This is a genomic window from Pseudomonas fragi, assembly GCF_002269505.1.
GTDB classification, from domain to species: Bacteria; Pseudomonadota; Gammaproteobacteria; order Pseudomonadales; family Pseudomonadaceae; genus Aquipseudomonas; species Aquipseudomonas fragi_D.
The window spans coordinates 57,165-140,567 of the sequence record NZ_NQKQ01000013.1; the positions used below are offsets into that span (position 1 = coordinate 57,165).

Here is an 83,403-nt window from a genome sequence, read left to right on the forward strand (position 1 = left end):
CCGGTCGGGCCGACCATGGCGTAGTTGTAGCCAGGGCCGGACCAGTATTGGGCCTGCAGTTCCCCGTCCTGTCGGCTACCCCGGGGCAGCAGGCTGTTGTGCGGGCCCGGCGGGCGGATATAAAAGCTGATCTGGCGCCCTTGCCGGTCCTGGTATAACACCATCGCCGCACCGCCCTGGTCGGTGGTCAGCAGGCGACTGCTGACCGGTTTGAAGCCTGCCCCCGTCAAATCCGGCAAGCGTTCGGCGCGGCTGAAATAACGATCAACCCAGCCTTGCATCTCGCTGCCTGTCTGCACTTTATAGTCGGCGGGCAGAAACCCCTGTTCGGCAAACATGCGATGGGCCGCCAATGCGTCGCTCATGGGCAAGGTGCTGCTGGCCTGGGTCATTTGCCTGGCCTGCCAGCCGCCTGCACCACCCAGGCCGAGCGCGATCAGCACGGCCGCTGCACTGGCCCAGTGACGCCGTGATTGGCGGCGCTGGTGCTGGCGAATCGCGGCGGGGTCGAGGGCCGGGTTGGCGGGTTGCTGCAGGCTGGCTTGCAGTGCCGTGCGTAACGCCTGGGCATCGCGCTGCCAGGCTTGCACCCGGGCGGCGACTTCAGGGTTGGCTTGCAGGTAGCGCTCAACGTCATGGCGCTCTGCAGCGCTGAGGGCATGATCGATATAAGCATGCAGATCGTGCTCACTGGGCGGGGTGGTGATCATTTGAGTCTCCGCAGGGCAGGGCGGATGATTTCGCCCTCACTGAGTTGGCGCAGCGCGCTGCGCGCTCTTGAAAGGCGCGACATGACGGTACCGATTGGCACGTCGAGGATCCCGGCGACTTCCTTGTAGCTCAAACCTTCAACCGATACCCAGAGCAGCAAGGCGCGTTGTTCGGTGCTCAGTTGTTCGAAAGCATCGAGGGTTGCCTGGGCAAGCACTGTGCGTTCGGTTGAGGGGTGAGCGTCATCGCGTCCGGTAAAAAAATCGAGCATGCGTGCATAACGGCGCGAACGCCGATGTTGATCGACAAACTGGCGATACAGGATGGTAAACAGCCAGGCACGCAAGTCCCCTTCGGGGCGCTTGTCGGCAACGCTGCCAAGGGCCCGCTCCAGGCAGGTTTGCACCAGATCGTCGGCATTGCTGGCATGACGGGTCAGCGATAGCGCAAAACGGCGCAGACGCGGGATCAGTTCACGCAGTTGCTCATCGAATGAGGTCATGGTCTGCCAATTATGACTGGGTGGGTGCAGGCAAGACGTTCAGGATCATGCCTTATTCCCTGTGTTGTCGAAAAAAAAATTATCGTACACCGGGGGAATAAGCCTGTGTGGTCTGCGTCCTATAGGCCATCCACCTGACGGTCCTGTGGCCCCGGAGTTTTATATGGTCGATCAATTGCCGCCTGTGCGGCCCGCAACACCCCCGTTGAGCCCTGCCAGTGTACTGCTGCGCCTGGCGGGCATCGGGGGGGTGGTGGCAGTTATCCTCGGTGGGTTTTACTACGTCAACGGCACGCTGGACCCCCAGCGCTTGAGCCCCGGTAAGCTGGTCAATGCACTGGAGCACAACAACGGCGTGCATCCGGGTTACCGGCGTAACCATGCCAAGGGTCTGTGCGTAGCGGGTTATTTTCAGGGCAGTGGTGCTGCGCAGGCGTTGTCTTCCGCGCAGGTGTTCGGTACCGAACGTACGCCGGTAGTCGGGCGTTTTGCTTTGCCCAGTGGCAACCCCTATGCCCCCGACAGCAGCGTGCCGATTCGCAGTTTTGCCCTGCGCTTCACCCAGGCCAATGGTCAGCAGTGGCGCACGGGAATGAACAGCATGCCGGTGTTCCCGGTGGGCACACCTGAAGCGTTCTATCAGATGCTGCAAGCCGGTGCGCCGGAAGCGGCCACGGGCAAGCCTGCGCCCGGTGCCATGCCGGCCTTTTTTGCCGCGCACCCGGAAACGGCGGCCTTTTTGCAGTGGGTCAAGACCGCCAAACCTTCTGCCAGCTATGCCACCGAGCGCTACAACGGGATCAATGCGTTTTATCTGGTCAACGCAGCCGGGCAGCGGCAGGCGGTGCGCTGGGGGGTGGTGCCTTTGGGGCAGGACGCGGCGGGTGCTGCGGCGCCCGACGCTGCCGATTATCTGGAGCAGGATCTGGATAAACGCTTGGCGGCGGGGCCTTTGAAATGGCAGTTCAACCTGACATTGGCCGAGGCGGGTGACCCGACCTCTGATGCCAGCAAGGCCTGGCCTGAGGGGCGCAAGGTGGTGGATGCAGGCACCCTGGTACTGGTAAAGGCCCAGGCGCAGAACGACGGCGAGTGCCGCGATATCAATTACGATCCGCTGATTTTGCCCAGTGGCATAGAGGGCTCGGATGACCCCTTGCTGGCGGCACGCTCAGCAGCCTATGCCAGTTCCTATGTGCGCCGTACCGGTGAAGTCGATCAGCTACCCAAGGAGCCGCAACCATGAGCGCAGCCACTTCGCATTTCTCCCCGTTGGCGCGTCTGCTGCACTGGCTGATGGCGTTGATGATTATTGCCATGCTGTTTATTGGCGCGGGTATGGCTGCTTCGGTGTCTGCACGGCACGAGTGGTTGCTCAACCTGCATAAACCGTTGGGTATCGCCATTTTGCTGCTGGTGCTGGTGCGCTTGTTTGTGCGCTTGACTACTCGCCAGCCGCCGCTGCCTGCTGACTTGCCTGGGGTTCAGGTGCTGGCGGCCAAGTTGTCGCATGTACTGCTGTATGCCTTGATGTTCATATTGCCGCTGGTGGGCTGGGCGATGATTTCGGCGGCGGGGGATCCGGTGATGCTCGGCAGTTCATTGCAGTTGCCGGGGATTTTGCCGGCCAATCCCGAGGTGTTTGCGTTTTTGCGCAAGGCGCATACCTATCTGGCTTACTTGTTGTTTTTTACCGTGCTGGCGCATCTGGCGGCGGCGCTGTTTCATGGCTGGGTGAGGCGCGACGGGGTGTTGCAGAGCATGATGCGGGGCAAGGAGGGCTGAGGCTGAACCAAAAGCCCCTCACCCTAGCCCTTTCCCGGAGGGAGAGGGGACTGACCGCACGCGGCTTCAAGACCATTGAAAATCAACTCACTCTGCCTCCGGGAGATGTGAGTGACCGCACTCGACTTCAAGATCACTGAAAATCAGCTCCCTCTCCCTCCGGGAGAGGGTTGGGGTGAGGGGCTTTTGGCCATCACCGAAGTAAACAGGTCGGAAGCCAGAAACCGCTCCAGCCAGGCATTCAAGTGCGGCAACGGCGCTTGCGCAAACCACTCCCGATCAACATGGGCAAACTGGCGCACAAAGGGCGCCAGGGCCACATCGGCCAGGCTCAACCCCGGACCGCTGAGGTAGGGGTGGCGTTCAAGCTGCTGCTCAAGCCCTTGCAAAAACTCGACACCCTGGGCCCGATAATGCTCCATCGAATGTTCCGGATAGCGAATGGCGTATTTGTAGCGATCCAGCAGCACCTTGAAGATGCTGTCATTCGCTTCGATCAGCTCCATGTGATCCGCTTGCAACCAGTTGTCCGGGTCATGTTGGCCCAGCGCCCACTGCATGATCTCCAGGCTTTGCTCGATCACCCGGCCATCGGCACAAACCAGCACCGGCACTGTGCCCTTGGGAGAGGCCGCGAGCATTTCGGCCGGCTTGGCCTTGAGGCTGACTTCGACAATCGACAACGGCACACCGCTGTAGCCCAGGGCCATGCGTGCACGCATGGCATAGGGGCAGCGGCGGAACGAATAGAGCACGTGCCGGTTCATTTCACCTCCACGGTGCTCAGGCCATTGCCCTGGCGGCGCACCTGAATTTGTACCGGAATACGCTCGTGCATTTCCTGTACATGGGAGATGACGCCCACTTTGCGGCCCTGGGCCTGCAAGCCGTCGAGGGCATCCATCGCCAGTTGCAGCGATTCCGGGTCGAGGCTGCCAAAACCTTCGTCGATAAACAGCGATTCGATTTTCAGCGTGCTGGAAGCCATCGATGCCAGCCCCAGTGCCAGGGCCAGCGATACCAGGAAGGTCTCACCGCCGGACAATGAATGCACCGAGCGCAGTTCGTCACCCATTTCGGTGTCCATCACCAACAGCCCGAGCATGCTGCCGCCCCGTTTGAGGCGATAGCGGCGCACCAGTTGGCGCAATTGCGCGTTGGCGTGATGCACCAGCAAGTCGAGGTTGTAGGCCTGGGCGATTTTGCGGAATTTATCGCCACTGCCCGAACCGATCAGTTCACTGAGCCGGGCCCAGCGCTGCCATTCGTCATAAGCCTGGGCGATGCGCTGTGCCAGTGCCTGGTTGGCTTGCTGGCGGCGTTGGTCTTCGCTTTGTCGGGCGCGCAGTTCGGCACATTGCTGCTCGCTGGCGGCCAGCTGCGCGTGCAGTTCCACCAGAGCGTTGTTGAGCGCTTCGGCGTCAAGGTTGCCGTTGGCTTGCGCCTGATGCAGGGCCAGACGCTGTTCGCGCTCTTGCAGCAAGACGCGGGTTTGCTCGATGGCTTTTTCACTGTGTTGCAGTTGCTGGCGCAGTTCGCGCACCTGACTGTCGTCGTAGGCCAACAATTGCTGCAGGCGACTGTCGTCAAGCTCTGAGTGTTGGGCGCGCCATTGCCCCAGCAACGTGCCGAGTTGGGCATGTTCCTGTTGCAAGGCTTGCTGGCGCTCTTGCCCGGCCTTGAGCTCGGCCGTCAGTTGCAGCAACTGGTTGGCGGTGGCTTGCAGGGCCTGCTCGGCCTGGGTCTGGGCCGCACGGGCCTGTTCAACCGCCTGCTCCAGCGTCTGCTGCCATTGCCCGGCGCTGGCGTGGTCGCCGAGCAATGCCTTGAGGCTGTGCTGGCTGGCCTGTTGCTGCACGCCCAGCTCATGGACGCTGGCTTGCAGATCGTCCAGTGCCTTGCGGCGATTGGCCTGCAGATACTGTTCGCGCTCAATGCTGCTGGCGCGCTCGGCTTGCTCGGCCTGTTCGTCGCGCTGTTGATCGAGTTGAGCCAGTCGATCCGCCACCTGGCGGTCGAGGGTCATAAAGCAGGCTGACGGATTTTCGCGCAGCGCATCAAGAGTGGCCGGAGTCAGCAGACTGGCAAACTCGCTCAGCTCTTCTTCAAGGCGGCGGCTGTCGGCATTCAGATGCAAGTGCTGCTCGGCCAGTTGTTGTGCGGCGAGCTGGCTGGCCTGGGTGCAGCGCTGCACTTGCTGCTGTAAATGCGCGGCCTCTTTTTGCAAGGCCAGCAGCACGTTCTGGCGCTGTTCGTCCTGGGTGATGCTGTGGTGCAGTTGTTCGAGGCGCAGGCTCAGCCATTGCTCGCGTTTGCCCGGCTCCTGGGCCAGCCACTGTTCGTAGAGCGGGTGGGCTTCAAGATCGGGCGCGAGGGCTTGTTGCTCCTGATGAATGCGCTCTTGTTGTTGCAGAAACTCTTTCTGCTGGGCAATCAGCCCGCCGACTTTTTCACGCAGTTGGGCAAGAGTTTCCTTGAGCCCGTCAACCACGGCGCAGGCGCTGGTTTCTTCCGCTTCATCGTGGCGGCCAAGGCTTTGCAGCAATGCTTCGGGCTGGTGGTACGGGTGCTCGGCGCTGCCACACACCGGGCAGGGCTGGTCATCCTGTAACTGCCCGCGCAGTTCTTCGACGCTGGCACTGCGGGCCAGGCGTTGACGCTCAAGCAGTTGGCGGGTCACCTGCAGGGTTTGCTCGGCCATTTCAAGGTCGGCCTTGGCCTTGATGCCTTGCTGGCTCAGGCGGTCGCGTTCCTGTTGTACGCTGTGTTGTCTGATCTGCAGCTCTTGCAGGCGGACATCGAGTGCGTGCTGGCTGTTGCTCAGGCGTTGCAGCTCTTCAAAGGCACGCTGTTGCTGGCGGTTGTCCTTGAGCAGGCTGCCCAGGGTGTGGATTTGTTCGTTGACCGCATGGGGCTCTGCAGCGGCTTCCTGAAACAGGATTTCCAGGCTGTTGCGCAGTTCGCTCAGTTGCTGCGCCGCTTCTTGGGCGCGCAGCTCCAGGCCTGGCAGTTCTTCGCGACCCTTGGTCAGGCTGTTGCTGAGCAGAACCAGTTTTTGCAGGCGCGGGCGGTAGGCGTCCCAGGCGTTGGCCAGTGGTGCCAGTTCGCTGCTGCGTTCAAGCTGGGTGGCAATCTGTGCCAGGCGTTCGGTGCCTTGTTGCTGACGCTCAAGCAGGGCATCCAGCGCCTGTTGTCCGGCGTTGCAGGCCTGCTCGGCCTGTTGCTGGAGGGTCTGCTGGCTGCTCAGCGTCCGGGTCAGGCGGTCAAGGTTGGCCTGTTCCAGATGAGCTTGCTGCACTCGCGGCGCAGCCTCCCGTTGTTGCTCCTGCGCCAGGGATGCCGCCTGAAGGGCGTTTTGAACGTCTGCCTCCAGACGGGCCTTGCGTTGGCCCAACTCGGTCTGTTGGTGCAGTTGGGCGCTGATTTGCTCGGCCAGCGGGCTCAGTTGCCCCTCCAGCTCGGCCAGCCGGGCAAACTGATGGCGTTGCGGCGCCAGTTGCTCCAGCAGATGCAGGGTCTGGCGCTGGTCGGCCTGACTGTCCCACAGGGCTTGCGCCTGTTGCAGCTGGTCGGCTGCACTCTGTCGTTGTTCTTGCAGCTCGCTCAGGGTTTTGAGCCAGCTGTGCTGCTGTTCAAGTTGCTTGAGCTGGCCTTGCTGATTCTTCAACTGCTGCTGGGCTTGCTCGAAGCGCTGATCCAGTTCGGCGCGGGCCTCGGGCTCAAGCGGGGTAACGCCGACGGCCTGGTCGAGCAGAAGCTTGTGCGCATCCTTGGCCTCTTTGGCCTTGTCGAAGGCACGCTTGCCCAGGCGGGTGTAGAGGGCCGTGTCGGTGAGCTTTTCCAGCAGCTCGCTGCGTTCGTTGTCATCGGCCTTGAGAAAGGCGCTGAATTCGCTTTGGGCCAGCATCACGGCGCGGGTGAATTGCTCGAAGTTGAGCCCCAGGCGCGCTTCCAGCTGGACTTTGTAATCGCCTTTCTGGCTGGCCAGCAGTTGGTCACTGTCAAGGTCGCGCAGGCTTTGGCGGCTGGCCTGCAACTTGCCGGTGGCTTTTTCGCGGGCGCGATTGGCTTCCCAGCGGGCACGGTAGCGGCGCCCGTCAATGCCGACAAAGTCCACTTCGGCATAGCCTTCACCGGTACCGCGGCGCAGCAGGGTGCGTGGGTCGCCGGTGGCGATTTCACCGTCGGCGTCCGGTACCTTGGCATCGCGTCCGGTGTTGTTCAGTCGGGGCACGGCGCCAAACAGGGCCAGGCACAGGGCATCGAGCAGGGTGCTTTTACCGGCGCCAGTGGGGCCGGTGATGGCAAACAGACCGGCACTGGCCAGGGGCTCGGCGGTGAAGTCGAGCTCAAAGGGACCGGCCAGCGAGGCGAGGTTTTTCAGGCGGATGGCGAGGATTTTCATGGTTGTTCACCTTCCAGCTGAACTTCTTGCAGCAGCACGGCAAAGTCCTTGAGGGTTTGTTCGTCGGCCTCACTGCCGTAGTTTTCCTGCCAGGCGCGGCTGAACAGCTCCAGCGGCGTTAACTGGTCGAGCTCGATCAGCCCCGAGTCGTCGTCACCGTGACGGCTGCCGCTTCCGGCATATTCGGCGGCGATACGCACCAGCCGAACGGACTTGCCCTGCAGCGCCGTTTCAATCTGTTGGCGCAAATCGGGCTGCGGTTCGTCGAGTGTGACCCGTACTTCCAGCCAGGGCTGGCGCTGGGTATCGGCGAGCAGGTCGATATCCGCCAGGTCCGCCAGTTGGGCGAGGATGTCAGCCAGTGGCAGCGGGCCGATCCGTTGCAGGTTGACTGCCCGGGGGATCAATATCGGCTCAACGCTGACCAGGGTTTCGCCTTTGAGGGTGACGTCGAGAATCTGGTGCTGGTAGCCGATTTCCGAGAAGGACAAGGGGATTGGCGAGCCGCAGTAGCGGATGCGCTCTTCGCTGTTGACCCGCTGCGGTTTGTGCAAATGGCCCAGGGCCACATAGCTGATATCGTGGCCGAACAGGCTGGCGGGCAGGGCTTCGGCATTGCCGATGATCAGGCTGCGCTCGGAATCTTCGGAGACCGACCCCCCGGCCATGTGCGCGTGGCTGATGGCAATCAGCGCCTGGCCCTTCTTGCGCTTGGCATTGGCGGCCTCGATCAGTCTTTCATGGACCTGGCCGATACCGCGCAGGTAGTCGTCCCCCAGGTGTGCGCCGGTGACTTCGGCGGGGCGCAAAAAGGGCAGCGCCAGGCACCAGGCTACCGTCTTGCCCTTGGCATCGGGCAAGGGGATCAGCAGGCGCTCGGCGTCGAGCTGGCCGTCGTCGAGCCACAGCACCCGGCCCAGGGCATGGGTACGCAAGCGGCGCATCAGGGGCGCAGGCAGTTCGATGCGCGAGCCGGAGTCGTGGTTGCCGGCAATCATCACAATGGTCAGCTTGGGCTGTTGCTCATGGGCACTGACGATAAAGTCGTAGAGCCGTTCCTGGGCTTTGACCGGCGGGTTGACGGTGTCGAAGATGTCCCCGGCTATCAGCAACACGTCGGGTGTGTGCTCCGCCAGCCGGGCCAGTAGCCAGGACAGAAAACAGGCGTGTTCAAAGTCGCGGTCCTGGCCGTGGAGGTTTTGCCCCAGGTGCCAGTCGGAGGTGTGAAACAGGCGCATAACAGAATCCGTTTTCAAAGGGGCAGGCAACCCGCTCGCTCAAGCGGTACACGGGTTGCCCTGAAATTATTTGGGGTACAGCGGTGGCAGGCTGCTCGGCTCGCTGGCGTCTTGTTGCTCGCGTTCGGCGGCAGGAATGCTGCGGATGGCCTTCCACAGCTCATCGCCTTGCCAGTGCTGGCCGGTTTCGCTGTAGAGCGCGCCGTTGAGGCCGTCCAGGGCATCGGACAGCAACACAAAGCGTGCCGCCATATCGGCCAGGGTCTCGGGTTGCTGCCGCGCCCAGGCATCCAGGGCCTGGCGGGTGGCCTGGGGGTCGTTGGCCAGGCACGCGCGCTTCAGGTCGTCCAGCAGGGTGCGCGGGCTTGGGCCGGTTTGCGCAGCGCGCAGGATTGCCGGTTGCCAGCGGGCACGCCACCACAGACCCAGACTGGCCAGGGTGGTGAGTGCCAGAAACAGGGTGCTGAGCTGCCAGATCCAGAGCGAGGGCGCTTCGTTCTGCGCTGTTGTGGTGCCACTGACCGGTGTGTCCACAGCCAGAGTGGGGTTGGCCGCTGCGAGCAGGGTACGGGCGGGCAGGTAAGTGCGCTCCAGATGATCTTCATGGGTGTTCCACCACACCACTTCGACGGCGGGCAGTTCAATCTGGCCAACCCGGGTCGGAACCAGTGCTTCGCGCTCTTCGCGGCTGCCGATCAGGCCGTTTTCGGTGATCTGGTTGCTCAGTTGCGCCAGGTCGGGGTAGCGCCGCAGGCCGTTGACGTCGGTGGCGGGCAGGGGCGGCAGTTGGGCGCTGGACAGGCCTTCGGCCTTGAGGGTGAGGGTGCGGGTCAGCGAGTCACCGACCAGCGCATGGTCAGGCTCGGGGTTCCAGGTTTCACTCATGCTCAGGCTGCGCGCTGGTAACCAGGGGGCATTGGCAGGCCAGATGTCGGGCTTGGGCAGCACGTTCAGCGGGATTTCGGCCGAGGTCACGTGCACCATCTTGCCGGGCTTTGGCCCCAGCGGGGCAGGGGCCGTGGCTTGCTGGCTGTCGACCTGGGTGGCACTGAAGGTCTGGGCCGGGATGACCAGCTCGCCGCTGCGCTGCGGATAGATACCGTAGCGGCGTTCGATCACACCGTGGCGCACGCCATTGATCAATTTTTCATAGGTACGCGACTCGCCCAGTTGCTCGACAATGGCGTCGTCGAGGTGCAGGGCGGTCAGGCTGCTGTCATCGTACAGCGCCACCGAATGGTAAACGCGCACGGTCAGCAGCGCCTGGGCCTGCACATAGACGCTGGGCTGGTCGAGGCTGGCTTCGATAAATACCGGGGCCAGTTCGTTTTCGCTGGCCGCGCTCTGGGTGACGGTGAGGGTGATCGGCTGGCTGTGGTAGTCACCGACTTGCAGCGCCGGGATGATCACCGTGCCGGTCTGCTTGGGTTGCAGGGTGATCATCCAGCGGGTGGTGCCCTTGTTGTCGTCGCTTAGGCTGTTGAGCTGGTTGACCTGGCGGGTACCGCGTACTTCGAACAGGCCGTCCAGCGGGGTCAGGTCGGGCTTGCCAAACTGGGTGACGTCGTCGGACTCCAGGGTCAGCTCGACGGTTTCACCGGAGTTGAGCTGGTCGCGGTCAATGCTGGCGACCAGTCCCATGGCGTGTGCAGGCAAGGTCCAGCAACACAGCAGAAGAAGCAAAGCGCAGAGGCGGTTCATTTGGGCGTGTCCTGATGGAGCTGCTGTTCGTACCAGAATTTGCGGCGCAACAATTCGCTGGGGTTGTCGGGGATCTGTCTGAGCCATTGTTCAAGTGCCTGGCGCTGTTCTTCTGCGGTCTGGTCGGCGGTCGGTGCGGGCGCACGGGTGGTGGGTTCGTCGCCAGGTTCGCCGTCGGCGCGCGGGGCAGCGTCGGGGTCGAGCTGCTCGTGCGGCGCCGGCTCGGTGCTGGGGTTAGTGGCCGAGCTGTTGTCTTCATTGTGCAGTGTGCTGCTGGAGGCACCCTGGGCGCTGCTGCTCAGCGGGGTTTCAGACTCGGCTGGCGCAGGCGGCTCGGGGGGCTGTTCGGTTTCGGCTTCGGCGGCAGCTGCGGCGCGCTGCTGCTCAAGCAGTTGCTCGACCAGGGCTTTGTTCTGCGCGGCGGCCTCCAGCTCGGGTTGCAGTTCCAGCGCCTGTTCCCAGGCATCGATGGCCGCTTCCAGCTCACCGTTCATGGCCAGGGCATTGCCGCGATTATAGTGCGCGCTGGCGCTGTTGACTTCGGCAAAACGTCGGGCGGCGCCAGCATAGTCGCCAGCCCGGTACAGAGCCACGCCCTGCCAGAGCGGGTCGCTGAAATGCTCCACAGCCAGCAGCGGCTTGTTTTGCTGCAACAGGCGCAGGCCCTGTTGGTCGGGGCGCAGCCACAGGTCGGTAAAGCTCATGGCCTGCGCCGGCTGCGGTTGCAGCATAAACAGCAGGGGCAGGCAGAACAGCCAACCGCGCCGGCCTGCGCAGGCCACCAGCAGCAGAAGGGGCAGCAACAGCCAATAACCCTGGTCGGCCCAGGTATCCAGTTGCAGGGTCTGGCCGTCATTGCGCAGGTTGCGCGGGCCGTCGAGCAGGCCCAGACCGCGCAGGTCATTGTCATCCAGACGCGCCTGGCGATAGCGCCCGTCCACATCCAGGGCAAAGGCCCGCAGGCTGGGGCTGTCCAGGCGTGGCAGGAGAATGGCGCCCTGATCGTCCTTGAGGAATTGGCCACTTTCGTCCACCACCGGCGCGCCTTCGCGACTGCCAATACCCAGGATCAACAGTTGCGGAGCATGGCCGCTCAAGGCCTGGCGGATGCCGTTGCGTTCCTGTTCGCTGAGTGATGAGGTGATCAACAGCAAGCGACCCTGGCCCAGTGCGCTTTGATCCAGCAGTTCAAGGGCCTTGCCAATCGCCAGGTCGGCGCGATGCCCCGGCTGAGGCATGATCGACGGCTTGAGGGCTTCGAGCAGGTTGCGGCTGGTGGCCATGTCATCGGACAGCGGCACCAGGGTATGGGCACTGCCCGCGTAGATGATCACGGCGGATTGCGCGTCGTTACGGTTTTGCAGCAGGTCGTAGATCTTGCGCCGCGCCTGCTCCAGGCGGTTGGGCGAACTGTCGGTGGCGAGCATTTCGGGGGTCAGTTCGAGCATCACTACCAGGGGGTCTTCGGGTTTTTGCGAGGGCTGCTCGACGCGTTGCCAGCTGGGCCCGAGCAGGGCCAGCATGGCGAGCAGCCAGCCCAGGCCCAGGGCGATCCATGGCAGCTTGCTGCTGCGGCCGGTGCCGCCGCTGAGCAGCACCCGATGAAAAGCGGGCGGCAGGATTTTCTGCCAGCGACCGGCGCGTTTTTCCCGGTGCCAGCGCTGCCACAGCAACCAGCCGAGCAGCGGCAGGATTAGCAGCCATTCGGGGCGCAACCAGTGCGGCCAGAGCGAGCTCATCGGCGCCTCCGCAAACGCAGGCGCGTGAGGCGCGCACGCCAGTCAGGGTGTTGCTGCAGAAAATGCTTCTTGCTCAGCCAGCGTTGCAGCGGGTTGTTGGGCCACAGTTCGCGGATCACCAGCAGCACGCTGAGCAACAGGGCCACGGCCAGCGGCCAGCTGTAGAGTGCCTGGGCCGGGCGCGCCTGGGTCGGTTGCTGGGCCACGGGTTCCAACTGGTCGAGGGTGTCCTTGATGGCTGCCAGTTCACCACCGTTGCGGGCACGGAAGTAGCGGCCACCGGTGACTTTGGCGATTTCTTCGAGCGCCGGTTCATCAAGGTCGACCCCGGGGTTGATGGTGAACATGCCCTTGCTGCTGTCGTCGGGGTCGGCGCCGATGCCGATGGGGTAGATTTTGACCCCCTCTTCGGCCGCTAGGCGTGCCGCTGTCAGCGGGTCGATCTGCCCGCCGTTGTTGGCACCATCGGTAATCAGGATCAGCACCCGGCTTTGTGCCGGGCGTTGGCGCAGGCGCTTGAGGGCCAGGCCAATGGCATCGCCGATAGCGGTATTTTTACCGGCGATGCCGATGCGTGCTTCGTCGAGCCAGGTGTGCACGGTGTGACGGTCAAAGGTCAGCGGCGCTTGCAGGTAAGCCTGGCTGCCGAACAGGATCAGGCCGACGCGGTCGCCTTCACGGTTTTCCAGGAACTCGCCGAGCAGGTTTTTTACCAGGTCCAGGCGGGTTACGTCTTCACCCTGCCATTGCATGTCGGGGTAATCCATCGAGCCCGAGACATCCACCGCCACCAGCAAATCACGGCCGCTGGCAGCAATCGGCAACGGCTCACCCAGCCATTGCGGGCGGGCAGCGGCGGTCAGTAACAGCAACCAGAGCACGATATGAGGGATTTGCTGGCGCCAGGAGGGCAGGTTGGCGCGGGCTTTGCGTCGGGTCAGTTGCTCAAGGTCACTCAAGAAACTGACCTGTAGCGCCGCCTCGCCGCTGTCGGCAGGCGGCAGCACCAGGCGCATCAACCAGGGCAGGGGCAGCAGGACGAAGATCCACGGCCAGGCAAATTCAAACATGTTTGCGAATCCAGGTTTCAACCGCTTGATTGAGCCCGGCAATGGCTTTGTCGTCGAGCTTGCACTCGGGTTTATAGGCGCCTTCAACCAGCACCATCCAGCGGGTCAAACCGGCAGCCGGGCAGCGGTTGTCGAGAAACGCCAGCCACTTGCGACCATTGAGGGTGTGGCTCTGGCTGTAGGGGTAGTGGTTGCGGCACAGGCGCTTGAGCAGGCCGTTGAGCTGCTGCAACCAGGCGCCGGCCGGTGCGCCGTCGTAGGGTTTGGGAAAACGTGCCAGCTCTTCAAGGGCGGCCAGGCGCACCGGGTCGAGGGGTTGCTCGACGCGGGCCGGCTGGCGTGTGGCGGGCAGGTAGCGGCGCAGCCACCACAGGCCCCAACCCAGCGCGGGCAGCACAATCAGCAGCAGCCACCAGCCCGGTGCCGGCGGCCAGATACCGAGTTCGGGCGGTGTGATCAAAGGTTGCAGTTGCTCAAGTTGTTTCATGAGGCTTTGCCGGGGCGTTTGGCGTTGAGGTATTCACGCAGTTGTTCGACCATTTCACTTTGGGTGCTGAGCGGCATCAGCAATACCCGCAGCTTTTGCGCCAGCAGTTCCCAGCGGGCGATGCGGGCTTCGCCCTGGGCGCGGTAGGCCTGACGCAAATCATAATTGAGCGTATCCAGTTCCAGCTGCGCACCGCCCTCGGCAAAGCGCAGCAGCCCGGCAGCGGGCAGGGCGTGATCCAGCGGGTCGGACAGCGGCAGCAACATCAGGTCGCAGTGGCGCGACAACAGGCTCAATTGCTGTTCAGCGGCGTCGGTGAGGCCGCGCTCATCGCAGATCACGATCACCAGGCTGCCGGGGCGCAGCACTTCGCGGGCGCGGATCAGGGCCATGCCCAGGGCATCGCGGTCCGATTGTACCTCGGTGTGCAGCGACTGGTTGACCCGCACCAGACGGTTAAGCAACTGCAACAGGCTCTGCTTGCTGCGCCGTGGTTTGATTTCATAGTGTTCATGGTCGCCAAACACCAGCCCGCCGACGCGATCGTTATGGCCCAGCGCAGCCCAGCCGATCAGGCTCGCGGCCTGGGCGGCGAGCACTGATTTGAACATCTGCCCCGAGCCGAAAAACAGCCGCCGGCTTTGTTCAGCGAGGATAAAGATCGGCCGCTCGCGCTCCTCATGAAACATCTTGGTGTGAGGTTCCTGGGTGCGGGCGGTGACACGCCAATCGATGGTGCGCACATCGTCACCAGCCTGATAGACCCGCACCTGATCGAAATCGACCCCGCGCCCGCGCAGTTTCGAGTGATGCAAGCCCACCAGCGGGCTGCGCTGGCTGGGCGAGGAGAACAGCTGCACCTCGCGCACCCGGTGGCGCATCTCGATCAGTTGCGCAAGGGTGACGCGGATGCCGGGTTCGGCGGGCAGGGGGGTGTTCATCGGTCAGGCAACGGCCACGACGTCGAGGATACGCTGGACCACGCGGTCCTGGTCGATTCCGGCAGCCTCGGCTTCAAAGGACAGGATGATGCGATGGCGCAGCACGTCGAACAGCACGGCCTGGATATCTTCGGGGCTGACAAAGTCGCGCCCGGCCAGCCAGGCGTGGGCCCGTGCGCAGCGGTCCAGGGCAATCGAGCCGCGGGGGCTGGCGCCATAGGCGATCCACTCGGCCATTTCCGGATCGAATTTGCCCGGGGTGCGGGTGGCCATCACCAACTGCACCAGGTATTCCTCTACGGCATCAGCCATATACAGGCCGAGGATTTCCTTGCGCGCGGCGAAGATGGCTTGCTGGCTGACCCGGCGTTCGGGCTTGGTCTCGCCGTTGAGCGCCTCGCCGCGGGCCTGCTGGAGGATGCGGCGTTCGACGGCGGCGTCCGGGAAGCCGATTTTGACGTGCATCAGAAAACGGTCGAGCTGGGCCTCGGGCAGCGGGTAGGTGCCCTCCTGCTCGATGGGGTTTTGCGTGGCCATCACCAGAAACAGCGGCGACAGCTCATAGGTACTTCGCCCGACACTGACCTGGCGTTCGGCCATGGCTTCGAGCAGCGCCGATTGCACCTTGGCCGGAGCGCGGTTGATTTCATCGGCCAGCACCAGGTTATGGAAGATCGGCCCTTGTTGAAACACGAAACTGCCGGTTTCGGGGCGATAGATCTCGGTGCCGGTGATATCGGCGGGCAGCAGGTCGGGGGTGAACTGGATGCGATGGAACTGCGCTTCGATGCCTTCTGCCAGTTCCTTGATAGCCTTGGTCTTGGCCAGGCCGGGTGCGCCTTCGACCAGCATGTGGCCGTCGGCAAGCAGCGCGATCAGCAGGCGGTCGATCAACTTTTCCTGACCGAGGATCTGGGTTGAAAGAAAGGTTCGCAGCGCAAGCAGCGCTTCACGATGTTCCATCGATGACTGTTCCTGAAAAGGACACCGGCGGCGCAAAAATTACGCCGGGGTTGGGGGCGTTACTTTAATCCATTGGAGGCCTTGCGGACTAATGGCGGTTGGGCTTTTTATGGAAAAAACTGAAATGCGCAGGGTTGTTGAGAATGCTGCTCATCTGCGTGGGGTATGGCGGATAAAAAAGAGGGGAATGTTGCAATTACAGACCGTAGAACGTGCGGGCGTTCTGCCATAAGGCTCTGTGCGCGCCGTCCTCACCCAGGGCGTCCATCAGCAAGGTGATGTCGCTGGCCGCAAAAGGCCGTGGCGCCCGGGTTGAGGGCAGGTCTGTGCCAAACATCAGGGCATCGGGGTTGATGCCGTGAACCTGTTGCAGCACCGGCGCTACAGCGAAATCAACCCGGCCAAAGCCACAGGCCTTGATCCGTACACCGTGCTCTGCCAGGCGCAGCAGGCTGGGCAGGCCGTCGTGGCTCAGGCCCAAATGATCGATGCTCAGCGCCGGCAAGCGCCGTAACCGCTCTTCAAGCCCCGCCAGCTCCCGAGAGTCGATATACAACTCCGAATGCCAGCCCACTTGCTCATGCACGCGCATGGCCAGTGATTCGAGCTGGTCAAGTTGCTCGCAACCTCCGCGCTTGAGGTTAAAGCGCAGGGCCCGCACACCGTGGCTATGCAGGGTTGCCAGTTCGTCATCGGTGACGCTGGCCGGCAGCTGGGTCACCCCGACAAACCCCGGCCCCAGACGCTGCAAGGCATCAATCAGGTAGCTTTGGTCATAACCCTGGAAGGAGCCCGATACCACCGCGCCGCCGACGATACCCTGGGGTGTGGCCCGGGCCAGGTAATCATCGGCACTGAAAAACCCCGGCACATAGCCGTTGTTGGGAATCAGCGGGTAAGCGCTGTCGATGATATGGCAGTGGGCATCGAAGATCGGGCGCATGGTGGTGAGCTCCAGTGGAAGTGCATGACTGTGGGAGCGAGCCTGCTCGCGATGGTATCAGTGCGCCGGGCCAGACAGATCGCATTGCCTGCATCGCGAGCAGGCTCGCTCCCACAATGTGCCCTGCTAGATTCCCTTCCTCATGGAGGATTAATTCAGCTCGCTGATATAGGTACCAGTGCCCTTGAGGATGTTCTGCAGGGTCAGTTCAACTTCAGCCAGGTCTGCGGCGGCGGTGCTGTGCAGGATTTCCAGATGGTCATCGCCCTTGAGCACATCAGTATCACCTGCGGCGATTTCGATCAGCAGGCGGGTAGGGCTCAGGGTGACTTTTACCCCGTCCAGGGTCGAAGGCTCGTCCTCAAGGGTGATTTCCAGCTCGTCTTCGTCCGGGTAGCGGGTCATCAGGAACATTTCGCCCGTATTGGTGTGGCAACACAGCATCGCCATGTTGTCTTCTTCGTCGTCGCACGGGTTGGCGAGCAGGTGGTCGGTGGTCATTTGCATGGGTAATTCCTGGCGCTCTTGGCGCGGGTAGGTCGATCAGAGGCCAATTTTGCCAGCCTGAACCGATTTGTGCAGGTTTGAATGGAACATCAGGGCAAATGGTCAGTCATTTCTGATACTGACTTTGGAAACCAAGGCGCTTTTATGAAGGTTTTTCGCTCCTCGATGCTAGGGTTGTTCATAGGTCACGCCTGCTGTTGCGTCCCGATGACCGAATATGTCGCCGCACCGTAAGCAGGCCGTGCAGCTCACTCGTTAAGCTGCGCGGTGATTGTTATCTCTAAAGACACAGCCTGTTCAGCCGGCAGTCGTTTTTGTAGATAACCATCCTTGAAGGTGAATGTGACCCATGGGTCACGGCCAGCTTCACCTCCCTGTCATGCTGTGCGTTGAAGGTGAACTGCCCGAGTCAGACCTTGCACAGCATTGGCAGCTCCCCATGCGGGAATAACACGCGACGCTTCTCTCAATAACAAGCCCAAGCGGAGTACCACAGATGGCGTTCTTCACCGCAGCCAGCAAAGCCGACTTCCAGCATCAACTGCAAGCGGCACTGGCGCAGCACATCAGTGAACAGGCACTGCCACAAGTGGCGCTGTTCGCTGAGCAATTCTTCGGCATCATTTCTCTGGATGAACTCACTCAACGGCGCATGTCCGATCTCGCTGGCTGCACGCTGTCAGCGTGGCGCCTGCTGGAGCGCTTCGATCCGGCCCAGCCGCAAGTGCGGGTGTTCAACCCCGACTACGAACGCCACGGCTGGCAGTCCACCCACACCGCGGTTGAAGTGCTGCATCACGACCTGCCGTTTCTGGTGGACTCGGTACGCACCGAGCTGAACCGTCGCGGTTACAGCATTCACACCCTGCAAACCACGGTATTGAGCGTTCGTCGTGGCAGCAAGGGCGAGCTGCTGGAAATCCTGCCCAAGGGCACTACGGGCGAAGGTGTCTCGCAAGAGTCGCTGATGTACCTGGAGATCGATCGCTGCGCCCACGCCGCCGAATTGAACGTGCTGAGCAAGGAGCTGGAACAGGTTCTGGGTGAAGTGCGCATTGCCGTGGCTGACTTTGAGCCGATGAAGGCCAAGGTGCAGGAGTTGCTGGCCAGTGTCGACAACTGCCAGTACGCCGTCGACGCCGACGAAAAAGCCGAAGTCAAAAGCTTCCTGGAATGGCTGGTGGGCAACCACTTTACCTTCCTGGGTTATGAAGAATTTGTGGTACGTGATGAAGCCGATGGCGGGCATATCGAATATGACGCCAATTCTTTCCTTGGCCTGACCAAGTTGCTGCGCGCCGGCCTCACCGCCGAAGACCTGCGCATCGAAGACTACGCCGTCAGCTACCTGCGCATGCCGACCCTGCTGTCGTTTGCCAAGGCCGCACACCCGAGCCGCGTGCATCGCCCGGCGTACCCGGACTATGTATCGATCCGCCAGATCGATGCCAGCGGCAAGGTCATCAAGGAATGCCGCTTCATGGGCCTGTACACCTCCTCGGTGTATGGCGAAAGCGTGCGCGTGATCCCTTATATCCGCCGCAAGGTCGCGGAGATCGAGCGTCGCTCGGGCTTCCAGGCCAAGGCTCACCTGGGCAAGGAACTGGCGCAGGTGGTAGAAGTGCTACCCCGTGACGATCTGTTCCAGACCCCGGTGGATGAGCTGTTCAGCACCGTGATGTCGATTGTGCAGATCCAGGAACGCAACAAGATTCGCGTGTTCCTGCGCAAAGACCCGTATGGCCGCTTCTGCTACTGCCTGGCTTATGTGCCGCGTGACATCTATTCCACCGAAGTGCGGCAGAAAATCCAGCAGGTACTGATGGAGCGCCTGCAGGCTTCGGATTGCGAATTCTGGACCTTTTTCTCGGAATCGGTGCTGGCCCGTGTGCAGCTGATTTTGCGGGTTGACCCAAAAAATCGGATCGATATCGACCCGTTGCTGCTGGAAAAAGAAGTCATCCAGGCTTGCCGCAGCTGGCAGGACGACTACGCCAGCCTGGTGGTCGAGAGCTTCGGCGAGGCCAATGGCACCAAGGTGCTGGCCGACTTCCCGAAAGGCTTTCCGGCAGGTTACCGCGAGCGCTTTGCTGCGCACTCGGCCGTGGTCGACATGCAGCATTTGATGAGCCTGAGCGAAAAAAACCCGCTGGTGATGAGCTTCTACCAGCCACTGGGGCAAAGCGCCGGCCAGGAACTGCATTGCAAGCTGTACCACGCCGACACGCCGCTGGCCCTGTCCGACGTGCTGCCGATTCTGGAAAACCTCGGCCTGCGTGTGCTGGGCGAGTTCCCGTACCGTTTGCGTCACGCCAACGGTCGCGAGTTCTGGATTCATGATTTCGCCTTTACCGCTGGTGAAGGCTTGAACCTGGATATCCAGCAACTTAACGACACGCTGCAGGATGCGTTCGTGCATATCGTGCGCGGCGATGCCGAGAACGACGCCTTCAACCGCCTGGTACTGACTGCCGGCCTGCCTTGGCGCGACGTGGCGTTGCTGCGTGCCTACGCGCGTTACCTAAAGCAGATTCGCCTGGGCTTTGACCTGGGTTATATCGCCAGCACCCTGAACAACCACACCGACATCGCCCGCGAGTTGACACGGTTGTTCAAGACCCGTTTCTATCTGGCGCGCAAGCTGACGGCCGAAGATCTGGAAGACAAGCAAGTACGTCTGGAACAGGCGATTCTGACGGCACTGGACGATGTTCAGGTGCTCAATGAAGACCGTATCCTGCGTCGCTACCTGGATTTGATCAAAGCCACGCTGCGTACCAACTTCTACCAGCCGGATGCCAACGGTCACAACCGTTCGTATTTCAGCTTCAAGTTCAACCCGCACCTGATCCCCGAGCTGCCAAAGCCGGTGCCGAAGTTTGAAATCTTCGTCTACTCGCCACGGGTTGAAGGCGTGCACTTGCGCTTCGGTAATGTGGCCCGCGGCGGTTTGCGCTGGTCTGACCGTGAAGAAGACTTCCGTACCGAAGTGCTGGGCCTGGTAAAAGCCCAGCAAGTGAAGAACTCGGTCATTGTGCCGGTGGGCGCCAAGGGCGGTTTCGTGCCGCGTCGTCTGCCATTGGGCGGCGGCCGTGACGAGATCCAGGCCGAGGCGATTGCCTGCTACCGGATCTTTATTTCCGGCTTGCTGGACATTACCGACAACCTGAAAGATGGCGCGCTGGTGCCGCCGTTGAACGTGGTTCGTCATGATGACGATGACCCGTACCTGGTCGTGGCTGCCGACAAGGGCACCGCAACCTTCTCCGATATTGCCAACGGCATTGCCATTGATTACGGCTTCTGGCTGGGTGATGCGTTCGCCTCGGGCGGCTCGGCCGGTTATGACCATAAAAAAATGGGCATTACCGCCAAGGGCGCCTGGGTTGGCGTGCAGCGTCACTTCAAAGAGCGCGGTATCAACGTCCAGCAAGACAGCATCAGTGTGGTCGGCGTGGGTGACATGGCCGGCGACGTGTTCGGCAACGGTCTGCTGATGTCCGACAAGCTGCAACTGGTCGCGGCCTTCAACCACCTGCACATCTTTATCGACCCGAACCCGGAGCCGGCCAATAGCTTCGCCGAGCGTCAGCGCTTGTTCGACCTGCCGCGTTCGGCCTGGTCGGATTACGACACCGGCATCATGTCGGCGGGCGGCGGGATCTTCTCGCGCAGCGCAAAAAGCATCGCTATCTCTGCCGAGATGAAAGAGCGCTTCGCGATTACTGCCGACAAGCTGACCCCGACAGAACTGCTCAATGCCTTGCTCAAGGCACCGGTGGACCTGTTGTGGAACGGCGGTATCGGTACTTACGTAAAAGCCAGCAGCGAAAGCCACGCCGATGTCGGCGACAAGGCCAACGATGCGTTGCGCGTCAATGGCAACGAATTGCGCTGCAAGGTAGTGGGCGAGGGCGGCAACCTGGGCATGACCCAGCTGGGCCGTGTCGAGTTCAACCTCAACGGCGGCGGCTCCAACACCGACTTTATCGACAACGCCGGCGGCGTCGACTGCTCTGACCACGAAGTGAATATCAAGATCCTGCTCAATGAAGTGGTGCAGGCTGGCGATATGACCGAGAAGCAGCGCAACCAGCTGCTGGGCAGCATGACCGACGAGGTTGGCGGCCTGGTGCTGGGCAACAACTACAAGCAAACCCAGGCCATTTCGCTGGCGGCACGCAAGGCTTATGAGCGAATTGCCGAATACAAGCGCCTGATGAACGATCTGGAGGCCCGTGGCAAGCTGGACCGTGCCATCGAGTTCCTGCCGTCTGAAGAGCAGCTCAACGAACGCGTAGCAGCGGGCCATGGCCTGACCCGTGCCGAGCTGTCGGTGTTGATCTCTTATAGCAAGATCGATCTCAAGGAAGCATTGCTCAACTCCCAGGTGCCGGATGACGACTACCTGACCCGCGACATGGAAACCGCGTTCCCGCCGATGCTGGTCAGCAAGTTTGCTGAAGCCATGCGTCGCCATCGTCTGAAGCGTGAAATCGTCAGCACCCAGATTGCCAACGATCTGGTCAACCACATGGGCATCACTTTTGTCGAACGCTTGAAAGAGTCGACCGGCATGAGTGCAGCCAACGTGGCTGGCGCATACGTGATCGTGCGTGACATTTTCCATCTTCCGCACTGGTTCCGTCAGATTGAAGCGCTGGACTACCAGGTACCGGCTGAAATCCAGCTGGCGCTGATGGATGAGCTAATGCGCCTGGGCCGTCGCGCTACGCGCTGGTTCCTGCGTAGCCGTCGTAACGAGCTGGATGCTGCGCGCGATGTGGCGCACTTCGGCCCGCATCTGGCGGCGTTGGGCCTCAAGCTTGACGAGTTGCTGGAAGGGCCGACCCGCGAAGGCTGGCAGACCCGCTACCAGGCTTACGTCGAGGCTGGCGTGCCGGAGTTGCTGGCGCGCATGGTGGCGGGTACCACGCACCTGTATACCCTGTTGCCGATTATCGAAGCTTCGGATGTTACCGGGCAAAATGCTGCGGACGTGGCCAAGACGTACTTTGCCGTGGGCAGCGCGCTGGACCTGACCTGGTACTTGCAGCAGATCAGCAACCTGCCGGTGGAGAACAACTGGCAAGCCCTGGCCCGCGAAGCGTTCCGTGACGACATCGACTGGCAGCAGCGGGCAATTACCATTTCGGTGCTGCAGATGACCGATGCGGGGGAAAGCATCGAGGCACGGCTGTCGCTGTGGCTTGAGCAGAACCACACCATGGTTGAGCGCTGGCGCGCGATGCTGGTGGACCTGCGTGCCGCCACCGGCAACGACTATGCTATGTACGCGGTGGCCAACCGCGAGCTGCTGGACCTGGCGTTGAGCGGTCAATCAGGGCTCTGACAGCCTGAGTTGCAAAACAAAGCCCCGGCTCATGTGCAATGAGTCGGGGCTTTTTTGTTTCTGGGGGTTACCGGAAATCAGATGCCGATATTGCCCAAGGTTTGCACAATGCTGCGCAGGGTGACGGCGAGAGTGGGATGATCGACCTCAAAGCGCTCTACAGCGAGGTTGACGCTGTCGGCAAGGCTGGAATCGTTGGTCGCTTTTTCGATGTCGATTTGAGCCTGGATTTGTGTGGCGAGCTGGTTCAAATGTTCACGCTCTTCCTGGGTGAGCGGCGGGTTCTGTTCCAGTTGCTCGCGCAAGGTATTGAGTTGTTCTTGCAGATCGCGGGCAGGCATAGCATTCATCCTTTATTGATAGGCTCTGGTGTAGACCTTCGAAGTGAGCAAAAGATCTGTCTCTAGATTAATCCACTCGCGGGCGAAGTGCATGATCTCTATCAAAATCCCCGGTGCGTGTTTTTTGTCGTGCGGGCGGGTGGATTTAAAAGAATCGGCAGCGGTGGGAACGTCTATCTTTTATACAAGTCTGTTTAGGCGATTGCTTGGGGGCTGCCTAAAAGACATTTGCCGTTATACTGGTGTTCTGACTCAGGGCATAGCGCCCAAGTGTTGAGTAACTTCAGGGAGTTTTGCTATGCGCTGGACTGTTCGTCTCGCTCCATTGTTTGTCTGTGCCGGTGTGGCCATGATGCCTTTGGCGGCCAATGCCGCCACCGAAGATGACCCGTGGGAAGGGTTTAACCGGGTTGTGTTCAAATTCAACGACACCCTCGATACCTATGCCTTGAAACCGATAGCCCAGGGCTATCAGTTCATCACTCCGCAGTTTCTGGAGGATGGCATCCACAACATGTATCGAAACGTCGGTGACGTGCGCAACCTGGCCAACAACGTGCTGCAGGTCAAGCCACACGCTGCAGGCGTGGATACCGCCCGTTTGCTGATGAATACCATCGTCGGTGTTGGCGGCTTCTTTGATGTGGGCACCAAGATGGGCCTGCAGCGCAACGACGAAGACTTTGGCCAGACCCTTGGTTACTGGGGCCTGAGCAGCGGTCCTTACCTTGTTTTGCCGCTGCTGGGGCCAAGTACGGTGCGAGACGCCCTTGGTATCTACCCGGACTCCTACGCCGAACCCTACCGTTACATGCATGACGTCTCGGCGCGCAACACCGTTGCCGGGATGAAAATCATCGATGCGCGGGCCAATCTGCTGTCGGCTGAAAAACTGATCACCGGTGACAAGTACATTTTCATTCGCAATGCGTATCTGCAAAGCCGTGAATTCAAAGTCAAAGACGGGCAAGTTGTCGACGACTTCTGATTCGTTCGATACGCCCGGAAAAAACGGCCCCAGTGGCCGTTTTTTGCATTGTTGCAGATGAGAAACACTCCGTTTAAGAAGGGGCGCAACCTAGGTTTTAGTTGCCGTAAACGTGGTTCTTATAACCCGCGGTAATTTAACGTGACGAACACCTCAAGCCGCCATCGGCCTGAGCTTGAAACCCCCCGCGGATGGGAGTACCGTCTGCGCCTTACACGGGCACCTTTGTAGGATCGAGCAACACAGTCGATTTGAATCAGGGATGTTCACAAGCCATTTCAGTTGTTGATCCCGATGTTTGCGAGGGTCAACGACAACCTAATTCTGGCGCCGTTTGCCCACATGCAAAAAACCAGTGCCACGCTGCTGATCATTGATGACGACGAAGTAGTACGCGCAAGTCTGGCGGCCTACCTGGAAGACAGCGGCTTCAGCGTCCTTCAAGCCAGTAATGGCTTGCAAGGTCTTCAGGTGTTCGAGCAAGAGCAGCCAGATCTGATCATCTGTGACCTGCGCATGCCGCAAATGAGTGGCCTGGAGCTGATACGCCAGGTCGCCCAGCGTTCGCTGCAAACGCCGGTGATCGTGATCTCGGGTGCCGGTGTGATGAGCGATGTGGTCGAGGCCCTGCGCCTGGGCGCTGCCGATTACCTGATCAAGCCGCTTGAAGACCTTGCCGTTCTTGAGCATTCGGTTCACCGGGCGCTGGATCGTGCACGCTTGCAGCTTGAGAATCAGCGTTATCGCGACAAGCTGGAGTCTGCCAACCGCGAGCTGGAGGCCAGCCTGCATTTGCTGCAGGAAGACCAGAATGCCGGTCGGCAGGTGCAGATGAACATGCTGCCGGTCAGTCCGTGGTCGATTGACGAGTTCAAGTTTGCTCACCAGATTATTCCGTCCCTGTACCTGTCCGGCGATTTTGTCGACTATTTCCGGGTGGATGAGCGTCGGGTTGCGTTTTATCTGGCTGACGTTTCCGGACACGGCGCGTCTTCAGCGTTTGTCACCGTTCTGCTCAAGTTCATGACCACGCGCCTGCTGTTCGAGTCCAGGCGCAATGGTACCTTGCCGGAGTTCAAGCCTTCCGAAGTGCTTGGGCACATCAACCGCGGCCTGATCAACTGCAAGCTGGGCAAGCACGTAACCATGGTGGGCGGTGTGATCAATGAAGAAACTGGAGAGCTGACCTACAGCATTGGCGGGCACTTGCCACTGCCGGTGCTCTACACTCCAGACAGTGTCCGTTATCTGGAAGGGCGGGGTTTGCCCGTTGGCCTGTTCAACGAAGCGACCTATGAAGACCAGGTTTTGAAATTACCTGAAGCCTTCAGCCTTACCCTGATGTCGGACGGCATCCTGGATCTTTTGACCGAGCCGACGCTCAAAGAGAAGGAAGCTGCTTTACCGCAACTGGTTAAAGCAGCAGGCGGCAGCCTGGATGGTCTGCGCAAAGTGTTTGGATTAGCTACGCTAGGGGAGATGCCGGATGATATCGCCTTGTTGGTGTTGAGCAGGAATCTTAAATGAGTACCGGTAGAATTCAGTTCGCCGAACAGGATGGCACTTTTGTCCTGAAGTTTGTGGGTGAAGTGCGTCTGACGTTGTGTTCGGCTCTGGATGCGACGATCGAGAGGATTTTCACGGCGCTGAACTTCAACGCCATCGTGATTGACCTCACCGAAACCCGCAGCATTGACAGCACCACCTTGGGTTTGCTGGCGAAGCTGTCGATCTTGTCGCGGCAAAAAACAGGGCTGTTGCCGACCGTTGTCACCACCCACGAAGACATTACCCGGCTGCTTGAGTCGATGGGCTTCGATCAGGTATTCAACATCATCGGCAAGCCGATCCCGTGCCCGGATTGCCTGACTGACCTGCCTTCGCAGGATCAGACCGAAGAGGTGGTGCGGGTAAAAGTGCTGGAAGCGCACAAGATTCTGATGGGGCTCAACGACTCCAACCGTGAAGCTTTCCATGATCTGGTGAATGCACTCGAGCGGCACTGATTTCCAGCGGGCTTGACCCGCATGGATGTCAAAGATCAAAAGCCCCCTCACCCTGGCCCTCTCCCGGAGGGAGAGGGGACTAAAAGCAAAAGCAGATTTCACAGTACCGCACATCAAGCTCCCTCTCCCGAAAGGAGAGGGAACTGACCGCCCGCGGTTTCAAAATCCCCACCAATCAGCTCCCTCTCCCTCCGGGAGAGGGTTGGGGTGAGGGGCTTTTAGCTTTTTATCCTACAACCAACCATGGTATTTCCCGGCACTGATAACGGTGCGCGCGGAAGATCGCGTTGTTTTCACCCGGCAGATAGGCTCTGGAGGCTGCATCCGGGTACGGGGCGAAGTAGGGGTTGATATATTCCCAGACCACTTCTCCCCTCGGGGTGACTTCAAACAGACGGCCGAAATTGGCCTCGGTCACCAGGGTATTGCCGTTGTGCAGCCGTTGCGCGCCGCCCATGAACGGGGTGAAAAAGGCATAGCCCGGGGTATCGGCGTACTGCCACACGATCCGCTGGCTCAGTGGCTCTATTTCCAGGATGCGCGAGTGCGGCATGCTCGCATGCGGGCGAAAGATACCGTTGTCGAATACCAGCACGTTGCCGTTTTCCAGCTCACTCGGGCAGTGCTGTTGCGCAACCAGATCATGGCCCAGGCGCCACAGCACCTTGCTACTACTACGCGAAATGGCAATCACCGCCGAGACGCTGCGCAGGCTGAGGATTATCTTGCCGTCGCGGCCCGGCGAGACTGCGTTGGTCATGGGCCAGTGGTAGCGCTCAAACGCAGCATGCAGCGGGTAGTCTTCAGGGCTCAGGTGCTCCCAGCTGCGCCACTCCCACACCACATGGCCCTGGCGGTCAATTTCCTTGACCACATCGGCATAGATCACCCCGCCGGGTGCCTCGCTGCCTGGAATACCCCCCACCACGCGGCTGGCCAGCTGCGGGCTTAACGGTTCGACGGTGGTGTAGAGCAGATGGCCGTTGTCCAGCCATTGGGCATCGTGATGGTGCATAAGATCAGTGTGTTCCCAGACCACTTCGCCGTCAGGGGTGACCTCGCTGAAAGCACCGCCATGCCAGACCGACCAGCCAGGGAACAGGTCCTGTGAGTCGGGGTGGTTGCCGTTGTAACCCAGGTTGCCGTTGCGCAGTATCACGGCATCGCGGCCGGGGCGCTGAGGCAGCTTCCAGCGGTGGACGATTTCGCCGTCCAGGTCGATCAGCAATACATTGCCATCTGCCGTTTGCGGAGCGAACAGCGTGTAACCACCGGCGCTGCGGGAATGATCGACACCGACCAGGCCGGTCTTGTGGCGTTTCAGGGTGGTGCTGTGCAGGTTTGACATGGTCAGATTCCATCAAGGTTCCACTGGCATTGTGCGCAACAGGGGAGCATTGTCGTGCTCCCCGTATGCGTGGAATCGAGTATGTCGAGGCACACCGTGGCGCTCCATGCCAAACACCCCTCTTTTGCTGCCATGCCGGACACCCGGTTGCGCACGGTGGTGGTACTGGCATTCGATGAGCTGTTGCTGCTCAACGCGGCGGGGCCGCTGGAAGTGTTCGCCGCCATACCCCGGCTGTTGGGCGGCACGTTTACCAGCCATCCACCTTATCGGCTGCTGCTGGTATCACCGGCAGGAGGCCAGATCACGTCGGTTTCCGGGATCAGCGTCAATACACTGTCCCTTGAACAGCTCGACCGGCAGGCGCCGGTTATCGACACCCTGATAGTGGCTGGCGGGCCGGGCGTGTCAGCACTCGAAGCCAGCGCGCATGTCTGCAGCTGGTTACGCAGTCGCGCCGCGTCCATACGCAGGCTGTGCTCCATAGGTACAGGCACATTCGCCCTGGCCGCAGCCGGGCTGCTCGAGGGTCGCAAGGTGGTCACCCACTGGAAATTTGCCGAACAACTGCAAGCCCGCTACCCGGCGCTGCAGTGCCAGAGCGAAGGGCTGTACCTGCACGATGGCAATCTCTGGACCTGCGCGGGTGCCGCTGCCGGTATCGACCTGGCGCTGGGCCTGGTCGAACAGGATCTCGGCCCTCATGCCGCGCTTGAGCTGGCGCGATACTTCACCGTGTTCCTCTGGCGTTCGGCCAGGCAACCCCAGCTCAGTGCTTCGCTCAATGCCCAGTCGCGGGCCCTGCGTACTGACCCGGACGTGCGTCTGGTGCGCCTGCATGGGTGGATTGCGGCCAACCTGCAAAGCGATCTGCGTGTGGAGAAACTGGCGGAACAATTTGGCATGAGCCCGCGCCATTTTGCCCGAGCCTATGTGGCCACTACCGGCCAGACGCCTGCCCAGGCGGTAGAGCTGTTGCGCCTTGATGCCGCCTGCCAGTTGCTGAAAACCACCTGCGAGCCGATCAAACGGATTGCCGAAACCGCAGGTTTCGGTCGGGAAGAACGCATGCGGCGAGCGTTTCACAAGCAATTGGGCATCAGCCCGCACGATTACCGAAACCAGAACACAGGCGCTGTGCTGCAAGGCTGATCTGGCGGCTAAGCGGATGCTGAGTTTGACGCCTGGGCAACGCTCTTGTGATGGGCCAGCACTCTATTGATCAAGGCCCGGGTCACCTTGGGCAGTGCCTGCAGGTCTCGCACCAGAATGCTGCGTTCGCGCACCCGCCAGGGCTCGTCCAGTTCGATCACCGTCAGGCCCATGGTCTGCTGATGGCGACGGGCCGAAGACTCCGGCAGGATGGCAATGCCCACCCCGGCTTCGACCATACGGCACATGGCCTCGAAGCTGTAGACCTTGATGCGCATGTTCAAGGTCTTGCCGTGCAGGGCGACCTGTTCATGCAAAAAGCGTAGCAGGGTCGTGCCTTCGTGCAGGCCGATATGTGGATAGGCCAGGGTTTCGGCCAGTTTGATCGACGTGCAGTGGGCCAGGGGATGATCGAGGGGCGTGACCAGGACTAACTGGTCGGTACTGAAGTGGATGACTTGCAGGCTGTCGGCTTCGACCGGGCCGGCAATGATGCCCATATCCGTTGAGCCATCCATGACCCCGCGAACAATATCGCGGCTCAGGCGCTCTTGCAGGTCCACCGTTACACCGGGACGTTCGGCCAGGAAACCGGCCAGGATTCCCGGCAGAAATTCGCTCGCCGCGGTGGTGTTGGCGAAGATCCTGATATGCCCCGAAGCCTCGGTATCGTACTCGGTGAACTCGCTTTTCATATAGTCCACCTGGCGCATGATCACCCGCGCATGCTGCAAAAACAGTTCGCCGGCAGGGGTCAGTTCTACGCCGCGGCTGTCGCGGTACAACAGGCGGCTGGCGAGGTTTTCTTCCAGACTCTTGATCCGCGCACTGGCCGCTGCCGGGGAGATAAACGCCTTGCGCGCCCCCTGGGTGAGGCTGGGGGATTCGGCGATATGAATAAACAGGCGCAGGTCGACAAGATCAAAGTGCATGGCAGAGTTCCGTTGGGTCTTGGGCGTTAAGCAAAACCGAACGCCCCCTTACCGAAACGCAGATTCACAGATCGCCCGGCTTTTGGCAATCATGGCCAAAATAACAAGCCACGGGGCAATCACCGATGAGCGATAACGCACTGTCTGCCTGGATCGGTCGTACTGAAGAAATCCATGATTATCTGAGCCTGAACCTGGTAACCCGTATCGCCGCTACTTTCGGTGAGAGGGTGCCGCAGGTCGGTGAGCCGCTGCCGGCGTTGTGGCAGTGGTGTTTCTTCCAGCCTGCGGTGGAGGAGAGCGGGCTGGGCGGCGATGGTCACCCGGCCCGAGGCGGGTTTTTGCCGCCTGCCCACAACCGTAATCGCATGTGGGCGGGCGGACGTGTCGAGTTTTTCACGGCACTCAAGGTGGATGCCTGGGCAACACGGGTTTCCACCATCCTCGATGTGCGCGAAAAGCACGGCAAAACCGGCGCGCTGTTGTTTGTCACGGTCCAGCACGACTATGTACAGGACGGCCAACTGGCCATTCGTGAAGAGCAGGACATCGTCTACCGCGAACCCACCCCGCCCAAGCTGGCTGATGGCGAGCCCTTGCCTGCGGGCATCTGGCAGGAGTCGATCACGCCCAGCCCCACCTTGCTGTTTCGCTACTCGGCCGTGACCTTCAATGGTCATCGCATTCACTACGACTGGCCCTATGCGAGCGCAACCGAAGGCTACCCGGGGCTGGTGGTACACGGGCCGCTGATGGCCACCCTGAGCCTGCGCGCTTTTTGTCGCGCCAACCCTCATGCCCATGTACGCCGCTTTGCCTATCGCGGCGTGCGGCCGCTGATTGCGCCCCGGCCTTTTTTACTCCGGGGGCGGGTCGTGGCAGCGGGCAAGGCCGAGTTGTGGGTGGGCAACTCAGAGGGCATCGCCCAGCAGGGTGAAGTGAGCTTCAACGAATAACGATAACAAGGAGCTGTAATGAATCCGTATCTGAACGAAGACTACAACGCCATTCGCGAGGGTGTGCGCGCCCTGTGTGCTGAGTTTCCGGCCGAGTACTGGCGCAGAATTGACGAAGAAAAGGGCTTTCCTGAAGCCTTTGTCGCCGCCATGACCAAAGCGGGCTGGTTGTCGGCGATGATCCCGGAGCACTACGGCGGCTCGGGCCTGGGGCTGGCCGAAGCCTCGATAATTCTCGAAGAAGTGAACCATTGTGGCGGCAACTCCGGCACCGTGCATGGCCAGATGTACAACATGTTTACCTTGCTGCGCCACGGCAGCGAGGCGCAAAAAAACGACTACCTGCCCCGGCTGGCCAGCGGTGAACTGCGCTTGCAGTCGATGGCGGTGACCGAACCGAGCACGGGCACCGACACCACCAAAATCAAGACCACCGCCGTGCGCCAGGGTGACAAGTATGTGATCAATGGCCAGAAGGTGTGGATCTCCAGGGTTCAGCATTCCGATCTGATGATCCTGCTGGCCCGCACCACGCCGTTGGCCGACGTGCAGAAAAAAGCCGACGGCATGTCGATCTTCCTGGTTGATCTGCGCGAAGCCATCGGCAACGGCCTGACCGTGCAGCCGATTGCCAATATGGTCAATCACGAAACCAACGAGCTGTTTTTCGACAACCTTGAAATCCCCGTCAGCAGCCTGATTGGCGAAGAGGGCAAAGGCTTTCGCTATATCCTCGACGGGCTCAATGCCGAGCGCACGCTGATCGCCGCCGAATGCATCGGTGATGGCCGCTGGTTCAATGAAAAGTCCGCGCAGTACGCCCGTGATCGCGTTGTGTTTGATCGCCCGATCGGCCGGAATCAGGGTGTGCAGTTCCCGATTGCCGAAGCCCATATCGAGCTTGAGGCCGCCGATTTGATGCGCTGGCGTGCCTGCGAAGAATACGACAGTGGGGGCAAGGCTGGAGCAGCGGCCAATATGGCCAAGTACCTGGCGGCCAAGGCCAGTTGGGAAGCCGCCAACGCCTGCCTGCAAACCCACGGTGGTTTCGGCTTTGCCAATGAATACGATGTCGAACGCAAGTTTCGCGAGACCCGTCTGTACCAGGTAGCGCCTATTTCCACCAACCTGATCCTGTCCTATGTGGCCGAGCACCTGCTCGACTTGCCGCGTTCCTTTTAAGCAACGGAGATTGAGCATGCAGATCAGTCATCTGGACCATCTGGTTCTGACAGTGCGGGATATCCCCGCGAGCCTGGATTTTTACAGCCGGGTGTTGGGCATGCAGCCCGTGGTGTTCGGTCAGGGCCGCCATGCCCTTGGGTTCGGTCAGCAAAAGATCAACCTGCATCAGGCCGGTGCCGAATTCGAGCCCAAGGCCAACCAGCCACTGCCGGGTTCGGCAGACCTGTGTTTTATCGTCGCAACCCCGTTGGATGCGGTGATCGAGCAGTTGCATGGCCTGGGTGTTGCCATCCTCGAGGGGCCGGTCATGCGCACCGGTGCCCAGGGGGCGATTCGCTCGATTTACCTGCGCGACCCGGATCTGAACCTGATCGAGTTGTCCAATGTGCTGGAGAACGCGGCATGAGTCAGCACACACAAGCGCTTTGCGCTTTTTTGACCGACCTGGATTACCCGCAGTTGCCCGAAGCGGTTATCAGTCGCACGCAAGAGCTGTTTCTTGACTGGCTGGGCTCGGCCCTGGCCAGTCAGGGGGCGCACCCGATCCCGTTGTTCGAGCGCTACGCGGCGAAGATGGGGCCGGCCAACGGGCCTGCCGGCATTCTGGTCAATGGCCGGTCCACCTCGGCGTATTTTGCCGCGCTGGTCAATGGTGCCAGCTCCCATTTGGTGGAGCAGGACGACCTGCACAACAGCTCCGTGCTGCACCCGGCGACCGTGGTGTTTCCTGCGGTGCTGGCGGCGGCACAGGACCTGGGCAAATCGGGTCGTGAACTGATCCTCGCCGCTGTCGCCGGTTATGAAGCGGGCATTCGCATCGGTGAGTTTCTTGGCCGCTCGCATTACCGCATCTTTCACACCACGGCCACGGTCGGCACCCTGGCGGCAGCGGTGGGTGTCGGCAAGCTGATGGGGTTCAATCAGCAGCAGTTCACCCATCTGCTGGGCAGCGCCGCAACCCAGGCCGCGGGCCTGTGGGAGTTTCTGCGCGATGCTGCGGACTCCAAACAGCTGCATACCGCCAAGGCAGCGGCCGATGGTTTGCTGGCGGCTTACCTGACGGCTGAAGGGCTGAGCGGGGCAAAGAACATTCTCGAAGGCGAACAGGGCATGGCTGCCGGCATGTCCAGTGATGCCAACCCGACCTGCCTGTCTGATCGCCTGGGCAGCCGCTGGGCACTGACCGAAACTTCCTTCAAGTTTCATGCCTCATGCCGTCACACTCACCCGGCTGCAGATGCACTGCTGGGGTTGATGCAACGCGAGGGGGTGTGCGCAGAGGACATTGCCAGCGTCACCACCCGGGTCCATCAAGCCGCTATCGATGTCCTGGGACGCGTAGTGGTGCCGCAGAGTGTGCACCAGGCCAAGTTTTCCATGGGCACGGTGCTGGGCCTGATCGCCGTTTACGGCAAGGCCGGACTGCCGGAATTTCACCAGCATGCACTGACCGATCCGCGCATCAGCGCCTTTTGCGACAAGGTGCGCATGGAACTGGACGAGGAAGTCGACAGCGCCTATCCGCAACGCTGGCTGGGCCGGGTGACGGTGACCACGGTGCAGGGCAATACCTTGTACGGGAGCATCGACGAACCCAAGGGCGACCCGGGCAATACCCTCAGCCGCGCCGAACTGGAAGACAAATTTCGCCGCCTGCTGGCCTTCTCAGGGGCGCGCAGCAACGAGCAAGCAAGCGGGCTCGTGGAGCTGGTCTGGAACCTGCGCCATCTAGACGACTTGAGTGGGCTGACGCGCACCGGGAGCCCATCATGAGCGTCGCCGCACACAAACCCCGTCCACTGGACGGCATTACGGTGGTCAGTCTGGAGCACGCCATTGCCGCGCCGTTTTGCACTCGCCAACTGGCCGACCTCGGTGCCCGGGTAATCAAGATCGAGCGCCCCGGCTCCGGTGACTTTGCTCGCGACTATGACGGGCGGGTCAATGGCCTGGCTTCGCACTTTGTCTGGACTAACCGCTCCAAGGAAAGCCTGACCCTCAACGTCAAGCAGCCGCCAGCCGCGGATGTGCTCGACAAGCTGCTGGCCACGGCCGATGTGCTGGTACAGAACCTGGCGCCGGGCGCGGCAGAGCGCATGGGGCTGTCGTTTGCAACCCTGCATGAGCGTTTCCCGAGGTTGATCGTCTGCGATATTTCCGGCTACGGCGAGGGCGGGCCCTACGAGCAGAAAAAGGCGTACGACCTGCTGATTCAGAGTGAAGGCGGCTTTTTGTCCGTGACCGGCGGGCCCGGGGAAAACGACATGGCCAAGGCCGGTTGCTCGATTGCCGATATCGCTGCGGGCATGTACGCCTATACCGGTGTGCTCTCGGCCTTGCTGTTGCGGGACAAGACCGGGGAGGGCAGCCGCATTGATGTGTCGATGCTTGAAAGCCTGGTGGAGTGGATGAACTACCCGCTGTATTACGCCTACGACGGTGCTGCGCCACCACCGCGGGCGGGGGCCGCGCATGCCACCATCTACCCCTACGGGCCGTTCCCCACCGGTGACGGCGGCACGGTGATGCTTGGCCTGCAGAATGAACGCGAATGGCAGCAATTTTGCGACAGGGTGTTGCTACAGCCGGACCTGGCGAGCAACCCGAGCTTTAATGCCAATGCGCGGCGCTCGGAGAACCGCAGCGAGTTACGCGCCATCATCGTTGAAGTCTTTGCCAGCATGGGGGCCGATGAAGTGATTGCCCGGCTCGACGGGGCAGCGATTGCCAATGCCCATGTCAACGATATGGCCGGTGTGTGGGCCCATCCGCAATTGGCCGCCCGTGAACGCTGGCGCGAGGTGGACAGCCCTGCGGGCAAGTTGCCGGCGCTGCTGCCACCGGGGCGCAACGCGGCTTTCGAGCCGCGTATGGATGCGGTGCCGGGTCTGGGCCAGCACACCGACAGCCTGCTGAGTGAACTGGGTTACGCCGCAGATGAGATCCAGCATCTGCATCAACAAGGAGCGGTATAAGGCATGGAGCATCGTGATGGATAACACCAGCATTCGTTCAGCGCTGTTTGTCCCGGGCACTCGCCCCGAGCGCATACCCAAGGCGCTGCAAAGCGGCGCCGATCAGGTGATCGTCGATCTGGAAGACGCCGTGGCCGAAGACCTCAAGGCCCAGGCCCGGGCCAACCTGGATGCTTTCCTTGAGGCCAATCCCCAGGCCCGTGTCCTGGTGCGCATCAATGCGCCGCAGCATCCGCAGCAGGCAGCCGATATCGAATTGTGCCGTCGCCGGCCCGGCGTAGTGGCGGTATTGCTGCCCAAGGCCGAAAGCGCGGCACAGGTCGAACAGGCTGCGGCGTGTGGCAAGGCAGTGTGGCCGATTATTGAAAGCGCCAGGGGCTTGCTTGAGTTGCCGGCCATTGCCCGGGCTCGCGGGGTTGAGCGTCTGAGTTTCGGTGCGCTGGACCTGGGCCTGGACCTGGGCCTGACCAGCGACACGGCTGGCGCGCAGCGCATTCTCGATCAGGCCCGATACGCCATTTTGCTGCACAGCAGCCTGGCGCAACTGGCGCCGCCGCTGGACAGTGTGTTTGCCGATATCAAAAACACCGCCGGTATGACCCGCATGGCCGCCGATGCCAGAGATATGGGCTTTGGCGGACTGCTGTGCATTCACCCGAGCCAGGTGGCATTGATTCACGCCGCCTATATGCCCCGTCAGGATGAACTGGACTGGGCGCGGCGGGTTCTGGATACCGTTGCATCTGCAGGCGGGGTGTTTGTGCTCGACGGGCAGATGGTCGACGCCCCGGTGATCGGCCTTGCCCGGCGGGTATTGCACCGGGCCGGTCGGCCTTGTGCCTGAGGCCGGGCGAACGGGTTAAAAAGCACCACAGGCAACACCAGGCACTACCAAATCTATAACAACAAGAGGTATGTCCCCATGTTCAAGCACACCCTCAAGGCCTTGGCCTGCGCACTTCCATTATTCGCAGGTTTTGCGAGCGCTGCCGACCCCATCAGCATCAAGTTCGCCCACGTAGTCGCCGAGCACACGCCCAAGGGGCAGGGTGCGCTGTTGTTCAAGAAGCTGGCCGAGGAACGCCTGCCCGGGCAGGTCAAGGTCGAGGTTTATCCGAACTCCTCGCTGTTTGGCGACGGCAAGGAAATGGAAGCGCTGCTGCTGGGTGACGTGCAACTGCTGGCACCGTCGCTGGCCAAGTTCGAGCACTATTCCAAGCCGATCCAGATCTTCGACTTGCCCTTTCTGTTCACCGATATCCAGGCCCTGGACCGTTTCCAGCAAAGCCCGCAGGGCCAGGCCCTGCTCAAGTCCATGGAAGGCAAGGGCATTACCGGGCTTGGTTACTGGCATAACGGGATGAAGCAACTGTCCGCCAACAAGGCGCTGTACGAGCCCAAGGATGCCCGCGGCTTGAAATTCCGCGTACAGGCTTCCGCCGTGCTTGATGAGCAGTTCAAGGCCCTGCGCGCCGCGCCGCGCAAGATGAGCTTTGCCGAGGTGTATCAGGGCTTGCAGACCGGTGTGGTGAATGGCACCGAGAACACCTGGTCCAATTACGAAAGCCAGAACGTGTATGAGGTGCAGAAGTTCTTCACCGAGTCCAACCATGGCGCCATCGATTACATGGTGATCACCAATACCAAGTTCTGGAATGGCCTGCCTGAAGAGGTGCGCAACACCCTGGATGCGGTCATGGCCGAGGTCACCGTTGAGGTGAACAAGCAGGCCGAAGCACTTAACCAGACTTCCCGTCAGCGCATTGCCGATTCCGGCAACAGCGAAATCATCAGTCTTACCCCGCAGCAGCGCGAACTGTGGCGTGAAGCCATGCGTCCGGTATGGAAGAAGTTCGAGAGCGATATCGGCCCCGATGTCATCGCCGCCGCCGAGCAGGCCAATCAAAGCAGCTAAACGTCGCCAGTGCTGATTGCCGTGGGTGGTCCTGCAGGGATCGCCACGGCAACCTTTGCTCCGTCGTTTCTCGACCGCTCTTTCAAGGGAGACAACCCATGCACGCAGCCGTTCGTGTCTGGAATCACGCGGAAGAAATGCTGGTGGCGTTCCTGCTTGCAGGCATGACCCTGGTGACCTTCGCGTATGTGATTTTCAACAACCTCTATGGCGTTTTCTACTCCCTGGGGGATTCGCTGCCGTTCGCCAACGAGGCCATGCTCGGCATCGGTGACAGCATTCTTTACGTCGCCCAGGAGATGACCTGGAGTGTGGCCTTGACCAAGGCCATGTTCGGCTGGCTGATTTTTGTCGGTCTGGCCTGGGGCGTGCGCATTGGTGCGCATATTGGTGTCGACTTGCTGGTGCGCCAGTTCAAGCCTGCCAACCAGCGGCGGGTGGCCTTGCTGGCCGTGGCCATTTGTCTGGGTTACTGCGTGCTGATGGCGTACTCCAGCGAGCAGTGGGTGGCCACGTTGTATGCCGTTGGCACCAGTGCTGAAGACCTGGACCGCTTCGGTATCAAACAATGGCAAGTGGTGATGATAGTGCCGATCGGTTTTGCCTTGATGTTTGTGCGTTTCCTGCAGGTTTTTATCCGCATCATTCAGGGCAAGCAGCAAGGCCTGGGCTTGCACAGTGAGGTGGATGATGCCGTCAAACTGGCGGAAAACGACCAGCAGGGGACTCCAAAATGACCATTGCCTTCCTTTTTGTCGCCTTGTTCGTGCTGATGTTTGTCGGTATTCCGGTGGCGATTTCCCTGGGTTTGTCCGGGGCCATGACCATTCTGTTCTTCAGTAACGACTCGGTGCGTTCGCTGGCGATCAAGCTGTTTGAAACCAGCGAGCACTACACATTGCTGGCGATCCCGTTCTTTCTGCTATCGGGTGCATTCATGACCAGCGGCGGCGTTGCCCGGCGCCTGATCGATTTTGCCAACGCCTGCGTCGGGCATATCAAGGGTGGCCTGGCCATCGCCGCAATCCTGGCCTGCATGCTGTTTGCGGCACTCAGTGGCTCGTCGCCGGCTACGGTGGCGGCGGTGGGCTCGATCGTGATCGCCGGCATGGTGCGATCGGGCTACAAGCAGGATTTTGCCGCCGGTATTGTCTGCAACGCCGGTACCTTGGGCATCCTGATTCCGCCGTCGATCGTGATGGTGGTCTACGCCACCGCCACCGAAACCTCGGTGGGCAAGCTGTTTATGGCCGGTGTTGTGCCGGGTCTGTTGCTGGGGCTGGTATTGATGGTGACCATCTACATCCTGGCGCGGGTCAAGGACATGCCTTCGCTGCCCCGGGCCTCGTTCAGGGACATCGTCACTGCAGGGCGCCGCGCCGGTTGGGGCCTGATGTTGATCGTGATCATTCTCGGCGGTATTTATTCGGGCATGTTCACCCCCACCGAAGCGGCAGCGGTGGCGGCGGTGTATGCCGCGTTTGTGGCGATCTTTATCTACAAGGACATGACCGTCCGTGAATGCCCGAAGGTGATTGTCGAGGCGGGCAAACTGAGTGTGGTGCTGATGTTTATCATTGCCAATGCCATGCTCTTTGCCCATGTGCTGACCACCGAGCAGATCCCGCAGTCGATTACCGCCTGGGTGGTGGAGCAGGGTTTTACCCCGATTGAGTTTCTGTTGGTGGTCAATATTGTGTTGCTGGTAGCCGGGACTTTTATGGAGCCTTCGGCAATCATCCTGATTCTGGCGCCGATCCTGTTTCCGATTGCTATGCAACTGGGCATTGACCCGATCCACCTGGGCATAATCATGGTGGTGAATATGGAGATCGGCCTGATCACGCCACCCACCGGGCTTAACCTGTTTGTCACCTCGGCGGTCACGGGCATGCCGCTGACCCGCGTGGTGCGTGCGGTATCGCCGTGGCTGCTGGTGATGCTGGCGTTCCTGGTGCTGGTGACATACGTGCCGTTTGTGTCGCTGGCATTGCCGAACTGGTTGGGGATGTAGTGGGTATACGCAGAACCGTAACGAAGTCGGCCGAGGTGGCCGACCTCTGTGGGAGCGAGCCCGCTCGCGAATGCATCACGCGATAGATGGGAGCGAGCTCGCTCACACAGAGGCTTGGCTGTCAGCGACGATAGTCGCGGTGATGGTTGTCGTAGCGCTGGTGCATGGCCCTGTCATGGCGGCGGCGCTCAGCTTCGCGGCGGGCTTGCTCGCGGCGCCATTGATCGCGACGCCAGTTTTCTCTGTGTCGATCGTCTTTGCGGGCATGCCAGCGGTTGTCATAGCGGTTGTGATCGTCACGGGCAAGCAGGGCCGCTGGTTGTTGGCCGGCCAACGTTGGCCAGGGGTTGGCTGCCATGGGCGCCGTTGCCTCAACGGTTGCAGGTTGAGTGGCAAAAACCGCGGGCGAGGTCTTTATCGGTGTGGCAGATGCCGAGCCCATTGCCGCAAACGCGAACAGGCTCAAAAGCACCATCCGTGGGGCGTGGAATTTCATGAGCGAAGATAACCTCTGAATATCATTCGAATGTGTGGCTAGCTGCTGCGCAAGCCTTGAGGCTCACGCTTGACGGGCAGATATGCGTATTCACATAGACAGATAATCAGGGAAAAGTTCGATGGCCCTGTGGTTTGTATACAACCCGCAGCCGATTAGAGCAGTACGAAAAACGGCGCCTGAGCGCCGTTTTGCGGAGTTTATGCCGGGCTAGTGTTCTTGCTCGAAGCTCTTTTTACGCAAGGCCGGAGCCTGTTCAGGGTACTCGTCAGACTCCACTACCGGCACTTCCTTGCCATTGCAGTCGAACAGCTTGCCGTCGCGAAACACATCGCCATCGTTGAGGCAGCTGATATCCCGCGAGCGCAGGATACGGTCGCTGGCGGCGACGAATACCGACTGCTGGTCCGAGTTGCCGGCCCGCAGATGGTTGAACAGCAGGTTAAGCAGGATGGCCATGATTGCGGCCGAGCTGATGCCGGAGTGGAAGATGGTCTCGAACCAGGTCGGGAAGTGCTGGTAGAAGTTGGGCGCTGCAATGGGGATCATGCCGAAACCGATCGATGTGGCGACGATGATCAGGTTCATGTTGTTGCGATAGTCCACCTGGGCCAGGGTACGGATGCCGCTGGCTGCGACGGTGCCAAACAGCACCAGGCCAGCCCCGCCGAGCACGGCAGTGGGCACGGCGGCGACCAGGCGTCCCATCACCGGCAGCAGCCCCAGAGTCACCAGGATCAGGCCGCCGGTGGCTACCACGTAGCGGCTCTTGATACCGGTTACGGCGACCAGGCCGACGTTCTGTGCAAAGGCACTCTGGGTGAAGGAGCCAAACAGCGGCGCCAGGGCACTGGAAATCATGTCGGCGCGCAGGCCGTTGCCAAGGCGTTTGGCGTCGACCTTGGTTTCGATGATCTCGCCCACTGCAATGATATCGGCGGAGGTCTCGACCATGGTCACGATAATCACGATCAGCATCGACAGAATGGCCGCGAGGCGGAACTCGGGCATGCCGAAGTGCAGCACTTCGGGCAGTGCGACCAGCGGGCCTTCAAGCACACGGGAGAAGTCGGTCATGCCGACGGCGGTTGCCACCAGTGTGCCGAAAACGATTGCCAGCAGAATCGACAGGCGCGAGATACTGGCGCTGCCCAGTTTGCTGAGCAGCAACACCAGCACCAGGGTGACTGCCGCCAGGCCAATGTTGGCCATGCTGCCGAAGTCCGGTGACTGACTGTTGCCGCCCATGGCCCAGCGTGCCGTGACCGGCATCAGGGTCAGGCCGATGGTGGTAATGACGATACCCGTCACCAGTGGCGGAAAGTACTTGGTGATGCTGGAAAACAGCGGCGTAATCAACAGACCGATTACCGAAGCCACGATCACCGCCCCGAACACCACCGGCAGGCCGCCACTGCCGTCACCGCCAATGATCGCGACCATGGTGGAGACACCGGCGAAGGACACCCCCTGTACCAGCGGCAGGCGACAGCCGAAAAACGGAATGCCCAGTGTTTGCAGCAGGGTGGCCAGGCCACCGGCGAACAGTGAAGCGGCGATCAACAGGCCAACGTCGGCAGAGGAAAGACCGGCCGCCTGACCGATGATCAGGGGCACCGCAATGATGCCCCCGTACATCGTCAGCACATGCTGCAGGCCGTAAGCCAGGTTGGCGCCAATACCGAGGTTTTCGTCTTCTGGACGAGGGGAAGCGGAAGAAGTCATGATGAGTCGCTCGCTTTTGTTATTTTAGATGCGTCTAACAGCACGTTCTCAGTTGCATCCGTTGAGCCCGCTCAGGCACTCAACGGCCTGAAGGGGTTATTCGCCGCTGACCAACTGGTGGGCCAGCCGGTTGTGTCGCTCCACCACCCGCGGCAGGTCGACGGTGGTGAGGTGGCCGTCTTTGACCACCACGCGGCCATTGATCACGCTGGTATGGACGTGGGTCGGGGTACAGAACACCAGGGCTGCCAGCGGATCGTGATGGGCCCCGGCATAGGCCAGATGGCCCAGGTCGAAAGCGACAAAATCCGCCACCATGCCAGGTGCCAGTGCACCAATATCATTGCGGTTAAGCACCTTGGCGCCCCCCAATGTGGCAATTTCCAGTGCCTCGCGAGCAGACATCGCATCGGGGCCAAACCCGACCCGCTGCAACAGCAGGGCCTGGCGTACCTCACCAATCATGCTGGCGCCATCGTTGGACGCCGAACCGTCTACCCCCAGCCCCACCGGCACGCCGTGGTCGCGCATCCTGCGAATCGGCGCGATTCCCGAAGCCAGGCGCATGTTCGAACACGGACAGTGGGCAACCCCGGTGCCGGTGCGCGCGAACAGCTCAATGCCGTGCTGATCGAGTTGTACGCAATGGGCGTGCCAGACATCGGGGCCGACCCAGCCCAGGTCTTCGGCGTACTCGGCGGGAGTCATGCCGAACTTCTCGCGGCTGTAGGCGATGTCACTGACGTTCTCGGCAAGGTGGGTGTGCAGCGATACCCCGTACTCGCGGGCGAGCACTGCGGCCTCGCGCATCAGGTCGCGGCTGACCGAGAAGGGCGAGCAGGGCGCCACGACCATGCGCAGCATCGAGCCATGGCGGGGGTCGTGGTAGTCCTCGATCAGACGCTGGGACTCTTTGAGAATATGGCTTTCTTTCTCAACCACCGAGTCGGGCGGCAAACCGCCCTGGCTACGGCCCACACTCATGCTCCCGCGTGCGGCGTGAAAGCGCATGCCGATCTCGGCGGCGGCATGGATGCTGTCGTCCAGCTTGCAGCCGTTGGGGTAGATATACAGATGGTCACTGGAGGTTGTGCAGCCGGAGAGAATCAGCTCGGCCATCGCCGTTTGGGTCGAAACCGCGATCATTTCCGGCGTCAGTCGCGCCCAGATTGGATACAAATTGTTAAGCCAGTTGAACAGCTCGCCGTCCTGGGCTGCCGGCACAACGCGGGTAAGGCTCTGGTACATATGGTGGTGGGTGTTGACCAGGCCCGGGATAACCACCTTGCCGGTCATGTCCAGAATCACGTCGGCCTGTTGCGGCAGGGATTCGCTGGGGCCGACCTGCTTGATCAGGTTGTCTTCGATAAACAGGCCACCGCGCCTGATTTCCCTGCGTTCACCATCCATTGTGACCAGAAGTTCGGCGTTTTTGACCAGTAAAGTCTTTGCCATGGGTATTCCTCTTCCGTTTGGAGTTTGCTTTCAACGTAACGCGGTTGCAGGCATCGGTTTTCGGCTTGAGCCAAGCCCTGGCAGCCGGATGCAGCATGGCTGTACAGGGGCGCTCGGTTCACTGGCACACCCATGGGCGCAGTGAATGTGCGATGACATGCGCCGGTAAGGCGCGGTGCATTGAAGCTGCATGGTGGTTGACCGTGGCAATACGCAGCGGCGATTGCCGGTGTCGTAGGCGCGCAACGATGTAACCAGAATTGGTTATTATTGTATACAACTAAAAATGCAGTGTTGTTATCGATTGTGACCGGGGACTGGCCAGGGGAAGGATTTGCTGGCGTCTGGAAATTCGATCAGGGCCGGGGGGGTGCAGGTGTGTACGGGGGCGGGTTATGTGGGAGCGAGCCTGCTCGCGATGCAGGCGACGCGGTCTTTCGGGCAAATTGCAGGGATGACTTTGCGAGCAGGCTCGCTCCCACAGTAATGGCGGTGTGTTTTTACTTTTGCTGCTGCCACGCGGTGTGAGGGCGGGATCTGTGCGCGGCGTTGCTCACAGATCCCGCCCATTCCATCACGTCAACGGTGGCGTACGCGGCGGGATCATGCGTTTGCTGCCGGTTGCCTCAAATGCCGAAGCAAAGCGCAGCAACGCCGAATCATCATAGGCGCGACCGGCAAATGTCAGCCCCACCGGCATGCCGATATCGGCCATTACGCCCATGGGCACGGTCACGGTAGGTACGCCCAGATGGCGGATGGCGAGATTGCCGTTGGCCACCCAGACTCCGTTGCTCCAGGCGATATCCGCCGACGCCGGGTTCACATCCGCATCTGCCGGGGCCACATCGGCCACGGTCGGGAACAGCACCGCATCCAGACCCAGGCGGTCCATCCAGTCTTCCAGGTCGATACGCCTGGTTTTTTCAAGGCCGCGCAGGCCGTCTGGCACGCTACTGATCTGATCCCACGGGGTAATGCCGCGCTGGGCCATGCGCACGTATTCATCCATGCCTGCCGCCAGTTCGTCTTCACGGTTGGGCAGGGTGCCCGGGTCGTGAGGGAAAATCAGCGGCCCATCAACGTCGGCCAACCGGTTGAGTTTCGGGTCACCGTTGGCGCGCAGAAAATCATCGAACGCCCATGCGGACAACTCCCAAAGCTCGTCATGCATAAACGCTTTGGACACCAGCCCGCGGGTAAACACGGTTGGCGCGCCGGGGCGATCGCCTTCGCAGTTGGAGACCAGCGGGAAGTCCACTTCAATCACTTCGCCGCCCTGGGCTTCGATGGCCTTGCGCGCGGCTTGCCACAGGTCGATCACCGAGGCGCGGGTGATGATGCGCTGCCCGGTCGGGCCGCCGATGCCCGGTGCTTCGGCGGTGCCCGCTTCAGGGTCGGCATTGATATACATGCGCGGTACGCCAAAGCGTTTTCCGGCCAGCGCTTCGCTGCCGGCATTGAGTTGTGCATAGGAGGCCGGACGCACCGAAGCCACACTCGGGATCGGTACCCAGGGCTGCAGGCGCCACAAGTCTCCACGGGTATCAGTATCTTCAGCGACTACCACATCGAGCACTTCGAGCAGGTCGGCCATGGTGCGGGCAAAGGGCACCACCACGTCCATGGTTGGCGTCAGCGGCCAGTTGCCGCGCACCGAAATCACTCCGCGTGAAGGGGTGTAGGCGCACAGACCGTTGTTGGACGCCGGGCCGCGCCCGCTCGACCAGGTTTCTTCCGCCAGGCCGAAGGCCGAAAAGCTGGCTGCCGTGGCAGTGCCTGCGCCGTTGGACGAGCCGGAGGCGAAAGGTGCTGTCAGGTAGTTGGCGTTGTACGGGCTTTCGGCACGGCCATAGACCCCGCGCTGCATGCCGCCGTTGGCCATGGGTGGCATGTTGGTCTTGCCCAGGCAGATGGCACCGGCACCGCGCAGGCGTTCAATGGTGAACGCATCACGGTATGCCACCAGGTCCTTGAAGGCGGGGCTGCCCGACGCGGCCGTCAGGCCCTTGACCAGGTAACTGTCCTTGGCGGTGTAGGGGATGCCGTCCAGCGGGCCGAGGGTCTGGCCCTTGGCACGGCGGGCATCGGAGGCCTGCGCCTCGCTCAGCACCTGGGGGTTGCGCACCACTACCGCATTGAGTGCGGTTGGCGTGTCAGCCGTGTCGTAGGCGTCGATCCGCGCCAGATAAGCCTGTACCAGTTCTACCGCCGTGGTCTGGCCGGATTCGAGCGCGGCGCGCAGTTGGGCTATGGACACCTCGGTGACTTCAATCATGGGCTTACCGCTTGAGGACAATGGGAAACCGCAGAGCTTAGCGAAACTCCTGCCTGCACAGCCAGCCCATGTCGCATCTGTGGTCGCAAATAGTCACCACCATTTCCAGGTGTAATCGATATTGAGCCGCAGCTCGTTGTCATCGCGGTGGCTGGCCTGGGCGGTGAAGTCGTTGCGGTACCAGGCGTTGCGCAGGCGCAGCGACAGATCCTTGAGCGGGCCGCTTTGCAGGACATACCAGACCTCGATGTCTTTTTCGCTCTCGCTCAGGTTCGAGCCGCCAAACCTGGCCAGCTCGATATTGTCGCCACTCACGTAGCGCAGCATGCCGTTGAGGCCCGGCGCGCCCATCCCGGCAAAGTTGTAGTCATAGCGCACCTGCCAGCTGCGTTCCTTGGGGTTGAGGAACTCGGAACTGAGGGTACCTTCAGTGATCACCAGCGGTTCGGTGCCAAACAGATACGGCATGGCAGTCTTGCCAGTCAGTTGCATATAGCCGGCGCCGAATTTATGGGCGCCCAGGCTGTAGGTCAGCATCAGTGCGGCATTGCGGTTGTCCACCGTCCCGGCTTTGGCTGCGCCGTCTTCGCCAGTGACAAACAGGCGAAAATCGCTTTTCAGGCTACCGGGACCCATCGGGCGATTGTCGACAAAGCCGTAAAAATCCTTGCGGTACAGCTGCGCCAGTTCAGCGTGGTAGTACTTGAGAGTTAGGTGCGGTGACCAGGCATAGTCGCCGCCGATAAACATAAAGCGGTTGGACTCGGCCGCACCATTGAAGCGGCCATTGGGCGAGCCCACCGACATTTTCTGGTAGTCGGTTGAGTCGCGCAGGTTGATGCGGTCCAGCCAGCCGACGTGCAGCGTCAGTTGATCGATGTCCTGGGACTTCAGATACGCGCCGCGAAACGTTTGCGGCAGCAAGCGGGTAGGGCTGGCGAATGCGATCGGCAAAAAGGTGCTGATGGTGCCCAGTTGCAGCTCGCTTTTCGAGACGCGGGCCTTGGCTGTCAGCCCCAGCTCCGAGTACTCATCGGCAGGTTCGCGGGTGGTGGCGTTGTAGGGCAGCAGGCCGGTGCCAGTGCGGGCGCGTGAGGAGTCCAGGCGCACACCGAGCAAGCCTTGCGCGTCCAGGCCAAACCCGACCGGACCTTCGGTGTAGCCCGAGCGCAGGTTGAGGATAAACCCCTGTGCCCATTCCTGGGCAGCCGCCTGGGGCGTTGCATTGACGTAGTTGCGATCGAAGTAATAGTTGCGCATCACCAGGTCAGCGTGGCTGTCATCGATAAAGCCGCTGGCCAACGCAGGCCCCATGGATAAAACGCAGGTGCAGGCGCTGAGCGCCCGAAGAACAGTCTTGAGCATGGCAGGTTCACTTTTATTGTTATGGGGGGTGGAGCACTGCGCGCCTCTCGGCGCGCAGGTTGTCAGTCGGGTGATGCTGCGTTGCGCCGCACCGACAGGTAAAACATGGCCACGGCCGCAATCACGATGCCTGGTGCTGACGCCAGCATCACCCCGGCGGTGCCGGTGCCCAGCGCGAGCATCTTGCCGGCCACCAAGGGGCCGCTCATGGCTCCGAGGCGACCGATGGCCACCGCGCTGCCCACGCCCGTGGCGCGTATCGAGGGGCGATAGAAATGCGGTGCCAGGGCGTAGAGCACGCATTGGCCTCCGGTGGCAAAAAAACCGGCAATAAAGCCCGCCGCCAGCATGCCCGGCAGATGGCTCGCCAACCCAAGGGCGGTCAGTGAAACCAGGATGCCCACATAGATCAGTGCCGACAGGGCCCAGGCGGGCAGGCGGTCCATGACCCAGCCCAGAAACAGGGTGCCGGCCGCTGCGCCAATTTGCAGGGCAAGCATCACCCAGCTGGCCTGGCGTCCGGTGAAACCCTGGCCGATCACCAGGCTCGGCAGCCAGTTGATCAGGATGTAGACCACCATCAGGGTAAAGAAATAGCTGACCCAGATCAGCGCAGTCGGCAGTGCCGCGCCCTCGCGAAATAAACCCTGAACCACACCGATGGGCGCCTCGCCCTGAACGTTGCGAAATTGCTGCGACTCGGGAAGGTAGAGCCCCAGCAGCGGCACGATCAACAGCGGCACCACGCCACCGACGTAGAACACCACTTGCCAGCCACCGGCCAGGTCGGCGATGCCGATCAGGGCGGCCAGCGCGGCGCCCAAAGGCACGCCGCAATACATCAGGCTTACTGCCGTACCGCGCAAGCGCGGGCCAGCCACTTCGCTGGTGAGGGCGATCAGGTTGGGCAGGGCGGCGCCAAGGCCAACGCCGGTGAGGCAGCGTGCGACCAGCAGGCTGTTAAAGTCCCAGGCCAATGCGGTGGCAAGGGAGAACACCCCGAACAGTCCCACCGAGGCCATCAGCACTCGTTTGCGGCCAATGCGGTCGGCCAGCCAGCCGCCCGCAAATGCGCCGGGCAACAGGCCGAAAATTCCGGCGCTGAACACCCAGCTCATGTGTAATTTATCCAGTTCGAACGCGGCAGCCATGCCTTGAGCAGCAATCCCTGCGGCCTGTAGATCGAGGCCTTCCATGAGGGCAACGAGAAAACACAGGCCGATGGTGCGGGCCATTTGCAGATTGAGTGAAGTCATGGGCTGTACCCGTTTTATTGTTGTTATGGACGAAGCAGCGTTAACCCCTGTTTCTGTGGGTGCAGGCAACGCGGTCCGTCAGGTAAACCGCGTTGCCTGCATCGCGAGCAAGCCCGCTCCCACAAGGGGATAAGGAAGGCTTTAGCGTTTGAGCAGGTCCAGCGCCACGTCGACGATCATGTCTTCCTGACCGCCCACCATCCGCCGCTTGCCCAGTTCGACCAGGATGTCCAGGGTCTTGAGGCCGTACTTGGCCGCAGCGATTTCGGCGTGGCGCAAGAAGCTCGAATACACCCCGGCATAACCCAGCGCCAAGGTCTCGCGGTCGACCCGCACCGGGCGATCCTGCAACGGTCGGACGATGTCATCCGCGGCATCCATCAGCGTGTAAAGGTCCGTGCCGTGGTTCCAGCCCAGACGCTCGGCGGCGGCGATAAACACTTCCAGCGGCGCATTGCCGGCCCCGGCCCCCATGCCCGCGAGGCTGGCATCGATCCGGTCGCAGCCTTCTTCAACCGCCGTAATCGAGTTGGCCACGCCCAGCGACAGGTTGTGGTGGGCATGCATGCCGGTTTCGGTTTCAGGCTTGAGCACGGCCTTGAACGCACGGAAGCGATCGCGAATGTCCTGCATGTTCATCGCTCCGCCCGAGTCGGCCATGTACACGCAGGTCGCGCCGTAGCTCTCCATCAGTTTGGCCTGGGCCGCCAGCTGCTCGGCAGGGATCATGTGGCTCATCATCAAAAAGCCGACAGTGTCCATACCCAGTTCACGGGCGTATTCGATGTGCTGCTTCGATACGTCGGCTTCGGTGCAATGGGTGGCAATGCGCACCACCCGTGCCCCGGCGTTGTACGCGGCCTTGAGGTCGTGAACCGTGCCGATGCCGGGCAACAGCAGGGTGGTGATTTTTGCGTGGCTGATCACGTCCGCCGCCGCTTCGATCCATTCCAGATCGGTATGGGAGGCAAAACCGTAGTTGAAGCTTGAACCTTGCAGACCATCGCCGTGGGCCACTTCGATGGCGTCGACGCGGGCCTTGTCCAGGGCGCGGGCGATGTCCTGCACGTTCTGCAACGAGTACTGGTGGCGTACCGCATGGCTGCCGTCACGCAGGGTAACGTCGCTGATGTAGATCTTTTTACCGTTCATGGTTTTCCCCTCAGGCGTTGAGCATCGACAGCGCCATGCGCTCGGCGGTGGCCAAGGCTGCGGAGGTCATGATGTCGAGATTTCCGGCGTAGGCCGGCAGGTAGTGGGCGGCGCCTTCGACTTCCAGAAACACCGAAGTCTTGAGCCCGGAAAATCTGCCCAGCCCGGGAATGGTCAGCGGCCTGTCTTCAGGGATTAGGTCGAACTGCACGCGTTGCTTGAGGCGATAGCCCGGCACATAGGCTTGCACGGCTGCCGCCATTTCGACGACAGACGCCTCGACCAGGGCCTGGTCTGCGGCTTCGCTGAGCACAAAAACGGTGTCGCGCATCATCAGCGGCGGCTCGGCAGGGTTCATCACAATGATCGCCTTGCCCTTGGTTGCGCCGCCAATCACTTCGATGGCCCTGGAGGTGGTTTCGGTGAACTCGTCGATATTGGCTCGGGTGCCGGGGCCGGCAGATTTACTGGCAATCGAAGCGACGATTTCGGCGTAATGCACCTTGGCCACACGGGACACGGCGGCGACCATCGGAATGGTTGCCTGGCCGCCACAGGTCACCATGTTGACGTTCAGCTGGCCCAGGTTCTGCTCCAGATTGACCACCGGTACACAGTACGGGCCGATGGCCGCGGGGGTGAGGTCAATCAGGCGGATGCCGGGTTTGATCCCGCGCAGAAAAGCGTCGTTCTTGACATGGGCTCCGGCCGATGTGGCATCGAACACGAAGTCGATGTCCTTGAACACGTCCATGCGCGTCAGGCCTTCAACGCCTTCGTGGGTGATTGCAACGCCCATGCGCGCAGCACGGGCCAGACCGTCGGAGGCCGGGTCGATGCCGACCATTGCGCCCATTTCCAGGTGCCGGGCGTTGCGCAGGATTTTGATCATCAGGTCGGTGCCGATATTGCCGGAGCCGATGATGGCGACCTTGAGTTTCTTGTTCATTATTGTTGCCTCAGTTGCACGCAAGTCGCCGATTACTCGGCGCTGCTGTGTTGCGAGAAGTCCACACCGACACTGCCGATGCCTTCGATATGCGCGTCGAAACGATCACCGGCGGCCACGGCCACCATCGGCCCCAGTGCGCCGGTCAGGATGATGTCGCCCGCTTGCAGCGGATTGCCCAGGCGCGCCATGGTGCAAGCCAGCCACACGGCCGCATTGAGCGGATGGCCCAGGCATTGCGCGCCGCTGCCACTGGACACTTCTTCACCATTGCGGGTCATGCGCATGCCCGCATTGCGCAAGTCCAGCCCTTCGAGGCTGCGGGCCGGGCCGCCGAGCACGTAGCAGCCGCTGGAGGCGTTATCGGCCACCGTATCGACAAAGCGGATGTTCCACTGCTGCACGCGGCTGCCGACGATTTCCAGGGCCGGCACCACCCAGCCGGTGGCGGCCATGACTTCGTCGAAGGTGGTGTCGGGGTGGGGCAAGTCATGTTTGAGGATCAAGGCGATTTCCGCCTCGATCTTGGGTTGCAACACGCGATCGATGGGTACGGTCTGGTTGTCGCCATAGCACATGTCGGCGAACAGGGTGCCGAAGTCCGGTTGGTCCACGCCCAGCTGCGCTTGCACTTTGGGGTTGGTCAGGCCGATTTTTCGGCCCACTACCCGGCGCCCATTGGCGACGCCGTGGGCGACATTGAGCTGCTGGATGGTGTAGGCGGCTGTCGCGTTGTCTTCACCGATCAGCTCGCGCAGGGGGGCGATGGCGCTGCCGTGGGTTTCGGCGTGGCGCAGGTCGGCGGCCAGTTGGGCCAGTGTTTCGGGAGTCGGGTTCATGGCGGTCTCGGTCATCAGTGGGTCAGGAAGTCCAGCACCATGCGGTTGAAGGTGTCGGCGTGTTCCCATTGCGCCCAGTGGCCGCAGCGGTTGAACACGTGCAACTGCGCGTTGGGCAGCCCTGCCAGCAGGCGCAAGCCGGTATCCATTGGCACAAAGCGGTCTTCGCGCCCCCAGACCAGCAGTGTTTCGGCGCTGATTTCGTGCAAGCGATGGCTGAAGTCGGGGAACTGCTTGGGATTGAGGGTGCTGCTTTTGACGAAGTTTTCCAGGTGGTCGCGGCGCGCCAGGAGGTTATCCAGACGGGTCTGGAACAGTTCTTCGGTCAGGCTGCTGGTGTCGAAAACGAAGACGCTCATCATCTTCTTCAGGTTCTCGATGGTCGGCTCGCGGTACAGCGCACCGATCAGTTTGATGCCTTCGGTGGGCTGGGGCACAAATGCGCTCGGACCGCCGGTGCCGCCGCCCATGAGGATCAGTTTGCCGATGCGCTCGGGGTTTTCCAGAGCGAAGGCCACGGTGCTGTGGGCACCCATCGAGTTGCCGATGATGTGCACCCGGTCAAGGTCCAGCACATCGAGCAGACCCTTTAGCGCCGACGCATTGAGGTTGGAGCGTGAACCTTCGCTCACCACCGGGTCGCTTTTGCTCCAGCCCGGGCAATCGAGCAGGATCACCCGGTAACCGGCAGTCACTAGTGGTTCGATGTTGCGGTTGAAGTTGGCCCAGCCGCTGGCGCCGGGCCCGGAGCCGTGGAGCATGACCACGGTCTCGGCACCCTGGCCGACGTTGTTGTAGTGCAATTGCAGATCCAGGTCGCCTTCCTTGATGCGGGCAAAGCGGCTGGTCGAGGCTTCAGTGAATACGCTGGCAGTGGCAGTCATGGCAGAGTTCCTTGAATTCAAAGGGGCTGGGTCAGCGGCTGCGCGCCTAGGGCGCCGAAGCCTGCAATCCATTCGGGAATCGGGCGGTAGTAGCGGCCTTCGGTTTGGTAGGGGCCAAAGGCGGACAAGGCGGCGAATGCGGCGACCCAGGTTTTCACCTCGTGGGTCGATTTGCCGGCGAGCGCCGACAGCGCGTCATTGCCCAGTGCATCGAGGTCGCTCAAGCGGCCTTGCTCCAGCGTGTCGAGAAACTGCTGGTCCCAGACCGGGTTGAGCGGGTGCAGGCTGTTCTGGTCTTCGACGAAGTGCCGGGCGGCCTGGATGACCCGTTGCTGGCGTGCGGCGCGTTCATCGGCGGGCAATTGGCGGCCGCTGCCCATCAAGCGGTCGGCCATGCGGGCATCGACCTTGGCCAGCTCTGGCACCGGGGGCTGATGGGACAGGCCTCCGGACGCCAGGAACAGCACGCGCAGGTCCAGTGATCTGGCCCACTGGCCGATGGCCTCGCCCAGCAGTCGTGCCCGCTTGAAACCGGGCAGGGGCACCGCCACCGAATTGATGAAGACCGGAATCACCGGGCAGGTGCGCAACCCGCCCAGCAACAGTTCCAGGGGTTGGGCAAAGGCATGATCGACTTGCATTCGGTAGGACACGGCGGTGTCGATACCCGCCTCCATAACGGCTTGGGCGCAGGCTTCGGCCAGGGCTTTGGGTACGTCGAGAGGGCCGGCGGCGGTGTCGAAATCACCAATGGCATCGGCGGCCATGCCAATGCAAAAAGGCGGCATGACGTCGTAGAAAAAACCGTTGTAGTGATCGGGCCCCAGGAGCACGATCAGTTGCGGGTCGAAGCGGGCGATGCGTTCGCGGGCATCGCGGATCATGCAGTCGACTTCGGCCAGCACTTCGGGGGCCGGGTCGACGTAGCCCACCAGCGGCGTGTGTGACAAACAGTGCAAATAGGCGCTCATCTCAAGCCACCTTGCTGACGACTGGCGTCACCTGGATGTGTGGTTGCGTGTTGAGCGCCAGGGCCAGTTCATTGCAGGCCTTGCCGAGGGTTTGCGGTGTGGCCAGCCCGGCGAGGAAGCGATCAGGGCGCAGCAGGGCAATGGACGATGAGCCGCGGGCGAACCACTCGCGCAGGCGGCCAGTGCTGTCGCCGACCCGAATCACGTCGTTGCCGGCGTCGCTCGGGGCCCTGAGCTGGACATCCGGCAGCACTTGAATAAACCGCGTGCCCAGGGTTTTCCATTGCGCAATCTGCGCCGCCGTCAGGCCCCAGGTCGGGTCGCAGCCCCAGGCAACAATGGCGAAATTCTCACCGATCACTTCATCGAGGAGCACGGTCGCGCCGGCGTCGGTCAGCACCTTGGGCTGAATGAACATCTTGCCCACCGGCGAGCCTTTTTCGCTCGGCACGATCAGGGCGCCACGGGTGTATTGCGGCATGGGCTTGAAGCGCATCTCGACGAAGTAGCGTTTGACCGGCGGCACATAGTTGAGCAGCCACGACACGCCATCGCGCAGGGTGCCCTGCCAGCGCTTGGGGGGGGCCAGTACGTGGCCGGCCAGTACCGAGAGGTCGATCATGGCCTTGACGTGATCCCGGCGCTCCAGCTCATAGCTGTCGAGCAGGCGGTCACTGGCCAGGCCCTTGATCACCCGTGACAGTTTCCAGGCCAGGTTGGAGGCATCGCGCATGCCGCTGTTGTAACCCTGGCCTTGCCAGACCGGCATGATATGCGCGGCATCCCCGGCCAGCAGTACCCGGCCCTGGCGGAAGCGACCTGCGAGGCGGGCGTTGTGGGTATAGACGCGACTGCGAATCAGCTCGATGCGGTCCGGGTCCGGCAGCACCTTGGCCAGCAGCTTGCGCATGTTTTCGGGCTTGCTCAGCTCGGCTTCGGTCTCGCCGGGCATCACCATAAACTCAAAGCGGCGCACGCCGTGGGGCAGGGCGGCGGACACGTACGGGCGCACCGGGTCGCAGCACAGGTACACATGGGGCGTGCTCAGGGGGTCGTTGGCGATATCCACCACGATCCACTGATTGGGCGCAGTCTTGCCCTCAAAACTGATGTCCAGGCTGCGCCGCACCAGGCTGTTGCCGCCATCGCAGCCAATCAGGTACTTGGCCTGCAGGCGTTCGCTGCGACCCTCGGCGTTTTTCAGTGTGAGTTGCACACCGCTGTCGCTTTGCTCGAAGCCTTCGAGTTCGCGGCCGAACAGCACCTTGACGTTGTCAAAGCGTTGCAGGCCTTCGAACAGCACGCGGTCAGCCAGCGGCTGAATAAAGGCGTTACGGCGGGACCAGCCGAACTCATCGGTCTTGGGCTGAATGTCTGCAAAGCAGCGACCATTGGGCGTCATGAAGCGCATCGCATGCCAGGGCGTGGTGTGCGGCAGCACGTCATCAGCAAGGCCGACGGCCTGGAATGTGCGCAGGCTTTCGTCGTCCAGACCAATGGCGCGCGGGTAGTCGATCAGGCTGTCGAGCTTTTCCACCAAGGTGACGTTTACACCACATTGGCCCAGGTAATTGGCGATCATCAGCCCGACAGGACCCGCTCCGACAATGGCGATATCGGTGCTCAGGTCCAGGGTGGAAGCAGTGGGTGCAGAACTCATGGGTATCTCCGTTCAGCGCTTTTTTTGGATTTCTTGTTGGGCGCAGTATGGAAATCGCGAAGCTGGTGGACAACGACAACCCTTGCTAGGGTGCACCCAGTGCACATCCTTGATTTACCGATAAAAATAATGGAAAACACATGAGCGAAACCGAATACAAGGCCGTGCGGGGCCTGATGCGCGGGCTATTACTGATCAACGGTCTCAACCGTTTCGACGGGGGCGCCAGTACCGCTCAGTTGGCCGAGCAGAGCGGTTTGCACCGCACGACCGTGCGTCGTTTGCTGGAGACGTTGCAGGCCGAAGGCTACGTGCGCCGCAGTGAATCGGATGACAGCTACCGGTTGACCCTGAAGGTGCGTGAGCTGAGCGAAGGCTTTCGCGATGAACAGTGGATTTCTTCGATTGCTGCGCCCTTGCTGGGTCAATTGCTTCAGCAAGTGGCCTGGCCCACCGACCTGTCTACCCTGGATGGCGACGCGATGGTGATTCGCGAAACCACTCACCGTTTCAGTCGCCTGTCGTTTCACCGTTCGATGGTGGGGCGCCGCTTGCCCTTGCTGATGACCGCGACCGGGCGGGCGTACTTTGCGTTTTGCCCGCCAGCCGAGCGGGAAGAATTGATCGAGTTGATGATCAGTCGGGGCGACTCGCAGTCGGCGCTGGCAGCGGATCGCCGATTCGTCGAGCGACTGGTAGAGCACACACGCAGCAAGGGCTATGGCGAAAACAACGCGCACTGGGGAGAAGAGCGCAAGATCGCGGCGATTGCGATCCCGGTGATGCATGAGGAGCGGGTGATGGGTTGCCTGAACCTGGTGTATATCGCCAGGGCCATGCCGGTCGAGGAAGCTGCACGGCGCTTTTTACCGGCGATGCAGGAGGTGGTGGGAAAGATTCAGGCTGGGCTGAGCGCAGACAAACTGTAGCCGCTGAGGAGCGCAGCGAGGCTGCGATGGGCAGCCCTCGCATTCTCAGACAGACCGGGTGTGCAGGGTTTGCGAGCGCTGCGCGCCCCGACGCAGCCTCGTTCTACTCGTCAGCGGCTTGTCTGTTGGCGCTAAAACGTTTTGCGCAAGGTTCTGTAGCGTCTGCGATGGATTTTGCTTTTGCTTTTGCTTTTGCTTTTGCTTTTGCTTTTGCTGGAGCCACACGTATGTCCAGACGACGCGAATGCCCATCACAGAAGGCCGAACGCAGGTGCTGTTATGGGGGTGGCGCGGCAGGACGCCGCGCCAGCCGCGATGGGCCATGGATGGCCCGTCGCGGCGTGCCCCCATGACAGTGCCGGAGTGAGGGAACCACCGAGCCTGGGCGAGGCGGCCGTATGGTAGGGCAAGCCTTTTTGGTTACTTTTTCGGCGTCTGGAAAAAGTGACCCGCCGTAAGGGCGGAACCCGTAGAAAGTCGTGACACATCGAATAGATATGTACTCGGCATCGCTGCGGGCGCATCGCAAAACAACTGGCACACTGGGTACATATCCGGCATCCGCAGTTAACTGAAATGATGGTTTCGCTCTTACAGCGAGTCACTTTGCAAAAGCGGCAAAGTAACCAAAGCGCTTTCGCCCCTGCGTACGGCCTTCGCTGCGCTCAGGTGTCCCTCGCTCCGGTCCCGCTCCGTGGGCCCGCCGTGACGGGCCATCCCTGGCCCAACACGGCTCTCCCGGCATCCATGCCGGTCGACCCACTACGCAGAACCTCCTCTCGGCCTCCCGAAGGGGCGGGCAGATCAAAAGCACTGCCCGCCGAGGCGGCCGACCGGCCGGCCTGGTTGGTGGGGTGCATTCACGATCCGTAGCAGCTGACGAGCCGTGCGAGGCTGCGTTCGGCTTGGTGCGCCACTGCGACGTAGCAGTCGTAAAGTCAGCTTCCTCGGTTAATCAGGCATACCGCGTGTACCTGTTTTGCGACCGCTGCGCGATCGAACGCAGCCTCGTTCTACTCGTCAACTGCTACGTAGAGGGATAGACGACGAATCCTGTAGACGCAGCCATCGTAAAACCCTGCACTGGGGTGTTTTTCTATGCAGGCTGCAATCGCCAACCCAACACATTCAACACGTCACAACCATCTCGCAGTAGCAGCGCAGCAGCCGTGGCCAGATGTTTGAGATCAACCGAATCTGCCTGCTGCAATTCTCGGCTGGAGAGTGTTTCCATAAGTTGGGTTGCCGCCAGCATGCGGGCCACGGCGTTGGCGTGAAGCACATCGAGGGGCGTATTGCGGTCGATAAATAAGGCGGGGATGGTGCAGTCGATGGCGGTTAACGGAATAAATGGATGTTGAGTCATAAGTGATGCTCCTGGAAGGGTATTTGAGCCAGCTTATTTCGTCGCCAAACGAAAACAGGTGGCCGCTGTACGCGGGTTGGCGAACCGGTGATCCAGGAAACCCGGCAGACCCGAAGATCTCCCACGTACAGCTGCCATAAAGCAGTGCGAGCAAAATACACGCTTAGCCATATTTAACAACCACACGTTAACTGGATACTGCCAGGTCGCCAAACCCGGTCGCCTTATCGGCGAGGGCTGACTATAGGCGTCGTGCCGATACCTCAGCAATTGGCAAACCTGTGCGAAAAATCCTGAAAGTTCGTAGTGGGGCTGGTGTTGTGCGGGGCCGCGATTGGGGGGCATTGGTGATAACTGGCAGGCCGGGTACATATCCGGCATGCATGTCTAACTGGAATATGGGTTTCGCTCTTACAGCGAGTCACTTTGCAAAAACGGCAAAGTAACCAAAGCGCTTTCGCCCCTGCGTACGCCTGTCGCCGGTGCGCAGCGGTCCCGAGATCTTTACACGTTCTTTGTCTACAACCGCTGCCAGAGCGCTTCGGCCTGGGGGTTACGGTTGTCCCGCCAGCGCACCAGGATCACTTCCAGATGGTCGGACTCCATATCCGGGTACAAGCGCACCAGTTCACCGCGCTCAATCAGCGGCGCCACCATGCTGTGGGGCATGCACGCCACCCCCTGGCCGCTGGCGACCATCGGTTTGAGTGCCTCGGACACCGTGGCCTCGAATACCTGCAGCAAACGTTGAGGCTGGGGGTGACGGTTGATCTGGGTGCGCGACAGTTCATGCAATTGCGCACTGCGCGAGTAACTGAGCAGTGGAATCGGTTCATCGGTCTGCGCGCAATGCGCCGCCAGTGCCGGAGTGGCCACCCAGTACAACTCGTCATGGCCCAGGGACTTGACCTCGAATTCGCTCTGGCGCGAGTAGGGCGCCGTCTTGGTATCACGGTAGAACAGGATGAAATCGCAACGCCCGGACATGAGCGCCATGTAGTAGTCGTCGGTGCTGCGATAACCCGTGTCGATACGGGTAAAAAGCGGCGATTGCGGGCTGTTCAACTGGCTGATCCAGCCCGGGAAGAAGTTGCAGGCAAGGGTGTGCAGCGAGGCGAAGGTCAGTGGCCGGTTGAGCACCTTGACGCTCTGTTCACAGTCGCGGGCCATGCGCACCAGTTCCACGGCATTGGGCAACAACGCCTCACCGGCGGCCGTCAGGCGTACCGGGTTGCGCTCACGGTCGATCAGGGTTGCACCCAGATGCGCTTCGAGCAATTGAATGCGCCGGCTCAGGGCCGATTGTGAGGAGCCGCGCATGCTCGCCGCCGCCGTGAACTTGCCGGTATCGGCCAGGGCAAGAAAATCTTCATACCAGTCGATGTTCATAGGGTTATTCCAATATTCGATAGCTCGTCCAGCATAGTGGATCAATTGCCGCTATCCGGGCCATGCCGCTGTCTTTATTGTGCTCCTCAACCGCCACCTGCCGTTGGACTGTGGTTGACAGGCATAACAAGAAGAATTTTCAAGGGGCAATGATATGCATAAATTGAATAGGGCCAAGCTTTTACTGGGTGCTCCGCTGTTGGCACTGCTGTTGACCGGTGCCCAGGCCGCCCAGGCAGGTGTGCTGGAGAAGGTCAAGGCGCATGGCAGTGTGCGCTGCGGGGTCGCGGGCGACAAACCGGGCTTTTCGCTGATTGATGACAAGGGCCGCTGGACCGGCATGGACGTGGATCTGTGCCGCGCCGTGGCCGCGGCCGTGCTGGGGGATGCGGACAAGGTCGAGTACCTGACCACCACCGCAAAAAACCGCTTTACCGCCCTGGCCTCCGGGGAGATCGATATTCTGTCGCGGGCCGCCTCCTGGACCGCTGAGCGCATCGCCAACCTGGGCGTGGACTTCACCACCGTGTGGTTTTACGACGGCCAGGGCTTTATGACCCACGCCGCCGACGGTATCCAGAAACTCACTGACCTGGACGGCGCCACTTTCTGCCTGTCACCGGGTACCACCTCCGAGCAAAACCTGGAAGATTATTTCGGTCGCCGTGGCCTGACTTACAAAACCGTGGTCATCGAAAAAAGCCCCGAGCTGTACGCCGCTTTCCAGCGCGGCCGCTGTAACGCCATTTCCAATGATTCTTCGGGGCTGGCAGCGCGCCTGGCGCTGATGAACAACCCCAAGGACTATGCGCTGTTGCCCGAGGTGATTTCCAAGGAGCCGCTGGGTGCCTTCGTCGCTCAAGGTGACACGGTGTGGCGCAATATCGTGACCTGGACCGCTTACGCGCTGATGACCGGCGAAGAGCTGGGCGTGACCTCGGACAACGTCGACGAGTTGCGTGGCAATAAGACCGCATCCACTGATATCGCCCGCTTGCTGGGCACGGAAGGCACCATCGGCAAGTCCTTTGGCCTGGACAGTGACTGGGCGTATCGCGCCCTCAAGCAAGTCGGCAACTACGCGCAAATCTATGAGCGCAACCTCGGCCAGCAGACGGCATTGAATATTCCGCGCGGTCTCAACCGCAGCTGGAAAGACCATGGCCTGATGTACGCGCCGCCGATTCGCTGAGGGGAGTTCTGTCATGTCGACCCATCGTTCGCCCAACCTGCGCCTGTCGAGCGTGCTGCAGCAGGGGCTGGTACTGGCTCTGGTTGGCGCAGTGTTTTACCTGCTCTCCAGCAACGCCGCGCTGAACCTGAAGAACCTCAATATCGCCTCGGGGTTCGGTTTTCTGTCCCAGCGCGCCGGTTATGACATCAGCTTCTCGCTGATTGATTACACCCCGGATGCAACCTATGCCCGCGCCTATCTGGTGGGCTTGCTCAACACCTTGCTGGTGTCGGTGCTGAGCATTGTGCTGGCGACCTTGCTGGGAGGTGCGCTGGGCATGGCGCGCGTCTCGGAGAACTGGCTGATCAAGCGCCTGAGCGGCACCTGCATCGAATTTTTGCGCAACGTCCCGTTGGTGGTGCATCTGGTCTGGTGGTACGGGCTGGTCTTGGCGCTGCCCGGAGTCAAGCACTCGGCCTCGCTGTTTGGCGTGGTGTTTTTGAACAATAACGGCCTCAACCTGCCGTGGCTCGAACAGGGCAGCGTAGTCGGCTGGGGGCTCTTTCTGATGCTGCTGGGCACCTTGCTGGCTTATGTGTTCTGCCGCTTGAAAGAAGCGCGCGGGCCGTGGCGCGGATTTGCCTCCAGGCGCTGGCCCGCGCTGCTGGCCGGAGCGGTGCTGCTGCCCTTGCTGGTGTACGCCCTGAGTGACGCCCATGTGCAATGGGAAGTGCCGGTGCAGCGCGGTTTCGGGTTCAAGGGCGGGATCACTCTGGTGCCGGAAATGCTCGCGCTGTGCCTGGCCCTGTCGTTTTACAGCGCCAGTTACATCGCCGAGATCGTACGTGGCGCGATTGAATCTGTGCATCGCGGCCAGTACGAAGCGGCCAGGGCACTCGGCTTCACATCCGGCACTACCCTGCGCCAGTTGATCGTGCCGCAGGCCATCTATCCGATGATTCCGCAGATCACCAACACCTATCTGAACATCGTCAAGAACTCCTCGCTGGGGGTGGTCATCGGCTTTATGGAGCTGGTCTCGTCAACCGGCGGCACCACCCTGAACCAGACCGGCCAGGCCATCGAATGTATCGCGCTGGTGATGGGCACCTACTGTGCAATCAGCCTGGTGATCTCGTTGGCGATGAATATCTATAACCACCGTATTGGCCAGAGGGGGCACTGAACATGACCGCAATGAATCATGCACTGGCAGTGCCGCTGGCACCGCCGCGCTTGCCCCGGCTACAGCGTGCCCTGGCCTGGAGCCGCAGCCACCTGTTCCCCAGCGTGGGCCATGGGCTGCTGACCCTGAGCGTACTGGCACTGCTCTGCTGGTGTGTGCCCGCGGCGCTGAACTGGCTGGTATTTGATGCCACCTTCGTCGGCAGCAGCGCCAAAGACTGCAACCCCGGCGGCGCTTGCTGGCTGCCGATTACCCAGCGCTGGAACCTGTTCGTATACGGCTTCTACCCGCAGGCTGAACAGTGGCGGGTAAGCCTGGCACTGATGCTGGCAGGGGCAGCGTTTGTCTTGCTGTTTTTCAAGCGCCTGGACCGACGCCTGCTGCTGGGGTATCTGGCATTGCTGCCGATTGTGATGTGGTGGTTGCTCAAGGGCGGTGCCGGTTTGCCCGAGGTGTCTTCGACCAAATTCGCCGGGATGCTGGTCACGGTGTTCCTGGGCACCGCAGGGATGATCTTTGCCTTGCCGCTGGGGATTTTGCTGGCTCTGGGCCGGCGCTCGAAATTGCCCGTGGTGCGTATGCTCTGCGTGCTGTACATCGAGCTGGTGCGCTCGGTGCCGGTGATCTCGCTGCTGTTTATGGCCTCGCTGATGATCCAGTTGTTCCTGCCGCCAGACTCGGCCTTCGACATCCTGCTGCGGGTGCAACTGGTATTGATCCTGTTTACCGCCGCCTACATGGCCGAGACCCTGCGCGGCGGTCTGCAGAACCTGCCCAAGGGGCAGTACGAAGCGGCAATGGCGCTGGGTTTTGGCTACTGGAAAACCATGGGCCAGATCATCCTGCCGCAAGTGCTCAAGCAGTCCATAGCGCCTTTGCTCACCCAGTTTATCGGCCTGTTCAAAGAGACCACGCTGGTAATGATCGTGGGCGTGCTGGACATCGTCGGCATCGCCATGAGCACTGCCGTCGCCCCGGAATGGGTTGAGTATGGCCACGAAATCTACGTCTTCCTGGCGATCTACTTCTTCGTCATCTGTTTTGCACTGTCGCGCTATGCCCGACACCTTGAACAACGTATGGAGCAAAGCCGCTCATGATCAGCAAACCCAAGGCTGATGCCGCCGCGATGGTGCGCATCGAACAATTGAACAAGTGGTTCGGCAATGCCCATGTGCTGAAGAACATCTCGCTGAATGTGCAGGCCGGGGAAAAAGTGGTGATCTGCGGGCCTTCGGGTTCCGGCAAATCGACCCTGATCCGTTGCATCAACCAGCTGGAGCAACACCAGCAGGGCCTGGTCGAGGTGCTGGGCGAGGAGCTCAACGGCAACCTCAGGGGGCTGGAGCGTATCCGCCGCCAGGTGGGCATGTGCTTCCAGCACTTCAACCTGTTCCCGCACCTCACGGTACTGAAAAACTGCACCTTGCCCCAGACGTCTAATCTGGGCGTGCCCGAGGCGCAAGCCATCGAGCGTGCGCTGGGCTTGCTGGACAAGGTCAAAATGCGCGACCACGCCAACAAGTTTCCGTCGCAGTTGTCCGGTGGCCAGCAGCAACGCATCGCCATCGCCCGGGCGCTGTGCATGCAGCCCAAAGTCATGTTGTTTGATGAGCCGACCTCGGCCCTGGACCCGGAAATGATCGCTGAAGTGCTGGACGTGATGACCGGCCTGGCCCAGGAAGGCATGACCATGATCTGCGTGACCCACGAAATGGGTTTTGCGCGCAAAGTGGCAGACCGGATCGTATTTATGGACCAGGGCGAGATCGTTGAAGAAGCGCCCCCCGAGCGGTTTTTCTCCGCCCCCGAGTCTCCCCGTACCCAACGTTTTTTGAGCCAGATAATCAATCACGGAGTGCATGCCCAATGACCCAATCCATTGCGATGGCCTTGCATGGCGGTGCCGGTGTGCTGATGCCCGGTGTCTTGACCCGCGAAGACGAACAGGCGATCCACGCCGCATTGCTGCAGGCGCTCAAGGCCGGTGTCGATGTGCTGGAAAAGGGCGGCAGCAGCCTGGATGCGGTACAGGCCAGTGTGGTTGAGCTCGAAGAGTGCCCCTGGTTCAACGCCGGCAAAGGCGCGGTGTTTACCCATGCCGGAGACCATGAACTGGACGCCGCGATCATGAATGGTGCCAACCGCGAAGCCGGTGCCGTGGCCGGTGTGCACCATGTGCGCAATCCGATCTGTGGAGCCCGTGCGGTCCTGGAACACAGTGAGCATGTGCTGCTGGCCGGTGCCGGGGCAGACTTGTTCCTGTCCGAACAGGCGGGTCTGGAACACGTCAGCAATGACTGGTACGACACGCCCTTGCGTCGTCGCCAGTGGGCTGCGCAACAGCAGCAGCCGGAGACGGTGTTGCTGGAGCCGGGAGGCGTGGAGAAAAAATTTGGCACCGTGGGTGCTGTTGCTCTGGATAGCCACGGCCATGTCGCAGCGGCCACCTCCACGGGTGGCATTACCAACAAGCGCTATGGCCGGGTGGGCGACTCGCCGCTGATCGGCTCCGGCACCTGGGCCGATGACCGCAGCGCGGCAATTTCGGCGACCGGGCACGGCGAGTTCTTTATGCGCACCGTGGTGGCTCACAACATCGCATCGCGCATTCGCCTGGTGGGTTCGAGCCTGGCTGACGCCTGCGAGCAAGTTGTGCAGGGCGAGCTCAAGGAGCTGGGTGGTAACGGCGGTGTGGTCGCCGTGACACCGGCTGGCGAGACCGTGCTGAGCTTCAATACGCCGGGCATGTACCGCGCCTGGCTGGATGCTGACGGCGGCCTGCACACGGCCATTTACGCCGAGGACGACTGCCTGCATCGACGTTGAGTGAATTGACCCGCGGGGCGGCTGGAGATTAGTCTCGATCTCCTTTCGCCCCGTGGAATGCATCGATGATCACCTGCTACCTGCGTTACGTGATTGACCCTTACCAACTGGCCGAATTCGAGGCCTATGCCAAAGTCTGGATCCCGCTGGTAGAGAAGTTCGGCGGCCAGCATCATGGCTACTTTCTGCCCTCGGAAGGTGCCAACAATATCGCCCTGGCCATGTTCACCTTCCCCAGCCTCGCAGCCTATGAAGACTATCGCGAGCGCTCAAAAACCGATGCCGAGTGCATTGCCGCGTTTAAACTGGCTGAAGACAATCGCTGTATCCTGAGTTACGAGCGCAGCTTTTTCAGGCCGGTTTTCGTGTAATCCCCCCATTTCTTCCAAGAGGCATGCCCCCATGGCAGCTGCATCCGCATTTATTGATATTCCCGTTTCAGCCGACCAGGTCTGGCAATTGATCGGTGGCTTTAACTCGCTGCCGGACTGGCTGCCCCTGGTTGCTACCAGTGAATCTGGTGAAGGCGGGCGCTTGCGCCATCTGCAGACCGTGGATGGCACGGTGATCGTTGAGCGCCTGCAAACATTCGACAATGCTGGCAAGACCTATAGCTACTCCATTGTCGAGGCGCCGTTCCCGGTGACCGACTACCTGGCGACCTTGCGCGTTGAAGCGCTGGGCGACGGCGCCCGTGTGACCTGGTCGGGCCAGTTCACCCCGGCAGGTGTGAGCACTGAAGCTGCCGAAGAACTGTTTGCCGGGGTTTATCAGGGCGGGCTGGCGGCGCTGAGCGGCAATTTCGCCGGCTGATTTGTTGTGGGAGCGGGCTTGCCCGCGATGGTATCGACGCGGTTCAACTGGCACACCGCATCGCCTGAATCGCTATAGCCCGTTTCCCATTAAATACAAGCGTAAAAGTGGGTTAAAACTACCCAGCTTCCGTGCAGTGATGGCCATTTAAAATCAACTAAATCTTAAAAACTGTGGCTATTTAATGACTTAGGTCAGTATTGCCTTGAAATAAAATGTGCAGAATCACTTGTTACTGATTGTTACGATAGGGTAAGATCGCCCCGCGTTCACCTACCACGGTTTATGCATTTTTAAGCCCCAAGTTTCCATCAGCTACTTGGGCTTTTTTTTGCCTGAAATTTGATATTGGATCCAGTTTTCGGGCAAGAAAAAGGCGCCAATCGCTGGCGCCTTCAGGCAGTTGCCACGCTCTAATGAGCGATTCAACGCACCAGACAGGGCTTTTTGTTGTCGTATTTCCAGCCGGGAATCATGTACTGCATGGCTACGCTGTCATCCCGTGCACCCAGGCCCATGCCTTTGTACAGTTCGTGAGCCTTGGCCACGGCGTCCATGTCGATGTCCACGCCCAAACCAGGCTTTGTCGGAACCTTGATGTGGCCGTCGACAATTTTCAGCGGTTCACGGGTCAGGCGCTGGCCGTCCTGCCAGATCCAGTGGGTATCAATGGCGGTGATGTCCCCCGGCGCTGCAGCCGCAACCTGGGTGAACATGGCCAGGGAAATATCAAAGTGGTTGTTGGAGTGCGAGCCCCAGGTCAGGCCCCATTCGTGGCACATCTGTGCAACGCGTACCGAGCCCTGCATCGTCCAGAAATGCGGGTCGGCCAGGGGAATGTCCACGGCTTGTGACTGAATCGCATGGCCCATTTCGCGCCAGTCAGTGGCAATCATGTTGGTAGCCGTAGGCAGGCCGGTGGCGCGGCGGAACTCAGCCATCACTTCGCGCCCCGAATAGCCGTTTTCGGCGCCACACGGGTCTTCGGCATAGGCCAGCACCTGATGCTGATCACGGCACAGGGCGATGGCTTCTTTAAGTGACCATGCGCCATTGGGGTCCAGGGTGATGCGCGCATCGGGGAAGCGCTCGGCCAGTGCGGTTACTGCCTCGATTTCTTCGGCGCCGCGCAGCACGCCGCCCTTGAGCTTGAAATCGTTGAAACCATAACGGGCTTGCGCCGCGTCTGCCAGGCGCACAATGGCTTCAGGGCTCAGCGCCTTTTCATGGCGCAGGCGTTGCCAGTCATCACCTTCGGTTTCATTGCGGTAGGCCAGATCGGTCTGTTGGCGATCGCCAATGTAAAACAGGTAGCCGAGCATCTTTACCGCATCGCGTTGCTGGCCTTCGCCAAGCAGGGCTGCCACTGGCACTTCCAGGAACTGGCCGAGCAAGTCGAGCAGGGCGGCTTCCATGGCGGTGACGGCGTGGATGGTGATGCGCAGGTCGAAGGTCTGCAGGCCGCGCCCCGCCGAATCGCGGGCGGCGAAGGTGCTGCGCATGGCGTTGAGAACGCTCTGGTAGTTGCCGATGGGCTGGCCCACCACCAGGTTGCGGGCGTCTTCCAGGGTTTCGCGGATGCGTTCGCCACCGGGCACTTCACCCACGCCGATATGGCCGCTGCTGTCCTTGAGGATAACGATATTGCGGGTAAAAAAGGGGCCGTGGGCGCCACTGAGGTTGAGCAGCATGCTGTCATGGCCCGCCACCGGAATTACCTGCAGGCTGGTGACGATCGGAGCTTTTATGGCGTGATGTTGATGGTCGGCGTTCATGGTCTGGTCCTTGTCAGGCAGGTTGCAGGGCGGTGGGGGTCACGGCCGTGGGAGTGGGTTTGGTCTTGGCAAAGAACACAATGAGAGCCGCAATGATCGACGTGCCGGCCAGACCATAGAGGCCGCCCTGGATCGAGCCGGTGGTTTGTTCCAGGAAGCCGAAGGTGGTGGGGGCGACGAAGCCGCCGAGGTTGCCGATGGAATTGATCAGCGCGATGACCGCCGCCGCGATGCGTGCATCCAGGTAGCCCTGGGGAATGGGCCAGAACAGCGCCGAAGCCGATTTGAAACCGATGGCGGCAAAGCAGATGGCGATAAACGCAAAGATCGGTCCGCCGGTAGTGGACATAAACATGCCGATGGCGGCAATGACCAGGGCGGCCGCCACCCAGGCCTGCTGGAACCTGAATTTGCTGGCCAGCGAGGCAAAGGCGTACATGGCAATGATGGAGATCAGCCACGGGATCGAGTTGTAAAAGCCCACCTGGATATCGCTCAGGTCGCCCATTTTTTTGATGATGCTCGGCAGCCAGAAGGTGGCCGCGTAAATGGTCAGCTGGATACAGAAATAGATCGCGCAGAACAGCATGATCTGACGATCCTTGAGCAGCATGCCCAGGGTTGGCTTGACGGTGTTGGCGGCATCGCGTTCACGCTGCTCGCGGTCAATCTCGTTGACCAGCGCATCTTGCTCGGCACGGCTGAGCCACTTGGCGTCATGAGGTTTTGAGTCCAGCCAGAACCACACAAACACGCACAGCACCACCGAGGCCATGCCTTCGATGATGTACATCCACTGCCAGCCATGCAGGCCCATGCCGGTGATTTGCAGCAGCAGGCCGCTCAGTGGTCCCGAGATCAGCGAGGCCAGTGCCGAGCCGCTGAGGAAGATGGCAATCGCCTTGCCGCGTTCGGCGCCTGGCAGCCAGCGGGTGAAGTAATAGATCACGCCCGGGAAGAAGCCCGCTTCGGCTACGCCGAGCAGAAAACGCAGGATATAGAAGTGGGTTTCGTTCTGGATAAAGGCCATCAGGGTGGCGGTGATGCCCCAGGTGAACATGATCCGGGTCAGCCAGATGCGGGCGCCGACTTTTTGCAGCAGCATATTGGACGGCACTTCAAACAGTGCGTAGCCGATGAAAAACAGCCCGGCACCGAAACCATAGGCGGCGGCACCAATGCCCAGATCGTGCTCCATGTGGCTGCGCACAAAGCCGATGTTTACCCGGTCGATGTAGTTGACGATAAACATGATGACGAAGAGCGGCAGTACATGCCTCTTCACCTTTTGGATCGCACGGGCCAGGACGGGGTCGTTGGCGTACGCAGCAGACGGATTGCTGGAAGTGTTCACAATTCAAAGCCCCACTGATTATTTTTATGCGGGTTATGTGTGCCGCAGGTCAGGCCTGCAGTTGCCAGACATCATACGAGTTGGCTTTTTTCCTGGCAATGCTTTGAAACAAACCAAAAAGTTATAAAAATGTCGATATAGATACTGAAGTGTCAATTTTCGGGTGATTTGCTGGCTTTAAGGCCAAATAAAGCTGCAAAAGAGGTACTTGCCTGAAGGCCGTAATCAGTTTTAAGCACAGGTTTGTCTGATTTTTATATAACTTGTCATACATGTTCGGGTGCTACTATCAGGCCGTCTTGTTCGAAGGGATTTGCCCCATGCACGACCCCCAGAGTGCGCCGTTGCGCAAGCGTTCACCGGGCCTGGCCCACGACATAGTGGCCGAGCTGACACAGCGAATCCTGCTGGGCCAACTGGCACCCGGCGAGAAGCTGCCTTCCGAGTCGGCCATCGTGCGCGAGTACGGTGTGAGCCGCACGGTGGTGCGTGAAGCAATATCCAAGTTGCAGGCAGCGGGGCTGGTCGAAACCCGTCACGGCATTGGTACCTTCGTGCTTGAGCGTGATCAGCGCCAGGGCATTCACTTGAGCCGGGATACCGCGGCCAGCGTGCGCGGTATCGTCGAATTGCGCCTGGGCCTGGAGACCCAGGCCGCGGCGCTGGCCGCCAGGCGTCGCACGGAGGAACAACTGCTGCAGATGCGCCAGGCGCTGGATGACCACCAGAATTCACTGGCCAACAATGACAGCAGCGTCGAGCCGGACCTGCGCTTCCACCAGTTGATTGCTCAGGCGACAGGCAACGCGTACTTCACCGATATCATTGCCCAGTTGGGGCGTTCGGTGATTCCGCGTACCCGGATCAATAGTGAAGAGCGCGGTGATACCGACCTCAAGCAGCTTGGGCAAATGGCCGTTCTGGAGCATGAGGCAATCTTGCGCGCGATCCGCCGCCAGGACCCCGACGCCGCCCGCGCTGCCATGCTGCTGCATTTGAGCAACAGCCTGGAGCGCATGGCGGGGGAGTGAGGGCTGTCACTTCAACGCCATATCCTCAGGATTGATCTGTTTCCAGGCTTGCAGCACCACCTGCGCCTTGGGCTCCTGGCCGCTGTCGAGGTAGAACTGGATCAACGCCAGACGCGCATCGCGAAACGCCGGCTGGCGTTTGAGCAGTTCTTCCATTTGTGCGCAGGCCTGGTCGAGCTGGCCGCTCTGGTGCAGGGCCACCGCCAGCACATAGCGGTACTGGCTGTTGTCCGGTTCCAGTTTCACGGCCTGCTGCAAAGCTTTCATCGCTTGTTCGGGCTGGCCGGCGCGAATCAATGCCAGCCCCTGGCTGTGTTGCAACAATGCTGCCTGGGGTTGTGCCTTGATCGCGCCGCTGAGCAGGGTCGAGGCCTCGGAACTTCGCCCGCTGGCCTCCAGCCATTGGGCGAGAGTGACCAGCGCCGGGTAGAAGTCGGGATCACGCAGCAACGCGGCGCGCAGCTTGGGCTCAACCTCGGCATTGCGCCCGCTGGCCTGGTACAGCATGGCCAGATTGAGGTTGGACTCGGCCCGTTCGGCCAGGCTCAGTTGCACGCTTTCGTATTCACCGATGGCTGTGTCCCACCCGTGCTGATACGTCCCCAAGCCAGCGCGAGCAGCGCCCTGCAGGTTGCGAGCGGCAATGATGCGCACCGCACGCACGTCGTCACTGAGTAACGGGCCGAGCAACTCGATCCGCTCGGCAGGTGGCAAGAAGGCGCTCACCGCCCGTACCGCGCTTTCACGCACTTGCGCAGCGGGATGGTTGAGGTCCTTGCTGGCCAGTTTCAGCGCGGATTCGCTGGGGTAGTTGGCCAGCTCGGCCAACAGCGTTGCGCGTTGAATTGCCGGCAGATTGTTGCGCCGCAATTGCTCGTACAGCGTCTGCGCCGCACCCGGCCGGCCTGCCCGTATCAGCCACAGGCTTTCATCATAGCGCGCCGCTTGTGGTGCATCGTGGGCGCTCCATAGCTTGAATTGCTCGGTTACCCGGTCTGCGGCCTTGCCCTGATGGCAGGTCAGGCAGGCGTCAGGGGTACCCAGGACTTTGGCCCGCAGCGGGTTGGGGATGCTGAAGCTGTGGTCATGGCGAAAGTCGTTGCCCATGTAAAACTTCCCGGGCATATGGCAATCCACGCATTGCGAACCCGGCTGGCCTTCGGCATGGCGATGGTGGTCGATGGAGTCATAGTTCTTCGCTTGCAGGCCCTTGCCGTCAATTCCGGGGATCGCAGCCTTGCCGGCGGTGTTGTGGCATTGCAGGCACACGCCATTGCCCGGCGCCTTGAGTTCGGTGCTGTGGGGGTTGTGACAGTTGCTGCAACGCACGCCCTTGTCGAACATTTTGCTTTGCAGGAACGAGCCGTGTTCGAACACCTCGTCCTTGATCTTACCGTCCAGTGCGTACAGTTCGCGGGTCAGTACGCTGGGCAGGTAGTCGTCCATCAGGCGCTTGCCCACGGTAAAGCCATCGCCCAGTGGTGCGCGGCGGGCATGGCAGCGGGCGCAGGTTTCGATCTCGACAGTGGCGTCCTTGCTTTTAAGGTCAACGTCAAAGCCGCTGTGGGGCAACGGGTTGTTTTCGGTTACGGCGCGCAAATGGCTGGACGCCGGACCGTGGCAGGCCTGGCAACCGACGCCGAGGCTGTTCCACTGGCTGTTGAAGGTGTTGGCGGTGGCGTCGAAGTTGCGCTTGTAGCCGGTGGTGTGGCACTCGACGCACATGAAGTTGGCGTTCTGGCTGGGCTTGCTCCAGTGCAGCGGGTTCTTGAAATTCACGCCCTGGCCCGGGTACAGATGGAACCAGCGGTTTTTTTCAGTATCCCAGGCCACGCCCAGGGCTTGCAGCTTGCCGTCACCGACTTCGATCAGATACTGCTGCAACGGTGCAATGCCGAAGGTGTAGGCGACCTTGAAGTCGGCGGGCTTGCCATCGGCCCCCGGTGTGTTGACCCAGAACTCGTTACCTTTGCGATAGAACCGGCTGTTCTCGCCTTCGCCCTTGAACGCGGCATTGTTGAAATCAGCGAGCACAGTCTGCGGCTCGGCCACCTGCATGGCCAGTTGATGATGAGAGCCTTGCCAGTCTTTGACCTGGGCGTCGTGACAGCCCTGGCACTGTTGTTCGTCAACCATCTGCGCCGGGGCGGATTTTGGGCTCACAGAAGCGATTGCCGCAGGCGGGGGCGTCAACACCACCGGTACCGGCACCGGGCGGTTGAGATAAAACCACAGCCCGCCCAGCACCAGCAGCAACACTGCGGTGCTTATGGGTAACAGGTAACGGCTCATCAGGGTTGGACGCGAATCAGGTCGGTTTGCAGCTTTTATAGTTTTAGTTTTGGGCATTGCGACTTCCGTATCGAAAAGGCTCTAGCGTTCACCGACAAACCAGCGGTAATAGGGGTTGGCGCCATCGCCACGCATCACTTCCCGGATATCCCGGCTCCATGCCTCGCGGTCGCCCTCATAGGCATGCAGGCTGGAACGGTAGAACTGCATCAGGCGTTGCTGATGGGTATTCATGCGCTCGACAAACTCCGGGGCGGCATTGAGCAACACTGCCGGTTGGCGCAGGTCGAGCAACGCCGGCAGTACCCGGCTGATTTCTTTGCTGCGAACCCAGGGAGCGTACTCGATACGCGGTTGGTCGTCCGTGACGGCCGGCGCATCTGCAGCAAAACGCTGCAGCCCTGCACGGTCGGTCACCCAGGTCGCCAGCAGTGCCGCTGACGAAGCCACGCCCACTTCCTGCAGGGCGCTGCGTACGCCGGGTTGCTCGAAGCGGGCACTGATGCGCGCAGCGTCCAGTTCAATCGGCTGCAATGACCCCACCAACAGCATTTCGTGAAACTCGCTGGTCCATAGCGTGGCGTAAGGGAACATGTCGAGAAAACTGCGCACCAGCGAGCGCGAGTCGTCGATATTCTGCGTCGGCAACGGCAGCCATTGCGCAACGATCCCTTGCGGTTGCAGGCGCTGCGCAGCCAGTTGATAGAAGTCCCGCGAGTACAGGTTGACCACTCCGGCGGCGGAGGGCGGTGGAGGTTCAAGGGTGATCAGGTCATACCGTTGTTCGCTGCGCAAAAGCTCCTGGCGACCGTCGCGCAAACGTACCTGCAAGCCGGGATTGGCAGCCGCAGCGAAGTTGCCCTTGAACAGGCTTGAAGCCTTGACCACCGAGGGCAGCAACTCGGCCACCACCCGCTGCTCCAGTCCTGGATAACTGAGCAGGGCCCCGGCGGTGATCCCGGTACCAAAGCCGATCACCAGCGCCGAGCGTGGTTCGCCGTTGTGGATCAACAGCGGCAACAGGGCCTGGATGCGCATGTAGCGCAGCGATGGCATGGCGTCCCCGGTGTTGGACACGCCCTGGATGTACAGGCGGTGAAAGGTACGTTCACCCTTGCCCTGAGTCACAACGGCAACCGTACCACCGCGACCTTCCTGATAAAACGCCAGCTCACCGTTGCGGGCGCCGGGCAGCAGTTCGGCGAGGCGCTCGACCGGCGTCAATATGGCCACCAGCAACGCTGCCAGGCTGACCGCAATCACGCCCTGGCGATGACCTTTCTTGACTCCGTGGCCCTGGCGTACCGCGATAAAACCTGTTGCCGCAGCGATGATCGCCAACACCCCGAGGGTATGGACCAGCCCCAGCCAGGGGATCAGGACAAAACCGCAGAGCGCAACGCCAACAATCCCGCCCAGCGTGTTGTACGCCACCACTGCGCCGACATCCCGCCCGACCCGACCGGGACCGACGCACAGGCGCAGGGCTACCGGGAAGGCTGCGCCCAGCAACAACGTGGGGACAAACACAATACTCAGTGCCGCCACCGCGAAGCGCGCGCTCATGCCCAGCAACACACTGCCACCGAAGGCCAGTACCGCAGTCTCTGCCTGGGTTTGCAGCAGGATCAGCCAGCGCCCCAGCAGGGCGATTTCCAGCAGTGCTACCAGCCCGGCTCCAGCGATCAGCAAGGCAAAAATGCCCCAGGGGTCGCGCAGCCGATCAACCCGGCGAGCCATCAGGCTGCTGCCGATAAACAGTCCCGCCAGGTAAGTGGCCAGCACCACGGCAAAGGCATAGGTACGGGTGCTCATGAACTGAACGATCGACTGCGACCAGACCACTTCGTAGCCCAGCGCGACTCCACCCGCGATCGCATACAAGGCCATGGCCAGCCGGGCCGGTTTTGCTGCCGCGCTGGACGCTACGGGGCCGGTGACCGTTGCGTGCTGCCCGCGTTGCAAGCACAGGGCAGCCACGGCGGCAATCAGGTTGAGCGCGGCGGCAACAACGGCACTGGCGAACACTCCGAGGCTGGCAATCAACACGAAGGCGGTGAGCAGGGTGCCGACAATCGCCCCGCCGGTATTGGCGGCATACAGGCGGCCACCGGCCTGGCCCAGATGGTGCGGGTCAGCCGCCAGTGCGCGCATCAGCACGGGCAGCGTGCCGCCCATCAAGAGGGCGGGCAGGCCCACCAGCATCAATGGCAGCAACCAGGCGGGCAGGCCGATCCGTTGTTCGAGCCAGGCGAATGGCGCGGCTGCCATGCCCAGACCCAGCGTGGCGCCGATGCCGAGCACGGCCACTCCGACCTCAAGGCCCGCATACAACAACAAGGGCTTGCCCAGGCGGTCGGCGTAACGGCCAAACAGCAGCCCGCCAAGGGCCAGCCCGGCAAAGAAGGCGCTGATACCCGTGGTGATGGCATCCACCTCGACACCGATCACCAGCGACAGTTGTTTGATCCACAGCACCTGATAAATCAGGGCGGCAGTACCGGAGATAAACAGCAGCAAGGCGGGGGCAGACAATGCAGTACGGCTGGACGTTAAGGGTGAAGGCATTGCGCGGGAGCCTTGTGCGGAGAGAATTCGGATGGAGTGCATAAAGATCAAAAGCCCCTCACCCTAACCCTCTCCCGGAGGGAGAGGGGACTAAAGGCAAAAGCGGGTGAGGGCTGGCATCACACAATTACTGCGTGGATTGATGTTTCATTTTTTCCGCAATCTTGGCGTCTACCGCTGCCCGTACCTGATCGATACTGAAGCTTGGCGGCTTCTGGCTCGGCGGATAATCGACGAAGGTTTCCAGGAAGTTGGCCGCCTTCATGATTGCCAGTTCGTTCAAGTAGACGTTTTTCGTGCTCCAGTCGTAATACTGATCGGAGACCACGTCAGCCCGCTCGAACGGGTCCATGCGCAGGTTGAAGATTTTCGGCACCCGCAGGCACACGAAAGGCTCGCTCCAGACCTTGAAACCGCCCGGCTCGCGTTGCTCGCAGAACACCACTTTCCAGTTGTCGAAACGCATCGATACCAGCATGCCGTCATCGTTGAAGTAGTAGAATTCGTTGCGATTGCCCTTGGGTTGTTCGCCGGTCAGGTACGGCAGCTGGTTGAAACCGTCCAGGTGCACCTTGAAGTTGCTGCCGCCTGCCACCGGGGCCCAGCCCTTGAGCAACTTGTCTTTGACATCGGCATCCCCGGCCACCGCGAGCAGGGTCGGGAACCAGTCCAACCCCGAGAACATCTCGTTGCTCACTTCACCGGCCTTGATCTTGCCCGGCCAGCGCACGATTGCCGGGACGCGGAAGGCACCTTCCCAGTTGGAGTTCTTCTCGTTGCGAAACGGCGTGGTCGCCGCGTCCGGCCAGGAGAACTGGTTAGGCCCGTTGTCGGTGGTGTAGACCACGATGGTGTTGTCGGCGATTTTCAGGTCGTCGAGGGTTTTCAGCAGTTTGCCGACGTCGCCGTCATGCTCAAGCATGCCATCGGCGTACTCGTTGCCGGGCATACCACTCTGGCCCTTCATCGAGTCGCGCACGTGGGTAAAGACGTGCATGCGCGTGGTGTTCATCCACACAAAGAAAGGCTTGTCGGCCTTGGCCTGCTTTTCGATAAATGCCTGCGCCGCCGCGGTGGTTTCATCGTCGATGGTTTCCATGCGCTTGGCGGTCAGGGCCCCGGTGTCTTCAATCTTGCCGTCGGCAAAACTGTGAATCACGCCACGGGGCGAGGTGGCCTTGACGAAGGCCGGGTCATCCTTGGGCCAGTACGGGCGCTCAGGCTCTTCTTCGGCATTGAGGTGGTACAGGTTGCCGAAGAACTCGTCAAAACCATGATTGGTCGGCAAGTATTCGTCGCGATCGCCCAAGTGGTTTTTACCGAACTGTGCTGTGGCGTAGCCTTGCGACTTGAGCGCCTGAGCGATGGTGATATCGCGCTTTTGCAGGCCCACCGGTGCCCCCGGGATGCCGACCTTGGACAGGCCGGTGCGCAGCGGCGTCTGCCCGGTGATAAATGACGAGCGTCCGGCGGTGCAGCTGTTCTCCGCGTAGTAGTCGGTGAACATCATGCCTTCTTTGGCAATTCGGTCGATGTTGGGGGTTTTGTAGCCCACCACGCCCATGGAGTAGGCGCTGATATTGGATTGGCCAATGTCATCACCAAAAATCACCAGGATATTGGGCTTTTCAGCGGCTGCGGCGGTGGCAGAAAACGCCATCACCGAAGCCGCCACGAGGGCTAGCTGGGGTAACCACTTGGCTATTCGAGTCATGCAACTTGCTCCTTGTTGACCTGGTTAGTGCACTGCTGACGGCTATTTTTCTTATTGCTGTTGCTCGTTTGCACTGGCCTCGAACGGGTAGATCCGTCGCCATTGCGACGCCATATCGACGATAGTCCAGTCTTGTTGTTTTGCTTGATCGAGCGCCTTGTCCAGGCGACCGATTTTCGAGTCCCTGTCATAGGCCCATTCGCGCTTGGCGTCGGTGTGGTGCACCAGGCCCATAAAGCGCGGCCCCGTGCCTGCAGCCGTCCACTGGAGCATCTGCAGGTCGCCGTCGGAGTTGCCGAAGGCGAGGATCGGCCGGCGGCCAATCACGCTGTCGATGCTCACCGGCTTGCCGGGGCCGTCATCGTTATGGGCGATTTTTGCGGTGCGCAGGATGGACGGTTTACCGTCCTTGAGCTGGTACTCGGTGACAAACGTGGAGCCGATCACGTGCTCCGGCGGGATGCCATAGACCTCTTCAGCAAACACGCGCATAAAGCCGGTATCGCCGCCGGACACGATCCAGGTCTTGAAGCCTTGCTCGCGCAGGTAATCCAGCACTTCCAGCATCGGCTGGTAGACCATCTCGGTGTAGGGCTTGCCGGTTGTCGGGTGGCGGGCCTTGCTTAGCCAGGCCTGCACGTTGTTGCGAAATTCATCGGTGGTAAGCCCGGCATGGCTGGCCATAAAGATTTTCAGCAGGCCCTCCATGCCGCTTTCGGCGAGGGCCTTGTGGTCGTTTTCCAGTACCGCCTTGAACGGTTGCTGGTCTTTCCATTCCGGGTGTTGGGGGGCCATGCGTTTGATTTCGTCGAAGGCAAACAGCTCCTCGAAATAACCCGGTTGTTCGCTCCACAGGGTGCCATCGTTGTCGAACACGGCAATCCGCGCTTCGGGTTTTACAAAGCCCTTACTGTCGGGCGTGGTGACCGTCTCGACAAATTCGATGATGCTTTTTTTCGCCGGGCCCTGGTTCCAGGAGGGCAACGGATCGGCAGCCAGGGCGAACAGGGGCAGGGCGAATAGCAGTGTCGCTGCCGTTCTTGCCGAGATCCTTTTGCTCCAGTGGGAGCGAGCCTGCTCGCGAAGGCCATTTGCGAGCAGGCTCGCTCCCACGGCTACAGGTTTTTGTTTATTCATTTTTGGAAGTCCTTTTCATGTCTTGGGTTGAGCGGGCGCAAACCATAGTTTTTGCGCGGTGGGCGGTTGCGCAGCCAGTGCCTGACGGCGTTGAGAACATGCAGCAAGCGACCCCGGTTTACATACAGGGCAACGGCCAGCAGCAACGCGGCAGCGCCCACCAGCCAAAAGGCGGGCAGCCGTAACCGGGTGGGTTGGCCCATTTGCCTGAGGTCGTCAACGATCGAGAACACCGGGGTGTCGCTGCTGCGGGCCGTGGCCTTGAAGGTGAAGGCCGGGAGTTCGCTGAAACGGGTTTTACGGTTCACGCTGTCCCACCACTTGACGCGGATCGTCGGCAGCTCGAAATCGCCTTCGCGCTGGATGCGATAACTGACGCGGTCAACGCGCTGACCGCCATTGAAACCGCCCCTGCCGTCGTTCAGATTGCTCACCTGCGGGGTTTGCGGGTAGGCATCGAGCCCGGCCACCGAACCCTGGGACGGGGCGGGCAAGGCCAGCCCCGGAGTGCCGTCAGCCTGTAACGTCACGCTGCGGGTCAGGCTGTCACCCACCTTGAACGGGCCGCCTGAGGGCGTGAGGGACTGGCTCAGGCGCAATGCGCTGGCCGCCAGTACCGGCTCGCCGGGGCTGAAACCCTCGGGCAGGCTGGCACGAAAGGTCAACGCCGGGGTTTGCCCCGACAGCTCATGGCTGGCCTGCGCCGGGGTGGCACGCACCGTCAAAGGCGCGATGGAGAATGCTTGTGCCTGGGTCGGGGTGATTCGGTAGGTGTAGCGCAGGCCGCTGAACGTCTGGCCCTGAATCGTCTGCGACAGGTGCCCGGCCTCTCCATTGGGTGGCATCACATCAGTACCGGCCAGGCTCAGTTCGGGCAATGACGCACCATGGGTAAACCAGGTGTCGGTCAGCACATCGACCTGGAGTTGCACGGCTTCGCCAACCACCACGGCGTCGCCCGGTACCAGTCGGGCCTGCACCAGCAATTGCGGTTCGTCGGCCTGCGCCAGGCCGACGAACACCAGCAGTGCCAAGGCGCAGGACTTCATGGCGCCACCTTCTGATCTTGCAGGCTGAATTTTTGCCGCAGGAAATTGGCCGGGGAGGTGGTCAGGTTTTGCAGCCACTGTTCGTCACTGGCCGCCTGCCGGGTTTGCACTGGCTTGCTCTGGCCTTTGCCTGGGGGCTTGTCGAATTTGACTGCGTCGGGTTTGACCTCGGGGGTGTTCTGCTCGGCGCTGTCGGTGTCTTTTTCCAGGGCAATGGCCAATGCCAGGTTGGCGCTGGCTTCGGGGAATTGGGGTTGCAGGGTCAAGGCCTGGCGATAGGCGGCAATCGCCTGCTCGAACTTGAAGCGGCGCACGTAAATATTGCCCAGGTAAAAGTACGCCTGAGCGGTGTTCAACTGGGCAAAGCTGGCCAGTGCCAGATCGAAGTCGGCGGCGTTATAAGCTGCGATGCCTTTCCAGTAAGGATCGACAAATAACTCGGCCGCTGCCGGGTAGTGCTGGTGTTCAAAGGCCCAACGCCCTTGCTGATCCCGGGTGAAGAAGGCATCGGTCAGTGCGTTGGCGTGCGCCGGTGCCGGTTGCAGGGCCAGCCCTGCGCCCAGCAGCAGGACAGCGTTCCAGTTCAGGCTCCAGCCACGGCGCACCGAGAACCAGGCCATCAACAGCAGGGGGCCGCACAACCAGTAGCCGGCGTCTTTCCATTGCAGCTCGCGCTGCTCGTCGCTGGCGGCCTGGAAGTGTTGTCGGGCGTGGCCTTCGACCCAGTCCAGATCATCGTTGTTAAGGGTCAGGCTGCCCAGCGGCGCATCCGTAGCGGCGGCCAGTTGCTTGAGCGCGGCGCTGTCGAATGTGCCCAGTTGCGGGCGGCCGGTACTGTCGGTGCGTGGTTGACCGCTGGCATCGCGAATGATCCCGCCATTGCTGCTGCCCACCGCCAGTACCAGCACTTGCAGGGCATTGCCCGGCAACAGGGCTTTGAGGCTGTCCAGTTGGGTGGTGTCGGCACCGTCGGTGATCAGCAACAGGGTGCCGGGTGCTTTCTCGGCCTGCAGCAGGCGCTTGGCCTGCTCGATCACGGCCGCCACGTTTTTGCCGGGCCGGGCGATCAGGTCGGTGCCCAGGGCCTGGACAAAACTGTCGAGCAATGCCGGGTCGTCGGTGGCAGGCAAGACCAGATGGGCGCTGCCCGCGTAGGCAATCAGGGCGGTACGGGCACCGCTGCGGCGGGCGATCAGGTCATGCAGTGTGTGCTTGGCGGCTTCCAGTCGGGTGGGCTGCACATCGCTGGCATCCATTGACGGTGACAGGTCGAGGGCGATGATCAGCGGGGCGCGGTTTTGCAGGAAGGCCGGGCGGTCCTGTTCCCAGGTGGGGCCTGCCGTCGCAACGGCGCCGATGATCAGCAGGGCTGCGGTCAAATGCACCGGGCGCAGGTGGTGGCTGTCGGTCGGGGTGACCAGCAAGTGGGGCAACAGGTGCGGGGCTATGATCGCCCGCAGGCGTCGTTGCTGGTCATGACTGCGCCGCCATAACAGCGGTAGCAGGGCGCCGACAATCGCCAGCAGTAGCCAGGCCGGGCGCAGAAAGTGGAAATCACTGAGGTTGATCTCCATCCAGGGCCTCCTGCGGTGGCGGGTGCGGGTGCCGCCGTGAGGCCAGCAGCGCGATCAGGTGATACAGCGTCATCAGGCTGATGGCGGCCGCTACCGGCAACCAGAACAGGTCACGTTTGGGCTGGTGGCTGAACGTCTGCACGGTGTGCGGGGTGATGCGGTCGAGGGTGGCGTACACCTGGTTCAGGCTGTCGCGGTCTTCAGCGCGAAAGTACTGGCCGCCCGTGCTGTTGGCGATGCCCTGCAGGGCGGCCAGGTTGACCTTGGCTTGGCCGTCGGCATTCGGATCGCCGATGCCGATGGTGTGGATCACCACGCCTTTGGCCGCTGCCATGGCCGCGGCACGGGGTACGGGGATGGCGCTGCTGGTGTCGTTGCCGTCGGTGAGCAGGATCAGCACTTTCTCCTGTTCGTGGGCCTGGTCCAGCAGTTTGAGGCTCAGGCCGATGGCGTCGCCGATGGCGGTGTCGGGCCCGGCCATGCCGATGCCGGTATCGTCCAGCAGCAGCGCCAGGCTGGCGTGGTCGAGGGTCAGGGGGGCTTGCGGATAGGCCGCGCTACCAAACAGGATCAGGCCGATGCGGTCGTCCTTGCGCCGGGCAATAAAGTCCTGCACCACGTGTTTGACCGCGCTCAGGCGGTCGATTTTCTGGCCGCTGGCGTCGGTGAAGTCGGTGGTTTCCATCGACTGTGAGATATCGATGGCGAGCATCAGGTCGCGTGCCGGTTGTTGGCGCTCGATGGGTTTTTCGACCCATACCGGTCTGGCCACGGCCACCACCAGCAGTGCCCATACCAGCAGGTTGAGCAGCAATTGCCCGCTATTGTGCTGCGCGCCTACCACTTGAGGGGCCTGATCGACAGCGCGGCTCATCGCGTAGAAAAATGGCACGCGCACCGCACTGCGGGCTTCGCGGTAGGCGGGCAGCCAGCGGTAGCCGAACCACGGCAAGGGTAGCAATAGCAGCAGCCAGGGGTAATCAAACTGCCACATGGTGCAGCTCCACCCAGCGTGTGCAGGTTTCGACCAACTGCTGGCGTTGTGTGGCGGGCAGGGCGAGCAATTGCTCATCCGGGGCGTAGGCCAGAAACGCCAGTTGCTGGCTGAAATCCTCGGGCACAGGCTGCGGGCCGTGGCGGCGTAAAAAGTCTTGCCAGGCCTCGCCCTGCAACGCCCCCGCTGCCTGCGCAACGGGCATGGACAGGGCCACCCGTTTAAGCAGCGTGGGCAGCTCGCGCAAAGTGCCCAGCGGGTCGTTGGCCGCGCTCAGTTGCGCCAGTCGTTGCAAGGCTTCACGCCGGTAGCGGTCACGCCGCCAATGCCAGCAGGCACGTGCAGCCCAGACCGCCAGGCCGCTCAGCACAAGCCCAAGCAAGGCCCACCAGCCCCAGGTCTGCGGCATGTAGCTGACGGGTGCTGGCAGGGCCAGGGTCTGCAGTTGGTCAATGCTGGGGATAGGGCTGGTCATGTCCGCGCCCCGCCCAGTTTGCCCAGTTCGATACGCAGCTGGCTGTGGGCGTCCCGGGCGGTGCTGAACATCATCAGCGGCACCTGGCTGCGGCGCAGCAGGCTGGCGATGTCCTTGAAGCGCCCGCTGAGGAAGTCGCCCAGCGGCTGGCGTACGTGCGCATGCTGTACTGCCAGTTCCACTTGCAACTGGCCCTGGGTAACCAGCAGGCGCCCGGTATCGGGGAGGTCCAGCGCCAAGGGGTCGTAGACCTGCATGGCGATGACATCGTTGTGCACTGCCAGTTGGCGCAGCAACTGCAGGGTGTGCGGTCCGGCCCCGGCGAAATCGCTGATCAGGCAGATCAGGTGGTCATGCCCGGCAATGGCCAGGCAATGTTGCAGAACCTTGTCCAGCTGATCGGCGTCTTCGCAGTCGGGCTGTGTGGCATTGAGTTCCTGGTTATGCCGGGCGATTTTGCTGCAGAGCGCCTCGACCCGTTTGCGGCTGCGCAGCGGGGCGATGCTGTCGATGCGCTGATCGTTGAACACCAGCGCGCCCACCCGGTCGCCGGCGTTGAACACCATCCATGCGGCCAGCGCGCCCAGTTCGGCCGCGATGGCGGATTTGAAGCTGCGGCTGGAGCCAAAAAACATCGACATGCGCTGGTCGACCACGATCAATGCCGGGCGGTCGCGTTCTTCGGTAAAGGTGCGCACCACGGGTTTGCCGGTGCGCAATGAGGCGCGCCAGTCGAGGTGGCGCAGGTCGTCACCGGGTTGATAGCGGCGCAGTTCGTCGAAATTCAGGCCGCGGCCACGCAAGCGTGAAGCATGGTTGCCCGAGAGAATGCTGCCTCGGGGTTGGCGGGCGACAAAACTCAGCGCCCGGGCCTTGAACTCCAGCGTCATCAATTGCGCCAGCGAAACATAGACCAGGCCGTCGGCCTCCTGCCGTTGAGTGTGCATCAGGCGGGTATCGCGACTTTGTCGAGCAGGCGCTGCAGTACCTGATCTGCGCTGACGCCATCGGCGACGGCGTCGTAGCTCAGTTGCAGGCGGTGGCGCAGTACCGGATAGACCACGGCGCGCACGTTGTCCGGGGTGACAAAGGCCTGGCCGCGCAGCCAGGCGTCGGCACGGGCGCAGCGGTCAAGACCGATACCGCCACGGGGGCTGGCGCCGATACTGATCCAGCGGGCCAGATCGGCGTCATAGTCGGCCGGATGGCGGGTGGCGTTGATCAAGTCGATCAGGTAAGCATCGATGGCGGGGGATACGGCCACTGCGGCGACTTCGCGGCGAGCCGCGAAAATCACCTCCTGAGCCAGGGTAAACGCCGGCGCTGTGTCGGCCGTGGCGTGTTGCGACTGTTCCTCGGCGCGCAGCATGCGCAGCACCTGGGATTCGTCTGCCGGCTCGGGGTAGTCGAGCATTACCTTCATTACAAAGCGGTCCATCTGCGCCTCGGGCAGCGGGTAGGTGCCTTCCTGCTCGATGGGGTTTTGCGTGGCCAGCACCATAAACAGTGCGGGCAACGGGTGGCTGTTGCCGGCGACGGTGATCTGCCGCTCTTCCATGGCTTCAAGCAGGGCCGCCTGAACCTTGGCCGGGGCGCGGTTGATTTCGTCGGCCAGGATCAGATTGCCGAACAGTGGCCCGGGTTGAAAACGGATCAGGTTCTGGCCGTCAACCTGGTGCAGCACCTCGGCGCCGGTGATGTCCGATGGCAGCAGGTCGGGGGTGAACTGGATACGGCTCATCTGCGCATCCAGGTGTCTGGCCAGCGCCTTGACGGTGCGGGTCTTGGCCAGTCCCGGCAGGCTTTCGAGGAGCAGATGACCGTTGGCCAGCAGGCCGACGATGATCTGGCGAATAACCTCGTCCTGGCCCAGCACCGCTTCGGAGATGCTGGCTTGCAGGGCATTCAGATCGTTGAGCGCTGTCATCTAGCATTCCTTGCTTGAGCACGATTACCAGGGGGCGGGGACCACTACAAACTGCACGTTGCCACCCACATAACGCGGCTGATACCAGGTCGGGCCGCAGTGTTGATACGCCACATTGTTGGCCACGACCGATACACAGTCCGCTGGCACGCTGGTGACTTGCGAGCCGATGGCGATTGCCGTGGTCGCGGTTGCACCCACCACGGCGGCTGCGGCCCACGGGTGATACCAGTTGTCCGGCGGTGGAGGCGGTGGTGGTGGCGGCATGGGCCGTGGCGGTGGCGGCATCGGCCGTGGCGCCGGGTAAGGATGCGGTTGCGGGTATGGGCGCGGCTCCGGTTGCGGATGCGGGCCGGGCTGCGGGTGTGGTTGTGGTTGCGGCATGGGGTGCGGTGGCGGTGGATGCCCGCCAGTGTGCGGCACCACAAATGTACGTGCACCGCCCCCCCCGCGCAGTTGCCAGGCCTGGGCGATGGAGGTGTGCAGCAGGCAGGCGCTGAGTACGCCACACAGCAGCCAATGCAGGCGCTTCATGGTTGCGCCTCCAGGCTGTACTTGCTGGGGGCCCATTGCAATGGCACTTCCTGCGCGCCGTGCGGGGGGTCGAATTCAAAGCTGGTGGCGCTGAGCGCCGGTTTGAGCTGCCAGGTAAAGTCGACGCTGTGACGCGGGTGTTCGGGTATGTCGCGGCGGGTGATGGTCAGGCGGCACGGCAAGGGCTGTTCGCCCTGACGCAGCCAGAGTTGCCAGTCGATATCATCCTGACGCAAGGCGTAATGATCACAGCGCTGACCGTCCAGTGTGTCGCTGCCGATCAGCAGGGCTGAACGCAGGCCGGCCTGTTGGGCGGTGTTGGCGTTCCAGCGGAACAGATCGGCCAGTGGCAACTCAATGCCGTAGCGGCTGTTGAGCAGGTCAATCAGCCCATTGATACTGGCGGGTGCGGGGGCGCTGGCATAGTAGGGGCCGGGGCTCTGGTAAACGGTGAAGCGCTTGCCGTTGTAATAAAGGGTGCGGCGCACGCCTTGATTATCTACCGACACCATCAGTTTGTCTGGTTGCTGGGCCAGCAGTTGGGTGGTGTGACGGAACTCGACTGTCTGGCCGCTTTCCAGCACCTGGTCGGTCTGGCTGTGGGCCTCGACGCCAAACTGCTTGAGGCTGCGTAAGTAACTGCCCATCCGCTCCAGCGCCTGCAGGGTTGCAGGTTCAATGGCAATGTCTGGCGCGGCATGAACCTGCCCGGTAAAGACCAGAAGCAGGCCAAGCAGGGTATGACGCAAGGCTGGCATGTTGGCGGCCTCTACCAGACGTACTGCATGCGCAGGGTCCAGGTGGTGACATCCGGCGACCCTCTGCGCTCGGCCACGGTGTCGCTGTAGGCCAGCAGGCCACCGAATTGTGGCGTGAGCATGAAGCCAAGGCTGGCGCCGGCCAGAGTGCTTTCCTGTTTGTTGTCCTGCCAGTCACCGTCGATTTTGGTTTCGCCGCCACGGGTGTAAGTGGCGTCCAGCGAAGCCCAGAGGGCGCGATTGATGGTGTAGCTGTAATGGCCCTCAACGGCATACAGCGGCTTTTGCTCAAGCTTGCTGTTGCCCTGGTATTCATCGTTGTCACCGAACAGCGAAACCCAGGTATTGAGCTCCAGCCAGGTCGGGCCGATGGGTGTGCCGAAGCCCAGTTCCGGCTTGAACACCCAGCGGTTGGCGCCGATATTGATAATCCGGTTTTTGTCGTAATCCCCGGTTGGGGTTGTTACCCACAACGCGCCGGTGAGGAAGGTTTCCGGAGTCCATTTGGCGAACTCCTCGTTGCTCAGGGCCGGGCCGCCGAAGATGTTGTGGGCTACTACTATTTGCGTGTCGCCCATGCCGCCGTTGTGCTTTGTGCCGGTGAAATAGCGGGCGTTGTCAAACGAAGCCGACAGGTCGGCATAGGGTTGCAGCAACTGGATCGCGGTATTGCGGCCCTCCACCGAGAACGAACGGGCGTAGCGCAGGATATAAACGTCGGCATTCAGCGACAGGCCGTCGATGGGCAATGACGTATCGATGGGGGTGTTGCTGTCTACGCGGTTGTAATAGCCAAACAGCATGTTCAGGTCGGTAGGGGTGTTTTGCCAGTCACGGGCGTTGTCGGCCCAGCCGGCCAGCGGGGTCAGGATCAGAGAAAGTGCGGTGACACTGACCTTGCGGGCGGTGCTAGATCCCATTGTATTGCTCCTTCAATCGCTCTTTGGCGGTTTATCGTCCGATGCCCGGCGTGTTTATTTGTTTATTGAAGCTAGCAGCAACCCCGGACTTCGCTGGCTGGCGCAAGAAAAACTGATGATTCTGTGGGTTGGGTCTCTTTTAAAATGACGAGCGGTTATAGGTGTTGCAGGGGGAGCGGGGGTGGTGGTGTTCAAGTTTTTGCTTTTGTTGTAGCCACGCGCTTGTCCAGGCGACGGGAATGCCCCTCACAGAAGGCCGAGCGCAGGTGCTGTTATGGGGGTGGCGCGGCAGGACGCCGCGCCAGCCGCGATGGACCATGGCAAGGCGTCCGCTGCAAGGAGACAGGTCCATGCTTACTTTTGTGGCTGTTTGACAAAAGTGAGCCGCCGTAAGGGCGGAACCCGTAGAGAGCCGTGACACATCGAAT

The 83,403-nt window shown here is 61.3% G+C and carries 70 protein-coding genes (1 of these 70 cut by a window edge); 25 read left to right on the top strand and 45 right to left on the bottom strand.

Annotation, left to right across the window (positions count from 1 at the left end):
• Positions 1-710 carry the 5' portion of an anti-sigma factor family protein gene (locus CJU81_RS13415; protein WP_095037022.1) on the bottom strand. 25 nt of this gene lie to the left of the window's left edge, so the window shows 710 of its 735 coding nt (coding positions 1-710); the start codon lies at positions 708-710; its stop codon lies off the left edge, out of view.
• The gene (locus CJU81_RS13420) at positions 707-1,213 is read right to left on the bottom strand and encodes a sigma-70 family RNA polymerase sigma factor (RefSeq protein WP_095037023.1); all 507 of its coding nucleotides are present in this window, start codon (positions 1,211-1,213) and stop codon (positions 707-709) included. Before CJU81_RS13420 ends, CJU81_RS13415 begins: the two co-directional genes overlap by 4 nt.
• A gap of 163 nt (positions 1,214-1,376) precedes the next feature.
• Here CJU81_RS13420 and CJU81_RS13425 point away from each other — a divergent pair, with 163 nt between their 5' ends.
• Positions 1,377-2,459, top strand: coding sequence for a catalase family peroxidase (locus CJU81_RS13425; protein WP_095037024.1), 1,083 nt, complete (start codon positions 1,377-1,379; stop codon positions 2,457-2,459).
• Entirely contained in the window at positions 2,456-2,998 is a 543-nt protein-coding gene (locus tag CJU81_RS13430; RefSeq protein ID WP_095037025.1) for a cytochrome b, read from the top strand. Before CJU81_RS13425 ends, CJU81_RS13430 begins: the two co-directional genes overlap by 4 nt.
• Before the next feature lie 143 nt (positions 2,999-3,141).
• Here the strand turns inward: CJU81_RS13430 and CJU81_RS13435 are convergent, their stop codons facing one another.
• From CJU81_RS13435 to CJU81_RS13485, 11 genes are all read right to left on the bottom strand, one after another.
• The gene (locus tag CJU81_RS13435; RefSeq protein ID WP_095037026.1) at positions 3,142-3,765 is read right to left on the bottom strand and encodes a glutathione S-transferase; all 624 of its coding nucleotides are present in this window, start codon (positions 3,763-3,765) and stop codon (positions 3,142-3,144) included.
• Positions 3,762-7,403 carry an AAA family ATPase gene (locus CJU81_RS13440; protein ID WP_095037027.1) on the bottom strand — a complete coding sequence of 1,214 codons (3,642 nt, stop codon included), beginning with the start codon at positions 7,401-7,403 and terminating at the stop codon, positions 3,762-3,764. The genes CJU81_RS13435 and CJU81_RS13440 overlap by 4 nt, the downstream gene beginning before the upstream one ends.
• A complete protein-coding gene (locus CJU81_RS13445; RefSeq protein WP_095037028.1) occupies positions 7,400-8,641 on the bottom strand; it encodes an exonuclease SbcCD subunit D C-terminal domain-containing protein in 1,242 nt (413 codons plus the stop codon). Before CJU81_RS13445 ends, CJU81_RS13440 begins: the two co-directional genes overlap by 4 nt.
• A 66-nt stretch (positions 8,642-8,707) precedes the next feature.
• Positions 8,708-10,342: a BatD family protein gene (locus CJU81_RS13450; protein ID WP_095037029.1), complete on the bottom strand. Its 1,635-nt coding sequence runs from the start codon at positions 10,340-10,342 to the stop codon at positions 8,708-8,710.
• Complete coding sequence (locus CJU81_RS13455; RefSeq protein ID WP_095037030.1) at positions 10,339-12,081, bottom strand: tetratricopeptide repeat protein; 1,743 nt, start codon at positions 12,079-12,081, stop codon at positions 10,339-10,341. Before CJU81_RS13455 ends, CJU81_RS13450 begins: the two co-directional genes overlap by 4 nt.
• Complete coding sequence (locus CJU81_RS13460; protein ID WP_095037031.1) at positions 12,078-13,151, bottom strand: vWA domain-containing protein; 1,074 nt, start codon at positions 13,149-13,151, stop codon at positions 12,078-12,080. The genes CJU81_RS13455 and CJU81_RS13460 overlap by 4 nt, the downstream gene beginning before the upstream one ends.
• On the bottom strand, positions 13,144-13,638 hold the full coding sequence (locus CJU81_RS13465) for a DUF4381 domain-containing protein (RefSeq protein ID WP_095037032.1): 495 nt from the start codon (positions 13,636-13,638) through the stop codon (positions 13,144-13,146). Before CJU81_RS13465 ends, CJU81_RS13460 begins: the two co-directional genes overlap by 8 nt.
• Entirely contained in the window at positions 13,635-14,579 is a 945-nt protein-coding gene (locus CJU81_RS13470) for a DUF58 domain-containing protein (protein ID WP_095037033.1), read from the bottom strand. Before CJU81_RS13470 ends, CJU81_RS13465 begins: the two co-directional genes overlap by 4 nt.
• A 3-nt stretch (positions 14,580-14,582) precedes the next feature.
• Positions 14,583-15,542, bottom strand: coding sequence for an AAA family ATPase (locus CJU81_RS13475; protein WP_016780594.1), 960 nt, complete (start codon positions 15,540-15,542; stop codon positions 14,583-14,585).
• A gap of 196 nt (positions 15,543-15,738) precedes the next feature.
• Positions 15,739-16,485 (bottom strand): amidohydrolase family protein, encoded by a 747-nt coding sequence (locus CJU81_RS13480; protein WP_095037034.1) that lies wholly within the window; start codon positions 16,483-16,485, stop codon positions 15,739-15,741.
• 150 nt (positions 16,486-16,635) lie between these two features.
• The gene (locus tag CJU81_RS13485; RefSeq protein ID WP_095037035.1) at positions 16,636-16,992 is read right to left on the bottom strand and encodes a hypothetical protein; all 357 of its coding nucleotides are present in this window, start codon (positions 16,990-16,992) and stop codon (positions 16,636-16,638) included.
• 496 nt (positions 16,993-17,488) lie between these two features.
• Here CJU81_RS13485 and CJU81_RS13490 point away from each other — a divergent pair, with 496 nt between their 5' ends.
• Positions 17,489-22,345 (top strand): NAD-glutamate dehydrogenase, encoded by a 4,857-nt coding sequence (locus CJU81_RS13490; RefSeq protein WP_095037036.1) that lies wholly within the window; start codon positions 17,489-17,491, stop codon positions 22,343-22,345.
• 77 nt (positions 22,346-22,422) lie between these two features.
• On the opposite strand, the gene CJU81_RS13495 is transcribed toward CJU81_RS13490, so the two are convergent.
• Positions 22,423-22,686: a DUF4404 family protein gene (locus CJU81_RS13495; protein ID WP_095000540.1), complete on the bottom strand. Its 264-nt coding sequence runs from the start codon at positions 22,684-22,686 to the stop codon at positions 22,423-22,425.
• 298 nt (positions 22,687-22,984) lie between these two features.
• Here CJU81_RS13495 and CJU81_RS13500 point away from each other — a divergent pair, with 298 nt between their 5' ends.
• The 3 genes from CJU81_RS13500 (at position 22,985) to rssC (ending at position 25,680) form a co-directional block, all read left to right on the top strand.
• Complete coding sequence (locus CJU81_RS13500; RefSeq protein WP_095037037.1) at positions 22,985-23,674, top strand: MlaA family lipoprotein; 690 nt, start codon at positions 22,985-22,987, stop codon at positions 23,672-23,674.
• Between the two features lie 342 nt (positions 23,675-24,016).
• Positions 24,017-25,201, top strand: coding sequence for a two-component system response regulator RssB (gene rssB, locus CJU81_RS13505; protein WP_095037083.1), 1,185 nt, complete (start codon positions 24,017-24,019; stop codon positions 25,199-25,201).
• Positions 25,198-25,680 carry an anti-sigma factor antagonist RssC gene (rssC, locus tag CJU81_RS13510; RefSeq protein WP_095037038.1) on the top strand — a complete coding sequence of 161 codons (483 nt, stop codon included), beginning with the start codon at positions 25,198-25,200 and terminating at the stop codon, positions 25,678-25,680. Before rssB ends, rssC begins: the two co-directional genes overlap by 4 nt.
• Positions 25,681-25,906: 226 nt before the next feature.
• Here rssC and CJU81_RS13515 read toward each other — a convergent pair whose 3' ends face one another.
• Complete coding sequence (locus CJU81_RS13515) at positions 25,907-27,028, bottom strand: aryl-sulfate sulfotransferase (protein WP_095037039.1); 1,122 nt, start codon at positions 27,026-27,028, stop codon at positions 25,907-25,909.
• Between the two features lie 81 nt (positions 27,029-27,109).
• On the opposite strand from CJU81_RS13515, the gene CJU81_RS13520 reads away from it, so the two are divergent.
• Positions 27,110-28,180 carry a GlxA family transcriptional regulator gene (locus CJU81_RS13520; RefSeq protein ID WP_095037040.1) on the top strand — a complete coding sequence of 357 codons (1,071 nt, stop codon included), beginning with the start codon at positions 27,110-27,112 and terminating at the stop codon, positions 28,178-28,180.
• An 8-nt stretch (positions 28,181-28,188) separates the two neighbouring features.
• Here the strand turns inward: CJU81_RS13520 and CJU81_RS13525 are convergent, their stop codons facing one another.
• Positions 28,189-29,112 (bottom strand): LysR family transcriptional regulator, encoded by a 924-nt coding sequence (locus tag CJU81_RS13525; RefSeq protein ID WP_095037041.1) that lies wholly within the window; start codon positions 29,110-29,112, stop codon positions 28,189-28,191.
• 125 nt (positions 29,113-29,237) lie between these two features.
• Between CJU81_RS13525 and CJU81_RS13530 the strand changes: the two genes are divergently transcribed.
• The 9 genes from CJU81_RS13530 (at position 29,238) to dctM (ending at position 38,157) form a co-directional block, all read left to right on the top strand.
• Positions 29,238-30,068, top strand: a complete 831-nt coding sequence (locus CJU81_RS13530) for an FAS1-like dehydratase domain-containing protein (RefSeq protein WP_095037042.1) — start codon at positions 29,238-29,240, stop codon at positions 30,066-30,068.
• An 18-nt stretch (positions 30,069-30,086) separates the two neighbouring features.
• Complete coding sequence (locus tag CJU81_RS13535) at positions 30,087-31,250, top strand: acyl-CoA dehydrogenase family protein (protein WP_095037043.1); 1,164 nt, start codon at positions 30,087-30,089, stop codon at positions 31,248-31,250.
• A gap of 16 nt (positions 31,251-31,266) precedes the next feature.
• The gene (locus CJU81_RS13540; RefSeq protein WP_095037044.1) at positions 31,267-31,659 is read left to right on the top strand and encodes a VOC family protein; all 393 of its coding nucleotides are present in this window, start codon (positions 31,267-31,269) and stop codon (positions 31,657-31,659) included.
• Positions 31,656-33,026, top strand: a complete 1,371-nt coding sequence (locus CJU81_RS13545; RefSeq protein ID WP_095037045.1) for an MmgE/PrpD family protein — start codon at positions 31,656-31,658, stop codon at positions 33,024-33,026. Before CJU81_RS13540 ends, CJU81_RS13545 begins: the two co-directional genes overlap by 4 nt.
• Positions 33,023-34,228 (top strand): CaiB/BaiF CoA transferase family protein, encoded by a 1,206-nt coding sequence (locus CJU81_RS13550; RefSeq protein ID WP_095037046.1) that lies wholly within the window; start codon positions 33,023-33,025, stop codon positions 34,226-34,228. Before CJU81_RS13545 ends, CJU81_RS13550 begins: the two co-directional genes overlap by 4 nt.
• Before the next feature lie 16 nt (positions 34,229-34,244).
• On the top strand, positions 34,245-35,072 hold the full coding sequence (locus CJU81_RS13555) for an HpcH/HpaI aldolase/citrate lyase family protein (protein WP_095037047.1): 828 nt from the start codon (positions 34,245-34,247) through the stop codon (positions 35,070-35,072).
• A gap of 78 nt (positions 35,073-35,150) precedes the next feature.
• Positions 35,151-36,143 (top strand): TRAP transporter substrate-binding protein, encoded by a 993-nt coding sequence (locus CJU81_RS13560; protein WP_095037048.1) that lies wholly within the window; start codon positions 35,151-35,153, stop codon positions 36,141-36,143.
• Positions 36,144-36,241: 98 nt separating this feature from the next.
• Entirely contained in the window at positions 36,242-36,880 is a 639-nt protein-coding gene (locus CJU81_RS13565; RefSeq protein WP_095037049.1) for a TRAP transporter small permease, read from the top strand.
• On the top strand, positions 36,877-38,157 hold the full coding sequence (gene dctM, locus CJU81_RS13570; protein ID WP_095037050.1) for a C4-dicarboxylate TRAP transporter large permease protein DctM: 1,281 nt from the start codon (positions 36,877-36,879) through the stop codon (positions 38,155-38,157). Before CJU81_RS13565 ends, dctM begins: the two co-directional genes overlap by 4 nt.
• 121 nt (positions 38,158-38,278) lie before the next feature.
• Here dctM and CJU81_RS13575 read toward each other — a convergent pair whose 3' ends face one another.
• The 12 genes from CJU81_RS13575 to CJU81_RS13630 all read right to left on the bottom strand — a co-directional run bounded on the left by CJU81_RS13575 (position 38,279) and on the right by CJU81_RS13630 (position 53,187).
• The gene (locus tag CJU81_RS13575) at positions 38,279-38,653 is read right to left on the bottom strand and encodes a hypothetical protein (RefSeq protein ID WP_176464844.1); all 375 of its coding nucleotides are present in this window, start codon (positions 38,651-38,653) and stop codon (positions 38,279-38,281) included.
• 210 nt (positions 38,654-38,863) lie between these two features.
• Positions 38,864-40,378 (bottom strand): nucleobase:cation symporter-2 family protein, encoded by a 1,515-nt coding sequence (locus tag CJU81_RS13580; protein ID WP_095037052.1) that lies wholly within the window; start codon positions 40,376-40,378, stop codon positions 38,864-38,866.
• 96 nt (positions 40,379-40,474) lie between these two features.
• Positions 40,475-41,833, bottom strand: a complete 1,359-nt coding sequence (locus CJU81_RS13585) for an 8-oxoguanine deaminase (protein WP_095037053.1) — start codon at positions 41,831-41,833, stop codon at positions 40,475-40,477.
• A gap of 574 nt (positions 41,834-42,407) precedes the next feature.
• Positions 42,408-44,111 (bottom strand): amidase, encoded by a 1,704-nt coding sequence (locus CJU81_RS13590; protein WP_095037054.1) that lies wholly within the window; start codon positions 44,109-44,111, stop codon positions 42,408-42,410.
• Between the two features lie 93 nt (positions 44,112-44,204).
• Positions 44,205-45,476 (bottom strand): OprD family porin, encoded by a 1,272-nt coding sequence (locus CJU81_RS13595; protein WP_095037055.1) that lies wholly within the window; start codon positions 45,474-45,476, stop codon positions 44,205-44,207.
• A 62-nt stretch (positions 45,477-45,538) separates the two neighbouring features.
• Positions 45,539-46,732 carry a 3-(3-hydroxy-phenyl)propionate transporter MhpT gene (gene mhpT, locus CJU81_RS13600; protein ID WP_095037056.1) on the bottom strand — a complete coding sequence of 398 codons (1,194 nt, stop codon included), beginning with the start codon at positions 46,730-46,732 and terminating at the stop codon, positions 45,539-45,541.
• 141 nt (positions 46,733-46,873) lie between these two features.
• Positions 46,874-47,884, bottom strand: a complete 1,011-nt coding sequence (gene dmpG / locus CJU81_RS13605) for a 4-hydroxy-2-oxovalerate aldolase (protein WP_046808984.1) — start codon at positions 47,882-47,884, stop codon at positions 46,874-46,876.
• A 10-nt stretch (positions 47,885-47,894) separates the two neighbouring features.
• On the bottom strand, positions 47,895-48,833 hold the full coding sequence (locus CJU81_RS13610; RefSeq protein WP_095037057.1) for an acetaldehyde dehydrogenase (acetylating): 939 nt from the start codon (positions 48,831-48,833) through the stop codon (positions 47,895-47,897).
• Positions 48,834-48,865: 32 nt separating this feature from the next.
• Positions 48,866-49,672 (bottom strand): 2-keto-4-pentenoate hydratase, encoded by an 807-nt coding sequence (mhpD, locus tag CJU81_RS13615; RefSeq protein WP_095037084.1) that lies wholly within the window; start codon positions 49,670-49,672, stop codon positions 48,866-48,868.
• Between the two features lie 14 nt (positions 49,673-49,686).
• Positions 49,687-50,556 (bottom strand): alpha/beta fold hydrolase, encoded by an 870-nt coding sequence (locus tag CJU81_RS13620; RefSeq protein WP_095037058.1) that lies wholly within the window; start codon positions 50,554-50,556, stop codon positions 49,687-49,689.
• Positions 50,557-50,573: 17 nt separating this feature from the next.
• A complete protein-coding gene (mhpB, locus tag CJU81_RS13625; protein WP_095037059.1) occupies positions 50,574-51,527 on the bottom strand; it encodes a 3-carboxyethylcatechol 2,3-dioxygenase in 954 nt (317 codons plus the stop codon).
• A gap of 1 nt (position 51,528) precedes the next feature.
• Positions 51,529-53,187, bottom strand: coding sequence for a bifunctional 3-(3-hydroxy-phenyl)propionate/3-hydroxycinnamic acid hydroxylase (locus CJU81_RS13630; RefSeq protein ID WP_095037060.1), 1,659 nt, complete (start codon positions 53,185-53,187; stop codon positions 51,529-51,531).
• Between the two features lie 140 nt (positions 53,188-53,327).
• Between CJU81_RS13630 and CJU81_RS13635 the strand changes: the two genes are divergently transcribed.
• Positions 53,328-54,116 carry a DNA-binding transcriptional regulator gene (locus CJU81_RS13635; protein WP_095037061.1) on the top strand — a complete coding sequence of 263 codons (789 nt, stop codon included), beginning with the start codon at positions 53,328-53,330 and terminating at the stop codon, positions 54,114-54,116.
• Positions 54,117-55,212: 1,096 nt separating this feature from the next.
• Here the strand turns inward: CJU81_RS13635 and CJU81_RS13640 are convergent.
• Both CJU81_RS13640 and CJU81_RS13645 read right to left on the bottom strand, forming a co-directional pair.
• Complete coding sequence (locus tag CJU81_RS13640) at positions 55,213-55,482, bottom strand: hypothetical protein (protein ID WP_048351816.1); 270 nt, start codon at positions 55,480-55,482, stop codon at positions 55,213-55,215.
• Between the two features lie 519 nt (positions 55,483-56,001).
• Positions 56,002-56,871 carry a LysR family transcriptional regulator gene (locus CJU81_RS13645; protein WP_095037062.1) on the bottom strand — a complete coding sequence of 290 codons (870 nt, stop codon included), beginning with the start codon at positions 56,869-56,871 and terminating at the stop codon, positions 56,002-56,004.
• A 154-nt stretch (positions 56,872-57,025) separates the two neighbouring features.
• Between CJU81_RS13645 and CJU81_RS13650 the strand changes: the two genes are divergently transcribed.
• The 7 genes from CJU81_RS13650 (at position 57,026) to CJU81_RS13680 (ending at position 62,873) form a co-directional block, all read left to right on the top strand.
• The gene (locus CJU81_RS13650) at positions 57,026-58,063 is read left to right on the top strand and encodes an amino acid ABC transporter substrate-binding protein (protein ID WP_095037063.1); all 1,038 of its coding nucleotides are present in this window, start codon (positions 57,026-57,028) and stop codon (positions 58,061-58,063) included.
• 13 nt (positions 58,064-58,076) lie between these two features.
• Positions 58,077-59,231 (top strand): amino acid ABC transporter permease, encoded by a 1,155-nt coding sequence (locus tag CJU81_RS13655; RefSeq protein WP_095037064.1) that lies wholly within the window; start codon positions 58,077-58,079, stop codon positions 59,229-59,231.
• A gap of 2 nt (positions 59,232-59,233) precedes the next feature.
• On the top strand, positions 59,234-60,331 hold the full coding sequence (locus tag CJU81_RS13660) for an amino acid ABC transporter permease (RefSeq protein ID WP_095037065.1): 1,098 nt from the start codon (positions 59,234-59,236) through the stop codon (positions 60,329-60,331).
• Positions 60,328-61,104 (top strand): amino acid ABC transporter ATP-binding protein, encoded by a 777-nt coding sequence (locus CJU81_RS13665; protein ID WP_095037066.1) that lies wholly within the window; start codon positions 60,328-60,330, stop codon positions 61,102-61,104. The genes CJU81_RS13660 and CJU81_RS13665 overlap by 4 nt, the downstream gene beginning before the upstream one ends.
• Entirely contained in the window at positions 61,101-62,060 is a 960-nt protein-coding gene (locus tag CJU81_RS13670) for an isoaspartyl peptidase/L-asparaginase family protein (protein ID WP_095037067.1), read from the top strand. The genes CJU81_RS13665 and CJU81_RS13670 overlap by 4 nt, the downstream gene beginning before the upstream one ends.
• A 65-nt stretch (positions 62,061-62,125) precedes the next feature.
• Positions 62,126-62,431 (top strand): NIPSNAP family protein, encoded by a 306-nt coding sequence (locus CJU81_RS13675; RefSeq protein WP_095037068.1) that lies wholly within the window; start codon positions 62,126-62,128, stop codon positions 62,429-62,431.
• Between the two features lie 31 nt (positions 62,432-62,462).
• Positions 62,463-62,873 carry an SRPBCC family protein gene (locus tag CJU81_RS13680; protein WP_095037069.1) on the top strand — a complete coding sequence of 137 codons (411 nt, stop codon included), beginning with the start codon at positions 62,463-62,465 and terminating at the stop codon, positions 62,871-62,873.
• 425 nt (positions 62,874-63,298) lie between these two features.
• Here the strand turns inward: CJU81_RS13680 and gudD are convergent, their stop codons facing one another.
• Positions 63,299-64,648, bottom strand: a complete 1,350-nt coding sequence (gudD, locus tag CJU81_RS13685; RefSeq protein WP_095037070.1) for a glucarate dehydratase — start codon at positions 64,646-64,648, stop codon at positions 63,299-63,301.
• A 13-nt stretch (positions 64,649-64,661) separates the two neighbouring features.
• A complete protein-coding gene (locus tag CJU81_RS13690; RefSeq protein WP_095030266.1) occupies positions 64,662-66,002 on the bottom strand; it encodes an MFS transporter in 1,341 nt (446 codons plus the stop codon).
• Positions 66,003-66,322: 320 nt separating this feature from the next.
• On the opposite strand from CJU81_RS13690, the gene CJU81_RS13695 reads away from it, so the two are divergent.
• Complete coding sequence (locus CJU81_RS13695; RefSeq protein WP_095037071.1) at positions 66,323-67,033, top strand: FadR/GntR family transcriptional regulator; 711 nt, start codon at positions 66,323-66,325, stop codon at positions 67,031-67,033.
• A 6-nt stretch (positions 67,034-67,039) separates the two neighbouring features.
• Here CJU81_RS13695 and CJU81_RS13700 read toward each other — a convergent pair whose 3' ends face one another.
• The 13 genes from CJU81_RS13700 to CJU81_RS13760 form a co-directional block, all read right to left on the bottom strand.
• Complete coding sequence (locus CJU81_RS13700; RefSeq protein WP_095037072.1) at positions 67,040-69,382, bottom strand: tetratricopeptide repeat protein; 2,343 nt, start codon at positions 69,380-69,382, stop codon at positions 67,040-67,042.
• A gap of 24 nt (positions 69,383-69,406) precedes the next feature.
• Complete coding sequence (locus CJU81_RS13705; RefSeq protein ID WP_095037073.1) at positions 69,407-71,893, bottom strand: fused MFS/spermidine synthase; 2,487 nt, start codon at positions 71,891-71,893, stop codon at positions 69,407-69,409.
• 127 nt (positions 71,894-72,020) lie between these two features.
• Entirely contained in the window at positions 72,021-73,607 is a 1,587-nt protein-coding gene (locus CJU81_RS13710; RefSeq protein ID WP_095037074.1) for an arylsulfatase, read from the bottom strand.
• A gap of 51 nt (positions 73,608-73,658) precedes the next feature.
• Positions 73,659-74,744: an HAD family hydrolase gene (locus CJU81_RS13715; protein WP_254924872.1), complete on the bottom strand. Its 1,086-nt coding sequence runs from the start codon at positions 74,742-74,744 to the stop codon at positions 73,659-73,661.
• The gene (locus tag CJU81_RS13720) at positions 74,741-75,793 is read right to left on the bottom strand and encodes a BatD family protein (protein ID WP_095037075.1); all 1,053 of its coding nucleotides are present in this window, start codon (positions 75,791-75,793) and stop codon (positions 74,741-74,743) included. Before CJU81_RS13720 ends, CJU81_RS13715 begins: the two co-directional genes overlap by 4 nt.
• Positions 75,790-77,367: a VWA domain-containing protein gene (locus CJU81_RS13725; RefSeq protein WP_095037076.1), complete on the bottom strand. Its 1,578-nt coding sequence runs from the start codon at positions 77,365-77,367 to the stop codon at positions 75,790-75,792. Before CJU81_RS13725 ends, CJU81_RS13720 begins: the two co-directional genes overlap by 4 nt.
• A complete protein-coding gene (locus tag CJU81_RS13730) occupies positions 77,348-78,361 on the bottom strand; it encodes a vWA domain-containing protein (RefSeq protein WP_095037077.1) in 1,014 nt (337 codons plus the stop codon). Before CJU81_RS13730 ends, CJU81_RS13725 begins: the two co-directional genes overlap by 20 nt.
• Positions 78,348-78,836, bottom strand: coding sequence for a DUF4381 domain-containing protein (locus tag CJU81_RS13735; protein ID WP_095037078.1), 489 nt, complete (start codon positions 78,834-78,836; stop codon positions 78,348-78,350). Before CJU81_RS13735 ends, CJU81_RS13730 begins: the two co-directional genes overlap by 14 nt.
• A complete protein-coding gene (locus tag CJU81_RS13740; protein WP_095037079.1) occupies positions 78,833-79,783 on the bottom strand; it encodes a DUF58 domain-containing protein in 951 nt (316 codons plus the stop codon). Before CJU81_RS13740 ends, CJU81_RS13735 begins: the two co-directional genes overlap by 4 nt.
• The gene (locus tag CJU81_RS13745) at positions 79,783-80,763 is read right to left on the bottom strand and encodes an AAA family ATPase (protein WP_095037080.1); all 981 of its coding nucleotides are present in this window, start codon (positions 80,761-80,763) and stop codon (positions 79,783-79,785) included. The genes CJU81_RS13740 and CJU81_RS13745 overlap by 1 nt, the downstream gene beginning before the upstream one ends.
• A 24-nt stretch (positions 80,764-80,787) precedes the next feature.
• On the bottom strand, positions 80,788-81,297 hold the full coding sequence (locus CJU81_RS24250) for a hypothetical protein (RefSeq protein ID WP_254924873.1): 510 nt from the start codon (positions 81,295-81,297) through the stop codon (positions 80,788-80,790).
• Positions 81,294-82,055: a DUF2092 domain-containing protein gene (locus tag CJU81_RS13755; RefSeq protein ID WP_095037081.1), complete on the bottom strand. Its 762-nt coding sequence runs from the start codon at positions 82,053-82,055 to the stop codon at positions 81,294-81,296. Before CJU81_RS13755 ends, CJU81_RS24250 begins: the two co-directional genes overlap by 4 nt.
• Positions 82,056-82,066: 11 nt before the next feature.
• Complete coding sequence (locus CJU81_RS13760) at positions 82,067-82,975, bottom strand: transporter (protein WP_095030253.1); 909 nt, start codon at positions 82,973-82,975, stop codon at positions 82,067-82,069.
• Positions 82,976-83,403 lie beyond the last annotated feature (428 nt).

What these genes read in the sequence shown, in the direction of transcription:
- CJU81_RS13630 (WP_095037060.1), bottom strand. Translation starts at nt 53,187, where the DNA reads ATGAGTTCTGCACCCACTGCTTCCACCCTGGACCTGAGCACCGATATC.
- CJU81_RS13515 (WP_095037039.1), bottom strand. Translation starts at nt 27,028, where the DNA reads ATGTCAAACCTGCACAGCACCACCCTGAAACGCCACAAGACCGGCCTG.
- CJU81_RS13480 (WP_095037034.1), bottom strand. Translation starts at nt 16,485, where the DNA reads ATGCGCCCGATCTTCGATGCCCACTGCCATATCATCGACAGCGCTTAC.
- CJU81_RS13495 (WP_095000540.1), bottom strand. Translation starts at nt 22,686, where the DNA reads ATGCCTGCCCGCGATCTGCAAGAACAACTCAATACCTTGCGCGAGCAA.
- CJU81_RS13620 (WP_095037058.1), bottom strand. Translation starts at nt 50,556, where the DNA reads ATGACTGCCACTGCCAGCGTATTCACTGAAGCCTCGACCAGCCGCTTT.
- CJU81_RS13675 (WP_095037068.1), top strand. Translation starts at nt 62,126, where the DNA reads ATGATCACCTGCTACCTGCGTTACGTGATTGACCCTTACCAACTGGCC.
- CJU81_RS13435 (WP_095037026.1), bottom strand. Translation starts at nt 3,765, where the DNA reads ATGAACCGGCACGTGCTCTATTCGTTCCGCCGCTGCCCCTATGCCATG.
- CJU81_RS13740 (WP_095037079.1), bottom strand. Translation starts at nt 79,783, where the DNA reads ATGCACACTCAACGGCAGGAGGCCGACGGCCTGGTCTATGTTTCGCTG.
- mhpB (WP_095037059.1), bottom strand. Translation starts at nt 51,527, where the DNA reads ATGAGCGCCTATTTGCACTGTTTGTCACACACGCCGCTGGTGGGCTAC.
- CJU81_RS13425 (WP_095037024.1), top strand. Translation starts at nt 1,377, where the DNA reads ATGGTCGATCAATTGCCGCCTGTGCGGCCCGCAACACCCCCGTTGAGC.
- CJU81_RS13670 (WP_095037067.1), top strand. Translation starts at nt 61,101, where the DNA reads ATGACCCAATCCATTGCGATGGCCTTGCATGGCGGTGCCGGTGTGCTG.
- CJU81_RS13565 (WP_095037049.1), top strand. Translation starts at nt 36,242, where the DNA reads ATGCACGCAGCCGTTCGTGTCTGGAATCACGCGGAAGAAATGCTGGTG.
- CJU81_RS13705 (WP_095037073.1), bottom strand. Translation starts at nt 71,893, where the DNA reads ATGCCTTCACCCTTAACGTCCAGCCGTACTGCATTGTCTGCCCCCGCC.
- CJU81_RS13575 (WP_176464844.1), bottom strand. Translation starts at nt 38,653, where the DNA reads ATGAAATTCCACGCCCCACGGATGGTGCTTTTGAGCCTGTTCGCGTTT.
- CJU81_RS13550 (WP_095037046.1), top strand. Translation starts at nt 33,023, where the DNA reads ATGAGCGTCGCCGCACACAAACCCCGTCCACTGGACGGCATTACGGTG.
- CJU81_RS13635 (WP_095037061.1), top strand. Translation starts at nt 53,328, where the DNA reads ATGAGCGAAACCGAATACAAGGCCGTGCGGGGCCTGATGCGCGGGCTA.
- CJU81_RS13460 (WP_095037031.1), bottom strand. Translation starts at nt 13,151, where the DNA reads ATGTTTGAATTTGCCTGGCCGTGGATCTTCGTCCTGCTGCCCCTGCCC.
- CJU81_RS13445 (WP_095037028.1), bottom strand. Translation starts at nt 8,641, where the DNA reads ATGCGCCTGTTTCACACCTCCGACTGGCACCTGGGGCAAAACCTCCAC.
- CJU81_RS13720 (WP_095037075.1), bottom strand. Translation starts at nt 75,793, where the DNA reads ATGAAGTCCTGCGCCTTGGCACTGCTGGTGTTCGTCGGCCTGGCGCAG.
- CJU81_RS13745 (WP_095037080.1), bottom strand. Translation starts at nt 80,763, where the DNA reads ATGACAGCGCTCAACGATCTGAATGCCCTGCAAGCCAGCATCTCCGAA.
- CJU81_RS13640 (WP_048351816.1), bottom strand. Translation starts at nt 55,482, where the DNA reads ATGACTCAACATCCATTTATTCCGTTAACCGCCATCGACTGCACCATC.
- CJU81_RS13710 (WP_095037074.1), bottom strand. Translation starts at nt 73,607, where the DNA reads ATGACTCGAATAGCCAAGTGGTTACCCCAGCTAGCCCTCGTGGCGGCT.
- CJU81_RS24250 (WP_254924873.1), bottom strand. Translation starts at nt 81,297, where the DNA reads ATGAAGCGCCTGCATTGGCTGCTGTGTGGCGTACTCAGCGCCTGCCTG.
- CJU81_RS13530 (WP_095037042.1), top strand. Translation starts at nt 29,238, where the DNA reads ATGAGCGATAACGCACTGTCTGCCTGGATCGGTCGTACTGAAGAAATC.
- CJU81_RS13610 (WP_095037057.1), bottom strand. Translation starts at nt 48,833, where the DNA reads ATGAACAAGAAACTCAAGGTCGCCATCATCGGCTCCGGCAATATCGGC.
- CJU81_RS13715 (WP_254924872.1), bottom strand. Translation starts at nt 74,744, where the DNA reads ATGAATAAACAAAAACCTGTAGCCGTGGGAGCGAGCCTGCTCGCAAAT.
- CJU81_RS13650 (WP_095037063.1), top strand. Translation starts at nt 57,026, where the DNA reads ATGCATAAATTGAATAGGGCCAAGCTTTTACTGGGTGCTCCGCTGTTG.
- CJU81_RS13520 (WP_095037040.1), top strand. Translation starts at nt 27,110, where the DNA reads ATGTCGAGGCACACCGTGGCGCTCCATGCCAAACACCCCTCTTTTGCT.
- CJU81_RS13580 (WP_095037052.1), bottom strand. Translation starts at nt 40,378, where the DNA reads ATGACTTCTTCCGCTTCCCCTCGTCCAGAAGACGAAAACCTCGGTATT.
- rssB (WP_095037083.1), top strand. Translation starts at nt 24,017, where the DNA reads ATGCAAAAAACCAGTGCCACGCTGCTGATCATTGATGACGACGAAGTA.
- CJU81_RS13755 (WP_095037081.1), bottom strand. Translation starts at nt 82,055, where the DNA reads ATGCCAGCCTTGCGTCATACCCTGCTTGGCCTGCTTCTGGTCTTTACC.
- CJU81_RS13700 (WP_095037072.1), bottom strand. Translation starts at nt 69,382, where the DNA reads ATGCCCAAAACTAAAACTATAAAAGCTGCAAACCGACCTGATTCGCGT.
- CJU81_RS13695 (WP_095037071.1), top strand. Translation starts at nt 66,323, where the DNA reads ATGCACGACCCCCAGAGTGCGCCGTTGCGCAAGCGTTCACCGGGCCTG.
- CJU81_RS13455 (WP_095037030.1), bottom strand. Translation starts at nt 12,081, where the DNA reads ATGAGCTCGCTCTGGCCGCACTGGTTGCGCCCCGAATGGCTGCTAATC.
- CJU81_RS13590 (WP_095037054.1), bottom strand. Translation starts at nt 44,111, where the DNA reads ATGATTGAAGTCACCGAGGTGTCCATAGCCCAACTGCGCGCCGCGCTC.
- CJU81_RS13595 (WP_095037055.1), bottom strand. Translation starts at nt 45,476, where the DNA reads ATGCTCAAGACTGTTCTTCGGGCGCTCAGCGCCTGCACCTGCGTTTTA.
- CJU81_RS13660 (WP_095037065.1), top strand. Translation starts at nt 59,234, where the DNA reads ATGACCGCAATGAATCATGCACTGGCAGTGCCGCTGGCACCGCCGCGC.
- CJU81_RS13535 (WP_095037043.1), top strand. Translation starts at nt 30,087, where the DNA reads ATGAATCCGTATCTGAACGAAGACTACAACGCCATTCGCGAGGGTGTG.
- CJU81_RS13680 (WP_095037069.1), top strand. Translation starts at nt 62,463, where the DNA reads ATGGCAGCTGCATCCGCATTTATTGATATTCCCGTTTCAGCCGACCAG.
- CJU81_RS13540 (WP_095037044.1), top strand. Translation starts at nt 31,267, where the DNA reads ATGCAGATCAGTCATCTGGACCATCTGGTTCTGACAGTGCGGGATATC.
- CJU81_RS13500 (WP_095037037.1), top strand. Translation starts at nt 22,985, where the DNA reads ATGCGCTGGACTGTTCGTCTCGCTCCATTGTTTGTCTGTGCCGGTGTG.
- CJU81_RS13735 (WP_095037078.1), bottom strand. Translation starts at nt 78,836, where the DNA reads ATGACCAGCCCTATCCCCAGCATTGACCAACTGCAGACCCTGGCCCTG.
- CJU81_RS13760 (WP_095030253.1), bottom strand. Translation starts at nt 82,975, where the DNA reads ATGGGATCTAGCACCGCCCGCAAGGTCAGTGTCACCGCACTTTCTCTG.
- CJU81_RS13420 (WP_095037023.1), bottom strand. Translation starts at nt 1,213, where the DNA reads ATGACCTCATTCGATGAGCAACTGCGTGAACTGATCCCGCGTCTGCGC.
- dmpG (WP_046808984.1), bottom strand. Translation starts at nt 47,884, where the DNA reads ATGAACGGTAAAAAGATCTACATCAGCGACGTTACCCTGCGTGACGGC.
- CJU81_RS13725 (WP_095037076.1), bottom strand. Translation starts at nt 77,367, where the DNA reads ATGGAGATCAACCTCAGTGATTTCCACTTTCTGCGCCCGGCCTGGCTA.
- CJU81_RS13485 (WP_095037035.1), bottom strand. Translation starts at nt 16,992, where the DNA reads ATGCAAATGACCACCGACCACCTGCTCGCCAACCCGTGCGACGACGAA.
- CJU81_RS13730 (WP_095037077.1), bottom strand. Translation starts at nt 78,361, where the DNA reads ATGTGGCAGTTTGATTACCCCTGGCTGCTGCTATTGCTACCCTTGCCG.
- CJU81_RS13665 (WP_095037066.1), top strand. Translation starts at nt 60,328, where the DNA reads ATGATCAGCAAACCCAAGGCTGATGCCGCCGCGATGGTGCGCATCGAA.
- CJU81_RS13545 (WP_095037045.1), top strand. Translation starts at nt 31,656, where the DNA reads ATGAGTCAGCACACACAAGCGCTTTGCGCTTTTTTGACCGACCTGGAT.
- CJU81_RS13465 (WP_095037032.1), bottom strand. Translation starts at nt 13,638, where the DNA reads ATGAAACAACTTGAGCAACTGCAACCTTTGATCACACCGCCCGAACTC.
- CJU81_RS13490 (WP_095037036.1), top strand. Translation starts at nt 17,489, where the DNA reads ATGGCGTTCTTCACCGCAGCCAGCAAAGCCGACTTCCAGCATCAACTG.
- CJU81_RS13430 (WP_095037025.1), top strand. Translation starts at nt 2,456, where the DNA reads ATGAGCGCAGCCACTTCGCATTTCTCCCCGTTGGCGCGTCTGCTGCAC.
- CJU81_RS13655 (WP_095037064.1), top strand. Translation starts at nt 58,077, where the DNA reads ATGTCGACCCATCGTTCGCCCAACCTGCGCCTGTCGAGCGTGCTGCAG.
- CJU81_RS13645 (WP_095037062.1), bottom strand. Translation starts at nt 56,871, where the DNA reads ATGAACATCGACTGGTATGAAGATTTTCTTGCCCTGGCCGATACCGGC.
- mhpD (WP_095037084.1), bottom strand. Translation starts at nt 49,672, where the DNA reads ATGAACCCGACTCCCGAAACACTGGCCCAACTGGCCGCCGACCTGCGC.
- CJU81_RS13525 (WP_095037041.1), bottom strand. Translation starts at nt 29,112, where the DNA reads ATGCACTTTGATCTTGTCGACCTGCGCCTGTTTATTCATATCGCCGAA.
- CJU81_RS13470 (WP_095037033.1), bottom strand. Translation starts at nt 14,579, where the DNA reads ATGAACACCCCCCTGCCCGCCGAACCCGGCATCCGCGTCACCCTTGCG.
- CJU81_RS13450 (WP_095037029.1), bottom strand. Translation starts at nt 10,342, where the DNA reads ATGAACCGCCTCTGCGCTTTGCTTCTTCTGCTGTGTTGCTGGACCTTG.
- mhpT (WP_095037056.1), bottom strand. Translation starts at nt 46,732, where the DNA reads ATGACTTCACTCAATCTGCAAATGGCCCGCACCATCGGCCTGTGTTTT.
- CJU81_RS13440 (WP_095037027.1), bottom strand. Translation starts at nt 7,403, where the DNA reads ATGAAAATCCTCGCCATCCGCCTGAAAAACCTCGCCTCGCTGGCCGGT.
- CJU81_RS13585 (WP_095037053.1), bottom strand. Translation starts at nt 41,833, where the DNA reads ATGGCAAAGACTTTACTGGTCAAAAACGCCGAACTTCTGGTCACAATG.
- CJU81_RS13555 (WP_095037047.1), top strand. Translation starts at nt 34,245, where the DNA reads ATGGATAACACCAGCATTCGTTCAGCGCTGTTTGTCCCGGGCACTCGC.
- gudD (WP_095037070.1), bottom strand. Translation starts at nt 64,648, where the DNA reads ATGAACGCCGACCATCAACATCACGCCATAAAAGCTCCGATCGTCACC.
- rssC (WP_095037038.1), top strand. Translation starts at nt 25,198, where the DNA reads ATGAGTACCGGTAGAATTCAGTTCGCCGAACAGGATGGCACTTTTGTC.
- CJU81_RS13475 (WP_016780594.1), bottom strand. Translation starts at nt 15,542, where the DNA reads ATGGAACATCGTGAAGCGCTGCTTGCGCTGCGAACCTTTCTTTCAACC.
- dctM (WP_095037050.1), top strand. Translation starts at nt 36,877, where the DNA reads ATGACCATTGCCTTCCTTTTTGTCGCCTTGTTCGTGCTGATGTTTGTC.
- CJU81_RS13560 (WP_095037048.1), top strand. Translation starts at nt 35,151, where the DNA reads ATGTTCAAGCACACCCTCAAGGCCTTGGCCTGCGCACTTCCATTATTC.